At 50.4% G+C, this 115,343-nt stretch carries 98 protein-coding genes, 2 tRNA genes and 2 pseudogenes (1 of these 102 running past the window's edge); 72 read left to right on the top strand and 30 right to left on the bottom strand.

The window, feature by feature from the left end:
- The 5 genes from ACYU8Y_RS05800 to ACYU8Y_RS05780 all read right to left on the bottom strand — a co-directional run.
- On the bottom strand, positions 1 to 2,017 hold the 5' portion of the coding sequence (locus ACYU8Y_RS05800; RefSeq protein ID WP_460935111.1) for a glycoside hydrolase family 65 protein. 320 nt of this gene lie to the left of the window's left edge; only the first 2,017 of its 2,337 coding nucleotides appear in the window; its start codon is at positions 2,015 to 2,017; the stop codon falls past the left edge of the window.
- 83 nt (positions 2,018 to 2,100) lie between these two features.
- Entirely contained in the window at positions 2,101 to 2,676 is a 576-nt protein-coding gene (locus ACYU8Y_RS05795; RefSeq protein ID WP_460935109.1) for a DinB family protein, read from the bottom strand.
- A 29-nt stretch (positions 2,677 to 2,705) separates the two neighbouring features.
- A complete protein-coding gene (locus tag ACYU8Y_RS05790) occupies positions 2,706 to 3,314 on the bottom strand; it encodes a nucleotidyltransferase family protein (RefSeq protein WP_460935107.1) in 609 nt (202 codons plus the stop codon).
- 123 nt (positions 3,315 to 3,437) lie between these two features.
- Positions 3,438 to 4,208 (bottom strand): tRNA pseudouridine(38-40) synthase TruA, encoded by a 771-nt coding sequence (gene truA / locus ACYU8Y_RS05785; protein ID WP_460935105.1) that lies wholly within the window; start codon positions 4,206 to 4,208, stop codon positions 3,438 to 3,440.
- Positions 4,209 to 4,456: 248 nt separating this feature from the next.
- A complete protein-coding gene (locus ACYU8Y_RS05780; RefSeq protein ID WP_460935103.1) occupies positions 4,457 to 5,668 on the bottom strand; it encodes a helix-turn-helix domain-containing protein in 1,212 nt (403 codons plus the stop codon).
- A gap of 196 nt (positions 5,669 to 5,864) precedes the next feature.
- Here ACYU8Y_RS05780 and ACYU8Y_RS05775 point away from each other — a divergent pair, with 196 nt between their 5' ends.
- Positions 5,865 to 7,295, top strand: a complete 1,431-nt coding sequence (locus ACYU8Y_RS05775) for an aldehyde dehydrogenase family protein (protein ID WP_460935101.1) — start codon at positions 5,865 to 5,867, stop codon at positions 7,293 to 7,295.
- Positions 7,296 to 7,431: 136 nt separating this feature from the next.
- A complete protein-coding gene (locus ACYU8Y_RS05770) occupies positions 7,432 to 10,377 on the top strand; it encodes a hypothetical protein (RefSeq protein ID WP_460935099.1) in 2,946 nt (981 codons plus the stop codon).
- A 49-nt stretch (positions 10,378 to 10,426) separates the two neighbouring features.
- On the opposite strand, the gene ACYU8Y_RS05765 is transcribed toward ACYU8Y_RS05770, so the two are convergent.
- From ACYU8Y_RS05765 to ACYU8Y_RS05745, 5 genes are all read right to left on the bottom strand, one after another.
- A complete protein-coding gene (locus ACYU8Y_RS05765; RefSeq protein ID WP_460935097.1) occupies positions 10,427 to 11,749 on the bottom strand; it encodes an ABC transporter permease in 1,323 nt (440 codons plus the stop codon).
- A gap of 66 nt (positions 11,750 to 11,815) precedes the next feature.
- Complete coding sequence (locus tag ACYU8Y_RS05760; protein WP_460935095.1) at positions 11,816 to 12,730, bottom strand: ABC transporter ATP-binding protein; 915 nt, start codon at positions 12,728 to 12,730, stop codon at positions 11,816 to 11,818.
- 172 nt (positions 12,731 to 12,902) lie between these two features.
- A complete protein-coding gene (locus ACYU8Y_RS05755) occupies positions 12,903 to 13,340 on the bottom strand; it encodes a chromate transporter (protein ID WP_460935093.1) in 438 nt (145 codons plus the stop codon).
- Between the two features lie 100 nt (positions 13,341 to 13,440).
- A complete protein-coding gene (locus tag ACYU8Y_RS05750; protein WP_460935091.1) occupies positions 13,441 to 14,688 on the bottom strand; it encodes a dicarboxylate/amino acid:cation symporter in 1,248 nt (415 codons plus the stop codon).
- 200 nt (positions 14,689 to 14,888) lie between these two features.
- Entirely contained in the window at positions 14,889 to 15,344 is a 456-nt protein-coding gene (locus ACYU8Y_RS05745; protein ID WP_460935089.1) for an SRPBCC family protein, read from the bottom strand.
- A 157-nt stretch (positions 15,345 to 15,501) separates the two neighbouring features.
- On the opposite strand from ACYU8Y_RS05745, the gene ACYU8Y_RS05740 reads away from it, so the two are divergent.
- The 3 genes from ACYU8Y_RS05740 to ACYU8Y_RS05730 all read left to right on the top strand — a co-directional run bounded on the left by ACYU8Y_RS05740 (position 15,502) and on the right by ACYU8Y_RS05730 (position 21,059).
- Positions 15,502 to 19,524 carry an ATP-binding protein gene (locus tag ACYU8Y_RS05740; protein WP_460935087.1) on the top strand — a complete coding sequence of 1,341 codons (4,023 nt, stop codon included), beginning with the start codon at positions 15,502 to 15,504 and terminating at the stop codon, positions 19,522 to 19,524.
- Between the two features lie 247 nt (positions 19,525 to 19,771).
- Entirely contained in the window at positions 19,772 to 20,167 is a 396-nt protein-coding gene (locus ACYU8Y_RS05735; RefSeq protein ID WP_082111573.1) for a LytTR family DNA-binding domain-containing protein, read from the top strand.
- A 160-nt stretch (positions 20,168 to 20,327) separates the two neighbouring features.
- Positions 20,328 to 21,059, top strand: a complete 732-nt coding sequence (locus ACYU8Y_RS05730; RefSeq protein ID WP_460935085.1) for an endonuclease III domain-containing protein — start codon at positions 20,328 to 20,330, stop codon at positions 21,057 to 21,059.
- Positions 21,060 to 21,131: 72 nt separating this feature from the next.
- Here the strand turns inward: ACYU8Y_RS05730 and ACYU8Y_RS05725 are convergent, their stop codons facing one another.
- The 3 genes from ACYU8Y_RS05725 to ACYU8Y_RS05715 form a co-directional block, all read right to left on the bottom strand.
- A complete protein-coding gene (locus tag ACYU8Y_RS05725; protein ID WP_460935083.1) occupies positions 21,132 to 21,848 on the bottom strand; it encodes a hypothetical protein in 717 nt (238 codons plus the stop codon).
- Positions 21,849 to 21,929: 81 nt separating this feature from the next.
- Complete coding sequence (locus ACYU8Y_RS05720) at positions 21,930 to 22,424, bottom strand: hypothetical protein (protein ID WP_460935081.1); 495 nt, start codon at positions 22,422 to 22,424, stop codon at positions 21,930 to 21,932.
- Between the two features lie 78 nt (positions 22,425 to 22,502).
- On the bottom strand, positions 22,503 to 23,471 hold the full coding sequence (locus tag ACYU8Y_RS05715; protein WP_460935079.1) for an OmpA family protein: 969 nt from the start codon (positions 23,469 to 23,471) through the stop codon (positions 22,503 to 22,505).
- Between the two features lie 235 nt (positions 23,472 to 23,706).
- On the opposite strand from ACYU8Y_RS05715, the gene ACYU8Y_RS05710 reads away from it, so the two are divergent.
- From ACYU8Y_RS05710 to ACYU8Y_RS05695, 4 genes are all read left to right on the top strand, one after another.
- Entirely contained in the window at positions 23,707 to 24,732 is a 1,026-nt protein-coding gene (locus ACYU8Y_RS05710; RefSeq protein WP_460935077.1) for a threonine aldolase family protein, read from the top strand.
- Positions 24,733 to 24,800: 68 nt separating this feature from the next.
- Entirely contained in the window at positions 24,801 to 26,399 is a 1,599-nt protein-coding gene (locus ACYU8Y_RS05705; protein ID WP_460935075.1) for a GNAT family N-acetyltransferase, read from the top strand.
- Between the two features lie 75 nt (positions 26,400 to 26,474).
- Positions 26,475 to 26,882 carry an RrF2 family transcriptional regulator gene (locus tag ACYU8Y_RS05700; RefSeq protein WP_460935073.1) on the top strand — a complete coding sequence of 136 codons (408 nt, stop codon included), beginning with the start codon at positions 26,475 to 26,477 and terminating at the stop codon, positions 26,880 to 26,882.
- 66 nt (positions 26,883 to 26,948) lie between these two features.
- Complete coding sequence (locus tag ACYU8Y_RS05695; protein WP_460935071.1) at positions 26,949 to 27,593, top strand: NAD(P)-dependent oxidoreductase; 645 nt, start codon at positions 26,949 to 26,951, stop codon at positions 27,591 to 27,593.
- A 129-nt stretch (positions 27,594 to 27,722) separates the two neighbouring features.
- Here the strand turns inward: ACYU8Y_RS05695 and ACYU8Y_RS05690 are convergent, their stop codons facing one another.
- Positions 27,723 to 28,124, bottom strand: coding sequence for a ribosomal maturation YjgA family protein (locus ACYU8Y_RS05690; protein WP_460935070.1), 402 nt, complete (start codon positions 28,122 to 28,124; stop codon positions 27,723 to 27,725).
- Between the two features lie 20 nt (positions 28,125 to 28,144).
- Positions 28,145 to 29,008 (bottom strand): glycerophosphodiester phosphodiesterase family protein, encoded by an 864-nt coding sequence (locus tag ACYU8Y_RS05685; protein WP_460935069.1) that lies wholly within the window; start codon positions 29,006 to 29,008, stop codon positions 28,145 to 28,147.
- Between ACYU8Y_RS05685 and ACYU8Y_RS05680 the strand changes: the two genes are divergently transcribed.
- The gene (locus ACYU8Y_RS05680) at positions 29,001 to 29,153 is read left to right on the top strand and encodes a hypothetical protein (RefSeq protein WP_460935068.1); all 153 of its coding nucleotides are present in this window, start codon (positions 29,001 to 29,003) and stop codon (positions 29,151 to 29,153) included. The genes ACYU8Y_RS05685 and ACYU8Y_RS05680 overlap by 8 nt on opposite strands.
- 10 nt (positions 29,154 to 29,163) lie before the next feature.
- On the top strand, positions 29,164 to 30,180 hold the full coding sequence (locus ACYU8Y_RS05675) for an LLM class flavin-dependent oxidoreductase (protein WP_460935066.1): 1,017 nt from the start codon (positions 29,164 to 29,166) through the stop codon (positions 30,178 to 30,180).
- A 131-nt stretch (positions 30,181 to 30,311) separates the two neighbouring features.
- Here ACYU8Y_RS05675 and ACYU8Y_RS05670 read toward each other — a convergent pair whose 3' ends face one another.
- From ACYU8Y_RS05670 to leuS, 3 genes are read right to left on the bottom strand one after another with little or no spacing between them, the layout of a single operon-like run.
- Entirely contained in the window at positions 30,312 to 30,713 is a 402-nt protein-coding gene (locus ACYU8Y_RS05670; protein ID WP_460935064.1) for a type II toxin-antitoxin system VapC family toxin, read from the bottom strand.
- Complete coding sequence (locus tag ACYU8Y_RS05665; RefSeq protein ID WP_460935062.1) at positions 30,713 to 30,940, bottom strand: hypothetical protein; 228 nt, start codon at positions 30,938 to 30,940, stop codon at positions 30,713 to 30,715. The genes ACYU8Y_RS05670 and ACYU8Y_RS05665 overlap by 1 nt, the downstream gene beginning before the upstream one ends.
- Positions 30,941 to 30,986: 46 nt before the next feature.
- Entirely contained in the window at positions 30,987 to 33,839 is a 2,853-nt protein-coding gene (gene leuS / locus ACYU8Y_RS05660) for a leucine--tRNA ligase (RefSeq protein ID WP_460935060.1), read from the bottom strand.
- Positions 33,840 to 33,980: 141 nt separating this feature from the next.
- Here leuS and ACYU8Y_RS05655 point away from each other — a divergent pair, with 141 nt between their 5' ends.
- The gene (locus ACYU8Y_RS05655; protein ID WP_460935058.1) at positions 33,981 to 35,804 is read left to right on the top strand and encodes a hypothetical protein; all 1,824 of its coding nucleotides are present in this window, start codon (positions 33,981 to 33,983) and stop codon (positions 35,802 to 35,804) included.
- A gap of 625 nt (positions 35,805 to 36,429) precedes the next feature.
- Here ACYU8Y_RS05655 and ACYU8Y_RS05650 read toward each other — a convergent pair.
- Positions 36,430 to 36,810 carry a winged helix-turn-helix transcriptional regulator gene (locus ACYU8Y_RS05650; RefSeq protein WP_460935056.1) on the bottom strand — a complete coding sequence of 127 codons (381 nt, stop codon included), beginning with the start codon at positions 36,808 to 36,810 and terminating at the stop codon, positions 36,430 to 36,432.
- Between the two features lie 106 nt (positions 36,811 to 36,916).
- Here ACYU8Y_RS05650 and ACYU8Y_RS05645 point away from each other — a divergent pair, with 106 nt between their 5' ends.
- The 40 genes and pseudogenes from ACYU8Y_RS05645 to ACYU8Y_RS05450 all read left to right on the top strand — a co-directional run bounded on the left by ACYU8Y_RS05645 (position 36,917) and on the right by ACYU8Y_RS05450 (position 82,242).
- Positions 36,917 to 37,669: a glucose 1-dehydrogenase gene (locus ACYU8Y_RS05645; RefSeq protein ID WP_460935054.1), complete on the top strand. Its 753-nt coding sequence runs from the start codon at positions 36,917 to 36,919 to the stop codon at positions 37,667 to 37,669.
- 56 nt (positions 37,670 to 37,725) lie between these two features.
- Positions 37,726 to 38,349, top strand: coding sequence for an NADPH-dependent F420 reductase (locus ACYU8Y_RS05640; protein ID WP_460935052.1), 624 nt, complete (start codon positions 37,726 to 37,728; stop codon positions 38,347 to 38,349).
- A gap of 112 nt (positions 38,350 to 38,461) precedes the next feature.
- The gene (locus ACYU8Y_RS05635) at positions 38,462 to 39,220 is read left to right on the top strand and encodes an SDR family NAD(P)-dependent oxidoreductase (RefSeq protein ID WP_460935050.1); all 759 of its coding nucleotides are present in this window, start codon (positions 38,462 to 38,464) and stop codon (positions 39,218 to 39,220) included.
- A 620-nt stretch (positions 39,221 to 39,840) separates the two neighbouring features.
- Positions 39,841 to 40,701, top strand: coding sequence for an alpha/beta fold hydrolase (locus ACYU8Y_RS05630; protein WP_460935048.1), 861 nt, complete (start codon positions 39,841 to 39,843; stop codon positions 40,699 to 40,701).
- 158 nt (positions 40,702 to 40,859) lie between these two features.
- Entirely contained in the window at positions 40,860 to 41,498 is a 639-nt protein-coding gene (locus ACYU8Y_RS05625) for a GntR family transcriptional regulator (RefSeq protein ID WP_460935047.1), read from the top strand.
- A 623-nt stretch (positions 41,499 to 42,121) separates the two neighbouring features.
- A complete protein-coding gene (locus tag ACYU8Y_RS05620; RefSeq protein WP_460935045.1) occupies positions 42,122 to 45,283 on the top strand; it encodes a SusC/RagA family TonB-linked outer membrane protein in 3,162 nt (1,053 codons plus the stop codon).
- 23 nt (positions 45,284 to 45,306) lie between these two features.
- Positions 45,307 to 47,097 carry a RagB/SusD family nutrient uptake outer membrane protein gene (locus ACYU8Y_RS05615; RefSeq protein ID WP_460935043.1) on the top strand — a complete coding sequence of 597 codons (1,791 nt, stop codon included), beginning with the start codon at positions 45,307 to 45,309 and terminating at the stop codon, positions 47,095 to 47,097.
- Positions 47,098 to 47,214: 117 nt separating this feature from the next.
- Positions 47,215 to 48,012 carry a creatininase family protein gene (locus tag ACYU8Y_RS05610; RefSeq protein ID WP_460935041.1) on the top strand — a complete coding sequence of 266 codons (798 nt, stop codon included), beginning with the start codon at positions 47,215 to 47,217 and terminating at the stop codon, positions 48,010 to 48,012.
- Positions 48,009 to 48,401: a RidA family protein gene (locus ACYU8Y_RS05605; RefSeq protein WP_460935039.1), complete on the top strand. Its 393-nt coding sequence runs from the start codon at positions 48,009 to 48,011 to the stop codon at positions 48,399 to 48,401. The genes ACYU8Y_RS05610 and ACYU8Y_RS05605 overlap by 4 nt, the downstream gene beginning before the upstream one ends.
- 11 nt (positions 48,402 to 48,412) lie before the next feature.
- Positions 48,413 to 49,375, top strand: a complete 963-nt coding sequence (locus ACYU8Y_RS05600; protein WP_460935037.1) for a 3-hydroxyacyl-CoA dehydrogenase family protein — start codon at positions 48,413 to 48,415, stop codon at positions 49,373 to 49,375.
- Positions 49,372 to 50,505: a mandelate racemase/muconate lactonizing enzyme family protein gene (locus tag ACYU8Y_RS05595; protein WP_460935035.1), complete on the top strand. Its 1,134-nt coding sequence runs from the start codon at positions 49,372 to 49,374 to the stop codon at positions 50,503 to 50,505. The genes ACYU8Y_RS05600 and ACYU8Y_RS05595 overlap by 4 nt, the downstream gene beginning before the upstream one ends.
- On the top strand, positions 50,502 to 51,443 hold the full coding sequence (locus ACYU8Y_RS05590) for a DMT family transporter (protein WP_460935033.1): 942 nt from the start codon (positions 50,502 to 50,504) through the stop codon (positions 51,441 to 51,443). Before ACYU8Y_RS05595 ends, ACYU8Y_RS05590 begins: the two co-directional genes overlap by 4 nt.
- Complete coding sequence (locus ACYU8Y_RS05585; protein ID WP_460935031.1) at positions 51,440 to 52,396, top strand: dihydrodipicolinate synthase family protein; 957 nt, start codon at positions 51,440 to 51,442, stop codon at positions 52,394 to 52,396. Before ACYU8Y_RS05590 ends, ACYU8Y_RS05585 begins: the two co-directional genes overlap by 4 nt.
- 72 nt (positions 52,397 to 52,468) lie before the next feature.
- Positions 52,469 to 53,212 (top strand): SDR family NAD(P)-dependent oxidoreductase, encoded by a 744-nt coding sequence (locus ACYU8Y_RS05580; protein ID WP_460935029.1) that lies wholly within the window; start codon positions 52,469 to 52,471, stop codon positions 53,210 to 53,212.
- Between the two features lie 115 nt (positions 53,213 to 53,327).
- Positions 53,328 to 55,394 carry a glycoside hydrolase family 20 zincin-like fold domain-containing protein gene (locus ACYU8Y_RS05575; RefSeq protein ID WP_460935027.1) on the top strand — a complete coding sequence of 689 codons (2,067 nt, stop codon included), beginning with the start codon at positions 53,328 to 53,330 and terminating at the stop codon, positions 55,392 to 55,394.
- A gap of 100 nt (positions 55,395 to 55,494) precedes the next feature.
- Positions 55,495 to 56,577, top strand: a complete 1,083-nt coding sequence (locus tag ACYU8Y_RS05570; RefSeq protein ID WP_460935025.1) for a hypothetical protein — start codon at positions 55,495 to 55,497, stop codon at positions 56,575 to 56,577.
- Between the two features lie 37 nt (positions 56,578 to 56,614).
- Entirely contained in the window at positions 56,615 to 58,036 is a 1,422-nt protein-coding gene (locus ACYU8Y_RS05565) for a Gfo/Idh/MocA family protein (protein WP_460935023.1), read from the top strand.
- A gap of 13 nt (positions 58,037 to 58,049) precedes the next feature.
- Positions 58,050 to 59,057, top strand: coding sequence for a Gfo/Idh/MocA family protein (locus ACYU8Y_RS05560; RefSeq protein WP_460935021.1), 1,008 nt, complete (start codon positions 58,050 to 58,052; stop codon positions 59,055 to 59,057).
- A gap of 18 nt (positions 59,058 to 59,075) precedes the next feature.
- A complete protein-coding gene (locus ACYU8Y_RS05555; protein WP_460935019.1) occupies positions 59,076 to 60,491 on the top strand; it encodes a DegT/DnrJ/EryC1/StrS family aminotransferase in 1,416 nt (471 codons plus the stop codon).
- A complete protein-coding gene (locus tag ACYU8Y_RS05550) occupies positions 60,488 to 61,849 on the top strand; it encodes a neutral/alkaline non-lysosomal ceramidase N-terminal domain-containing protein (RefSeq protein WP_460935017.1) in 1,362 nt (453 codons plus the stop codon). Before ACYU8Y_RS05555 ends, ACYU8Y_RS05550 begins: the two co-directional genes overlap by 4 nt.
- 160 nt (positions 61,850 to 62,009) lie before the next feature.
- Positions 62,010 to 63,314: a hypothetical protein gene (locus ACYU8Y_RS05545; RefSeq protein ID WP_460935015.1), complete on the top strand. Its 1,305-nt coding sequence runs from the start codon at positions 62,010 to 62,012 to the stop codon at positions 63,312 to 63,314.
- A gap of 15 nt (positions 63,315 to 63,329) precedes the next feature.
- Positions 63,330 to 65,396: a PVC-type heme-binding CxxCH protein gene (locus tag ACYU8Y_RS05540; RefSeq protein WP_460935013.1), complete on the top strand. Its 2,067-nt coding sequence runs from the start codon at positions 63,330 to 63,332 to the stop codon at positions 65,394 to 65,396.
- Positions 65,397 to 65,430: 34 nt separating this feature from the next.
- On the top strand, positions 65,431 to 65,802 hold the full coding sequence (locus ACYU8Y_RS05535; protein WP_460935011.1) for a high-potential iron-sulfur protein: 372 nt from the start codon (positions 65,431 to 65,433) through the stop codon (positions 65,800 to 65,802).
- Positions 65,803 to 65,829: 27 nt separating this feature from the next.
- Entirely contained in the window at positions 65,830 to 67,197 is a 1,368-nt protein-coding gene (locus ACYU8Y_RS05530; RefSeq protein ID WP_460935009.1) for a Gfo/Idh/MocA family protein, read from the top strand.
- A gap of 9 nt (positions 67,198 to 67,206) precedes the next feature.
- The gene (locus ACYU8Y_RS05525) at positions 67,207 to 68,526 is read left to right on the top strand and encodes a sugar MFS transporter (RefSeq protein WP_460935008.1); all 1,320 of its coding nucleotides are present in this window, start codon (positions 67,207 to 67,209) and stop codon (positions 68,524 to 68,526) included.
- Positions 68,526 to 69,028: pseudogene (locus tag ACYU8Y_RS05520) on the top strand (hypothetical protein); the annotation flags it as partial. The gene ACYU8Y_RS05525 and the pseudogene ACYU8Y_RS05520, both read left to right, overlap by 1 nt.
- A 132-nt stretch (positions 69,029 to 69,160) precedes the next feature.
- On the top strand, positions 69,161 to 70,183 hold the full coding sequence (locus tag ACYU8Y_RS05515) for a sensor histidine kinase (protein WP_460935006.1): 1,023 nt from the start codon (positions 69,161 to 69,163) through the stop codon (positions 70,181 to 70,183).
- Entirely contained in the window at positions 70,180 to 70,956 is a 777-nt protein-coding gene (locus ACYU8Y_RS05510; protein WP_460935004.1) for a LytR/AlgR family response regulator transcription factor, read from the top strand. Before ACYU8Y_RS05515 ends, ACYU8Y_RS05510 begins: the two co-directional genes overlap by 4 nt.
- A 112-nt stretch (positions 70,957 to 71,068) precedes the next feature.
- Positions 71,069 to 71,650, top strand: coding sequence for a sterol desaturase family protein (locus tag ACYU8Y_RS05505; protein WP_460935002.1), 582 nt, complete (start codon positions 71,069 to 71,071; stop codon positions 71,648 to 71,650).
- A gap of 309 nt (positions 71,651 to 71,959) precedes the next feature.
- Complete coding sequence (locus ACYU8Y_RS05500) at positions 71,960 to 72,358, top strand: hypothetical protein (RefSeq protein ID WP_460935000.1); 399 nt, start codon at positions 71,960 to 71,962, stop codon at positions 72,356 to 72,358.
- A 44-nt stretch (positions 72,359 to 72,402) separates the two neighbouring features.
- Positions 72,403 to 73,446: an alpha/beta hydrolase gene (locus ACYU8Y_RS05495; protein WP_460934998.1), complete on the top strand. Its 1,044-nt coding sequence runs from the start codon at positions 72,403 to 72,405 to the stop codon at positions 73,444 to 73,446.
- 17 nt (positions 73,447 to 73,463) lie between these two features.
- Positions 73,464 to 74,360 carry a serine hydrolase domain-containing protein gene (locus ACYU8Y_RS05490; protein WP_460934996.1) on the top strand — a complete coding sequence of 299 codons (897 nt, stop codon included), beginning with the start codon at positions 73,464 to 73,466 and terminating at the stop codon, positions 74,358 to 74,360.
- 635 nt (positions 74,361 to 74,995) lie between these two features.
- On the top strand, positions 74,996 to 76,063 hold the full coding sequence (locus tag ACYU8Y_RS05485) for a sulfite exporter TauE/SafE family protein (RefSeq protein WP_460934994.1): 1,068 nt from the start codon (positions 74,996 to 74,998) through the stop codon (positions 76,061 to 76,063).
- Positions 76,064 to 76,149: 86 nt separating this feature from the next.
- On the top strand, positions 76,150 to 77,355 hold the full coding sequence (locus ACYU8Y_RS05480) for a trans-sulfuration enzyme family protein (protein ID WP_460934992.1): 1,206 nt from the start codon (positions 76,150 to 76,152) through the stop codon (positions 77,353 to 77,355).
- Positions 77,356 to 77,376: 21 nt separating this feature from the next.
- The gene (locus tag ACYU8Y_RS05475; RefSeq protein WP_460934990.1) at positions 77,377 to 78,480 is read left to right on the top strand and encodes a Gfo/Idh/MocA family protein; all 1,104 of its coding nucleotides are present in this window, start codon (positions 77,377 to 77,379) and stop codon (positions 78,478 to 78,480) included.
- A 52-nt stretch (positions 78,481 to 78,532) separates the two neighbouring features.
- Positions 78,533 to 79,264: a phosphoadenylyl-sulfate reductase gene (locus tag ACYU8Y_RS05470; protein ID WP_460934989.1), complete on the top strand. Its 732-nt coding sequence runs from the start codon at positions 78,533 to 78,535 to the stop codon at positions 79,262 to 79,264.
- 74 nt (positions 79,265 to 79,338) lie between these two features.
- The gene (gene cysD, locus ACYU8Y_RS05465) at positions 79,339 to 80,241 is read left to right on the top strand and encodes a sulfate adenylyltransferase subunit CysD (protein WP_460934987.1); all 903 of its coding nucleotides are present in this window, start codon (positions 79,339 to 79,341) and stop codon (positions 80,239 to 80,241) included.
- A gap of 33 nt (positions 80,242 to 80,274) precedes the next feature.
- Entirely contained in the window at positions 80,275 to 80,565 is a 291-nt protein-coding gene (locus tag ACYU8Y_RS05460; RefSeq protein ID WP_460934985.1) for a nucleotidyltransferase family protein, read from the top strand.
- A complete protein-coding gene (locus ACYU8Y_RS05455) occupies positions 80,549 to 80,992 on the top strand; it encodes a HepT-like ribonuclease domain-containing protein (RefSeq protein ID WP_460934983.1) in 444 nt (147 codons plus the stop codon). The genes ACYU8Y_RS05460 and ACYU8Y_RS05455 overlap by 17 nt, the downstream gene beginning before the upstream one ends.
- Positions 80,992 to 82,242, top strand: a complete 1,251-nt coding sequence (locus tag ACYU8Y_RS05450; protein ID WP_460934981.1) for a sulfate adenylyltransferase subunit 1 — start codon at positions 80,992 to 80,994, stop codon at positions 82,240 to 82,242. The genes ACYU8Y_RS05455 and ACYU8Y_RS05450 overlap by 1 nt, the downstream gene beginning before the upstream one ends.
- Positions 82,243 to 82,322: 80 nt before the next feature.
- On the opposite strand, the gene ACYU8Y_RS05445 is transcribed toward ACYU8Y_RS05450, so the two are convergent.
- On the bottom strand, positions 82,323 to 83,831 hold the full coding sequence (locus ACYU8Y_RS05445; protein ID WP_460934979.1) for a glycine--tRNA ligase: 1,509 nt from the start codon (positions 83,829 to 83,831) through the stop codon (positions 82,323 to 82,325).
- A gap of 87 nt (positions 83,832 to 83,918) precedes the next feature.
- On the opposite strand from ACYU8Y_RS05445, the gene ACYU8Y_RS05440 reads away from it, so the two are divergent.
- From ACYU8Y_RS05440 to ACYU8Y_RS05420, 5 genes are all read left to right on the top strand, one after another.
- Positions 83,919 to 84,152 (top strand): DUF433 domain-containing protein, encoded by a 234-nt coding sequence (locus ACYU8Y_RS05440; protein WP_460934977.1) that lies wholly within the window; start codon positions 83,919 to 83,921, stop codon positions 84,150 to 84,152.
- Positions 84,149 to 84,514, top strand: a complete 366-nt coding sequence (locus ACYU8Y_RS05435) for a DUF5615 family PIN-like protein (RefSeq protein WP_460934975.1) — start codon at positions 84,149 to 84,151, stop codon at positions 84,512 to 84,514. The genes ACYU8Y_RS05440 and ACYU8Y_RS05435 overlap by 4 nt, the downstream gene beginning before the upstream one ends.
- Before the next feature lie 178 nt (positions 84,515 to 84,692).
- Entirely contained in the window at positions 84,693 to 84,869 is a 177-nt protein-coding gene (locus tag ACYU8Y_RS05430) for a TonB family protein (RefSeq protein ID WP_460934973.1), read from the top strand.
- A 228-nt stretch (positions 84,870 to 85,097) separates the two neighbouring features.
- On the top strand, positions 85,098 to 86,087 hold the full coding sequence (locus ACYU8Y_RS05425) for a helix-hairpin-helix domain-containing protein (protein ID WP_460934971.1): 990 nt from the start codon (positions 85,098 to 85,100) through the stop codon (positions 86,085 to 86,087).
- Positions 86,088 to 86,161: 74 nt separating this feature from the next.
- The gene (locus ACYU8Y_RS05420; protein ID WP_460934969.1) at positions 86,162 to 86,995 is read left to right on the top strand and encodes a polysaccharide deacetylase family protein; all 834 of its coding nucleotides are present in this window, start codon (positions 86,162 to 86,164) and stop codon (positions 86,993 to 86,995) included.
- A 145-nt stretch (positions 86,996 to 87,140) separates the two neighbouring features.
- On the opposite strand, the gene rlmD is transcribed toward ACYU8Y_RS05420, so the two are convergent.
- Positions 87,141 to 88,586: a 23S rRNA (uracil(1939)-C(5))-methyltransferase RlmD gene (gene rlmD, locus ACYU8Y_RS05415; protein ID WP_460934967.1), complete on the bottom strand. Its 1,446-nt coding sequence runs from the start codon at positions 88,584 to 88,586 to the stop codon at positions 87,141 to 87,143.
- A gap of 68 nt (positions 88,587 to 88,654) precedes the next feature.
- Between rlmD and ACYU8Y_RS05410 the strand changes: the two genes are divergently transcribed.
- Together ACYU8Y_RS05410 and ACYU8Y_RS05405 are read left to right on the top strand one after the other, a co-directional pair.
- Positions 88,655 to 90,913 (top strand): gliding motility-associated C-terminal domain-containing protein, encoded by a 2,259-nt coding sequence (locus tag ACYU8Y_RS05410; protein ID WP_460934965.1) that lies wholly within the window; start codon positions 88,655 to 88,657, stop codon positions 90,911 to 90,913.
- A 102-nt stretch (positions 90,914 to 91,015) separates the two neighbouring features.
- The gene (locus tag ACYU8Y_RS05405; RefSeq protein ID WP_460934963.1) at positions 91,016 to 91,825 is read left to right on the top strand and encodes an SDR family oxidoreductase; all 810 of its coding nucleotides are present in this window, start codon (positions 91,016 to 91,018) and stop codon (positions 91,823 to 91,825) included.
- 85 nt (positions 91,826 to 91,910) lie between these two features.
- Here the strand turns inward: ACYU8Y_RS05405 and ACYU8Y_RS05400 are convergent, their stop codons facing one another.
- Positions 91,911 to 92,654, bottom strand: coding sequence for a hypothetical protein (locus tag ACYU8Y_RS05400; protein WP_460934961.1), 744 nt, complete (start codon positions 92,652 to 92,654; stop codon positions 91,911 to 91,913).
- Positions 92,655 to 92,708: 54 nt separating this feature from the next.
- On the opposite strand from ACYU8Y_RS05400, the gene ACYU8Y_RS05395 reads away from it, so the two are divergent.
- Positions 92,709 to 92,781: transfer RNA gene (locus tag ACYU8Y_RS05395), tRNA-Lys, on the top strand.
- 44 nt (positions 92,782 to 92,825) lie between these two features.
- Here the strand turns inward: ACYU8Y_RS05395 and ACYU8Y_RS05390 are convergent.
- A complete protein-coding gene (locus ACYU8Y_RS05390) occupies positions 92,826 to 93,233 on the bottom strand; it encodes a DUF3127 domain-containing protein (RefSeq protein ID WP_460934959.1) in 408 nt (135 codons plus the stop codon).
- A 151-nt stretch (positions 93,234 to 93,384) separates the two neighbouring features.
- On the opposite strand from ACYU8Y_RS05390, the gene ACYU8Y_RS05385 reads away from it, so the two are divergent.
- Positions 93,385 to 93,466: transfer RNA gene (locus tag ACYU8Y_RS05385), tRNA-Leu, on the top strand.
- Between the two features lie 193 nt (positions 93,467 to 93,659).
- On the opposite strand, the gene ACYU8Y_RS05380 is transcribed toward ACYU8Y_RS05385, so the two are convergent.
- Positions 93,660 to 94,187, bottom strand: a complete 528-nt coding sequence (locus ACYU8Y_RS05380; RefSeq protein WP_460934957.1) for a GreA/GreB family elongation factor — start codon at positions 94,185 to 94,187, stop codon at positions 93,660 to 93,662.
- 666 nt (positions 94,188 to 94,853) lie between these two features.
- On the opposite strand from ACYU8Y_RS05380, the pseudogene ACYU8Y_RS05375 reads away from it, so the two are divergent.
- From ACYU8Y_RS05375 to ACYU8Y_RS05365, 3 genes and pseudogenes are all read left to right on the top strand, one after another.
- Positions 94,854 to 96,116: pseudogene (locus tag ACYU8Y_RS05375) on the top strand (arsenic transporter); the annotation flags it as partial.
- A 228-nt stretch (positions 96,117 to 96,344) separates the two neighbouring features.
- A complete protein-coding gene (locus ACYU8Y_RS05370) occupies positions 96,345 to 97,622 on the top strand; it encodes an MFS transporter (RefSeq protein ID WP_460934955.1) in 1,278 nt (425 codons plus the stop codon).
- A 157-nt stretch (positions 97,623 to 97,779) separates the two neighbouring features.
- Entirely contained in the window at positions 97,780 to 98,781 is a 1,002-nt protein-coding gene (locus tag ACYU8Y_RS05365; RefSeq protein ID WP_460934952.1) for a hypothetical protein, read from the top strand.
- 36 nt (positions 98,782 to 98,817) lie between these two features.
- On the opposite strand, the gene ACYU8Y_RS05360 is transcribed toward ACYU8Y_RS05365, so the two are convergent.
- Positions 98,818 to 100,212: a DUF389 domain-containing protein gene (locus tag ACYU8Y_RS05360; protein ID WP_460934950.1), complete on the bottom strand. Its 1,395-nt coding sequence runs from the start codon at positions 100,210 to 100,212 to the stop codon at positions 98,818 to 98,820.
- 546 nt (positions 100,213 to 100,758) lie between these two features.
- On the opposite strand from ACYU8Y_RS05360, the gene ACYU8Y_RS05355 reads away from it, so the two are divergent.
- Entirely contained in the window at positions 100,759 to 101,847 is a 1,089-nt protein-coding gene (locus tag ACYU8Y_RS05355; protein WP_460934949.1) for a hypothetical protein, read from the top strand.
- A gap of 511 nt (positions 101,848 to 102,358) precedes the next feature.
- Here ACYU8Y_RS05355 and ACYU8Y_RS05350 read toward each other — a convergent pair.
- A complete protein-coding gene (locus tag ACYU8Y_RS05350) occupies positions 102,359 to 102,847 on the bottom strand; it encodes a hypothetical protein (protein ID WP_460934947.1) in 489 nt (162 codons plus the stop codon).
- Between the two features lie 36 nt (positions 102,848 to 102,883).
- Complete coding sequence (locus ACYU8Y_RS05345) at positions 102,884 to 103,435, bottom strand: RNA polymerase sigma factor (protein ID WP_460934945.1); 552 nt, start codon at positions 103,433 to 103,435, stop codon at positions 102,884 to 102,886.
- 192 nt (positions 103,436 to 103,627) lie between these two features.
- On the opposite strand from ACYU8Y_RS05345, the gene ACYU8Y_RS05340 reads away from it, so the two are divergent.
- Both ACYU8Y_RS05340 and ACYU8Y_RS05335 read left to right on the top strand, forming a co-directional pair.
- Positions 103,628 to 103,972 carry a DUF6249 domain-containing protein gene (locus ACYU8Y_RS05340; RefSeq protein WP_460934943.1) on the top strand — a complete coding sequence of 115 codons (345 nt, stop codon included), beginning with the start codon at positions 103,628 to 103,630 and terminating at the stop codon, positions 103,970 to 103,972.
- 179 nt (positions 103,973 to 104,151) lie between these two features.
- Positions 104,152 to 106,584 carry a TonB-dependent receptor gene (locus tag ACYU8Y_RS05335; RefSeq protein ID WP_460934941.1) on the top strand — a complete coding sequence of 811 codons (2,433 nt, stop codon included), beginning with the start codon at positions 104,152 to 104,154 and terminating at the stop codon, positions 106,582 to 106,584.
- A gap of 76 nt (positions 106,585 to 106,660) precedes the next feature.
- On the opposite strand, the gene ACYU8Y_RS05330 is transcribed toward ACYU8Y_RS05335, so the two are convergent.
- From ACYU8Y_RS05330 to ACYU8Y_RS05320, 3 genes are all read right to left on the bottom strand, one after another.
- Positions 106,661 to 107,281 (bottom strand): hypothetical protein, encoded by a 621-nt coding sequence (locus ACYU8Y_RS05330; protein WP_460934939.1) that lies wholly within the window; start codon positions 107,279 to 107,281, stop codon positions 106,661 to 106,663.
- The gene (locus tag ACYU8Y_RS05325; RefSeq protein WP_460934937.1) at positions 107,268 to 107,786 is read right to left on the bottom strand and encodes an RNA polymerase sigma factor; all 519 of its coding nucleotides are present in this window, start codon (positions 107,784 to 107,786) and stop codon (positions 107,268 to 107,270) included. The genes ACYU8Y_RS05330 and ACYU8Y_RS05325 overlap by 14 nt, the downstream gene beginning before the upstream one ends.
- Before the next feature lie 300 nt (positions 107,787 to 108,086).
- On the bottom strand, positions 108,087 to 109,343 hold the full coding sequence (locus ACYU8Y_RS05320; protein ID WP_460934935.1) for a hypothetical protein: 1,257 nt from the start codon (positions 109,341 to 109,343) through the stop codon (positions 108,087 to 108,089).
- Positions 109,344 to 109,602: 259 nt separating this feature from the next.
- Between ACYU8Y_RS05320 and ACYU8Y_RS05315 the strand changes: the two genes are divergently transcribed.
- The 5 genes from ACYU8Y_RS05315 (at position 109,603) to ACYU8Y_RS05295 (ending at position 115,259) form a co-directional block, all read left to right on the top strand.
- Complete coding sequence (locus tag ACYU8Y_RS05315) at positions 109,603 to 110,484, top strand: alpha/beta hydrolase (RefSeq protein WP_460934933.1); 882 nt, start codon at positions 109,603 to 109,605, stop codon at positions 110,482 to 110,484.
- A 70-nt stretch (positions 110,485 to 110,554) separates the two neighbouring features.
- Positions 110,555 to 112,180 carry a carboxylesterase/lipase family protein gene (locus ACYU8Y_RS05310; protein ID WP_460934931.1) on the top strand — a complete coding sequence of 542 codons (1,626 nt, stop codon included), beginning with the start codon at positions 110,555 to 110,557 and terminating at the stop codon, positions 112,178 to 112,180.
- A gap of 156 nt (positions 112,181 to 112,336) precedes the next feature.
- A complete protein-coding gene (locus ACYU8Y_RS05305; protein ID WP_460934929.1) occupies positions 112,337 to 113,632 on the top strand; it encodes a CitMHS family transporter in 1,296 nt (431 codons plus the stop codon).
- Positions 113,629 to 114,951: an acyclic terpene utilization AtuA family protein gene (locus tag ACYU8Y_RS05300; protein WP_460934927.1), complete on the top strand. Its 1,323-nt coding sequence runs from the start codon at positions 113,629 to 113,631 to the stop codon at positions 114,949 to 114,951. Before ACYU8Y_RS05305 ends, ACYU8Y_RS05300 begins: the two co-directional genes overlap by 4 nt.
- Positions 114,948 to 115,259, top strand: coding sequence for an AtuA-related protein (locus ACYU8Y_RS05295; protein WP_460934925.1), 312 nt, complete (start codon positions 114,948 to 114,950; stop codon positions 115,257 to 115,259). Before ACYU8Y_RS05300 ends, ACYU8Y_RS05295 begins: the two co-directional genes overlap by 4 nt.
- Positions 115,260 to 115,343 lie beyond the last annotated feature (84 nt).

Here is a 115,343-nt window from a genome sequence, read left to right as displayed (position 1 = left end):
TATTATAATCATCCAGGTCGAGCCGGGCCGTACGCAGGTACATCTCGTAAGCCTTTTCTTTCAGGCCCAGTTTCGATGCCTGAATGGAGTGTACGCAGGGTGAGAGTGATGATTCATGAACGGTCATCGGCTCGTAAAAGTCAAAATTCCGCTTCAGCGTCGCCGTATCGAACTCATCCTCAAAGAAATAAAGGCCCTGCAGGACATCGGCCTGCTTGATGAAACATGACCGCAGAATCCGATCCCACGACCAGTTCTGGTTGATGGGCCGCTGGCCTTTGGGTATATCCGAAACGGGCATCAGGTCTTTATCCAGGAAGCCTTCCTGCTGCAGAAAAACACCCAGCGAGTCATCTTTCGGCAGGTACATTTTTTCCACAATTTGCCGGGCCGTTGCCAGTTCTTTCTCCTCCCGGAAGTGAATCCGGTCGATCAGATCAGCGTAGGCCGACGGGTTCATTGCCTTCACTTTTCCGACGGCTTCGGTGGTGTAGCGCAGTGTCCAGGCGGCAATGTAGTTGGTGTACCAGTTGTTATTGACGTTGTTTTCGTACTCATTCGGACCCGTTACGCCCAGCATCACATACTGCTCTTTGGCTTTTGAGTAGTTGACGCGCTGGCTCCAGAACCGGCTGATGGCAATGAGCACTTCCAGCCCGTAGTCGACCAGGTACTGCTCGTCGCCGGTATACCGAACGTAATCGTAAATGGCGTAGGCAATGGCCCCGTTCCGGTGAATTTCCTCAAACGTGATTTCCCATTCGTTATGGCATTCTTCGCCCGTCATGGTTACCATCGGGTACAGCGCGGCCCCGGCCCGAAAACCGAGTTTCTGCGCATTTTCGATGGCTTTGCCGAGTTGTTTATACCGGTAAACGAGCAGATTTTTTGCCACTTTCTGTTCGGCCGTGGATAAATAGAACGGCAAACAGTAGGCTTCGGTATCCCAGTAGGTCGAGCCGCCGTACTTCTCCCCCGTAAAACCTTTTGGCCCGATATTCAGTCGCTCATCTTCACCCGTATAGGTCTGGTTGAGCTGAAAAATATTGAACCGGATACCCTGCTGCGCGGCAATGTCCCCTTCGATAATGATATCGTTCGTTTTCCATTTATCGGCCCAAGCCTGTTTCTGCTCGAACAGCATTTTTTCGTAGCCTTTCCGGGTAATTCGCTGGATGTACTGATGAGCATCCTTAATGATCGTATCCGAGTCATAATTCAGCGACGACAGGTTTACGGCGTATTTATACATCACCGTTTCCTGGCCTTTCCGGCAGTCGAGCGTGATGCGGTTAGCCACATACTTTTCGTACTTGATGGGCTGCGACTGGTAGTCAACTTTCACGCCATCCTGCTCGATCTCGACGCACATGCCGGTGGCAACGTGAAAGCCCGTTTTGCGCGTCCGAAGCTCAATGTACGCTTCGCCGTAACCGGTTTCTTTCCGTACTTCATCCCAGAACGTTTCATCATAATTCGCGTCGCGGTTGCGGATATCGCCGTTTATGTACGGGGTGATGGTAATTTTTGCGTCAAAATTCAGCGGTTTGATGGCGTAGCGAATGGCCCCGGCCTCGTCGTCGACGATGGAGCAAAACCGTTTGGCGTTCACCTGTACTTCCCGGCCACTTTTCAGAATGGCGACAAACGAACGTTCGAGGTAACCTTCCTGCATGTTCAGCACCCGCCTGAAATCCCGAACCTCGCAGTGATTGAGATCGAGCGATTCGTATTCAATATCAATGTCGATGCCAATCCAGTTGGCCGCGTTCAGAACTTTGGCGAAGTATTCAGGATAGCCGTTTTTCCACCAGCCCACCCTGGTTTTGTCGGGGTAATACACACCGGCGATGTAGTTGCCCGGCAAGGTTTTACCGGTAAACTTCTCTTCAAAATTCCCGCGCTGGCCCAGTCGGCCGTTACCCAGCGACATCACACTTTCGGTAACTTCGTTAAAGTCGCGGTGAAACCCTTCTTCAACAATATTCCAGGCATCCTGGACAATATAATTTTTCATCAATACCCGTTAGTTAGCGATTCGGTTCTGAATGGCCGCAATTAAGGGATTCAGAACCGAAAATTTATAATTTTAGAACGATACTAAGCCGCAAATGTATCCATTTCTGCTTTCACCCGCATGGCCTGATTTATATGCCTCTCGGTATGAGCCACCAGCATTCTGACTGCATCGCCCAGCCGGAGCTTGAGCCAGTTGCCAAAAAGAGACATCATCTTCTCCCGATTCCAGTCCAGATAAACCGCTTTCGTCAACTGGTTAGTCAATAAGGTTTGCAGGTCGAGAAACTGCCGGATAACATCGGCAGGCACCAGGTCGGCGGCTTTTCTGGGATAAATTATACCCGGCGCGGGCAGTTTTACCCTTACCTGCGGGTCGACCATAAAAAGCATCGCTTTGCCTACCAGATCACTTTCCAGCAGTTGATCGCCGGGATTTTCCTGTACCAGACCAAGCTGATCTACTTTGTGCTGAATGTTACGAATATAGAATCGCTCGGCCAGATTGAGGTGCTGCAAACACTCCACGATACTCCATTGACTGGGCGCGGGTTTCCAGCGAAGCTGCTCTTCGGTAAGGGTAGCAAACTCCCGTTCAACGAGGTCAATAGCTGACTTAAGGCGTGTTTGGAGATCGCTGGCCGTGGCTAGTTTTTGCATAAACTTATCTAGATCCGAGTCATTGGCTTCTACAATGTATCCATGATCGCCTGCTGAAACAAATCCAGGTCACGTCTGGAGTCCAGGTCGATGGCCCCGGCTTCGAACGGCACTTCCGAACAGTCGTTCCGGTGTCGGCCAATTACCCATTTAACGCCCTTGTCACCCTCCAGTTGCAGAAGTTCGTTGATGTAATCCCGGTGAAACAGAGCGGGTACGCTAAGCTGCGTGTCATACCGGCAGGCCACAATGCCTTTGCCCTCCTCATTTTGGGTATCAACCATGTGCTGCAGCAAGCCCAGCGATACGAGTGGCTGATCGGTATGCAGCACCAGAACGGCGTCTATGTCTTTGTTAATGATGTACAGGGCAGCCAGTCCGGTTTTCAGCGACGATGCCTGTCCGGTTGGCCAGCTGGCATTGTCGACCAGCGTGATCGGCAACCCGCTGAGCTCAGGTACGATCTGAGCCCGGTTAGCTCCTAAAACAACAACCACCGGCCCACGCTGGAGCGCCAGTGCACTTTCTGTTACCCGTCGTAAAAGCGACTGGCCTTTATAGCTGATTAACTGCTTGGGTTCGCCCCCCATTCGTGACGAGTCGCCAGCGGCTAATATGATCGTTCCTATTCTTAACAAAATTCCTTTTTTACTTGAAGGTACTAAATAATGAGTGAAATCGAACCGCCGATGCGGAGCGAAAGAAACAAAGAGTGAAAGAATGAAGGAGCGAAAGAGTGAAAATTATGTACAAGCACTCTTTCACTCTTTCACCCTTTCACCCTTAATCGCAGCAAACACCTCAGCGGGGTAGCCAACCTCAACCAGGGAAAGCCCCTGAGCGGGGGCCGCTCGGCCAGCCTTTCGCCGATCACGCGCCAGAATGATCTGATCGAAATCAGCCACGCTCAGCCGATCCTGTCCAACCGCCAGCAAGGTTCCAACGATGGCCCGAACCATACCGTGCAGAAACCGATTGGCTTTGATATGAAAGACCAAATCGCCGGACGGCCGTTGTTCCCAATAGGCCCGTTCGATCTGGCAGTTAAAAGTTAGCACATCCGTCTTTACTTTACTAAAACTCTCGAAATCAGCATGGTGCAACAAGCGACCAGCCGCTTCATTCATGCGTTCGACCGACAGGGGTAATGTAAAAACGTAAACAAGCCCATCGCGAAACGGGTCTTTCCGACGGCTGATTGTGTATTGATAATACCGTGATATGGCCGTAAAACGGGCATGGTCATCGGGGCGGACGGGAAAGCAGTCATACACCGCAATGTCTGGCGGAATCATGCTGTTTATGGACCGGATCAGGTTGACGGGCAAATCAGTACCGAACTCAAAATGAGCCCATTGTTCACCCGCGTGTACGCCCGCATCGGTTCGCCCACTCCCCACGATGGCAATGGGTTGCCGAAGTATCGTCGTTAACGCAGTTTCGAGCACTTCCTGAACACTTAAGCCATTGGGTTGCCGCTGCCAGCCGTGGTAAGCCGTACCTCTGTATGCCAACTGAAGAAAATAACGCATAAGTGAGGACAAAAGTAGGCGATATCGACATGTTAAAAACGGAAGGGGGCCATGGTTTCAGGAAAATACCTGACCCCAGAGCCCCCATTTAAAAAGAGGAAGGAAAAATTGTGCAAGTCAGACTCGTTCTGACGATCAAAACGACAAGCGAACTTACCTCTCCCTAACCTACTCGTTAGTGCATTGGGTTTTCCAACTGTGTAAAGGGTTAAATTAGTAAGGGAACGGCCCTGTACAGAAAAGGAAAATCAAATTCGTTCGACCTCAAAGCGTAATTCATCCACCAATTGTTTCAGGCGATCCGTATTTGGCGCGGGCGGGGGCAGTTGCTGACTAACAAACGCAGCGATTTCCCATACTTCCTGTACGTCTTTCAACAAGACTTCCCGATTCTGAATATCGGCCCGATCGGCGGTTAGCAGCAGGGTTCCCTTTACCTTCACCTGATTGTACACCCGTCGGCAAACGATACCGGCCCCCGCTGGCGAAACCTCGGAACGCTGGGGCTGAATGAGCAGAACGTAAAGTTTCCCGTCGGCAATATCGAACCAGTTTCGAATAAACTTACCCACCAGCAGGGCCTTCGGAAAAACAAAATCATCGCCAGCCTCAAACGCCCGGTAATTTCCTTCAGGCAACGTGGGCAGGTGCATAGCCGGAAGGTGATGCAGAAAGTCGGCCTGCTGATACCGTTGGCAATAATCGGCAAATTGGCGCTGCATCACCACCGGGATCGTGGGGGCAATGGATTGCGCCGATGCGTGTGGCCGGGCCGACGTAGCCGGGCCATCGTATACGTTATTAAACGCCATCGAATCGATCGGATGACTTGCCGGAGGCTTGGGCATCGGAGTTGTTGACCTGGGCTCTGGCTGCGCGTTAAACAACTCATCCAGTGATGACTGATTTCGCTCCTGAACAGGCGATATGGGCAGTTCCTGCTTGAACGTCACTGGCTGAGACCGCTCTGGCGATCCCTGGTTTGGCCGAACGGGGGGTGTAATGACCGGCGGAATGGGCGCTGGCCGATTTTCATCCTGTGTTCGATAATATTTGTTCAGCACCGACGAAAGGGGTTGCGGCTCAGGAACCGGCGGGCTGGGCTGGGCAAAAATATCCGGAAAATCAGGATGTTGAAAGGGATCATCCTCGTCGGGATCAACCTTCCCATCGGTCCGGATCGTGTTCAACCGGGCATCTGTTGCTTTGGTCGGCTGACCAAGCGGAATGCTTAAATTCGGTGTTTCACGAAGTTTGCGAAGATCCTGTCGCGTCAGCAATTCGACCGTTGTGTTAAACGCTTTGGCAATGGCTTGTATATTCTGCCCGTTCGGATTAGCACGACCTTCTTCGTAGGCGCCTAATAACGAACGCTTTATGTTTATTTTACGAGAAAACTGCTCTTGCGTCAAACCGTTCAGTTTGCGCAGATAGCGGATGTTGTCACTGACGAGCGTCATCCAGAATAAGGGTTTGCTAAAGTTTCAGCTAAGATAAGGTTTCGTGTTTTAAATGCCAATAGCCGCTGAGCTAGCCGCTTTTTTGTATTTTTAGTGCAATCTCTGGGATGAAACCATTTCGTAGGTAACCTGCCAGGCACTGTTGGTCTGTTCAGGCGCAAACCTGCCTGATCCAGAATCATTTGTCAACAAGCATATGACTCCCCTACTCCCCGAAACCAGCCTGCAGAATACGCTACATGTGGCGTTCGATACCCAACGCCAGCATGCCCGACAGATGGCCCTAACCACTGCCGGACAGCGCATTGAACGGATTCGCCGGATTCAAACCTGGGTCAACGCCCACCAGTCTGATATTGAGCAGGCCATGTACAACGACTTTCGAAAGCCATCCGCCGAGGTGGTTCTGGGGGAGTTGTTGTCGCTTCGCGCCGAAATTAAACACACCATACGGCACCTGAAAGGCTGGATGAAACCACAGCGGTTGCCAACGCCCTTAGCGCTGATCGGTACCAAAAGTCAGCTTATTTATGAGCCAAAAGGGAATGTGCTCATTATTGCCCCCTGGAATTACCCGTTCGTGCTGAGTATCCGGCCATTAGTATCAGCGATTGCTGCGGGCAACGTGGCTATACTCAAACCGTCGGAACTGACACCCCATACGGCCGGGCTGATCAAGAGGATGATTATCGAGCTGTTTCCTAAGGAGGAAGTCGCTGTTTTTGAAGGCGATGCCAGCATTTCGACAGCGTTGCTTGAGCTGCCGTTTAACCATATTTTCTTTACGGGCAGCCCGGCCGTTGGGCGGCTTGTGATGACTGCAGCGGCCAAACACCTGGCATCCGTGACGCTGGAGTTAGGCGGCAAGTCGCCCGCTATTGTCGACGAGTCGGCCGACGTAAACCAGGCTGCCGGACAGATCGCGTGGGGAAAATGCCTGAACAACGGGCAAACCTGTATTGCCCCGGATTATGTCCTGGTGCACCAATCCATCCGGCAACCTTTTATCCAGGCGCTGCGCGCGACACTAACGAGCATGTACAGCCCTGACGGTAAGCCCGTTAACTTGTCAGACAGTTATGCTCGAATTGTCAACAACCGCCATTTCGACCGAATTCAGGAACTGGTGAACGATGCCGTCAGCAAGGGGGCAATAATCATTCATGGCGGGCAGATGAACGCCGACGAGAATTTCATTGAGCCCACCCTCCTTGAGCAAGTAACCGATGAGATGCACATCATGCAGGACGAGATTTTCGGGCCCGTGCTCCCTATACTCACCTATACCGATCTGGACGACGCGCTCAGGACCGTTACCCAACGCGAAAAACCACTGGCTCTGTATATCCACTGCCGCAATCAAAAAACCATTCAGTATATTTTGGATCGAAGTTCGGCGGGAGACACCGTTGTGAACGACACGCTGCTGCAATTCGGCAATGTCGAATTACCCTTTGGCGGGGTCAACAACAGCGGCCTGGGCAAATCGAACGGTTTTTTCAGTTTCCAGGAGTTTTCCAACCAGCGGGGGGTGATGCAGCGCGAGTTCGGCACCATGAAATTCATCTATCCGCCTTATACGGATAAGGTCAAGAAGGTAATAAACTTCATTGCGAAGTACGTTTGAAAGTAACGCGGTGACGCGGCATTCCAACATGCTGTCTGCCGTGATTGGCCTATTAGAGCGGCCATTCTGGACGTGTTACGCCCTGCATTGATGATGTGGGGCGTTTTTTCGTTAAAACCTTGTACCTTGACACCGCATGTTACAACGACGTTTTCTTTGCTCTCTGCTTCTCCTGGCGGGCCATCTGGCTACGGCTCAGTCGTTACCCATTCTTAGTCAGAACCCAGCCAGTTTGCACTGGTATCGACTGTCGACTCCGCATTTCCGGGTGCTCTACCCAGCGGGTTTCGACTCCACAGCGCAACGAACGGCCAAACGTCTGGAACGTTTGTACGAGCCCGCCAGTGCATCGCTACAGAAACAGCCCCGCCGTATTTCTGTCCTGCTTCAGAATCAGACGACAAACAGCAATGGCTTCGTTACGTTGTTTCCGCGTCGGTCGGAGTTTTTTGCCGTAGCCCCCCAGGACCCCGGTTTGCTGGGTACGTTTGACTGGCTCGATCTACTGGCCGTTCATGAATACCGGCACGTGGTCCAGAACGACAAAGCGCTGCAGGGATACGGACGTGTACTCTATACGTTTTTGGGAAATACGGGGCTGGGCCTCCCCCTCTTAACCGTACCCGACTGGTTTGCCGAAGGTGATGCCGTCAGTAATGAAACCTTACTGAGCACCAGCGGCCGTGGTCGAATACCGAATTTCGATCTGGGTATGCGGGCAAACTTACTGGCCAGCGCCAACTCGCCTAAAAAACGCTTCGATTACCCAAAAGCCGTGGGGGGCTCTTACCGCGACAATGTGCCAAATCATTACGTGCTGGGTTATTTTCTGACAACCTACCTTAAGCGGTCATATGGCCCCGATGTCTGGAGTCGCGTTCTCAATCGAAATTACCGCCGATTCCCCTGGCCGTTTGCGTTTTCGGCTAGTATAAAAGATGAAACCAAGTTAAGGACGGAGGATCTATACCAAAAAACGATGGATGACCTCACCGAAACCTGGCAGAAAGAACAGGCTAGTTTGCTTATTACACCGGCGTCGACCTTTCCCGTAACGGCCGAGAAACAGGCGTCGAAACGACCCGTCTTTACCAATTACCAGCATCCTCAATTCCTGACCGATTCGACTGTGCTGAGCGTAAAGAGCGGCCTGGGCGATACCCCCCGACTGGTTATTCTGGATAAAAAGGGAGACGAAAAAACGATTTTCGTGCAGGGCTTCCCCAATGATCCGGACATGCTTTCGGCCTCCTCTACCAAAGCCTGCTGGATTGAGTTTGGTTATGATCCCCGCTGGGGACAACGCATTTATTCGAATATTCGGATTCTTGATCTTGCCACCGGGAAACTTACCCGCCTGACTCACCGCGCCCGCTATACGGTGGCGGCCCTCTCCCCCGACAACAGTAGGCTGGTTGTGGTCGAAAACACAGACCAGTATAAAATCAGGTTACTTGTTCTGGACGCAAAAACCGGCAAGATTCAAAAAGTCATTCCCAACCCCGACAACGAGTTTTACCAGCACCCGCGCTGGAAAGATAACAAGACCATTGTTGCCGTAGCGCTGAAAAACAACCAGAAAACAATACAAAGCATTGATACGGAATCAGGTCTCCGAACAAACCTGCTACCACCCGTTAATGAAAATATCAGCCATCCGCAACCCTGGAGTCATTATGTTCTGTATAATTCGCCCCGTTCGGGCATCGACAATATTTACGCCGTAGACACCCGATCCGGGCAGGTTTTTCAAGTTACTTCGCGTCCGCTGGCCGCTTATCACGCGGCTGTGTCACCATCGGGTTCGCGCCTTGCTTTCGAAGATTTTTCGGCAACGGGCTACCGCATTGACGACATGCGGCTGGAACCGGCTAGCTGGAAACCCGTTACAGAGCCTGTAAAGGAGCAAGCTGTGCGCTATTTTGGCCCGCTCATTAAACTGGAACCGGGTGCAGCTCAGGGCCGTCTGGCGCTCAAAGACTCCGTATCGGGGCCAGCCACTTATTTCCCTACGCGTTTCCGGCGTATAGCCAATGCCGTAAACATTTACAGTTGGGGACCGGTGTTCAGTAGCACGGGGCAGGCACTAGCGGTTGGGCTGAGTTCACAGGACTTACTGAGCACCACGCAAATCAGTGTTGGCTACAACTACGATCAGGCCGAACGGGCGGGTAACGCCTTTGCCCTACTCAGTTACCAGGGGCTTTATCCGGTAATTGACTTCAGTTTCCAACGCGGTTCGCGGAGTACATCTCTATACATTGATCGGGTAGCCCCCGCCGATAGCTTCCGTACCGACCGGTGGCAGTATAACCAGTTAACGGCTGGTTTCCGGTTGCCTTTCCAGCTAACCAACTCCAAATACAGCCAGAATCTCAGCCTATCCGCTTATTACAATTACCTGCACGTGACGGGGTATGACCTGCCTTATCGGTACGTAACGGAGGTTGGTTCGGCGGGGTCACTGAATGCGATTACGTATGGTTTCAGCTATTCGCGTTTGCTTCGCCAAAGTAAACGGGATGTAGCGCCCCGCTGGGGCCAAACACTCTCGGCCAATTACCGTACCACGCCTTTTGGTGGCCAGTTAACGGGTGAGCAGTGGGGCGTTCAGGCAAATCTGTTTTTCCCAGGCCTCGCCAAACACCATTCTCTTCGGTTGCGGGCGGGGTATCAGGAGCAGGCCAGAGGTACGTATCAGTTCAGTTCAATTGTGTTTTTTCCTCGCGGACAGTTGTACGTCAGCGATGACAAGATCAGGGCAGGCAGTGTGGAGTATCGACTTCCGATTGCCGACACACACTGGTCATTCGGGCGGTGGCTGTACGTGCAGCGCATCAAAGCCGGTGGTTTTTATGACGCCACCAATGGGCAATCGCTTGTTGAGCTACGGGATACAAATGGCCGGTTACGGGGCTACGAAACCCAGCGCCATACGTTCCGGACAACCGGCGTCGACGTGTCGTTTGTATTCAATACCCTCCGATTGCGCACTCCCTTCGAGGCCGGCTTCCGCACCATCTACAACGTAACGACCGGTCAATGGCTGGTACAACCGTTGGTGCTTGACATTGGGTTTTAAGTTTTGGTTGGCTAACGCAGGCTCGACGCATCAGCCAACCAAAACCGAATCAGCCTTTATAAAATACCCATTTCGAGAGCTCGCGAAACGATACTTTTTTACCGTACATCAGAATACCGACGCGGTAGATACGGGCCGCCAACCAGGTCGTTCCAACGAAGCCCAGCACCAGCAACGCCATTGACAAAGCCAGTTCCCAAATGGGTACGCCAAACGGGATACGAACCATCATGACTACCGGCGACGTAAAGGGAATCATGGATGTCCAGAAGGCCAGTGGCCCATCGGGATCGCGCACGGCAATCTGGGCAAAAGCAATAGCGGCAATGATAGGCATCATGATAGGAAACATAAACTGCTGGGTTTCCGTCTCGTTATCGACTGCCGCGCCAATCGCGCCAAACAGAGCGCTGTACAGCAAATAGCCGCCCAGAAAATAAAACAGAAAACAGCTGACGATCAGGGGGATATTGAGCGTTCCAATGGCCGCCATCACATCCGCAACGGGATTTTTGGCCGTTGCCATTTTAGTCTGTACTTCCTGTCCGCCCGGCATCCCATTCATGCGGGTCGTTACCGCCGACTGTGCCGTTTCCTTCTGGCCGATCAGTTGAGAGCCGAGCGTCATCAGGCCAACCGTCAGCACAATCCAGAGCATGAACTGCGTCAGCCCCACTAAAGCAACCCCAATGATTTTGCCCAGCATTAACTGAAAGGGCTTCACCGACGAAATGATAACCTCCACAATGCGGTTTGTTTTTTCTTCCATCACGCCCCGCATGACCTGCGTCCCATAAATCAAGACGGAGATGTAGATTAACAAAGCACAAAATCCGCTGATAATGGTCGTTGCAATGCCGTTATTACTTTTCTCACCCCCATCGCTCAGGCTAATGGTCTGCGCATCAACGTTGACCTTTGCATCCTGAATCACTTTTTGCGTGATACCTGCCTGCTCCAGTTTGATGGTTTCGATTTCTTTGGAAATAGCCCGTTCAATATTGCTCTGCAACGCCAGGCTCACGCTTTTTTCAGAGAAAATCTGTACCGTTTTGGGCTGCTCGATTACATTTCTGGGAATAAAAACCAAGGCGTTATACCCTTGCTTGACAAACGTTTTCTTAGCCTCCGCCAGCGATTGTTTCGGGTAGGAATAAACCGTCTCGTCGTCATTTTTGAATTGATTGACAAACCGGCCGCTCTCATCGACGATCGCGATTTTCTTCTGATTGATTGAGCTGACCGCTGCCCAGCCAATGATGGCATAGAAACCAAAGATCAACAATGGACCCAAAATCGTCATAATAATGAACGACTTTTTGCGGACCCGAACCATGTACTCGCGCTTGATAATAAGGAAAATTGTATGCATTCTGATAAACCGGCCAATTGGGTCGGCGCAAAGATGTTGACGGATTAGGACAAAATTCAGCTACCACTAGGTCGTTGGCACTTCGCCTACGGCCTGGATAAAAATATCGTTCATACTGGGTATGTTTTCACCAAATGCCCGGACAGCCACCCGGTCGAGGAGATAGCGGATAAGGTCATTGACGGCCGCATCGGGCGGAATTCGTATATCGGCCCGCACAAAGCCATCATCGGTTGCCTGCGTATGAAGCACATCAAACGCCGTGGGCAGCGTCTCCAGTTCTCCCTGGTATTCGACGTGATACGTATGGGTTTTGAATTGCTCTTTGATTGCCCGCTTCGGCCCGTCGAGCACCTTGTGCGCCCGGTTGATCAGGGCAATGTTATCGCAAAGTTCTTCGACGGATTCCATGCGGTGCGTCGAAAAGATGATCGTTTTCCCCTTGTCGCGCAATTCCAGAATTTCGTCTTTAATCAAATTGGCATTGATTGGGTCAAAACCAGAGAAGGGTTCATCCAGAATAATCAGGTCAGGCTCATGCATGACCGTTGCCACAAATTGCACCTTCTGCTGCATGCCTTTGGAAAGGTCCTCGACGTTTTTGGTCCACCAGGTTTTGATATCGAACTTAACAAACCAGATTTTCAACTTTTCCATGGCCTGCTTTTCCGTCAGTCCTTTCAGTTGAGCCAGGTAGAGAAGTTGTTCGCCGACTCTCATTTTTTTGTAAAGACCCCGTTCTTCAGGCAGGTAGCCGATCCGTTTGATGTGGTTGGGATTCAATCGCTCACCAGCCAGGATAACCTCCCCCGAATCAGGCGCAGTAATCTGATTGATGATTCGGATAAGCGATGTTTTGCCAGCGCCATTGGGGCCAAGTAATCCAAAAATACAGCCTTGCGGCACGGATAAACTGACATCATCCAGCGCTCGGTGTTCGGCATACTGTTTAACAATGTGGTGGGTTTCGAGTATGTTCATCCAGTTTAGGTAAATGGGTGATCGCATTCTGTTCGCTCAAACTACCGGCTTTTGTCACGTAACGTCAACCAATTTACGGATGAACTGTCAACCGACTATACAGGCGGCATAAAAAAGGCCACAATGTTTCTATTGTGGCCTTTTAGAACAGTAAAATACGGGAGTAAGTCCGTTAGTTGTAATAGTCCCGGACCTGAAAAAGCAACATCAGAAATAACAAACCCAGCAAAATGCCAATCAGGCTAAACGAAAAAACGCTGCTGACAATGCTCAGTAACTGGGCATAATAGCTCAGCACCCAGCCGGTTCGCTTCCGGTTAAACAAGCCGGGAAGCGCCATAAAACCCAGGACGATCTGAGCCAGCGCGATTACCATGGCGATGGTATAGCCAAGACCAAGTCCTGCCCCACCCATGTAGGAAAGTGGCATAAAGGCGGCTCCGATGCCCAGAAAAGCCAGAATTCCGGGCAGTGCCAGTAACAAAAATACGAGCGATACAATCGGCCAGTATTTCACAAACCCCTCCCGAAAATTGTACGGAAATTGAAAAGGAGCTTTGGTTGTAAAAAAGGGAGCCAGTTCGGTCTCCAGCAAAGCAGGTTGAGCCATAGGACGAAGCAGTGTAAGAATAAAAAAAGATGGCGGTTACAAAAACCTAAATATACACTTTCCTGCGAATAGCCAGCCTATAGAGACTAAAGTCGATTTATTAAGCGGCAACTTCGTCCGTCTCAATGGGTTGCGTTCTGAACTCACCCTCCCATTTGGAAATCACACAGGTCGCTACGGCATTACCGGCAACACTCGTCGCCGAGCGGCCCATATCCAGTACCTGATCGATACCCAGCAACAGAGCCAGCCCTTCAATGGGCAGGTTGAACAACGACATCGTTCCGGCAATAACCACCAGGGACGCCCGTGGCACCCCGGCGATTCCTTTGGAGGTAATCATCAGGGTAAGCATCATGGTGATCTGCTGCTCGATACTGAGCGGCACGTGGTAGGCCTGAGCAATGAAGGCCGTGGCAAAGGTCATGTACAGCATGGAGCCATCGAGGTTGAAGGAATACCCAAGCGGCAGAACGAAGGAAATAATCCGCTCGGAGCAGCCAAAACGGCGAAGGGCTTCTATTGTCTGGGGAAATGACGCTTCGGAGCTAGCTGTGCTGAACGATAGAATGACGGCTGAACGAACTTCTTTTAACAAGGCAAAGTACGGGATACCGACGACCAGGCAGATAAGCGACAGCACCACGAAAATAAAGAAGAGTAGCCCCCCAAAAAAGCAGAGAATTAAATATGCGTATCCGCCCAAAATACCCAATCCTTGCTGGGCAACGATGGCGGCAATGGCACCCAGAACCCCAAATGGCGCAAAAGACATCACGTAGCTTGTCACCTTAAACATCACATGGGATAAGGCATCGAGCGCCTTGATGATGATTTTCCCCTGCGCACCAATGGCACCAACGGCAATACCAAAAAATATACTAAAGACGACAATCTGAAGGATTTCGTTGGTGGCTAAAGCCTCAATAAAACTGGTCGGGACAATGTGCGTAAAAAACGTTTCCAACGTAAATTTCTGTACCGTTACGCCCACGTCAGTCCCTTTGGCCGGAAGCCTGGTTATGCTCATCACTTCCCCTGGTTTCATGATGTTAACGACCAGAAGGCCAACCACCAGCGACAAAATGGTGGCAAAATAAAAATAAGCTAATGTCTTGAGGCCAATTCGCCCAACGGTTCCAAAATCGCCCAGCTTGGCAATGCCAACCACCAGCGTGGCAAACACAAGCGGACCAATAATCATCTTTATGAGCCGGAGAAATATTTTGGACAAGATATTGAGATCAGTCCCCGAAAAACCAGATGTTGTGGCCGGAAAAAAATAACCGATGGCAATACCAAGCACCATGCCCAGAAAAATGCGAGTCGTTAAATTAGGTAGTTTCATGCAGTGTAAGTAAAGAGCCGTTCTAGACAAATGTAAATGAATCCGAGCAGTTGAGAAAGCCTGTTTGTCCAACGGATGTCCGTTGGCGTGAATCAGGTTACGGGCATTCAGGCAAAAACTTGACCGCAGCTACCGTACTTTTTTTGCAAATCCGACTTCGATCCGCTATTATGCGACTAAATCAGTGGATTAAGTGAATTTCATTTCCTGGCGTAGGCCTTACGGAACAGACGTCGATAAATTGGTTTACGGTAAGCAAATTGTATCCACAGAAGCGGATACAGTAAATAATCTGTTAATCGAAACGGCGTTTGAAAGGTAATATCATCAACGATAATCGTTTGCTGGTCAGCCGAACGTTGAAGCCGATGGTGGTGTTGCCAATACGTCAGGAAGAAAGGGAGCTGAAAGCCCTGATCAACGAAAAAGATTTCGTTATGGCTCGTTTGCTGATCAACGATCTGGCTGATCCAGTCCTGACGAAACAAAAGAAAATTTAGCCTTAAATGAACCGTATCCCCTTTTAGACAGCCGTCGAACCGGACGACATCTACGGGAGGAAAAGGTGGACTGAGTTTCTCGAAAAGGGTCCGATCAAAGCCAGCCCAGACATCTGGAAGGGGTTGTTCAACCTGAGTTTTAAGGACAATATGCATGGTAGGCGAACAAACAGGAAAGCGAAATGCCGACGAAAATAGGTTCTTTTGGCCAGAAAAAGGTACACCAATACTAAGTAAACCAACAGCCAGGGTTTGTAAGCCGTGCCTGTTTCATTTTGACACGAGCCCGGTTGGGCATTTTTTCTCCTGGATTATGGGTAAGCAATGGGTAGTTCGCTGTATTTTAGTTGGGCTACTTGGTTTGTCGGTGCTGGCCAAAGCGGCTCCTGAACCGGAATACCTTACGGTTCGAAACGGGTTGCCCCAAGGGTTTGTAAAATCACTTATTCAGGATCAATACGGCTTCATCTGGCTTGCTACCCGCGACGGCCTGTGCCGGTACGATGGCGTTCACTTCCGCATTTATACGCACAATCCGCAACAAGCCAAATCACTGTCTTTCAGCAGCATATACGAAATAAAGGACGATAAGCAGCACAAACTCTGGCTCCGCACAGAAAATAATCATATTGATCGATTCGACCCTGTTACGGAGCAGAGCTACCGAATTTCCAGCTCAAAGGCATTTCAGGAAGCCCTTGGACGGGACCAGCTTATTGGCATCCAGCCCGATAATGCAGGCAATGTGTGGGTGGCCACGCTGACGAACGGGTTTTTCCGGTTGAATGCCAATGGAACCGTTTCCCATCGGTATTGGGGCATGCAGGGCGATACCATTCAACGGACCCTTCATGCTTTGTTGATCGACCGATACAGTCAGGTTTGGCTGGCAGCCAAAGATGGCCTGTTCCGATTTAGTCCCGCATCGGGGCAGTTTGTGGGCTTTCGTATAGCGCAGGGCCTACCCCAAAACGAAGTATACGGCCTTCACGAACGGGCGAATGGCGAATTGATGCTGGGTTTTCCGGGTCAGGTTGCGTTATTCGAACCGGCCAATGGACAAGTGAGGCTGATCGTTTCCCTGCCCGGATCACCGACGGCCATACCTTTGTTCACCAAAGATTATCGGGGCATCGATTACATCAATCAAAGTCGCTATACCGACAAATCCGGTCTGGTTTCGTTGCTGACACCCGCTGCGAACGGACTCGATGGATCGGCCGGCAATCCGGTTTCCAAGCTGGGTAAATATTCGGCCGTTTCTTTATTGGTCGATCGAACGAACGTGCTTTGGATTGGTCTGAATGGAGATGGGGTTATCAAGTATGACCTTAATAAGCGCCCTTTTCAGACGTGGCCCTACAGTCAGAACTTCCAGACCGACTGGCTTACCCAGCAGTTTAGCGTGCCGCTGGATGCCATTCCGCCGGTTATCAAACAGCAATCGTCGGCCAGTATGCGGTATCAATTCGACCGCCGGAAAAACCTGTGGATTACAACGCCACAGATAGCCCCCTACCGCTACAATGCGTTCCGAAAACTGTTTGCGCCCGTGCTGCCAACTGGCATCGAATCGCGCTGGCTTCCGAATGGGGAGTTCCGATTAAGTGCTTTGTCGACCGGCGCGCAGGGTGAACTTTGGGGATTATTAGGCCCGCACAATCAGGCGGTTGTCCGGCATAATCCAGATCAGGAAACCTTCACCGCCTTTCCATTGCCCCTGCCGCCAGGCCATCCCTACGAGATTATGGCGATGGTGGTGGATGGTGGACGCGTGTATCTGGCAACGAAAAATCATGGGTTGTTGCGGGCTGACCTGTCACTAAAGCGGCTCATTCACTGGCATAGTGGCGGCAACGATGCCGGGACATTACCGGGCGACGCCCTTTTGTGTCTGGCGCAGGACCCGGTCCAATACAATTACCTTTGGATCGGTACGTTTGGCGAAGGCTTGTGTCGACTGGATAAGCTGACGGGAAAAATCCGGCGGTTCACCGTTGGTCAGGCGCTTTCCAATAATGTAATTTACGCCATTCGGACGGGGGGCGACGGGCATCTATGGCTCAGTACCAACCGGGGGCTGTGCCGGTTTGATACACGTACTTTCGAAGCCCGAAACTACATGGCCGACGACGGCCTGCCCGGCGAAGAGTTCAAGCAGTTTCATGATGTTGCGCTTCCTGACGGTCGGCTCATCTTTGGCGGCACCGGGGGTTACACCGCCTTCGATCCCCGAAAAGTAAGTGAAGACCCCATAAAGCCAAAGGTCGCCCTTACGGCTTTACGCATCAACAACCAGCTGGTAACGGCTACGACGCCGAATTCGCCCATTGACCGGGATATTAACGAAACGGCAGAAATTACGCTGACCCACCAGCAGAACTTCCTGTCGGTTGATTTTGCGGCCCTTGAATTTAACCAAACCCATAAGAATCAGTATCGGTATAAGCTGATAGGCCTGGACAAAGACTGGGTTTATAGCGGAAATCAGTCGACAGCTACCTATACCAACCTCCCCCCCAGCACCTATACGTTTGTTGTCAATGCCTCCAATACGTCAAGTGTCTGGAGCCCGTACACGCATTCGTTGCGCATCGTCATCGACCCGCCCCTTTGGGCAACCTGGTGGGCCTATCTGGCTTATGCGCTGCTCCTGATCGGCGCCATTGTTCTCTTCCTGCGCATTCGGATCAACCGCATACGCTTAAACAGCCGGATGGAATTACGCGAACAGGAGTCGGTTCAGTTAAAACACCTTGATGAAATAAAATCTCGTTTTTTCTCCAACATCACGCACGAGTTCCGGACGCCGTTAACCCTGATTCTCAGTCCATTGGAGCAGGTGTTGAATGATTCCCGCGACTCCCCTTACCACGGCCGCCTGTCCCTTATTTACCGCAATGCCAATCGGCTCCTTCGGTTAATCAACGAGCTACTCGACCTGGCTAAACTTGACGCTGGTAACCTGACGCTGACACCTACCCCCGCCGATCTGCCGGATTTCGTCAAACGTACGGTGGCCGTTTTTTCGGACGAAGCCCAGCGCAAACACATTCAGTTGCAGCAGACTCATCATTTTCATCAGCCTTATTACTGGTTTGACCCGGATAAAATAGAAAAAATCCTGACCAACCTGCTGTCAAACGCCCTGAAGTTTACCGATGAGCATGGCGTTATCAATGTGTCAACGCACGTTTCGCCAATTGATCCCGTTTCGGCTACCTCGGCCAATACCGATCTCATCCGGCTCGTTGTTTACAATACAGGCGCTGGCATTCCGGAACACCAGTTGCCGCATATTTTCAACCGCTTTTACCAGGCGGATCCTATGACTGAACGCTCGGTAGGAGGCTCGGGGATTGGTCTGGCGCTGGTGAAAGAACTCGTCGAGATGATGCATGGCACCGTTTCGGTAGAGAGTAACCCCAATCTGGGCACTACGTTCACCGTCGAACTTCCCTGCCGACAAGCGCGCGCTGAGCTTGTTACCACGCCCACGGGAAGCGAAAAACCAACGGGTATTTACGAGCAAACACCTGGCAACCCGAACCTGAAAGTCGACAAATCACCGCATATTCTTCTCGTGGAGGATGACGATGATATCGCGGAGTTTATTAGTATGACTCTGCAGATGGAATGGCCGATAAAGCGAGTAAACAATGGGCGGGCTGGTGTGGAAGCAGCGATTGCCAATGGGCCTGATCTGATCATCAGTGATGTGCTCATGCCCGAACTGAATGGGTACGAGCTTTGCCGGGAACTAAAAAATAACCCGATTACCAGCCACATTCCCATCCTGCTTCTGACGGCTAAAGTCTCTGCAGAGAGCCGGATTGAGGGCCTAACGGCTGGGGCCGACGATTATCTCGCCAAGCCTTTTCAGGTCAATGAGCTAATGGGTCGTGTTCGGAACCGCATGGCCCACCAGCAGCAGGTTCGTCACTACTATCGAACCCAGTTGCTGCGCGAAGGCTACTTGCCCACCACGAGTGAGGCCCCCGAAGATGATTTTATGAATCGGGTTTATACCTTGCTTGAAAGTCATCTGGACGACTCAACCTTTGGTGTGGAACCATTGGCTACGGCCATTGGTATGAGCCGCATGCATTTGAACCGGAAAGTGAAAGCCATGACTGGATTAACGCCAAACGAACTCATCCGTGTGGTCCGGCTAAAGCGTGCCGCCGAACTCCTGCTGACAGGGGCTTCTATCTCTGAAGTAGCCGACCGCGTCGGGTTCGATACCCCGGCTTATTTCTCCAAAGTATTCAAAGATCACTACCTGATGACCCCATCAGAATACGTCGAACAACATCGACAGGAGATAATGCGATAACCCCATTTAAGAATTTCCCTGCTTGGTTCGACGGTCAACTTTTGTCTTAATTTCTGACCATCGTATCTCTTTAATTATGGAAATACGGTGCTTCAGGGGCTTTTTGGTGTAGAAAAGTAAGCTTTCATATATGATGTTACAAATTTCATAGTCGGTGTTACGAATGAGCAAGGGTTAGGCGTCCGGCAGCTTTAGTATTGCATCAGTTACTCCTTATCCATAGTGTCTGAAGGCATTACCCTTGCTTATGTCCATGTCAACCTTTTCATTTTCAAATCGGTCCACTCCTGTAGAGTGGCCTCCATTAAAGCTCTATTTACGAGAAACTGGACGCCAGTTTTTTTCTGTAACTGACTTGGTTTACCTGCAGGCTGTTGCTAATTACAGCTGGCTAAACTGGGCCGATGGCAAAAGGATGCTTATGCCACGCACCCTGAAATATTACTCCCCGCAATTACCCACCGAATTATTTATACGTCTCCACCGTAACTGTGTAGTAAACCGGCGCTTTGTAGAACGGCTTGAACGAACAGACACAGGTGGTCTGGTTCATCTGACAACAGGTGAAGTTCTGCCGGTTTCTCGTCGTCGCTGGAGTTTGGTAAGGCGGCAGCTAGCTAACAACCGCCCAAACCTGAATTAGCCTGGCGTTTATCCGAGAAAGCCATCGATCTGCTCTTTAACAGATCGATGGCTTTTGTTTGTTATGGCTAGGTGAACGTATGTACTGAATAGTAGAAACATTCTCGTTCAGGCCGGGTTGAGATGGCATACACAATATCTTAAGCCCGGTTTATTCCTGTATGCAGCCTACACCCTCCTTAGCCAGTAAAACACTCGACGCCCATGAGCGGTTGAACCAGGAATACGGCATACAGGCCATCAAGGGGTATTCCGATCCCATGCACGAGTTAATCGGGACAATTCTGTCGCACCGCACAACGCATGCGAATGAAGTACTCGCTTATCGTACCATGCGTGAACGGTTTCCTACCTGGGAGCAAGTGCGTGACGCGCCAATTTCAGATCTGATAGATGCCATACAAACGGCCAATTACCCCGAAATAAAAGCGCCCTATATCCAGAATCTGCTCGCCCATCTCTTTCGGGAACGAGGAGCGGCCAATATTGACTTTCTGGGTGATCTATCTACGGAAGAAGCCATGAACTGGCTGACAACTTTACCGGGCATCGGACTGAAAACGGCGACGATCGTTTTACTGTTTATGTTTCATAAACCACTACTGCCGGTCGATACGCACGTCCATCGCGTCACGCAACGACTCGGACTGATCGGGCCCAAGGTGAGCGCCGAAAAAGCACACGCCATCCTGTTGGGGTATTTGCCCCAGGAGGCCCTGGTCTTATTTAACTTCCACAAGCATTTTTACTGGCATGGGCAACGCGTCTGTACCTGGTATTACCCCAAATGCCAGGCGTGCGTTTTGCGACCTATGTGCGATTTTCATCAATCCGGAGGGACCGCAACGCTCAGTAGCACGCCCGTCCGGAAAAAGAAACCCACCGATGTTTAATCGATCTATTTGACAATAGAAAAGGCCCACCTATTTACTCTGGCGGGCCTCATCTTTGGTTCGGTAGTGAAGTTACCTTGCCTTACGTTCGTAAAACCTTTTCGCCTGCTCGACCCAGCTGTCCCGCTCGATACGGCCCGGAAAAAACTCGATCAGTTCGTTTACCTTATTAACGTCTTCTCTGGTGAAATTCGCAATCTGCCGGAATGTATAGATACCCAGACTATGCAGTTTACGCTCCAGGAACGGACCTATGCCCACAATGTCCTTCAGATCGTCGGCTTCCGTCGCTACCGCCCGGCCAATTCGGTCGAAGTTCACTTCGCCAGCACGGGCTGCAATTCGGCTAAGCACGGCGGCTTCTGAGTTATCAGGAACACCAGCACCCACCGGCAGTACTGGTATGACAGCAGGCGTTGTGTAAGCGCTTTCAGACGCCGTTGCCCCAGTCAACGAGGTCTTTGTGGTCGAATCTACCTCTTCATCGATCAAGTCCGGTGTATCGTCGTTTGAAATAGCGGGCAACAGAGGATCGGCATGAACAAAAGGCCTTGGAACATCCACCGTAGAAACTGGGGGCACAACAACCTGGGGCGAATGGCCTCCCAATTTTGATTGACGGCAATCCGCCAGTTCTGCCTCTTTGGCAGCGATTGCCTTTCGCAGGGAGCTAACCCGACCGGAACGCGCCAGACGGCCCAACAGCCACCCAACGAACGCAGCAAATGCCAGCAAGAGTACAATCTCGGTGAAGGCCACCGTCTGATTTAAAGGATCTAATCCAAACATAACAGGAGGTTGCTTTAGGGTCTTTTACTCATTTCGTTGCAGCTGGAGCCTCTACAGAAACCAGGCAGACAAATCGAGCGATTACTTATTTTTTGCCAATTCAGCGGCCTGACCGACCCAGTTATCCCGCACAATCCGACCAGGAAAAAACTCAATCAGATCGTTTATCTGATCAATATCGTCTTCATTGAAATTAGCGATCTGCCGGAACGTATAGATACCGAGGGCATGCAACTTTTTCTCGAGAAAGGGGCCAATGCCCACAATGACTTTGAGGTCATCGGCAGTGGCGGGCGAACCCAGCCCAATTCGGGCAACGTTAATTTCACCGGCCCGCGCCCGAATCCGGTTCAGGACGATGGTTTCTTCATCGTTGGCATCACCAGCCAGTATAGCTGGTTGTCGATAGCAGTCCTCCACCGCCCGTTCGGTACTGGCCAGGTCACCTTCCAACCGACGAATCGTCTGTTGCCGGGAGATATAGCCAATAATAAAACCCAGCACGCCAGCAACAATCAGCATAATCAATTGCTGAAATTGGGCATCCGGTAAGTTAAGGGGGTTCATATCAAACATACAGCAAAGCGTTTATCGATTAACATTTGCCAGGGCGGCAACGCCCTGAGCACAAGCAAGGAATCTATTCAAGAGAATTCACTGAACCACGACCGTAACCCGCCGATTGGCTTTTCGGCCCGATAGTGTACTGTTATCGGCTTTGGGCTGGGCTTCGCCTTTGGCCTCCACGGTGACCTGATCGGAGTCGATTCCTGATTTACGCAGTTTCGCCTTTACCTGGTTCGCACGTTCACGCGAGAGACGTAAGTTTACCTCATCGGGCCCGGTGTTGTCAGTATAGCCTGTCAGGAGAAGTTTCTTGTCTTTGTGCTCGGTCAGGTATTTGGTCGCTTCCTCGAAAAACTTTTTGGTTTCGTCCGTTTTGATGTAGTTGGCACCTCCCAATGGGAAATACAAATCAATGGGCTTAAATACGGACGTAAACTTTTGCGACTCAGCCAGCTCTTTTTCAGTAGTTGGTTCGTTCATCACAAGGGGAGCTGCCGTGGTCGTGGCAGCCGTATCGGCAGATGCGGTTGTTGTACCCGAAAATGCAAAATCGAGGCCACCGGTTAAGGAGTCGCCTTTTGCCGTGGCAGGCAGCGTACGCTCGACTCCTTTTGTTGACAGGGATGAAGCCGGGACGCCCTGCTGCACCAGGTATTGTTTAAAGCCTTCGGCCCGCGCCAGCCCCAGGTTCGGGAATGTTGTCGTATTTTTCTCCTCTGGCGTGTAGTAGCCAATAACCTGGAGCGTTCGGCCAGGATTCGCTTTCAGGTACGCAACCATCGTTTCCAGCGATCCACCCAATGAATTCATATTGGCATTGGCTCCCGATTTGGCAAAGCTGAAATTACCCGGCAAATTGAGCCGAAAGAGATTTCCATCAGCAATGGTAAATCCATCAGCACCGGCTGGCGTTGTATACAGTTCCGGCTCATCAGCTGCTTCTACGGGCGCGGGATCACTTCCACAAAGCTGCTTTATTTTACAGATGTGCCACCAGGTAGACCCAGCCATCCATACGATCAGCAGAATGACCCAGGGCGTTTTATTCGTTAACATAAGTAAGGACAGAGGTTAGTACCGACACCAGAGCTGGCCTTTTATAGTGGACAGTAGTAGGCGAAAAAGTTGCTCAAAAATAGCGGTATGTGGCTCAAAAGCAAGTCAGGCAAAATTTCCTACTCTGATTCTTAACTAACTAGTTGTTTCAGTTGCATAAAGACTGTAAAAATGTGCCGACAGTAAGTCCGTCTCTTCTTAACTTGCTTTCTTATACAGCCTGATAACGACATAAATGCTTATTGACCTTCGTAGCGATACCGTTACACAACCCACGCCCGCCATGCGCGAGGCCATGTTTTCTGCTCCGCTCGGCGACGATGTGCTCGGCGATGACCCAACCGTAAACGCCCTCGAAGCCAAAGCGGCTGCTTTATTCGGTATGGAAGCGGCCCTGTTCTGTGCGTCGGGAACAATGACCAACCAGCTCGCCATTCGTACGCACACGCGCCCCGGCGATGATGTCATCTGCGATTACCTCTCGCACGTTTACCAGTACGAAGGCGGTGGTATTTCCGTCAATGCGCTGGCATCGGTTAGCCTGATCCACGGCCAGCGCGGTAAAATTACGCCCGAGTTGATTCGCGACTATATTTACAATCCAGCCGACGCCCACAAGCCGATCTCCCGGTTGGTAGTTCTCGAAAATACCGTGAATAAAGGCGGAGGCTGTTACTACACCGTTCCCGAAATCGCGGCCATTCGGAAAGTTTGTGATGAAAACGGCCTGATCCTGCACCTGGATGGCGCCAGGCTTTTCAACGCGCTGATCGAGACAGGTGAGCCGACGGTAGCCTACGGCCAGCTTTTCGACTCGATCAGCATCTGTTTGTCGAAAGGGCTGGGGTGCCCCGTGGGTTCGCTCCTGCTCGGTAAAGCTGATTTTATCCGGCAGGCCCGGCGCTTTCGGAAACTGATGGGTGGTGGCTGGCGGCAGGCCGGATTTCTGGCGGCTGCCGGTATTTATGCCCTCGATCACCACATCGATCGCCTGAAACAGGATCATTCCCGAGCCCGCAAAATCGGAGCAATGCTCGAACGCTTACCCGAGGTTGAAGAAATTCTGCCCATCGACACGAATATTGTCATTTTCCGGCTTCCCGAAACCATATTAGCCGCCGACTATGTTGCTTCTTTAGAAACTAAAGGGATTCGCAGCATCACATTTGGCAAACAGTTAGTGCGATTTGTTACGCATTTAGATTTTACGGATGAGATGGTGTCCGAGATGGAATTAATCCTGAGCCGCGATTTCTCCTGATTTACCCATACGCCTTGCATCATCGTCCGTTGGCGAAATCATAAAAATCCCGGCTCAGACAATCACTTATGCATATACAAACCAGACCCTTACAGAAGGAAGATTATCATGATCTCAAAGAGGCCATGATCGAGGTATATAGTGGAATCGGTGGCGACTACTGGGAGAAAAGCAAGATCAACAAATTACTCACTATTTTCCCCGAAGGCCAGTTTTGCGTCGAAGTCGATGGAAAAGTGGTCGCCTGTGCGCTGGCCATTCGGGTGAAGTACGACCAGTTTGGCGACAACCATACCTACGCAGAAATTACCGGTGGCTACACCTTCAAAACCCACAGCGACGAAGGCGATTACATGTACGGCATCGAGGTGTTCGTGCATCCCGATTACCGCGATCTGCGGTTGGGGCGTCGGCTCTACGACGCCCGCAAAGAAGTATGCGAAACGCTCAACCTGAAAGGTATTCTGGCGGGTGGGCGTATTCCAAACTACAACAAGTTCGCCCACGACCTGTCGCCCCGCGAATACATCGCCAAGGTGAAGCAAAAGGAAATTTACGATCCCACGCTGACCTTTCAGCTGTCGAACGATTTCCACGTTCGGAAAGTGTTGCGCGGTTACCTGCCCGGTGATACCGAATCGAAAGAGTATGCTACGCTGCTGGAGTGGATCAACATCTACTACGTTGCCGAGAAAGATAAACGCCCCCATACCGACTCTATTATTCGGCTGGGGGTGATTCAGTGGCAGATGCGGTTGTTCAAAAACCTCAACGCTTTTTTGGAACAGGTCGAGTTTTTCGCCAATGCTGTCAGCGATTATCGGGCTGACTTTATGGTGCTGCCCGAGTTTTTCAATACGCCCCTGATGGCCGATTTCAACGATCTGCCGGAGCCGGTCGCGATTCGGAAGTTAGCCGACTTTACGGAAGCCGTTCGGGAGAAGCTTTGCCAACTGGCCATCTCTTACAATGTCAATATTGTGGGCGGCAGCATGCCACTCGTCGATGAAGACGGGAAGCTCTATAACGTAGCTTATCTCTGTCGGCGCGATGGCTCGTACGAAGAGTACCGGAAAATCCATATCACGCCCAATGAGGTGCGGCACTATGGTATGGTGGGTGGCTATGAGATTCGGGCGTTCGACACCGACTGCGGCAAAATTGGCATGCTGATCTGTTACGATGTCGAGTTTCCTGAACTGGGTCGTATTCTGGCTCAACAGGGTATGCAGATTCTCTTTGTGCCCTTCCTGACCGACACCCAGAACGGCTACTCACGGGTACGCCATTGCGCGCAGGCCCGGGCCATCGAAAATGAGTGCTACGTGGCTATTTCGGGATGTGTGGGCAACCTGCCGCGGGTACAGAACATGGATATCAACTATGCCCAGTCGGCGGTGTTTACGCCTTCCGACTTCCAGTTCCCAACCAATGCGGTGAAAGCCGAGGCAACGACCAACACCGAAATGGTCCTTATTGCCGATGTTGACCTGAGCTTATTGAAGGAATTACACGAACATGGGTCCGTTCAGGTTTTGAAAGATCGCCGGACGGATTTGTATGATGTAACGCTGAAAAAAGCGGCCAAGAAAGCCATGAAACAGAAAAAAGCGTCGCCAGATAACGACCCGGAGCAAGTGGCTCCCCTTATCGTAGTCGCCAATTAATGAGTGTGTGAAAAAGATTCCCTAAAAACAGGGAATCTTTTTTAAGCCTAAACTGTAACATTAAATATTACACTAATGAACGGACGATTCGCCATATCCATGCACATTTTAACCCTGTTGGCTACGGCCAACGGCGAATGGCTATCATCGGAATACATTGCAGGCAGTATCAACATCAATCCGGTGCTCGTTCGTAAGGAAATCAGTAACCTGCGTAAGAACGGACTGGTCATTAGTCGTGAAGGCAAGAACGGTGGCAGCATGCTGGCTAAATCACCACAGGCGATTCGCTTATCCGACGTTTTTATATCAACTCGCCAGGGGCCTTTTCTGGGAACCGCCCGAAACAGCCCCAACCCTGCCTGCCCCGTTGGTAAGCAGATTAACCAGCACCTGGACGATCTGTACCTGGATGCGGAGCAGGCCCTCATCCAAAAACTAGGGGATACAACGCTCGACGAGTTTACCCGGCGGTTTGACTAATTTTTTTACCTAAAACTGTAACATTTTTTATTACATTAAATTTTTCACGTTAACAAATCACACAGTATGAAACTCGCAATCATTGGTGCCTCTGGCTTTGTAGGATCAGCCCTAGTCGAAGAATCTCTCAACCGGGGTCATGCCGTGACGGCTATTGTCCGCCATCCGGAAAAAATTACGGTAACGCACCCCAACCTGGTGGTTAAGCAGGGTGATATTCGGGAGGCCGGTACGGTTGCCCAACTGGTGGCGGGTCATGATGCCGTGCTAAATGCTTTCAATGCCGGCTGGGCAAACCCAAACCTATATGATGACTTTCTGAACGGCTCAGAGACGATCGAGAAAGGCACCGAGGCTGCGGGCGTTAACCGGTTATTGGTCATTGGTGGAGCGGGTAGTCTGGAAGCCGCTCCGGGCGTTCAACTGGTCGACACGCCCCAATTTCCGGCTGATTGGAAAGCAGGTGCCACAGCCGCCCGCGACTACCTAAACGTACTCCGTAAAAACACAACTCTGGACTGGACATTCTTGAGCCCCGCCATCAATCTGGCTCCCGGCGAACGGACCGGCAAGTTCCGACTGGGTACCGAGCAGCCCGTTTTCGATGAAAAAGGGGAATCGGCCATTTCGGTTGCCGATCTGGCTGTGGCGGTCTTGGACGAGATTGAGAAACCACAGTTTATCCGGAAGCGGTTTACGCTGGGCTACTAAGTTAAACCAGTATTGAGTGGAGTCGGATTCTCAAATCTGACCAGTAAGGTTACTTATAACCGAACGATACGAGGTTTCTCGAAACCTCGCCGGTCGATTATAAGTAGCCGACTCCACAGATGGTTAAGCCTACTTGCTTTTAAGACGAATGGGAATGACCAGCCTTTCCAGCAGAACACCTATAAAAACACCAATGCTGTAACACAGCAGATCACTCCACACGAAACGGAAGCCCAGCACCAGGCCACCCAGACGGGTAGACCGCAGGCTGTCTATCCAGGTCGCGTGATATAGCTGACTCACTTCGATGCCAACGGAGAACAGTAAGGCCGCCAGCGCGACGGAGCGAACTGACCAGCGGTTGAAAACGATCGCGAAGCCGAAAAAGACCATCAGCGCCCATAGCCCGTCTCCGACATAAGCACGAACAAAGGGAAATTCACTGAAAAAACGCCTTGATGCCAGCCCAAGCAGCATCGTCACGAGCGTCAGAAGACCATAGACAATTCGATTACGCTCAACCGTCTGCATGCCTTAAGCGACTACGGGTCTTATTTGTACAACACCTTTGCCATCTCAAACGGGCGATCCGTAGACATGATATCGGCACCGTTTTGAGCAAACGTTTTGTATACCTGATCTCCTTTCGCAGCAGCCTGTTTATCCAGATTACCCAACGTGCCCAGGATACAGGCAATACCCTTATCGTGCAGAAATTTGTATAAGTCGGCATCCGGCTCTTTAACCCCAACAAAGGCGACCATTCGGTTATCGGGAACGCCCAGTTCGCGAAGGCGGTCGTATTCGGCCCGGTTGCGAATGGTAACCGATATCATCAGATTCGGATCGAGTTTGTTGAGTTTAGCCGCATCCTGAGCATTGTACGTAATGACGGCGACGTAAGCACCCGCGCCCGTCTTATGAATCATGTCGACCACTTTAGCGAACGACACATTCCGCTTCACATCGAGCGTGAACGTAACCTTGTTTTTACCCCAGCGCAAAACCTCCTCCAGCGTCGGAATTTTATAAGGCGTTGCGTTCCCCATATTATCTTCCAGCCGATACTGCCCAAGTTCGGCGTAGTTCCGGTCGATTAGCTTTCCGGTGCCGGTCGTCGTCCGGTCGAGAGTGGCATCGTGCATCATGACCATCACGCTATCTTTGGTCAGGTCGATGTCGCATTCGATGATAACCGGCAGGTTTTTAGCCAGATACGCAAAGGACTCAATGCAGTTTTCGGGATATCCTTTCAGATCGCCCCCGCCCCGGTGAGCCGATATTTTTGCCGACTGGTTGGGTGTATATTTAAAGAAATCATACGCCTTTCCGGCAGGTATTTTCGTGTACGTCCTGGGCGAACAGGTAATCAGGCCAACGCTTAGGCCAAATACGATAATCGATTTAATGGTCATTCTGGTTGTTGATGAAGTAATGACGGATTATCTGGGTGAAATGCTGGAACCGTTCCGACAAACCGGTTTGTTAAGCAAAGAAAACATGGACCCCGTTGCCCTGTTTTCCTCCAACTTACGCTGCAAAAATAAGGTAACTATTTAGACATCGCCGTATGATTCCCTTTTCAGTTCTGGATTTATCGCCTATCGTCGAGGGCAATACAGCTACTCAGGCGCTTCGAAATACATTGAATCTTGCCCAGCATGCCGAACAGCTAGGCTATAATCGCTACTGGCTGGCCGAGCATCACAACATGCCGGGCATTGCCAGCGCGGCCACGTCGGTCGTTATTGGCTACGTAGCCGGGGGGACAAGCACCATCCGGGTTGGGTCGGGCGGTATCATGCTGCCCAATCATTCTCCGTTGCTCATCGCCGAACAGTTTGGCACGCTGGAGTCGCTCTACCCCGGCCGCATTGATCTGGGTCTGGGCCGGGCACCCGGTTCCGATCAGGCAACATCGCAGGCGTTGCGTCGGAACATGAACGGTCCCGATACATTTCCGCAGGATGTGGTCGAACTACAGCATTATTTCCAACCCAACGATACCAATCAGTTTGTTCAGGCCATACCGGGGAACGGCTTAGATATACCGATCTGGATACTGGGCTCCAGTCTGTTTGGTGCTCAACTGGCCGCCATGCTTGGCTTACCCTACGCCTTTGCCTCGCACTTCGCCCCCGCCGAACTACTACGGGCATTACAGGTTTACCGTACTCAATTTCGACCATCTGAACGCCTGAAAGAACCTTATGCGATGGTGGCAGCCAATGTTATTGCAGCCGACACCGATCAGGAAGCTCAGCGGTTGTTTACATCCGTGCAGCAGCAGTTCCTGTACATTCGGAGGGGAAAAGCACGCCAGATGCAGCCGCCCGTCGATAATCTGGAAGATACGTGGCCCGATTACGAACTGGCGGGTATCGACTCCGTTTTTCGCTGCTCGGCAGTAGGGTCGCCCACAACAATACAACGGGGATTAGCCAGCATCATCGCCCAAACCAAAGCCGATGAGTTGATTATTTCGGCCCCTATTTTTGACCATGAAGCCCGCAAGCATTCGCTCACGCTCACCGCGCAGGTACGCGAAGCGTTAGCAGCTCAGCAATCGGCCCCGATTCTGGCTTAATAGTTTAGGGGCTACTTAGAAACGGGACCGGGTTATGTCAAGTAGACGTAACCCGGTCCCGTTTCTAATGAATGGAGTATGCGTGAAGTCGGTTTCTTGGAACTGGCTTCCCAATTTCTTTTCTGACTATTCTACGCCTGAACCAAATGAATCGCAGGCACGTAGAGATGAAAATTCTGATCAGCAGAAATAATAGGAACTCCTTCTGCTAATGCAATCGCTAGTAACAATCGATCAAAAGGATCTCGATGATGATCAAACAGTGGAACTTGCTCGTACGCAGCAATGTGTTTCTGTTCAATAGGTACTAAGTGAAATCCATCCGCGTGTAACCGATCAATCAAGTCTTTAACAGGCAAATTCAATTCAGGCAACCGACCTATCTTCTGCTTAATTACAATTTCAAATAAACTTATTTCACTGACCCAAATTGGATTCTCTAACAGAATTCTCTGTACAGAAGCAGTAATCTTCGATGGATTGATAAGGCTCCAGATTACAATTTGTGTATCAGCCAAATAAGCATACTCCATTACATATAATCATTAAGGTCGTCTAAAGGCGCATTAAAATCATCGGGGATATTGTATTTACCTTCCCAACTGCCCAAACGTACTCCTGCTGACGAACCAGCGACGGTCGTATCAGTCACTGATTCGTCTAGAAACAAGATGACAACTTTTGTACGGCGATTCGTTGGTGGACGTTCCGTTAAGGTTAATTGGCCATTCTCGTAAATTCCATTCACAGCTGTGTACATAAGCGGATAAGTTGTTGGACGTTAAATCTACAGATTCTCAACGATTCTAAAGCACCACGTTCACAATTCGCTTGGGCACAACGACCACTTTCTTAGGCGTTTTGCCCTCCATCCATTTCTGTACGGTTTCATCAGCCAGCACTTCCCGCTCAATGTCGCTGGGTGCCCGGTCGATGGCAAAACTGATCGTAGTACGGACTTTCCCGTTGATCTGAATCGGGTAATCAAAGGCGGCTTCAATCAAATAATTTGGATTGAATTTTGGAAACTCGGCCTGCGAGAGTGTGCCCGGTTGATTGCCCAGAGCCGCCCACAATTCTTCGGTAATGTGCGGGGCATAGGGTGACAATAACAGAACCAAATCCTGCAAAATAGCTCGTTTGTGGCAGTTTAGCGTTGCCAGTTCATTGACGCAGATCATGAATGAACTTACCGACGTATTGAACGAATACTGCTCAATATCCTCTTCCGTCTTTTTGATCGTTTTGTGCAGGACTTTCAGTTCGGCCGGCGTGGGCTGCTCGTCTGTTACAATCCACTGACTTTCCCCGGCAGCACTATCCTTGTAGAACAACCGCCAGAATTTGCGAATGAAGCGATACACGCCATCGATGCCGTTCGTATTCCAGGGTTTGGCCTGTTCGAGCGGCCCCAGGAACATTTCGTACAGGCGAAGAACATCGGCCCCGTACTTCTCCACGATATCATCAGGATTGACGACGTTGAACTTCGACTTCGACATCTTTTCAACCTCGGCACCAACTAGGTAGCGTCCGTCTGGCTCAGTGATAAATTCTGCATTGTCTGCTAGGTCCGGCCGGGCCTTTCTGAATGCCTCAATGTCCAGTACGTCGTTTTCAACGATATTGACATCGACGTGAAGGGGGGTTACTTCCTGTCCGTTTACCTGATTCAGTGATAAAAATATGGCGGGTGCGCCTTCTCTTCCCGTACCCGCTACGCGATACACGAAATTGCTCCGGCCCTGAATCATGCCCTGGTTGATGAGCTTTTTGAAGGGCTCTTCCTGCGGAACATAGCCCCGGTCCTTCAGGAATTTATTCCAGAAGCGGCTGTATAACAGGTGACCCGTGGCGTGTTCGGTGCCGCCGATGTAGAGGTCCACGTTCTGCCAGTAATCGATGGCTTCTTTAGACGCAAACTCGGTTGTATTCTGCGGGTCCATGTACCGATACCAGTACCAGGATGACCCCGCCCAGCCTGGCATGGTACTTAACTCATACTCGTATTGCCCCTTGTATTTCCAGCCTTCGGCACGGCCCAGGGGTGGTTCGCCAGTTTCGGTTGGCAGGTATTTATCGACGGCGGGCAACTCCAGCGGCAAATCATTCTCGTCGATCAGGTACGGCAAACGCCCTGACGGGCCTTCTTTAAAATAAACCGGAACGGGTTCACCCCAATACCGTTGCCGACTGAATACGGCGTCGCGCATCCGGAAATTGACTTTTCCACGACCCAGTCCGCGCGCTTCTAGCCAGGCAATCAGCGTGGCGGTCGCTTCTTTGTAGGTCATGCCATTGACCATACCCGAGTTGATGTAATGGCCTTCCTTGGTGTTATCAGCCTGCTTGTCGATGTCTTTCTGGCCATCCAGAATCGGCACGATCGGCAGGTCAAAATGTTTGGCAAAATTCCAGTCACGCTGATCGCCCGAGGGTACGGCCATCACGGCACCGGTACCATAACCCGCTAATACATAGTCGGCCAGAAAGATGGGGACTTTCTCATTGTTGAATGGATTGATGCAGTAACTGCCCGTAAACACGCCCGAGACGGCTTTGGTATCGGCCATCCGGTCGCGTTCCGAACGAAGTTTAGCCGCATTGATGTAGGCGTCTACAGCCTCCTTTTGCTCGGGCGTTGTCAGCGTCGCAACCAGCTCGTGCTCAGGAGCCAGCACCATAAAGGTAACTCCGTAAATCGTATCGACACGGGTCGTAAAGACTTCGATGGATTGTTGGGAATCCGGTTTTTGGTTTTCGCTCTCAGGAGAAGCATCAACCGCAAACCGCACGCTAGCTCCTACACTTTTTCCGATCCAGTTTCGCTGTTGCTCTTTAATCGATTCGGTCCAGTCAATAGTATCCAAACCCGTCAGCAAGCGGTCGGCGTAGGCGGTGATGCGCATCATCCATTGCCGCATCAGCTTTTGTTCAACGGGATAGCCTCCCCGTTCCGAGACGCCGTCCTTCACCTCGTCGTTGGCCAGCACGGTGCCCAGAGCCGGACACCAGTTCACGACGGCATCGGCGAGGTAGGTCAGGCGATACTGGAGCGAGATCGCATATTGTTCCGTTTCAGACAGGGCATTCCATTCATCGGCCGTGAAGGTCGATACGGTATCGTCGCAAACCGCCAGAACCCCCTGGGTACCATTGGCCGAAAATTTGGCGAATAACGTCTCTATCGGCTCGGCTTTGTCGGTTTCTTTATTGTACCACGAGCGAAACAACTCCATGAAAATCCACTGCGTCCATTTGTAATACGCCGGATCGGAAGTACGGACTTCGCGGCTCCAGTCGTAGCTGAAACCAATATTTTTCAACTGTTCGATGTAGCGCGTCAGGTTCGCTTCGGTCGTTACGGCCGGGTGCTGACCGGTTTGAATGGCATATTGCTCGGCGGGCAATCCGAATGAGTCAAAGCCCATCGGGTGCAGCACATTATAGCCTTTCAGCCGTTTGTAGCGCGAAACGATATCCGAAGCGATATAGCCCAGCGGGTGACCAACGTGCAGCCCCGCCCCTGACGGGTAGGGAAACATATCGAGGACGTAGTACTTGGGGCGGTCAGTTGTTTCGGCGGGTTTGTAGGTGTGATGCTCGTCCCAAAACCGTTGCCATTTCTGTTCGGTTTCGCGGTGATTGTAGTCAGCCATAATTGTAGGGCGACTAAAAAGTCGCCTGATTCTCTCAAATAAAGTGCGGCATGTCAACCGCGGTATGCATTTCTTTGCAAAAATAGCCGTTTACAGAGACTTTTGCCTAACGATCCCACCGTTGACTGTACAAACACCCAAATGAATCAAGTTCACCTGCCCATTTCTACCCGTTATTCAACCAAAACCAGTGGCTCATTTGTCGGATCCAATTGGGTGTGGGCCCTTATTTTGGGGCTGCTCACAGCCTGCCTGACCAGTTGGGTGGTTGGCAATTTCACCCATCCTCTATCCGACGGCAACGATACCGATCAATACGAATATGTTGGGTATTTCTTCAACAAAAACGTTTCCCTCTGGCCTTTCCCGCACCTTTCGCTCGTCAATACGCAAACGTTTTACCCCTACGGAACAAACCAGGTTTTCCTGGATTGGGGATTCGAGCGCGACTACTGGTACGCCTTCTGCCACCGCTTGTTCGATGGACCGGGGCCTTATCTTCAATATTATTATGTGTACAGCCTAGTTGTCACCTCTGTCGGCACCTTCCTTCTGCTCGTCTCCCGATTTGGTGCCCCAAAATCATTCATAGCTGGACTAGTCGTCTCCGTATTCAACTTTTACGCGCTCTGGAAATACCCCATCCACATGAACGTCTGTGTGGCGCACTGGACCGTTTTAGGCATAGTGGCCACGTATCGGCTCCTGCTGGATGTCGTTGATCGACGTCCCGTCTCGCTTTCGTATGTATTGGGCTGGATAATCCTGCATGTGCTGGTGCTGGGGCAGGAATTGGCTTACGTGGCTGGGTTTGCGCTTTCCTTTACCACACTCGTCATTCCCGTACTTTTGGTGATGCTGTACCATCAGTTTCCGGTTATTGGTCAGTGGCCGTTACACATTCGCGGATACCTGACGCATGAAGTGGGCCGGCAACGGGGCCAGATTATCGGTTTACTGATCCTTATTTTATTCAGCCTGTGGCTATACCTTCCGCTCACACTTCAGATTGCCTTTACTGCCTGGCAATTCGACTTCGGTATTGTCCCTGAATTGCGTGCCTGGTCGCATCCCGTGCGACTGTTTCTTCCGTATTTACCCGGCATCGACAGCATATCGGTTCCTTACCAACGGTGGTTTCACGATACGTTTGAAAGTTACGGACAGGGCAGCCCTGGACTCTACCTCACCATACTGGCAATTGTCGGCTGGTGGCAAACCCGGCGCAAAGTAGCCCTCTGGCTACCCATCATGCTTATGCTGGTGCTTTGCCTACTGTACCACCCGGTGCTGATGCCTACGTTAAAACTATTCCCCTGGTTTAGCTTTAACCGGCATGGCGGGCGAGCCAGTCTGGTGTATCCGGTCCTGCTAACCCTGCTGGCGCTGCCCGTTCGATGGCCGCATCGGCTGGCAGGCCAGATAAGTTGCGCGCTGCTGGTTGTCCTGATGGGTTTAGAGTGGTATACGGGCTATTCCAAGCGGTTGACCATTCCTATCAATGTAGCCTCGGAGAGTATGCTGCATTATTGTTCGGTTATTAAGCAACAACCCGGCGACGCTGTACTTGACTGGCCTTTCTGCACGATTGGTGCCAACGGCGTGGGCGAAAAAGAAGGGCTCTGCCCCTATTATAGTGCCCAGAACGCGGTGTTTTCGTTTCGGCGCTTTTACGACAAAAGTGGCGTAGGACAGTATTTTGGGCGCCTGCATCCCGATCAGATTAAGCCATTCATGCATGACGGCTGGCCCCGCCTGCTTACTCCCGGCCGAACATTTACCAAACAGGACTGGCAGTTTCTGGACTCGTTTTTACGGAAAAACAATTTCGCGGGCATTAATTTGTACGTAGACTTACTGTCTCCCCACCAACGAGACCAGTTCTACCAGCATTATGGTTTCCCAGTTGCCGAAACCACATTTCCGGCAGCCGGTCATGTGGTATTCATCGCGCTGAAACGATAGATAAAGGCTGGCGAATAGGGTTCATTTTTCTAACTCAATTACCGACCCGAATGACTACCGGATTGCCAGGCGCTCGTTTCGTTGATTAGTGAGTCCCGGTCTTAACTTGGGGTAATTCGTAATTCTGGGGAAAAGTACATAATTCGTCATTTAGCGGATTGGGCTGACTGGGAAGGCCTGGACAAGGGGAAATTTAACAGAGCCTCCAGATCAAAAACGGCTTCCAAGCCCTCCGTATCCGTGAAATCATATTCTCCTCCCAGCTTTCACTTGTGTCCGAAATGACTTAAACAGTAAATTAATGTCTCACAAATTCAGCTAAAATGTGAAATTTTTAGTTTGATTCATGAGATGGCATTTTGAGACTTTACTAGATACGAAATGAATTTGACATGGCAATAACTGTTCTTATCTCATGAATAGGGCGTTTAAAGTGACGGACCAAACATACCCGCATAGTACGCTGCGTTGAGATTTTGTTGCGGTAGGTTAAGTCCTAATTCTTCATGGTGTAGATGATAGTCATTATCGTGTCGGCATAGGCTTCTGCTGTATACAAAATCTCAATGGGTAATAAACAGCTATTGTTTTCCCTTCTTTAAATGATGAGCCAGTTCCGGTTTTGTCAGGGTAAGCAGTCTGTGGGAAGTTTACTCCATTTGTAATCAGTCTCTTTGGGGATAAGGGCTACTTCATACTTTATATTCCATTCTTTTATGGCTTCTAAAATTGGCAAAAAAGCCAACCCTTTTTCTGACAACTTATACTCTACCCTTGGCGGTAGCTCCTTGTAGGCCAATCGTTCCAGTAAGCCATCTTCTTCCAGCTCTTTTAATTGTTCGGTCAGTACTTTCCTGGAAATGTGGGGTACGATGGCATCTAACTGACCAAAACGAATGCTACGGGTGCCAATGACATTAATGATCATTGGCTTCCATTTATTACCAATGGTGCCAATCGCTCTGGTGAATGGGCAATTTGACGCACAAAATCGGTCATCTCTCATAGTCAAGATTGTAGTTACCTACGAGTAACCAGAATACACCATCGATAGTTTCTAAAATAAACTATCGATGGTTCCTTTGTGAAACAATTTCAAAAGGAACAGAGAAATGAACAGGTTAAGCAACAAAGTGGCAGTTATTACGGGGGGCAATAGTGGCATTGGATTGGGCATTGCCCAGGCGTTTAAACAGGAAGGTGGTGTAGGCGCTATCGTCGGCAGAAATCAGAAAACCCTGGCGAGTGCTGCCGCTCAGCTTGGCGATGATTTCATGGCTATCAATGCCGATGTAACCAACCTGGCCGACCTGGAGCGAGTGTTTAAAGAAACCGCTGAAGAATTTGGTAAGATAGACGTGGTGGTGGCCAATGCAGGTGCTGGAACTACAGGTACAGTGGCCGATACCAGTGAAGCCGATTATGACCAGGCCATGGCGCTGAACCTGAAGAGTGTCTACTTCACGGTTCAGAAAGCACTGCCTTATATGAATGACGGCGGAGCTATTATTCTGATCGGGTCAAATGCAGCCCATCGGGCACACCCGTCATTTGGGCTTTACGGCGCTGCCAAAGCGGCCGTGATCTATTTGGCAAAAGCATTTTCAAATGACCTTTTAGCCAGAAAAATCAGAGCCAATGTCATCACGCCCGGTACAACCGATACACCCGCCTTTGACAAGTTTGTCCCCGCAGAACAAATCGAAGCCGTAAAGCAGCATTTCGCAGGTGTAATGCCGATAGGCAGGATCGGACAACCGGCTGACATCGGTAAAACAGCGGTTTTTCTGGCCTCTGATGACTCTTCATTTATGCTGGGTGCCGAACTGCTTGTGGATGGTGGCATGACCTATCTGGCTAAGTAACTGATCCCACGCTGGCGCGACGGTCAACTCGTACCATAATCATAAACCAGTTCAACATGAATCAATCAGAAAACAACGTTTCGGGCTACGCCATAATCGGCTTCGGCAAAATTGGCCAGGCTCTGGCTAAGGCGTTTGCCCGCAACCGCATCGAGGTATCCGTGGCCACCACGCGCGCCCCGGAACGCTTTGCCTCCGATGCGGCCGCGATCGGTCCCACGATCATTGCCACCACACTCACGGAAGCCATTAAGGCCGACATCCTCTTTTTAGCCGTGCGTTTTGATGCGCACCCGGATGTGGCCAAGGCGCTGCCTACCTGGCAGGGCAAGACCATCGTCGATGTGACCAATGCCTACGGCGTGTCCCCTGAGCTGCTAGGAGGACAGCCTTCCGGAAAGGTCGTCGCGCAGGCCTTCACGGAAGGGAAACTGGTCAAGGGCTTCAACCATTTGGGCGCTGCCATTCTTGGTCAGGATCCGGCCGTACAGGGTGGCCGGCGGGTGGTGTTCCTGACGAGCGACGATGACGATGCTGTAGCGGAGATCAGTGCGCTGGCAGACAATCTCGGTTTCGCACCCATTAACCTTGGCGGACTTTCGGAAGGCGGACTGCTGGTGCAGGCACATGGAAATAGCTGGGGCAAATTGATTTTTAAGGACTTGGTCAAGTTTGGCTGATGAATCCTGATCGCAGCTGTCAAGGCGATCCTACCTGATAAACAAAGAGAACAACCGGCTACTTGAAGCAAGTAAACTGAGTTTGTCTCTCATCCATTAATCAATAAACGTAATGAATAGATTAAACAACAAAGTAGCGGTCGTTACTGGTGCTGCAAAAGGAATAGGTGCCGCTATCGCAAAACATTTTGCGGCAGAAGGCGCAAAGGTGGTTGTGAATTATGCCTCCAGTAGCGAAGCCGCAGCTAAGGTGGTGAACGAGATCACGGATAATGGAGGTATAGCCATTGCGGTACAAGCCGATGTATCGAATGAAGCCGATGTAACCAGGCTGTTCGTTGAAACAAAGAAGGCGTTCGGCACCCTGGATATTTTAGTCAACAACGCCGTCTTTCAGCAATTTTTACCGGTTGAACAGGCATCAGTAGCCGCTTTTCATCAGCATTTCAACGTCAATGTGTTGGGTCCTGTACTGACCATTCAAGCAGCGCTAAATCTGTTTGGCGATCAGGGCGGCACGATCATCAATATCAGTTCGGGGGCAAGCAAATCGCCGATGGCGGGCGTGTCGTTATATTCGGCGACGAAAGCAGCCTTAGATGCCCTAACGATTTCATTATCGAAAGAATTGGGTGCAAAAAACGTTCGTATCAACTCGATTTTGCCGGGCGCTACGGAAACCGAAGGGGCCACTAGTGCGGGTGTCACGGCTGGTAGTGAGTACGAAAAAATGTTTGTTGCCAATACCCCGCTTGGTCGCAGGGGACAGCCCAAAGACATTGCGAAAGCGGCCGTATTTCTGGCTTCGGATGATGCCGCTTGGATCACGGGCGAGCAAATTTCGGTCTCGGGTGGTATGTATGGCTTTTAACTCCATAAACTAAAAAACTCAACTTAGCTTAAAAAGCCACAGATAACTTATATATCTGTGGCTTTTGCTTTTCGTACAATACGTTTAACGGACAAACAAAACCGATGGCGTAAGCCTGTGTTTTATTGAGCTTCTTAATGGTCTACAAGACTTTTGCAACAGCCACGTTGATTATATAACAGGTGAGCCCCCTAACCAGTAACAAAACAGCGACAAAGCATATAACGGCCTGGAGTAACCAAAACCATTTTTTCAAAGGGTTGGGTAAGATGAAATAGATTAAGATGTCTATCGTAACCAGCAACAATTGAAAGAGCGTTACAAGTATTGGCATTACACTGATGTGCTTAAAACGTTGCTATAGAATTGTACATAGAGCGTAGAGAAAGCCCGATTGTCTCATATATTTCGGTTTTTACTCTGATTTCCAACAAGATTTTACTTTTTAATTTATTCTCATTCGCTCACTGTAAAAAACGGTACAAATCTGCCTCATGCTCATTAAATGCTCGTTGCGAGGAATGGCCGGGCAGTTGGAGAAGAAGGTTCAATCCAGGGACAGAAGCATGCTTTTTCGCTTAAGCTTTCGTAATTTACTTACGGTTCTTAGCCCCTTACGCATGTATAAACAACTGCTACTCCTAGCGCTTCTGACGGGCTGTGCTAGCCAGAAGAAGACCGCCCTTGACCCTTTTCACTACGATCCACAAGCCTACGAGCGGGTTCGACTCCACTACCAACTTAAGGGTCAAGGCGATACGACCTTGTTCTTCATTCATGGCTGGAACCTGGATCACGCTTATTGGCAACAGCAAGCCAATGAATTCGAGTCCGCTTACCGCTTAGTGCTGCTGGATATGGCCGGTTGTGGTACCTCGGGGACCAATCGAGTCAACTGGACCGTTGAAAGCTTTGCCCGTGACATTTCAAGTATCATTGCCAAAGAGCGGCTCAAAAACGTGATTCTGGTCGCTCATTCGATGGGGGGAGAAATTGCCTTGGATGCAGCGGCAACTAATCCTCAAACGGTCATCGGCATTATTGGGGTGGACAACCTCAAAAATGTGGGCATGACCATCCAGGAAGGCGATGAAGTAGGCATACAGAAGTATAGTCAAGAGTTTATGGCCAATTATCCTAAAATGGCAGAAGCCATGGCCCGGGAGATGATCCTCTCCAAGGATAGTACGATTGTCCACCGAATCGTGAAGAGTTACCGGCAAGCAGATCCCAGGATTGCCGTTCCTACCTTATTGAATTTGTACCCAAAGGCCGCCGATGCCAAGCATAAACTCCGACAACTGACCTTTCCCATGAAGTTCATCATGTGTACTAACACACCGTATGATGAAGGGGCCTTGAAGACCTATTGCCCACAAGGGTACCGAATTGTCAAACTGGATAGCTCAGGCCATTTCCCGATGATCGAGCGGCCAAAGGCCTTCAACCAAGCCTTACATGAGTTGTTAGCGAGCCCATAGCAGGCTCTTAGACAGGCTACTTTGCGGTTTACCACTTCACGTGTCCAATGGCAAGCAATTTTTATGATTTCAAGGTATACCATTTAGTAAAGTAGGTTGTTGTGATTCAAAATAACCTATATTTGTCCTATAAATAGCTCTATTTTTGTTTACAAAATATGAAAGTTGATTCGCTTGCCAATAAAGCCTATATCGAAATCAGGCGGAAAATTTTATCCAACCAGTTGGTGGCGGGCACTCGCTTAAAAGAAGATCTGTGGGCTAAAAAGATAGACGTAAATCGAATGGCGGTTCGCGAAGCTCTAACTCGACTTCAAGGTGAGCAGTTGATTATCTTTGGCGAAAAAGGAGGCTATTTTGTGAAATCTATGACCGCCAGCGACATCCGCGAAATTCGCGAAATTCGTGAATTACTGGAATTGGGCGCTCTCCGGCTAGCTATCCAAAAGATTGATGACCAACAACTTGCTAAGCTGGAAGAAATTTGCAACGACTTTTCATCCATGGTAGAGCGAGGTTATTTGAGTGGTGCGTTGGAAGCCGATGTCAAATTTCACGAAACCCTGATCGACTGCGCCGGCAATTCCAAACTGATGGATATTTATCAAATCAGCAATATTCCCTTATTTCACCAAAAAATCGGGAAGACACAGATCCATATGGACGACTATGAACTTACCGACCAGGAGCACCGACAAATTCTGAAAGGCCTAAAAGATAAAGACTTACCTCTCGCTCAGGAGGCACTTACCAAACACCTACTCCGGGGCGAAACCGCTTCCTTAGATATCGAATAGGCGCCAATAAGTATTTGCCTCTACCCCTCAACAGGCCCTGATCAGCCTATTTCCAGCCTTTCAATGATGCCAGGTTTGAACCTACCAGAGTAGGGTTCTCAAAACCTTATGTTTGCACAGGTAGCTATTCACACTTCTTAATCTTACGCTGGCCCGTACGTTCAGGCATACCAAACGGTTGCCAGTAAGATCCATTCGTCCTTCCCGGCCTGAAACGATCATTTCTATACCAATTAGCCTTATCTACCTTATTTCCTGGCTGAACTTCCCCAGTTCACTTAAAAATTATTCTGAATTTTTTTTGTTTACAAAAATGTACTTTATTTGTAAGCAAATTTAGAAGACAACTCTGTATAACACCTCACAGAATAGAGTAAGTAACTACAGTTGCGCCCTGATCAAGCCGACAGGTTACAGGTAGTATCTAGACAGGCAGGGCCCTGCCGATTCAGATAGATAAAGGTTCGTTTATGATGGTTGTACGGCACACTATTTATAAAAAAAATTTGACGGATTAGCTCGACGAAATGGTAAACGGCTCTTTTCGAAGAGATCGTAAGTGACTACGATGGAGTACCCAATGGCAACACTCTTCAAACGCGTAACTCTTTTTTTTACAGATTATGAACGACTCACTACGTCTTAGAAAAGAAACGGTGTGCATGCTGCTCTTCTGCATGCTGGCAACGGTTTGGGCAAACGCACAAACACTAATTTCAGGAAAAGTTATCAGTGCTGAGGATCAGCAACCTATTGCAGGAGCCAATGTATTAGTGAAAGGATCGACAACGAGTGGCACGTTCACCGGTGCCGACGGGGGCTTTACGCTCTCTGTTCCAACAAATACCAGCCTGATTATTTCCTATATCGGCTATCAGGCTCAGGAGGTTACCGTTGGTTCACAAACAAACTTCTCGATTGCGTTAACCCCATCCATTACTTCACTGAGTGAAGTGGTGGTAACGGGGTACTCATCCGAAAAGAAGAAAGACATAACCGGCTCCGTATCCATTGTCGACGTAAAAGCCTTAAAGTCAATCCCTTCCGGGTCGGCGGTACAGGCATTGCAAGGGCAGGTACCAGGGGTAACCATTCTTAATTCAGGTGCGCCGGGAAGTCCGAGTAATATCTTCATTCGGGGGATCAGCTCATTTGGCAATACCCAACCGCTGGTGTTGATCGACGGTATTCAGGCGGAGCTAAACGACGTAAGCGCCACCGATATCGAATCGGTTCAGGTACTGAAAGATGCGGGAGCGGCTGCTATTTATGGCGTTAGGGGCTCGAATGGAGTGATCATCGTAACCACCAAAAAAGGGCGATCGGGCCAGCCAACCATTGCCTATGATGCCTATTATGGTTCACAACAGCCCTTACAAGGCAATGTCTTTAACCTGATGAACTCCTCGGACTTTGCCCGCCTGACCAAAGTGGCGTATCCAACGACGGGCCTGTTTCAGAATGGCTTACCCGATTATACCTTCCGGGGACCGGGCGCAACAGGCATTGGCAATACAGGAGATGCCGCTGTTGATCCCGCCAAATATAACTTCGATGCTACTAATCCGGCCAGGAATTACCTGATTCAGGCGGTCAACAAAACGGGTACCGACTGGTTTCACGAACTGTTTAAAAATGCGCCGATAACCAGCCACAACCTGACGGCCAGTGGTGGTACCGATAAGTCAAATTACATGGTTTCGCTCAATTACTTCAATCAACAGGGCACCATGCTGAAAACGTACCTGAAACGGTATTCGGGGCGTGTGAACACGCAGTTCAAAGTAAAAAACAACATCCGAATTGGCGAGAATGCGTATTTCTTCTACAAGCAAAACCCTGGTTTCGATAACCTGAGCAGTGGTAACCCGATTGCCTGGACCTACCGGGCCATGCCCATCATTCCGGTCTACGACATCAAGGGAAACTACGGTGGAACCTTTGCGGGGCCTGAATTGGGTAGCTCATCGAACCCGGTTGCCGTTCAGTTGAATACATCCAATAACAAGCTAAATACCTGGGATGTAGTTGGAAACGTGTTTGCCGAAGTTGACTTCCTGAAGCACTTTACAGCCCGTACCAGTTTCGGCGGAAGCATTGATAATCAATATGCGACAAACTTCACCTTTACCCCTTACAACAACTCTGAAGGAAACACGAACCCAAATTCGTTCGCTGAGCTTTCGCAGTTCAACACCAATACCATGTGGACGAATACCCTGACGTATGCCAATGCCTTCGGGAAGCATAACGTGAAAGTGATTGCCGGCTCGGAAGCCATTCGGAATTATGGTCGGGCGGTAACGGCTTCCAGCAGTGGTTTCTTTTCCACTAATTACGATTACCTGACGCTCAATAATGGTACATCGAACGTAACTAATACCAGCAGCGCCTACGAAAATACCTTATTCTCGCTCTTTGGCCGACTGGATTACTCCTTCAACGAAAAGTACCTGTTAGGCGTAACGGTTCGTCGCGATGGTTCGTCGCGATTTGGGTCCGAACGCCGGTATGGTACCTTCCCATCGGTATCGGCGGGTTGGCGGATAACGGGTGAGGAATTCATGAAAAACGTGACCTGGCTCAACGATCTGAAACTGCGTGGAAGCTACGGCGTGCTCGGTTCTCAGAACAACGTTAGTCCCCGAAATGCCTTCACCCTCTTCGGCGGCTCGTTCTTCGATGCGTATTACGACATCAGTGGTGGCGGTAAACTGGCTCAGGGTTTTGCGCAGACGAGCATTGGAAACTCCAATACCGGCTGGGAAGAAAACATGGTAACCAACGTCGGTTTCGACGCTACGGTATTCAACAAGCTGGACCTATCGGTCGAATACTATAAAAAGTCGATCAATGGGCTTCTGTTTGCTCAAACCTTACCGGCAACGGTTGGTGGCGCTACAGCACCTACGGTAAACGTCGGGGATATTCAAAACAAAGGGGTTGACATTGGCATAACGTATAGAGGAACCGTTAGCAACGATCTTCAATTCAGTGTTGGTGCCAACATTACCACCTACAACAACAAGGTGATCAATATCCCCTCACCCACCTATTTCGAAACCGCCAATACCCAAAATCTGGGCAACGTAGTCCGGAACCAGGTTGGTCAGGAAGTAAGCTCGTTCTTCGGCTACAAAGTCATTGGCCTGTTCAAGAGCGATGACGACGTAGCGGCTTCACCTACGCAAAGCGGAGCCGCTCCAGGCCGCTTTAAGTACCAGGATGTGAACGGCGACGGCAAAATTGACGCCAGCGACCGCACGTTCCTCGGCAGCCCAAACCCCGACTTTACGTATGGTCTGAACCTGGGCCTGACCTACAAGCGGTTCGACTTCTCAACAACGCTTTATGGCTCGCAGGGTAACGAGATTTTCAATACCGTAAAATCGTTCACGCACTTCTTCAGTACGTATGTGGGGGCCAAAAGCAACGATCTGTTAAACGCCTGGACACCCGAAAATCCGAATTCGAACATCCCGAAAATTGAATCGACAGGATCATTTAGTTCATCGGGTGTGCCCAACTCCTTCTATGTCGAAAACGGCTCGTTCCTGAAAATGCGCTCGCTGGTGGTTGGGTACACGGTAAGCCCGCTGCTGTTACGGAAGTACGGCCTGAATAAGGTACGGGTATATGCCCAGGGGGCTAACCTCTTCACGATTACGAAATACAGCGGCCTGGACCCCGAAGTAAGCGGACTCAGCTCGGCCTTTGGTGTCGATTACGGCAACTACCCCAGCAATCAGAAAAATTTCATCTTCGGCCTTAACGTCTCTTTCTAAAATACCATAAACCGTTATCAATCATGAACTATAAGAAGTTTGTTGTCGGCTTATCGTGTTGCCTGGTATTTTTAACCGCAACTAATTCCTGCACGAAGGAATACCTGGAAGTTGGTGCCATCGGTGCCACCAGTGAATCAACCTTAGCCAACAAAGCCGGGGTAAATGGCTTGCTGGTGGGCGCATACTCCCTGCTCGATGGCTGGGGTGTACCCAATACGACCTATTATTTCATTGGGGTCAGCAACTGGATTTTCGGGGGCGTAACCTCCGACGACGCCCACACCGGCACCCAGGCATCGGCCCTGCCGCCAATGGAATCGGTCGAGAGTTATAAATACGACGCGACGATGGCTCCGTTCAACAACAAGTGGATTGTGTTATATGCCGGTGTACAACGGGCAAATGATGTGCTGCGGCTGCTGGCGAAAGTAACCGACAATTCGATGACGGCCGAAGAAATTAAGCAGGTCAAGGCCGAAGCTACGTTCCTACGGGCAGTTTATCATTTCGAAGCCGCTAAATTATGGGAGAACGTACCCTACATCGACGAAACGGTAAGCTATGCCAACGCGAATTACAATGTAGGCAATACAGCCCCGGTCTGGTCTAAACTGGAAGCGGATTTCAAATTTGCTGCCGATAACCTGAGCGCTACCAAGTCAGATCCGGGCCGGGCCAATAGCTGGGCAGCGAAAGCATTTCTGGCCAAGGTGTACATGTTCCAGGATAAATACGCCGAAGCAAAGCCCGTTTTGGCCGATGTGATTGCGAATGGGGTAACGGCTTCTGGCTTGAAATACGCGCTGGTCAATTTCTCCGATAATTTTAACCCCTTGAAAAAGAACAGTGCGGAGTCGGTCTTCGCCGTTCAGATGTCCATCGACCAAACCTACCAGAATGGCAACTATGGCGATGCGCTGAACTTCCCAATGGGCGGACCAGCGACCTGCTGTGGTGCGTATCAACCCTCGTTTAGTCTGGTCAACTCCTACAAAACCGATCCCAACACCGGTCTGCCGTTGCTGACAACATTCAACGATTCCGACATCACCAATGACCAGGGCATTGAAAGCAGCGCACCCTTTACGCCCTATACAGGCACGCTCGATGCCCGTCTGGATTACACGGTGGGTCGCCGGGGGATTCCGTACCTGGACTGGGGTGTGCACCCTGGTAAAGCCTGGATTCGCGTGCAGGCAGTAGCCGGTCCCTACAGCCCGATCAAAACGATTTATTACCAGGCCGCTCAGGCAACCACCTCTTTGTTTTCGCGCTGGACGTCAAACAATTATACCATGATCCGTTTTGCCGATGTGCTCTTGTGGGCGGCCGAGGTCGAAGTTGAAATTGGTTCCTTGGCACAGGCGCAAACCTATGTCAATCAGGTTCGGGCACGAGCCGCAAATCCGAATGGGTGGGTGAAGAAATACATCGACAACAGTGCCCCGCTGAAAGGCTTTACCTCTGAACCGGCAGCCAACTATAAGGTCGGGTTATACACGAATGAATTCACGGCGAATGGAAAAGATTTTGCCCGTGAAGCGGTTCGTTTCGAGCGAAAACTGGAGTTCGCCATGGAAGGCCACCGTTTCTTCGATCTGCGTCGCTGGGATAATGGTACCGGTTATATGGCCACAACCCTGAACAACTACGTGAAGCATGAAACGTCGATTCCAGGGTATGACTTTACGTATATGAAAGGCGCAACCTTCACGAAAGGCAAAAACGAACTCTACCCGATTCCGCAGGCCCAGATTGATTTAAGTGTAACGGGTGGCGCACCGGTGCTCAAACAAAATCCGGGTTATTAAACCAAAGCAAGGTTATGTTTTATTGATTCTGTGGATTCTATTGGCTTGATTAGCCTTAACTTACTGACTATCAAACCCAATAGAATCTACAGGATCTAAATCGTTCAACTACTGACTATGCTGTTTTACGCATCGACTTATAGCGACATCAACCAGACAGGTAAGGATCGTGTTGTGCTGCTCCCGTTAGGGGCAATTGAGCAGCACGGCCCTCATCTTTCGGTATCGACCGATACGGATATTGTTACTCAGCTTGCGTTACAGACCGAAAAATCCCTGCCCGATACGGTGTTGCTCTGTCCAACCTTACCGTTCGGGTCGAGCCATCATCATCTGTCCTTTGGCGGCACCATGAGCCTTAGCCCGGAGCTATATACACAGGTGATTATTGACCTGGTTCAGTCGCTGGTGCTCAGCGGACACCAGCGTATTGTGTTGCTCAACGGACATGGCGGCAACATTACCCCGGTGAAACAGGCGCTGGCCGTGTTGAGCAAACGCTTCGATGCCAGTGATCAGCCTACCATTGCGCTGGCAACCTATTGGGAATTAGCAGGTAGCCCATTTGCCGGAGAGTTTCCGATGGAAAGCCCTGCCTTGAGCCATGCCTGCGAATACGAAACGAGTTTGATGCTCCATCTTTTCCCAGAAAAAGTCTGGATGGAACGGGTAGAGCGGTCACAACGGCCTGAGCGAAACGGATACATCGGCTGGGAAGACGATGAGCTATACCGGGGCGTAACAGTCTTCAAACAAACCGAATTTATTTCGAGCAACGGCAGCAGCGGAGAACCTCAGCTGGGCACGCCCGAAAAAGGAAAATATTTAGTCGATCATGCGGTAAGCGCCCTGGTTAGCTTTCTGGAGTCATTCAAAACCTGGCCTTTATCTGAAAATCTGGCAACAAAACCATGAAGAAACTGGAAATTAAACATCCCGACAAAGCCATCAATACGGGAGCCTATTCATCCGGCGTACTGGTGGGCGATCTGCTATTCGTTAGCGGTCAGGGACCGTTGGATTTGGCAACGGGAGATGTGAAACACGGCACCATCGAAGAAGAAACCTTATTGACTCTCTCGCACATCCAGAAGATTGTAGAAACCGCCGGAGGAACCATCGACGACATTGTAAAATGTACCGTCCATCTGGAAGATATCAATGAATTCGACCGCTACGATGCTGCCTATGGGTCATTCTTCACCGGCATACGTCCGGCCCGAACCACCGTTCAGTCGGTATTGTCCGATGGGATCAAGATCGAGATTGACGCCATTGCCCGTATCTCTCCCAAACAGGATTAGCCCAGTAATCTATGACCTCTCAACTACGCATCGGCACCGTAGGACTCGGCTTGATGGGCAGCAGTATTGCGACCTGTATACTCGCGGCTGGCCACACGGTTACCTCGCTGATTAAAGAAATCGAAACCGCCGATGAAGCCCGGAATCGTATCCTTGGCTACTTACATCAGTTACGTCAGGAAGGGCTATTGACCGACGCTCCCGAGACCGTTATCGAGCGGCTTACTATTACCGATGATGTTTCGTTGTTGGCGAATCATCCCGTTGTGATTGAGTCGATTACGGAGAACATCGATGAAAAGAAACGGCTGTATCACCAGTTGGAAACGGTTCTGTCTCCTACGGCTATCATCGGGAGTAACACCTCGGCTATTCCGGTGTCGGTGCTGCAAAGCGGACTTACGCATCCACAACGGCTATTAGGTCTTCACTGGGCCGAGCCTGCGCATATCACCCGATTTATGGAGGTCATTTGCGGGAAAGATTCCGACCTGACCTATGCCTACGAAATTGTTAAGCTGGCCGAAAGCTGGGGCAAGGAACCTTCGTTACTCAAAAAAGACATTCGGGGGTTTATTACCAACCGGATTATGTACGCCATGCTTCGGGAGTCGTTCAATCTGGTCGAAAATGGCTATGCTACGATTGAGGATGTAGACCGCTCGCTTCGAAATGACCTGGGCTATTGGATCACCTTTGCGGGGCCGTTTCGCTTCATGGATCTCACGGGTATTCCGGCTTATCTGACGGTTATGAAAGACCTTTTTCCTGACCTCAGCAACAGCACCGAAACACCGAAACTGATAGAAGAGCTAGTAGCATCTGGTGCCAGAGGGGTCCAGAATGCGCAGGGTTTTTATCCCTACACGCCCGAGTCGGCCAAAGAGTGGGAGGAGAAATTCATCGACTTCAGCTACGACATCCGAAAACTCGCCCAAAAACATTTACCCACTTCCGCCGAAGACACTAAATGACACGCATTCAATCCATAAAAGCCACCGAAGTAATTGTTCCGGCCAAACCGGGCAGTCTGAACTCCGATGAGGTGATCGACAAGGACTTGGCCTTCGCCAAAAAATTTCTGACGGGCGAACGTTGGACCGAGTTTGCCAACCAACCCAAATGGATCATTGAACTCACGCTGGCAAACGGCCTGACGGGTATTGGCGAGACTTACCGGAGTGCGTCTGGCGAGTTGCTTCATCAGTCCATGCAGGACCTGGTTGGTCAGGATGTGCTGAAACTGAACTGGCGTCGACTCCCTATTGCCGATCAGCGGATCTACGAAGCCTTTGAATCGGCGGTGCTGGACGTGGTGGGCAAACTGCTGAACGTACCGGTGTCCCAACTCCTTGGTGGTGCCTACTATGACCGAATCGATTGTTTCGGTTGGACGGGTCGACGGACGCCGGAAGAGGCCGCCCAGAAAGCCTATGACGCCATGCAAAAGGGCCATAAAGCCTTCAAATTCAAGTGTTCTGACGAAGATCCCGTTCGACTTTGGACGGAGGCTATTCGGGAGAAATGTAGTGACGGCATCAAAATCCTGCTCGACCCGAACCAGCGCTGGACTGATGTTGAGACAACTCTTCGATTAATGGAGGGCGTTGACAAAACCATCATGCTGGGCCTCGAAGACCCGATTCTGCACGCTGATGTAGCCGGATTCAAGTACCTCCGTGAAACACTGGACATGCCCATGTATCGGCATGTTTCCCTGCCCTACACGCAGGACATCCGCGCCATGATCGCTTTTGTGCGGGCCGATGCTGTGGATGGGTACAACATCAACGGGTCGGCTTATAACTCAGTCCTTTTGGCCGAAATCGCCTACCTGGAAGGCAAATCCTGCTGGCGGGGTTCGGAGGTAGACTTAGGCATTTCAGAAACGATGGGCTTGCACATTGCCGCAGCCAGCATCAACTGCACTATTCCTTCCGATCTGTTTGGCGAACTGGTCCGCACCGACGACCTGATTACCGAACCCATTCGCTTTGAGAACGGAGCTGCTTTGGTTCCACAAGGCGCGGGCCTCGGTATCGAGCTGGATTATGCCGCGCTGGACACCTACCAAACGAATCAGTTTTTACAAACGAGCTTATGAACAAGTCGATTCAGTCGTGGGCCATCCTGTTTTTCTGCAACCTGATCTGGGCATTTCATTTCACCAGCATCAAGCTGACACAGGATCAGGTTGGGCCCTATTTTACGGTTTGGGCACCCATGCTGCTGGCCACGATTTTTCTGGCTCCGTTCGTGATTCGGGACTTTCGAAAAGGGGGCAAAAAACTAAAGGACATCCTGATTTTTGTCCAGTTGGCCGCTCTTGGAGCCTTTCCGTCGCAGGTGCTGATGACCTGGGGAACGCAGTACTCACTCGCCAGCAACGCGGCTATTCTGGTCATGACCTTGCCCGTCATTACGGCTGTTTTCGCCTTTCTGATTCTGAAAGAAAAGATGAATACGGCCCGCTGGATCAGCTTCGCTATTGCTATTACGGGCGTGATTCTGTGCTCAACCGATGACATTAAGCGGATGGACCTAAGCTCACGCTATGCGCTGGGCAACGGGCTCATTTTCCTGGCCATTCTCGGCAATGCCTATTACAATGTAGGCTGCAAAAAGATATCGGGCCAATACACCGAAATGGAGATGGTGTTTTACACCTATCTGGTGATGTCGATCCTGTTGACGCCCCTGGTGCTGTATTACGAACCGGAAATGTTTGCCAGGGTTCCGAGCTTCACCACCAACACCTGGATCGGTATGATTTCGCTAACGCTCTTTCATAATTTCCTGTCGATGCTCCTGTTTTTCAAGGCATTGAAAAATCTGGACGCTACGCAGGTCGCCTTATCCAACTACCTCATTACGTTTATGGGCTTACCCATTGCTGCCATCTGGCTCGGCGAAACCCTGAACCGACAGACCATCATTGGTGGTGTGCTCGTCCTGGTCTCAACCCTTATCCTATCCATTGTCGATAGTAAAGTACAACAAAAAAAAGTAGCTAACATCAATCAAGAACCGGCAAAGTTATGACTAACACAGACAACGAACTGTTTGGCGTAGTACCCATTATTCCAACACCATTCACCGACAATGAGGAGATCGACGAAGACGCACTCCGGAATTTAATTGACTTTGCCATCGATGGTGGTATCAAGGCGGTTTGCCTGCCTGCTTACGCCAGCGAATTCTACAAACTCACCGACGACGAGAAGTTACAGGTTGTTCGGGTGGCGGTAGAGCGGGCTGCGGGTCGGTTGAAAATCGTCGCTCAGTCGAACCACCCCTCATTAAAAGTAGCCATCAAACTGGCGCAGGCTAACGTACAGGCTGGTGCCGACGTTATCTCGCTGGCCGTTCCCCGAATTTTCAGCTTACCCGAAACGTCCCTAAAAGTCTATCTATCCGAATTTTTACAGTCGATTCCGAACACGCCCGTTCTGATTCAGGACTTCAACCCCGGCGGCTCGTCGATCAGCGTAGGGTTCATCAAAGAATTGATGGACGAAAATCCGAATTTCAAATACCTGAAGCTGGAAGAGCCTTTGTGTGCGCCCAAATTTGAACAGATCATTCAGGCCACAAACGACAGAATTGGCCTGTTCGAAGGCTGGGGTGGCCTGTATATGCTCGAACTGGTACCCATCGGCATTCGGGGTGTCATGCCGGGGCTGGCCGTTGCCGACATTCTTCAAAAGATTTTTACCCTCCGCTCCAATGGCGAGGATACCAAAGCTTTCGAACTATTCGAACGGGTCATGCCGCAAATATTCTTCTCGTTACAAAACATGGAACTGTTCCATTATGCGGAGAAAGAATTGCTGATTGCCAGAGGTGTGCTGAGTAACAGCATCGCCCGAAAAGCGGCTTACATTCCCGACGAATCATCCATCAACTACATCCGGGAGCTAAATCAGCGCATTCTCGACATCGTCAACGACGAAAAGTACGCCATCCGGCCAGTTGCCAATAGCCTTGTAGCTTAACTAATGAATAATTCAGGATAAATGACCTGATAGTCAACACCTCATTATTCATTTACTCAAAACCACAGTATCATGGGAGAATTTAGTGGACAGGTTGTGCTGATCACCGGTGCAGCCTCCGGCCTTGGGTTAGCCATAGCCCACAAGTTACTGAACGACGGGGCACAGGTTGGCTTACTCGATTTTAACGAAGCCGCTTTACAACAGGCGTTTGAGAAGTACGGCTCAGATGCCTTACTGATCGGTATCGATATCACCGATGAAGCGCGGGTAGCGCGGGCGGTTGCGCAGGTACACGCCCAATTTGGCAATATCGATGCCCTCATTAACTGCGTGGGCATTACGGGTATCACAAACGTACAGAGCCATGAGGTGAGCAGCGAAAACCTGCACAAGGTATTTGACGTAAATTTCATGAGCAGTTTTTATACCTCGAAAGCCACATTGCCCTTCATGCTGGCTCGCAACTACGGACGTATTCTACACATCGCGTCGATTGCCGGTAAGGAAGGCAATGCCGGAATGTTAGCCTACTCAGCCTCAAAAGCCGCCGTAATCTGCATGGCAAAAGTGCAGGGAAAAGAATACGCCGAACGGGGCATTACAGTCAACGCGTTAGCTCCGGCAGTTATTCAAACCCCGTTGGTTGACGCCATGCCCGAAGTGCAGGTCAAGTACATGACCGATAAAATTCCGATGAAACGCTGTGGTACACTCGATGAAGCGGCTAACCTGGCGGCTTACATCGTATCCCCAAAAAACAGTTTCACAACCGGTTTTACCTTCGATTTATCGGGAGGGCGAGCAACTTATTAGGTTGGTTCAATATGGCACGGGCACTTGCACGTGCCCATATTAATATCAGCAGCATTCTCGTCTGGCACGTGTAAACCGGGCACCGGATTGGCCCGTGCCAGACTAACTAGCTATCATGAAAAGCTTCTGGATCAGTTGTATTATTGTTTGTTACTGGTGTTTAACAGCGTCAGGGCAACAGCGCCCTGCCTTACTACCGGCACCACAGTCCATTCAATACGGACAGGGGGAATTGCCTGTCCAGAACCTGACGGTATATGTGCCTCCCACCGCGTCAGCTGATGTTGCCTTTGCGCTGGACCAGCTCAGGAAACTATTGGCCGAACGCTCTGGAAAACCCGTGTCAGGCAGTCCATCGGCTAGGGCATCAACCATTCACTATTCGGTTAAATCCGTCGGTCTGGAATTGCCGGGCACGAATGAAGCTACCAACGGCAATCATCGTGAACAATACGCAATGACAATCACGGCCAAAGGCATCGATATTACCGCCCAAACCTCAACCGGCCTGTACTATGCCGTGCAAACGATTCGACAATTGCTTCAGGGTCAGGGAGTAAAGGCAACGCTTCCCTTCGTCACGATTAACGACCAACCCAAACTGGCTTACCGGGGGGTGATGATGGACTTTGCGCATGGCGGCCTGCTAACGGTAGACGAAGTCAAAAAGCAGATCGACTTTTTAGCCCGCTGGAAAACCAACCAATATTACTTCTACAATGAGGTTAGCATTCAACTGGATGGTTATTCGACGCTAAATTACAAGGCGAGTTATTCGCAGGCGCAGATCAAAACGATCATAGCCTACGCCCGCGAGCGCCACATGGACGTGATTCCGTTCGTTAATTTCTACGGACACCTACACGAGCTGATTCGCAACGAGAAATATGCATCGCTGGCCATTGGCCATTATGGACACGAACTGGACCCACGCAACCCGGCCGTACAAACGCTGCTGAAGAACTGGATTAAACAGTACACAACGCTGTTTCAAAGCCCATTCATTCATGTTGGCTTCGACGAAACCTGGGAAACGAAGCGGCTGGCCAATACTGGCCTGGCCAAACTAGACCCCGAAGCCCTGTATATCCAGCAGCTCAGTTTCGTGAGCAACGAGTTCAAACAGTACGGCAAAACACTCTTGGCCTGGACGGATATGAATGCGTTTTACCCGAACATTCTGGCTAAATTCCCCAAAGATGTGACCCCGGTTATCTGGGAATATTCGCCCGATACAACCGCCATCAACAACTACCTGAATCCGGTTCTAAAAGAGAAGAAACCATTTTTCATTCAGCCCGCCGTTTCTGGCTGGGGGCATATCTATCCATCGGCCAACTATACCTACGAGAACATAAATCTGTGCCTGAAAGCGGGTCTTCGGCATAACACACTCGGCTTTATCACGTCTGTCTGGACCGATTCCGTTGAGCCCTTTGTCCGGGCCTCCTGGCTGTTTATGGCTTATGGCTGCATTGCGGCCTGGCAGGGCACTGTGCCCGACAAGACTACCTTTACTGAACAGTATAGCTCGGTCGTCTACCCGGCCTTAACTCAGGATATGCAGGCCGCTTTCGACCATATGGCAACAGCCGGTCAGTACCTCGAAAAGTGCCTGGGGAAAAACACCCAAAGCCTACCCCGTGGCACCCTCGTGGAAAGCTGGTCCAATCCATTTTCGGCCTATTATCTGGCCAATACGAACGAGCATAAAGCCGATTTTGAGCAAGTACGCACGCATACCGAGGAGGCTCAGGCACGGCTGATCAGGGCACTTCAGCAGGCCCGTCCGGCCGACACCAGTTTCATTCAGTCAATGCTCGTTTCGGCGCGGTTGATCAACTATTCGGCCAGTCGGTTTTTATGGGCCAAAGCGATTACGGATCGCTGGAACGATGGGATGATAGCCCAAAAGAAGGATGATTACGTATTCTATGATCTGACCTATCCCTGCCACAGTCTGCTAGTCGATGCCATGGACGAAACGGGCGAACTCAAGCAGGCGTATGCGCAGGCCTGGCTCTCGGAAAATATGCCGTATCGACTGAACACCATGCTGGGACGCTTCGATGTAGATTTTGGCCTCTGGCGAAAGCTGCATTTGAAAGTACTGGATTATAAGATTCAGAAAAAGACCGAACCCCTGAAATCCTTTGAGTTGCTTTTTACCCCCGACTTTTAACGAAAAATGGCCCGCTGATTTTTACGATGATTAGGAGTCACTATGATTCCTAAAATCAAAACCATAACGATCATAAAAATCAGCGTTCTAATCAACCACCATGAATAATATCGAGTTCTTAAGTCCTATTGATGGCGATATGCTGCACGCCCGCGATGGTGTGACGATTTCCGACGGCCTGGAAATTGACGTACAACTCCTGGCACCATCGTCTCATTCGTTAACCATAAACGGGACCAGGGCGAGTTATGGTCAGGGCGTATTTTCGGGGAAAGTGCGATTAAACCAATACGAGAATACGATTACCGTTCACGACTGCACCACGGCAGAAAGCAAGTCGATTCAGGTATACTGGCTTCCCAATTTTGCGGGACATTATCGTCTGTCGATTGACGATAACATCTGGTTTCTGCGGGATATTTATCAACAACAGGGCAACTACCAATCCCTGTTCGACCATCCGTATTTAGGCTTTTTGAAGCAGGTCCATACCACCTACGGCACCAAAATCCACCTCAACCTTTTTTACCAGACGGAGGGGTTCAACCTGTCGAAGTTTCCCGACCGTTTCAAAGCGGAATGGCAGGCGAATGCCGATTGGCTCCGGCTGAGTTTCCACGCCTGGGGTGAGTTCCCTGACCGCCCCTATCAACAGGCTGGTTATGAGCAGGTGAAACACGACTGCGCCATCGTCAAGGAGCAGATTCTACGATTTGCGGGCGAGGCCCTGATGGGACCAGTAACCACGCTGCATTGGGGAGAATCGACGGTTGAAGGCTCACGAGCCCTGCGCGATGCGGGCTACGTCGGGCAATTGGGCTATTTCAATGTCGATGATGAGTTGCCACCCGTTTCGTACTACCTCAACGTGGAACAACGACGGCATATAAAAAAGCGGTTCGTCTGGCACGATAATCAGGAAGACATCACTTTCATCCGAAGCAGCATCGTTATCGACAAAACAGAGCTTTCGGACATTGTTCCGCATTTGGACAGCTACGCAAACAAGCCATCCGGGCTGCCGCCTTTTGTCGATTTACTCGTTCACGAACAGTATTTCTACCCCTTCTACGAAGCCTATCAACCCGACTTCCGGGATCGTATTCTGGCAGCCGTAAAATGGGCTACGGATAAAGGATACACGCCCGCCTTTTTAGGCGATAGTCTTTTTGCTGACGCATAGGAGACGGAAATATCCGTCTCTACATACAAAAACGACCATGGAAAACACGCGAAGAAATTTCTTGAAAACGGCAGGCCTAAGTGGTTTGAGCCTGATAGCAGCTAGTCCATTTTCAGCCTATGCTTCTACCCCTAAAGAACTGGCAACCATTGGCGAACAAGCCAGTAGAACCCCTCCTCAGGTTTTTAACATGAGTGGCTATGCGGCCCCAAAACTCGATGTTGTCCGCATTGGATTTGTGGGGATTGGCAACCGGGGCATAGGGGCCGTGGAGCGGATGAATAAAATCGAAGGTGTCGAGATAAAAGCCCTTTGCGACTTGCGGCCCGAACGCGTGAACCTGGCGTTCAAGAAAATAGAAGCCAATGGGCACCGCCCGCAACTGTATTCGGGCAGTGCTGATGCCTGGAAGAAACTCTGCGAACGCACCGATCTCGACCTCATTTACATCGTGACGCCCTGGACCCTGCACACGCCCATTGCGGTGTTTTCCATGAATCATGGCAAGCATGTTTGCGTAGAAGTTCCGGCGGCCAAAACCCTGGAAGAGTGCTGGCAACTGGTCGAAACATCGGAGCGGACGAAGAAGCACTGCATGATGACCGAAAACTGCTGCTACGATTTCACGGAATTGCTCACCCTCAACCTGGCGCGGCACGGTTTCTTCGGCGAAATAGCGCATTGCGAAGCCGCCTATATCCATAACCTACAGGAGCTGGTCTTCTCGAAAGAACATTTCTACCAGATGTGGGAACTAGAGGAGATGTACAAACGAACCGGCAACCTGTACCCAACCCACGGACTTGGCCCTGTTTGTCAGGTACTGAATATTAACCGGGGAGACCAGATGGATTACCTGGTTTCTATGTCGAGTAATGATTTTGTGCTGGGAAACTTGGCGAAAGAGCTGGCCGCCAAAGACGATTTCTACAAACCCTACGTGGGCAAGCCCTACAACGGCAACATGAGTGCGACCACCATCCGAACCAAGAAGGGGAAGACCATCATGGTGCAGTACGACGTTTCCTCGCCACGGCCCTATTCCCGAATTCAACTGGTTAGCGGCACCAAAGGGGTTGCGTTAAAATACCCCGAGCCTGCCCGCTATTCAACGGGTCACGAATGGATGAATGAAAAGGAGATCAAAGCCCTGGAAGAAAAATACATGCCGCCCATCGTCAAGAAAATGGGAGAGATCGCCAAGAATGTCGGTGGGCACGGCGGTATGGATTTCCTGATGGACTGGCGAACCATCGACTGTCTGCGAAACGGCTTGCCGCTCGATCAGGATGTATATGATGCCGCGTTGTGGAGTTCGGTTGGACCGCTAAGTGCGTGGTCGGTGGCGCATCGGTCTAATTCGATTGATGTGCCCGATTTCACGGGCGGGTCGTGGCAAAAAAATAAGCCCGTCGACATTTCGATGAGCAAAGGTGGTACCACACAGGCGAAAGTGTAAAACTCCTAAAGCTATGAACTCAGCATCCAGTCGAAGAGTATTTTTGAAACAGACATCGCAGGGCTGCGCGACTTTGCTGCTGGCCCCTACGCTACTTCAGGCCAGACCAATCGGGACAACTGGCAAACGGGTGGGCATTATCGGGTTGGACACCTCGCATAGTACCGCTTTTGTTAAAGCGCTCAATGCCTCCGATGCCAATCCTGGCTATTTAGGTTATAAGGTTGTGGCCGCTTATCCGCAGGGGAGTAAAGACATTGAGAGCAGCACCTCGCGCGTTCCGGCATATACTGAAGAAGTCAAAAAGCAGAACGTCGAAATCGTCCGCTCCATCAGCGACTTGCTCAAAAAAGTCGATGTGGTACTGCTGGAGACCAACGACGGTCGATTGCACCTCGAACAGGCGTTACAGGTACTGAAAGCCGGGAAGCGGGTGTTCATCGACAAACCCGTTGCGGCTTCGCTGGCCGATGCCATTGCCATTTTTGAGGCTTCTAAAAAATACAACATCCCGCTTTTTTCGGCCTCGTCGCTGCGGCACATTAAGGGTATCGAAAAAGTCGATAAGAGCAAGGTCGTGGGTGCCGATACGTTTAGCCCCGCTGTCCTCGAAAAAACACACCCCGATTTTTACTGGTACGGCATTCATGGCGTGGAAACGCTGTACACGGTCATGGGGACAGGCTGCAAACAGGTGGTTCGTGTGCATACCGATGGCACCGACATTCTTGTAGGCACCTGGGCCGATGGACGCGTAGGCACCGTTCGCGGAACCCGCACGGGCAAGCATGATTACGGCGGAACCGTTTTTACCCAAACGGGCAACCTTGTGTTAGGCCCTTACGGCGGCTACGAACCACTTTTACAAGACATTATCACCTATTACGAGACCGGCAAAGTGCCCGTTACGCCTGAAGAAACCATCGAGATTTTCGCCTTTATGGAAGCTGCGGACGAAAGCAAGCGTCGTGGTGGGGCGGCCGTTACCCTCGAAAGTGTCATGGCTAAAGCGAAGCAGTAATCTCAAAACCTCACGATCATGTCGCACGCCAATGTCTCAAGAAGAGAGTTTTTAAAACGAAACTCATTAACCGGTCTGGGTGCCATTCTGACGCCTTCGCTACTCACGGACACGCCTGTTGCCCCCCCCGAAACCGCAACCAAACCATCCATAAAACCGGGTCCGTTTTCGTTGGCAGAACCGCCAGCCTTATTGGGCGGCAAACCCGTCCGAACCGCCCAATGGCCAACCTGGCCCCTCTGGAAACCTGAGCAGGACGAAAAGCAGTTGCTGGAGGTGATTCGTAGTGGCATCTGGTCAAGAGGTAATGTGGTAAGTGAATTTGAAGCGAAATGGGCAGCGGCTGTTGGGGCCAAACGATCACTGGCGGTTGTGAACGGCACCAACGCCATCATGGCGGCACTGGCTCAACTGGATATTCGCGGGGGTGATGAAGTCCTGGTCCCCCCCTACACGTTTATCGGAACGGTAGCACCCGTACTGGCGACGGGCGCCATGCCCATCTTCGTGGATGTTGACCCCGCAACGTTCCAGATCGACCCGGCTAAGATTGAAGCAAAGATTACGCCCCGAACAAAGGCGATTATTCCGGTGCATATTCTGGGCTTACCCGCCAACATGCCCCAGATTCTGGCCATTGCGAAAAAACATAAACTGGTCGTGATTGAAGATGCCTGTCAGGCACACTTGGCCGAGATCAATCACCAGAAAGTAGGCACGTTTGGTCATGCGGGCTGCTTTAGCTTTCAGAATTCCAAGAACCTAGCCATTGGCGAAGGGGGTGCCATTGTGAGCAACGACGATGCCTTTATGGATCGCTGTTTCTCGTATCATAACTACGGCAATCCATACGGCATGCTTTCGGGGGTGATTGGCGCGGGCACCGTTATTCAGGGTACGAAACTTCGGTTGACCGAGTATCAGGCGGCTATTGGGCTGGCCCAGTTAAAACGGCTCGATGCCGAAACGACCACCCGGAACACCAACGCAGCTTACCTGAAGGACAGGATTAAGAACATTCCAGGCATTGTCCCCTATAAACTGTACGACGATGTAACGCGGGCAGCTTTCCACCTCTTCCCATTTCGGTATAAGAAAGAAGCCTTCAAAGGTTTATCGCGCGAGGTGTTCATGAAAGCCCTCACCGCCGAGGGGATTCCCTGCTCGAAAGGCTACGCTACGCTCAACAATATGCCGTATCTGGATGACGCGTTCAAATCGAAAAACTTCCAGAAAATATACCCTAAATCGATGCTGAACTTCAACAGCTATGTCGAGCAGAACCACTGCCCGCAAAACGACCGGCTGTGTAATGAAGAAGCCGTCTGGTTCACGCAGAATATGCTGCTGGGTAGCCAGGCCGACATGGATGAAATAGCGAATGCCACCGAGAAAATTTACACCCACGCCGACAAACTCCTGAGTCAGAAATGAAAAACGTACTGGGATTTGTCTGGCTACTCTGGCTAGGGTTATTGATTCCTGGCTACGTTGCAGCAAAGGGTTGGAAGGCTGGGACTGCCAGGGTAGTTATTACACCAAAAGAACCACAATGGCAGGCGGGTTATGCCTCGCGTACCCACGCTGCGGAGGGGAAAATCCACGACTTATGGGCCAAAGTGCTGGCGCTGGAAGACGAAACGGGCAAACGGGCCGTGCTGGTCACCACCGATATGCTGGGCTTTCCCAAAGCGATGTCGGATCGTATCCGCGCACGACTGAACAGCCAGTTTGGTCTCTCTAAAGCGCAGATTATTCTCAACAGCTCACACACCCATTCGGGACCGGTGTTAGACAACGCGCTACAGGATATTTACCCGTTTGATGCGGCCGAACAGGCCAAAATTGATCGATACTCCAGATGGTTGGAAGCGCAGATCGTGACGCTGGTTGGCCAGGCATTGCAAAAACTGGAACCCGTTGAATTATTCTCCCAAAACGGGGTTACGCGCTTTCAGGTAAATCGGCGAAACAACAAGGAAGGCGCCCTGCTGGACCAAACCGAGCTGAAAGGCCCGAACGACTATGCCGTTCCTGTCATCAAACTTATTGACACCACAGGTAAACTTAAATCCATCGTGTTTGGGTACGCCTGCCACCCTACGGTGCTGGATTTATATCAATGGTCGGGCGATTACGCGGGCTTTGCGCAACTGGAGTTGGAGAAAGCGCATCCCGGCGTAACAGCGCTATTCTTTCAGGGTGCTGCTGGCGATCAGAATCCGCTGCCCCGACGAACAATAGCCCTTGCCCGCCAATATGGACGGGAGTTGGCCGCTGCCGTTGACCGGGTCCTCGACGAGCCCATGCGTACCCTATCGCCCCAGATTCGTACCGCCTATTCAGAGATTGACCTTCCGTTTTCGGCTCCGCCATCCGAAGCTGAATTAACAAAGACGATTCAGGAAAACGAAGGCTATCTTAAACGATGGGCAACGCGTATACTGGCCGAAAAGAAGCAAGGAAAAGCCCCTATCAGTCGATACGCTTATCCATTGCAAATCTGGCAGTTAGGTACCCAATCCATCCTGAGTTTCGGTGGTGAACTGGTTATCCAATATGCCCTCGACTGTAAGAAACGCTTTGGGCAGGACATTTTCGTGATGGGCTATTCCAACGACGTTATGGGCTACATCCCTTCAGCCACCATCCTGCAGGAAGGCGGCTATGAAGGCGCATCATCCCAGATGGTCTATGGCTTGCCGAGCACCTGGGCACCGGACGTACCGAACCTGATTAATCAGGAAATAGACCGACTGGCTGACCAGGTTGGGATGCAGAAGCTGAAGTAATGTTTATAGATGACTTGTCGTGAGGTCAGGTTCTCAAACCTGACCTGTTAGGTTTCTCAAAACCTATTGACATGCTAACACGAGGTTTTGAGAAACCTCTGTGTGTCGGATTCTTAAATCCGACACCACGGGAATCCGGCACCACTAACAAAAAATAACCATGAATCCAGTTAACGAAGCCGACGCACTCGTCCCCACTCCGATCATCGCGACCTCCTATTTCTCCGGTTTCGATATGGCGCACGATACGTACAATGCCATTACAGCCACCAGTAATGGAAAAATATACTACATACTCTGCTCCGAATCCTACGAGCAGGGAGGGCAGTTCTATGTATATAACCCCGCAACAGACAGCACCGAATGGCTAGCTGATTTAACAGACATCTGTGGTGAAACCGATGCCAATGCCATTCCGCAGGGGAAAAGCCACGTTCGATTTTACGAAAGCAACGGCAAGCTGTATTTTGCTACCCACATCGGCGTGTACGAAATGATCGACGGCATGGAGCGGCTCCCTCAAAATACGCCGAATGGCAAAAAACTCTATCCCGGAGGGCACTTCGTTTCCTACGACCTAACGACCGGTGCGTTTGAGAATCTGGCTATTGCGCCCGAAGGCGAGGGCATTTTGGCTATGACCATCGACAAAGAGCGCGGTTATTTGTACGGTATTACCTGGCCATTAGGTTATTTTATTCAATACGACATCAAGGCCAATAGACTTAACACAATCGGTCTTGTGTCGGCCAAGGGCGAAGCCGGGATTCCCGGAGATGACTACCGGGTATTATGCCGCTCCATGTTCGTTGATCCGCGCGACGGAGCGGTTTATTTCTCCACATCCGAAGGGGATATTTTCAGGTATCGTCCTGGTCAGGAAAGTCTTCAAAAACTCGCCGATGTCGATTTACGGCTCGACTACTTCGGCAAATATGATCCAACGCATCCCGGAAGCATGGGCTACAACTGGCGCAAAATCTTCTGGTACGCCCCCGAACAAGTGGCCTATGGCATACACGGCAATTCGGGCTATCTGTTCAAATTCGATCCCCGTCGGCAACGAATTGAGGTAGTGGAGCGGTTAACTTCGGAGCCGTCGCGCAAGAGTGGCATGTTCGACCAGTTTAGTTATGGGTATCTGGGCTTTCAGCCGGGTCCGGATCAGGAAACTATTTATTACCTCACCGGCGGACCAATTTATCAGGCGGGTAAACGGGTAAAGGGGGCCGATCAGATTGCGAAGGGTGCTGCCAAAGGACTCGAAAACCTTCACCTGATCACCTTCCACATCCCGAGTCAGACGTATACCGATCATGGTCCTGTTTTTTTCGCCGACGGCTCCCGCCCAACCTACGTCAATTCGATTGCGATTGGCGCGGATGGCTCGGTGTATACGCTGGCTCGCTTCAGTCATAACGGGCACGAAATTCAGGACCTGGTCAAAATTCCGGCTGTGTTTTAGTAAACAACTGTCAACATGACTTCGATCAACAACCGACTCAGGATTGCCACATTCATGCTGGCTACAGGGTTATGCGTTTCCTGCTCACACTATCAGGATGCCCTCACACCCGAAGAAGCGCTCAACAGCTTTAAACTAAGCGATGACAGGCTGACCATTTCGGTCTTTGCTGCCGAACCGAACGTGCTGGACCCGGTTGAAATGGTGTTTGACGAAGACGGCAACGTATTCGTGGTCGAGATGCCCGATTATCCGGCCAAGCCCGAAGATGGTTCGCTGGGAGGGGCCATCCGAATGCTGACGGATACGAACGGCGACGGTCGGATGGATTCGGCAACAGTCTTTGCCGATCACCTCTCCGAAGCCACCAGTATTTTGCCCTGGCAAGGTGGCTTGCTGGTGACGGCCGCGCCCAATATCCTGTTCATCAAAGACACCACCGGCGACCATCGAGCCGATGTGAAAGAAATTCTGTTCACTGGTTTTTTTGCGGACAATTCTGAAGCGCAGATTACCAATCTCCGGCTTAGCGTCGATAACTGGATTTACGCATCCAACACGGGCCGGGAGGGTGAAATCCGGTTTACAAGAAACACTACAGCAAAGCCCGTTTCCGTTAAAGGCGGAGATTTTCGATTTCGGCTGGACCGGGGTCAGTTTGAAATAGAGTCAAGTTCAGGTCAATTTGGGCTGGCAATAGACGATTGGGGCAATCGGTTTTTTACCGAAAACAGCCTGCATGCTCAGCAGGCGCCTATTCCGGCGCGATACCTGTATCGGCATAAGAACCTGCCGCCCGTAGAGCCAACGCTGAATATCTCCGATCACGATCCGATCATGTTCCAGGAAACGCCTGCTCCCTACTGGCGTCAGGAACGTACGAAACGCCGGAACCAGCAGTTCGAGGAAGCCAAACTCAATGACCGGCACGAATACGCCGACGACCATTTTACCGGGGCTTCGGGCGGTACCTACTATGGTGGCGATGCCTTACCAACAGACTATTATGGTTCGATCTTCACGGGCGAGGTTGCGGGTAATCTTGTCCACCGCGATGTCCTGAAGCGCTTACTCAACAGTCCCAAATTTATGGCCCAACGGGGCAATCAGGAGAAAGCACATGAATTCCTTCCCTCAACCGATCCCTGGTTTCGGCCGGTCAACTTCGCGGTTGGTCCCGATGGAGCGCTGTATGTGATCGATATGTATCGGCAGCACATCGAAACGCCCACGGCCATTCCCGAAGACCTCAAGGAAGACATGGATTTTATGAACGGCAGTAAGCTGGGGCGTATCTACCGGATTGCGGCTAAAACCAGCAAACCCGTCGTCGTACAACCAAAGCTGAGGAGCAAAACCAGTACGGAACTGGTGGCCTTACTAGCTCATCCAAATCAATGGTGGCGATTACAGGCCCAACGGCTTCTGCTCGAAAAACAGGATAAATTAGTCGTTCCGGCGCTAAAGGAGCTGTTCACTAAAGACAGTAACCCACGAACACGCCTGCACGCGTTTTTTACGTTAGAAGGCCTGAATGCACTGGATGTCAGCCTGGTAAAACAAGCGATGCAGGATGCCCAGCCCGATATTCGTGCTTACGGGTTGATGATGGCCGAGCGTTTCCCGACTTCCCTGCCGCACGTCATCGAAAAAGCCAGCGACCCGTCGGCTCCGGTAGCATTTCAGGCAGCCTTAAGTCTGGGACAGTTCCCCGCCCGGCAAGTGGCTCCTGCGTTGGCGGGTATTCTTGAGAAATACGGTAAAGATGCCTGGTTTCGAACGGCGGTGTTGAGTTCTGAAGCGGGTTCCTCACTGGAATTGGCACGCCAACTGGCTGGCAGTAACGGCTATTTCAAGTCGATAACACCCGAAAAAGATACGCTCCTGACGGATTTGGCATTTGTGATCGGCTCCCGTAACCGTAAGGACGAAGCCGTTCAATTAGTGACCCTGTTCGACAACCAACCACACTGGCAACCGATCGCCTTAACGGGTTTGACCAATGGGTTAAAAGCCGCGGGCCTGCCCATAGATCCCCGCTTGAAACGTCTAGTAGACGTTAAATCGGTTGCAGTGAAGTAGGAGCCAGACACTATATAAAAAGTAGAATAAACGAATGAACCAGGACAATAAACCGCAACACTACTCCCGACGGCAATTCATCAGTAAATCCATTTTTACGGGGTCGGCGTCTTTGGGACTATCGCTGGTGCTGAGCAGGTGCCAATCAAAAACAACGTCAGGGCAAGAGAACGAAAAGGCGGCCATTGACCCCTGTAACGACTTTTCAGGCGTAAGCGAAGCCGATCTGAAAACACGAAAAAAGCTGGGTTACGTAGATCAATCGCCCCGGCCGGAATCGAAGTGCGGCAACTGCAATCTATGGCTTCCGCCAAAAGAAGGGCAAAACTGTGGTTCGTGTATGCTCTTCAAAGGCCCTGTTTACACAACGGGTTACTGTACCTATTGGGCTCCTCAAGGCAAGTAGCGACTGATCATTGCTTAAACCCGTTTTATGATAAACAGTGAAAACAACCCGACTAAAGACTCTCGACGGGATTTTGTCAAGAAGTCGATTATTGGCACCGCAGCCTTGTCGGTTGGTGGTATTTTACCAGGCTTTAACCCTAAAAGTTACGGGCGTATCCTAGGCGCCAATGAAAAAGTAAATGTTGGCGTCATGGGCGTTAACAGTCGTGGGTTGGCGTTGGCTGGCAACTACGCATTGCAACCCAATTGCGAAGTTGTCACCATCTGCGATGTCGACACGCGGGCGGCTCAAAAGTGCATTACAACTGTAGAGGGTATTCAGAAGTCTAAACCTAAAAACCAGCCTGACTTCAGAAAGGCACTCGAAGACAATGACATGGATGCGCTCGTTATTGCCGCTCCCGACCACTGGCACGCTCCAGCCGCTATTCTGGCCTCCAAAGCGGGCAAACATGTGTATCTCGAAAAGCCATGCAGCCACAACCCACACGAAGGCGAGTTACTGGTTGCCGCAGCGGCAAAATACAAAAACGTTATCCAGATGGGCAACCAACGGCGTTCGTGGCCTAATGTAAAACGGGCCATACAGGATATTAAAAGTGGGGCCATCGGCCGACCTTATTTTGCTAAAGGCTGGTATACCAACAACCGGGCAACGATTGGCATCGGCAAAACCGTACCCGTACCCAGCTGGCTGAATTATGATTTGTGGCAAGGGCCTGCTCCCCGTCGCGCCTACAAAGACAACGTTATTCACTACAACTGGCACTGGTTCTGGCACTGGGGAACAGGCGAAGCCCTGAACAATGGCACTCACATGCTCGACCTAATGCGCTGGGGACTGGGGGTGGACTATCCCAATAAAGTCACCTCGCTGGGTGGTCGTTACCGCTATAAAGACGATTGGGAAACGCCCGACACGCAGGTCATTAACCTAACCTTCCCCAACAATACCGCCATGACTTGGGAAGGCCGCAGTTGCAACGGTCGAACCGTTGAAGGCAGTGATGTTGGCGTTACGTTCTATGGCGAAACCGGCTCACTCGAATATGGGGGCGGCAATGCCTACAAACTATTCGACCTTGATAATAAGCTGGTAAAAGAGGTAAAGAACGATTTGCCCATCGACCCTCGCAACAAAATGAACCCGTCGCAGGCACTGGATGCTACCCATCTGCAAAATTTTCTGGTGGCTATCAAGACAGGCGCGCCCCTGGCAGCGGGCATTGTAGGTGGTCACCAGAGCACGTTACTTTGTCAACTGGGAAACATCGCCCTGCGCTCCGGCAATGCCCTGGACATTGACCCATCCAACGGGCATATCCTGAATAATAAGGCTGCCCTGAAGTTCTGGCAGCGCGAGTACGAAAAGGATTGGGAACCAACACTATAAACCAACAAAATGAGCACACGAGCCATTGACGTCACCAGCTTGACCAGGCGGGAAACCAAGATTTCGATTTTTTTGATCGGGCTCATGTTTTTCATCTTCGGTTTTATTTCCTGGGTGAACTCCATCCTGATTCCGTACTTCAAAATTGCCTGCGAGTTGACCAGCTTTCAAGCTTATCTCGTTGCATTCGCCTTTTATATTGCTTATTTTATTATGTCGGTTCCAGCGTCTTATCTGTTAAAAGCCGTCGGGTTCAAAAAAGGCATGATGATTGGTTTTTGGGCAATGGCGCTGGGTGCGTTTATTTTCATTCCGGCCGCTATGACCCGCACCTACGCAGTATTCCTGATGGGCTTGTTCACGATTGGGATTGGACTGGCTATTCTACAAACGGCAACGAATCCGTATATCACCATACTGGGTCCTAAAGAACGGGCTGCCCAACGCATCAGCATCATGGGCATTTGTAACAAAGCTGCCGGGATTCTCTCGCCACTGGTTTTTGCCGCCGTCATTTTGCGCCCGACCGATACAGATTTATTTGCGCAATTAAGCACGATGAGTGCTAACCAGCGGGGAGTTGCTCTTGACGAACTGGTTCGGCGTGTCATTCCGCCTTATGCGGTGTTGGGTACGTTTCTGTTTGTGCTGGGCTATCTCGTATACCGGTCTCCTCTTCCCGAAATCGACACGGAACATGAAACCCCTGATGTAGCAACCGCTAATGCCGGTAAGACTAGTATTCTGCAGTTTCCGCATTTAATACTGGGCGCTTTCGCCATTTTCCTGCACGTAGGTACGCAGGTCATTGCCATCGACACGATTATTGGTTATGCGAATTCAATGGGTATTGACCTGCTCAAAGCCAAGGTCTTTCCTTCATATACCTTGTTCTGCACCATTTGTGGCTATGTCATTGGCATTATCACCATTCCCCGTTTCATTAGCCAGGTGAACGCCTTACGCATCTGCACGTTATTAGGAGCACTATTCACTTTACTCATCATTTTCACGAATGGAACCGTAACGTTTCTGGGACATACCGTCGATATATCTATCTGGTTTGTTGTGTTGCTGGGTCTGGCAAACTCATTGGTTTGGGCTGGACTATGGCCGCTGGCCTTGGATGGACTTGGCCGCTTTACAAAACTTGGGGCCTCTATCCTGATTATGGGGTTGTGCGGTAACGCTATCATGCCACTTTTTTACGGCTATTTTGCTGACTTATATACAGTGCATACAGCCTATTGGGTGCTTTTTCCCTGCTACTTGTATCTGATCTATTACGCCATATATGGGCACAAAGTAAAACGGTGGCGCTTCTCATGATGCTACATAAACTAGTTAACGGAACGCTGCTAACCCCTTATCGTGCCATTCAGGGTGGAACCGTTGTTATTGGTGATGGTCAGATTTTAGGTATCCATGAGTGACCAGTCGATGTTCCCATAGTTACGAGACAGCCAATCGGAGCAATAAACGGGGAGCTAGTTTTCTGGGTATGCACCTGGAAGGGCCTTATTTCGCACTCAGTCAACGGAGTGCTCAGGATCCGCGCTATATTCGAAATCCTGACCCGGTCGAGTACGACGAAATTCTTAATCACTCCTCGTCTATTGTGCGCTGGAGCGCAGTTCCTGAATTACCAGGAGCCATTGCTTTTGGGCAGCGGTTGCGCCGGAAAGGGATTATAGCCGCCATTGCCCATACTGATGCTCTATACGATGATGTGCTTACGGCCTATGAAAACGGTTATTCACTCGTGACGCATCTGTATTCGGCTATGTCGGGCGTAACCCGCCGGAATGCGTTTCGATATGCGGGGGTAATTTACGATAATATCCGTTGGCCTGCCGTAAACTCTCCAGTGTAAAGTACCATTTCACTACCTTATCCAGCCCCTGACATTTCGAGCGGGCAGTTCAGTTTGCCTGCAAATTTCAATTTTTCAGTAAGTTTAACGATGGATAAAAATGAGCGCCGTATTTGCTGGTACAGTTCCCTGCTTATTGCCCTGATGGTAAACGCCCCGAAACTTTTGGCTTTGCGTGAAAATGGGCTCATCGCTCAATACTGGCATTTTAATCCTTATGAACTTTTAGTCCAATTTGCGTTCAACCTTCTTTTTTGCGGCCTGCTTTTCAACGTTAACCTGCAGAGGGGAAGATGGCTTTCGACCTACCGGGAAAAGGAAAAGTATTTCCCCTACGCTGTTTCCAACGTCCTTGTCTTTTGTGTTTTATTGATCATCGGATCGGTTTTACAACGTTTGTTTTTCCCGGATCGTCAATTGCCGCGTCTGATGTTCTCCGGTTTATTCTTTCGGCTAGGATTAAGCGCCCTATTGACAGCCATCATCGTAAAGATCATTCTGCTGATGCGTAATTCCAGCAGCATGGCTGCTGAAAACCAGCAATTAAAGAATGCTTACCTTGCATCAGAACTGCAATTACTAAAAGAGCAGATGAACCCGCATTTCCTGTTCAATTCCCTGAGCAGCCTTTCGGCGGTAGTCCGCGAGAATCCTGACCTCGCCCAAAAATATATCCGCGATCTGTCCACTGTTTTTCGCTACGCATTACTGGGCTCACATACGGACATGGTCACCTTGGCCGATGAGCTGACGATGCTCAGATCGTTCGCAAAACTGATCTCCATGCGGCTCGAAGATGCTTTTGAGCTAAAAATCAACATTGCAGATGCGTACCTGCCGGTTAAAATACCCCATTTATCGCTGCAGCCCTTACTTGAAAATGCGGTAAAGCACAATGCTGCAACCGCCGACAGGCCATTAAACGTTTTAATTGAAGCAAAAGACGGTCAACTTGTTTTCAGCAACAGTCTTTGGGAAATACCGACACCGGAAGCGAGTAACGGGATGGGCCTTGCCAACCTGAACGAACGTTTCAGGATCATGATGCACCGTGAAATTGAGACCACCCGCTCTGATACACACTTTATCGTAAAACTCCCCTTAAAGCAGTGACAAATATCCGCATCGTAATCGTGGAGGATGAAGCGGCAACAGCCCGTAGCCTGATCCATATTTTAACTGAACTAGACGAACACATTACTATTGTTCAAACATTGGGTGCCGTATCAGGTGCTATCGAATGGTTCGAAAATCACCAGGACGGTTATGACCTGATCTTTATGGATATCCGACTGGCCGATGGCCTCTCCTTTGATATTTTCAAGCAGACAACCATATCCCGACCGGTTATTTTTGTTACCGCCTTCAACGATTACGCGATCACTGCCTTTAAGAACAACGGCATCGACTACATTCTCAAACCATTTGATCCCGATGAGATCAAAAGCGCACTGGATAAATATAAACGCTGGACCGGTTCAACTGAAAAGCCAGGTGCTCCTCTGATCACGGAACTCCTGGCACAGCTGGGCAACCTGACCATGTCCTATAAAAAATCCTTCCTGGTACACTACCGGGATAAACTGATCCCTCTGGAAACAGCTAAGGTCGCCTGGTTCTATACGGCAAATGAAAGGGTCTATCTCCGCACCATCGATGACAAGCAGTATGTTGTGGAATCAACCATGGAGCAGTTGGAACAACAACTGGACCCTACCTTATTTCTGAGGGTCAGCCGCCAGTTTATCCTTAATCGTAACGCTGTGATCGAAGCCGAATTTTATTTCAACGGGCGATTACTGGTCAAGGTACAGCCACAACCGGACGAGAACGTTATCATTAGTAAAGCCAGGACGGCCGAATTTAAAAAATGGATGAACAGCTAGGTCAGTTCACCCCTTCGTTTTTCCACTTCACCGGGTTTACCAGGGTCTGAAATCTTCTTTTGGGCCAATTTTGTATCAAGTCATTTGACCAGTACAAATAAAAACCCAGGAAATGAAAAACCATATCGACCCCTACCGGATCTATATAGTATTGTTTGTAGCCGGGTTGATAAGCCCAGAGATCATCTGGAAACCCTTATGGGCTTTTCAAAGGGTACATCATTCTACGATGCGGATGAACCTGGCAGTTGCTTACCGACTTAACGGGTTCTTTGCGATCGTCAGCCCCCTGTTTTTTATCCCTGCTGCCCTGCTGGGGATGCCGCCTGGTTTTATCGTGGTCTCCTATGCGTTCAACCTGGCCTACCAATTCCTGCTCCATACCGAAGCTGTCGGCAGGCTTGGCCCCATAGAAAAGGTAATGGATACGCCCTCATCACACCGCGTACACCATCGTAGCAACCCCATTTATATCGACAAGAATTTCGGGGAGTATTTATTATCTGGGACAGGCGGTTTGGCACCTACCAGCCGGAAACCAAACAAAGTAATCTATGGCCTGACAACAGGCTTTCTAAGCCAAGACTCATTCCGGCTCGTCTTACAGGGTTTTATCGATTTGTTCAGACCGAAAAGTCCGCCAAAGCCCATAGACAGTTCAACCCCGGATTCAGGCAATTCACCGGAAAAGTAAAAACAGGGGATCTTAAGTATAACTATCAGCAAAAAACAAAACAGTATGAAAAAGCTCATTTTGATCATTTGCCTCGCTGCCATTGGCATTAGCAATTCGCACGCTCAAACTTCCGTAATCGTAAGAAGACCTATCCGTCGGGTAATAGTACCTGCGGCCCGAACCGTCATTGTGCGTCCCGTAGTCACCGTGGTACGACCGGCAGCACGCAGAAGCGTAGTTATCGTCCAGCGATGACCAGCCAAACGACCATCTCCAGTGACGATAATATTCAGTAGCTAATCATCCAAAAAACCAAATTCAACAACTATGAAAAGTAACAACACCCCAAAGGGCATAACCTTGGCGCTGACCTTATTATTTATGCTGCTGGGCCAGCTGGCCATGGCACAGAATGCTTCTGTAATGCAGGATAAGACCCCGCAGGAAAGGGCAACGTTCCAGACCGAAATGATGAAGAGTAAGCTGGGCCTGGATTCCATGCAGGTTAGCGAGGTTCAAGCCATCAACCTGAAATATGCCCTGAAGAATGAGCCGATCCTGAAAAGCGGGGACAGCAAACTGTCGAAATTCAAACAGCTCAGGTCTTCACAGAAGGAAAAGGAATCAGCGCTCAAAAAGGTTTTCACCCCTGAGCAGTACAAGCAATACCAGGATTTCCAGGATGAGATGAGGGCACAACTGAAAGAAAAGAGGAAAAACCGTTAGGTCCGAACAACTTACTAGTAGATCATCAATAAAAAGAAGAAAAAGTGAAAACGATGTTAGTTAAGTTAAGCCTGTTGGCCCTGTTGCTATCGGCTTGTTCAAAGAGTGGGGATACCCCTGCGCCTGTCGATGATGACCTGGCAGGACCGATTTCCCGTCCTGCTTCCGGTTACGGGGCGGATGGCACGTACACCGTATCGGAGATTGACTTCCCCAATACCGAATATGCCGGCACGAAGGTGACCATATTCTATCCAAAGGAAATTACCTCGCCCAGACCGACCATCTTCTATTCGCACCCATACGGCGGGGAGAGCAAGGAATACAACAGGGGCCTGTTCGAGTTTATCGCCAAGAAGGGTTATGTGGTCGTATTCGTACCGTATGCAACCAATGATACGAGTATTGACCATCGTTACCTGACCTTATGGACCGGTTTTACCAAAGCAGCGGCTAACTATCCGGGCATCATCGATACCAGGAAAGTAGGCTTCATGGGGCATTCCTTTGGGGGTGGGGCCTCGATCGGCCTGGCCTACAAAGCCTTTACGGAAAATAACTGGGGGCAGGATGGCCGTTTCCTGTTTACTATGGCGCCGTGGTACAACTACCAGATCACTGACGCCCAATTGGCCAGCTTCCCTGCCAATACGAAGATGATCACCCAGGTCTATGACGAGGATGTCTATAACGATCACCGGATGGCCATCGATATCTTTAAGCACATCAATATTACCAATTCCGAAAAAGACTACTATTACCTAAAATCTTCTACGGTGGCCGGTTACAAGTATGCAACGGGCCATACGCTGCCCAATAGCCGTACGGCCTACGATGCTTATGACTATTATGGGGTATACCGGCTGCTGGATGCACTCATCGATTACAGTTTTAATAACAGTGCAGCGGGAAAAAATGTGGCGCTGGGGAATGGCTCTACCGAGCAAGTGAGCATGCCCGGATATAATGGGCAGTTTATGGCACCGCTCGAAGTCACAGATAATCCCACCCCAAAATACAGCCAGGATAAATATGAGTTTAAATGCAGCAACATCCTTTATAATCCAAGGATAGCCCACTGCGAATAGACACTCAAAACAAGTCGATGAAAAAAATAATATTACTGCAAATGGTGCTACTGACATTGGCTGGCGCCCATGCACAGCAGCCATTTTCCCAGGTAGATCAATGGCTGGACTCCCATGCCGGTGAAATGGGCGGCAGGCTGATACTGGTAGTCTATAAAGATGGAAACAAGATTTACAGTCACTCTGTCAATCAAATGAATGGTAAACAACAGACGTTAGTCAGGTTAATGGCAGAAAAACAGGGAAAACAGCCTGACCTGAACGATTACACCGATACGACCAGACAGCCAATCGCCAGTTGCAGTAAATGGCTCAGTGCAGCGTTGGTGATGACTTTTATAGATGATGGCAAATTACAATTAACCGATACGGTTGGGAAATTCCTGCCGGTTCTTTCCAAAAATGGCAAAGGCGATATTACGATTTCAGATTGCCTGTCACATATGACAGGTATCCTTTCCCCGGATTTAAAAGAAGATCTCAAAGACAAGCGTCAAGCCAAAAGTATGGACGAAGTTATAAGACAGATCGCTGGCTACCCGGCAGAAGGTGTTCCGGGAACCGTCTTTCGGTATAGTAATACGGGGCTTCAAATAGCGGGTGCGGTGCTCGAAAAGATCAGCGGCAAAAACTTTGAGACTTTGTTTGCCGAGCGGATCGCCCTGCCATTGGGAATGAAAAACACCGATTTCGGAAAAGGTGCAGTGGCACTTCCCGCTGGCGGGGCCAGCAGTACACCCGAAGACTATAGCCACTTTTTAACCATGATCTTAAATAAAGGGACCTTCAAGGGGAAAAGAATTTTATCGAAAAAAAGCATAGACCTGATGCAGGCCAACAGAATAACCCCTGATGTCAGGCTGGCCTATACACCCACGCAGGCCGTAGGTGTAGGGTATGGTTACGGGGAGTGAATCATGGGCAGTGGTACGGTCAGCAGCCCTGGCCTTTTTGGCAGCTATCCCTGGGTCAATAATGAGAAGGGATACTGTGCATTTTTAATGGCCTTTTATTTAAAAAATGACGGGCGGCAGGCAAAATACGCGGAACTGAGAAAATTGGTAGACGAACAGGTCAGATAGTTTTTCGAATATTGGTCTACTAATACTGATTTAGTAGCTTGCCTATGAAAGCAAAACAGAGCGGGCTACCCTATCGCACGGCCAGGATAGCGAGCTATGGGCCGATTTAGAACCCGCGCTGTTGTCGCTTGCCAAGGTTCGTATAGAAATGTGGGACCACAGGCCCATTAGCAAGGTGTCGAATAGTAAAGCAAGCACTTGATTACTCATCCCTAAATTAATCTGTGTCATGGACATTCGTTACTTTATTGGTATCGACATCGCTATGGCGACTTAGGACTTCATTGGTTGGCACACACGGCCAAGCGATTGATTTGCATCTATCCGCTTGATTTCCGTACCTTTGCCTCACGTTCAGCCCGTATCCAAGGAACCACACGGCCTGATCACCAGCTTAGCAAGCGGCACTTCATTGTGCCGTTTTTCATAAGTAAAATAATCTATAAACTCGATAGAATTTATACCTTATGCAACCACCGATAGTCTCCGGGGCCGATCGGGCCAACGACACGCTCCTAGCGGCCCAGTCGGCATTGAACTTTGATGGACTGACTATCACTCTTCAGGGAGAGAACGCATCTACCCAGGCCGACGTTGTTCGGGCAGCTTTTCCAACGGCAACGGTTCAAACGAGTGCAGCCCGTCCGTTACTTCGCCGTCGAAACCGCACGGAAATTGCGATTTATGTTTTTTCGGCATTAGCGCTAATGCTTGTTGGCCACCTGCTCTTCAGCTACTTTACCCTGGATCGGCTAACCCTGATAGCCAGTTCCATTGATTTGACTCCCCAGATTTTTTACTTTATCCTGGCCGGTTTTGTGGCCCAAATGATTGATGGAGCCTTGGGCATGGCTTATGGGGTAACCGCCACAACCTTCCTGACGAGTGTAGGCATCAGCCCCTTATTCGCCACGGCCAGCGTTCATAGTTCCGAGATTTTCACCAGTGGTGTGTCGGGCTACATGCACCTCAAATTCGGGAACGTAAATAGCCGGTTGTTCAAGATTGTCCTGATACCGGGCGTCATTGGTGCCGCGCTGGGTGCCTTTTTAATTACTAAACTGGCCGATATGGAGGTGGTAGCCACCTACCTTAGTCCCGCCATTTCGGTTTACACCGCCATTCTAGGTATTCTGATTTTAAAGAAAGCACTGGCAAAACCAACGAAGAAAAAGCCCGTTCGCCAAATTGGGTTGCTGGCCTGGTTCGGTGGGTTTGTCGATGCCATCGGCGGTGGTGGCTGGGGACCGATCGTCAACTCAACCCTGATCGCTTCGGGACGGCACCCACGCTACACGATCGGCTCCGTCAACCTGGCCGAGTTTTTTGTCTCGTTTGCCTCATCGGTTGTGTTTGCGTTATATGCCGGACTGGATAATTATGGCATGGTCATTCTGGGCCTTATTCTGGGCGGTATGATAGCCGCGCCCATTGCGGCCCGTCTGGCGCAGAAACTACCGGTCAAAACAATGATGATTCTGGTCGGAATTGTGGTAATCCTCGTAAGTTTGCGTAAGATTATTAAGTTCTTTTAATGTTTGATGGGGTGGTGGTTTTCGAGAAACCGACACCTGATAAATTGAGCAAGTGTCGGCTTCTCACAACCGACACCACACGTAATATGAGAAAACAAACCAAAGCCATTCGCATTCAGGCGGAAAAATCGCACAACCGCGAACACTCCGTACCGCTGTATCTAACCTCCAGCTTTGCCTTCGAAAGTGCTGAACAGGGGAAAGCGTTATTCGACGAAACCGAAGCGGGCAATATCTATTCCCGTTTTTCCAATCCTAACGTCACGGAGTTTGTCGATAAAGTATGCATGCTGGAAAATGCCGAAGATGGCATTGCCACCGCTACGGGTATGGCCGCGGTCTTTGCGAGTATGGCCGGTTTGTTGAAGTCGGGTGATCATTTAGTGGCCTGTCGGGCTTTGTTTGGCTCAGCCCACCAGATCATTACCCAGATTCTGAGCAAATGGGGCATCAGTCACACCTACGTAGACGCCAGCGCTTCGGAAGCGGATTGGGAAGCAGCCATACAGCCCAACAACGGAAGGCCAGCCGCCCGAATGGTGTATCTGGAAACGCCTTCCAACCCTGGTCTAGAACTCGTTGACCTGGAAATGCTGGGCCGACTGAAACAGAAATACGGCTTCATCTTGAATGTAGATAACTGTTTTGCCACCCCGATTTTGCAAACACCGATCGACTTTGGGGCCGATTTGTCGGTTCACTCCGCTACGAAATACATGGACGGACAGGGGCGTGTACTGGGCGGCATTGTCGTTGGTCGCGCTGACTTGATTCAGCCCATTCGCTTCTTCGCGCGCCACACGGGTCCTGCCCTGTCGCCGTTCAACGCCTGGATTTTATCGAAAAGCCTGGAAACACTGGACCTGCGCATGGAGCGGCATTGCCATAACGCGCTGCAACTGGCCGAAGCGCTGGATGCCCATACCGATGTGGAGCGGGTATTGTACCCGTTTCTTCCCTCCCATCCCCAGTACGATCTGGCCAGACGGCAGATGAGTGCGGGCGGAGCCATTGTCACGATTGAACTGGAAGGTGGTTTTGATCGGGTAAACGCCTTTTTCAACGCTCTGACAATTCCTACCCTTTCCTCTAACCTTGGCGATTCCCGCACGATCGTTACCAACCCAAACACAACGACGCATGCCAAACTGAAACCCGATGAAAAAGCAGCATTGGGGATTACACCAGGACTAATCCGGATTTCGGTTGGCCTGGAAGACGTTGATGATTTGATTGAAGACTTCACCCAAGCAGTAGAAAAGTCAGCAGAGGTGGTTAAGGAGAAGGTATAACCAAGCCTAAACGTACCGTTCATGCTACGCATCTCTGCCCTTTTTGCCTTGTTTCTCTTGGCACACTTTACCTACGGCCAAACGCCCAAAAAACCACTCCGCGTCGGTATTGTTGGGATGGTGCATTCGCATGTGCATGGTATACTGAATAAGGCCTTTAAAGGACCGGCTCAGACCGATATCGAGGTTGTTGGCATTGCCGAACCAAACCGGGAATTAGCCGAGCGCCTGGCCAAACAGCATGGTTTTAGCCTACGTCTGGTGTATCCGACCGTGGCCGAGATGCTGGATAAAACCAAGCCGGAAGCCGTTACTGATTTTGGTCGGATTGTTGATCATAAAAAAACGGTGGAGATTTGCGCCCCGCGCGGTATTCATGTGATGGTTGAAAAACCATTGGCAACCAGCTTTGCGGATGCCAAACAGATGGAAGCACTGGCCAGAAAGCACAATATTCAGCTGCTGACCAACTACGAAACGACCTGGTACGGCAGCAACCACAAAGCGTTCGCCATGGTCAACACGGATAGGTCAATCGGGGAACTTCGTAAAATCGTTGTCCACGATGGGCACCAGGGTCCTAAAGAAATTGGCGTCAATAAGGAGTTTCTGGACTGGCTGACGGACCCAGCCGCAAATGGAGCGGGTGCCCTGTTCGATTTCGGCTGCTACGGGGCCAACCTTTCCACCTGGCTGTTGCACAACCAGCGCCCGGTTTCGGTATTGGCGGTGACGCAACAGATCAAGCCCGACATCTATCCGAAGGTGGACGACGAAGGCACAATCATTTTGACGTATCCCAAAACGCAGACCATTATTCAGGCCTCCTGGAACTGGCCGTTCGCGCGCAAGGATATGGAAGTCTACGGGCAAACGGGTTACGTGTTTACTGTCGATGGTACACGCATGCGCATCCGGCTTAAGGACGAGAAAAACGAACACCCGACCGAAGCCACGCAGGCCGATGCCCCTGCTGCTGACCCTTTTGCCTATTTTGCCCGGCTGCTTCATGGCGAAACTAAACCCGACGAATTAACGTCATTAGACAATAACATGATTGTCATGGAGATTCTGGACGCTGCCCGACAATCAGCCAAAACGGGTAAAGTAGTGAAGCTAAACTAAACAAACTTATGGGTGGAACCAGGCGGTTCAACTTGTAGGTTTAGCTAAAATTATGATTGCAGAACCAACTTATACACTCGAAAGCCTGACCGAACGCCTACACGGTCTGAGCAACGTTGACGCGCTGCGGACACTGGCTGAGTTATTTCCCGGCGAAGTCGTTTTTTCGACCAGTCTGGGCTACGAAGACCAGGTTATTACCGACCTGATTCTGGCAAACAACATTCCCATCCGGATTTTCACACTCGATACGGGTCGGATGTTTGCCGAAACGTATTCCGTCTGGAAGAAAACCAACGATCGGTACGCGACCAAAATAGAAGCGTTTTTCCCGGATAGAGCGGCTGAAGAAGCGCTGATGACGACGAAAGGCCCGTACAGCTTCTACGATTCCGTTGAGAACCGAAAAGAGTGTTGCGGCATCCGGAAGGTAGAACCGCTGAACCGGGCCTTGAAAGGGCAGAAAATATGGATTACCGGTATTCGTGCCGAGCAATCGGCCAACCGCCAGAGCATGCCCCAACTCGAATGGGATGCGGCACATAACCTGTTCAAGTTTCATCCGTTAATGGATTGGACTTTCGAGGAGGTGAAGCAGTATATCAAGGACAACCACGTGCCGTACAATCCGCTGCATGACCGGGGCTTTGTGAGCATCGGTTGTCAGCCCTGCACCCGCGCCATTCAGCCGGGCGAAGATTTCCGGGCCGGTCGCTGGTGGTGGGAAGACAACTCGAAGAAAGAGTGCGGGCTACACACGCACGAAGAGGCATTTAAACCATAATACGTGAACGAGCGAATGGGTGAACGCTGGTAGCCAATCACTCTTTCGCTCATTCACTCTTTCACTAGTCAAAAATGAAGTTAGATTATCTAGATCAACTCGAATCCGAAGCCATCCACATTATGCGGGAGGTAGCGGGGCAGTTTGAGCGGCCTGCCCTTCTGTTTTCGGGGGGTAAAGATTCCATTACCCTGGTCCATCTGGCGTTGAAAGCGTTTCGGCCCGGTAAGTTTCCGTTTCCATTAGTGCACATTGATACGGGCCATAATTTTCAGGAAGCCCTTGATTATCGGGACAATATGGCGGAACGGATCGGCGAAAAACTGATCGTTCGTTACGTTGAAGATACCATCCGCGAAAAGAAACTGAAAGAACCGACGGGCCGGAATGCAACGCGTAATGGCCTGCAAACCTTCACGTTGCTCGATACCATCGAAGAGTTTCAGTTCGACGCCTGCATTGGTGGTGCCCGTCGGGATGAAGAGAAAGCCAGGGCTAAAGAACGCGTGTTTTCGGTGCGTGATGAGTTTGGTTCCTGGGATCCCAAACGCCAGCGTCCTGAACTTTGGAACCTCTACAACGGCCGGATTCACAAAGGTGAAAACGTGCGCGTTTTCCCCATTTCAAACTGGACCGAACTCGACGTCTGGAATTATATCCGGCGCGAAAAAATCCAGCTGCCCAGTATTTATTTCGCCCACGATCGTGAGCTGCTCATTCGGGATGGCAAACTGATGGCCACCGCCGGTGGGGTTATCAAAGCGGAGGCCGATGATCAGCTTGTGACCCGCCGGGTGCGTTTTCGTACCGTTGGCGACATTTCCTGTACGGCAGCCTCCGAATCGACTGCCGAGACGCTGGATGCCGTTATTGACGAAATTCAGGCGACGCGCATCTCCGAACGGGGCGAAACCCGCATGGACGACCAGCTTTCCGAAGCGGCCATGGAAGACCGCAAGAAAGGCGGGTATTTTTGATGCAACACTTGTTTTAACCTGATCTGTTGCCCTATGTCGGTATACAACTTTCAATCCCTGCAAACGTACCTGAGAGAGAATCAGATTTTTGACCGGTTTGGCTTAACCCGCATCGGCGTATTTGGCTCTTTTGTACGGGGTGAGTCCTACCAAGATATTGACTTGCTTATCGACGAAAAAATCCCGTATAAACAGCTCATTGCGTTGCGGGATGTACTGCAGACGGATTTACAGACGCCAATAGACTTGATGCTGCAAGAATATGCTGAACCGATTATTTTGCACCGGGCCTTAGCTGATGTTCGCTATGCAACCCAGGCCTAAAACGGATTTAGTTTATTGTCTGCGGATTCTGGAAGCCATTGGGAAAATCAACGTATATGCTGACGGCTACGATGATCCTTTTGTTTTCTTCGAATCCAACGATCAGAAAGAGTTCAATGCCTGCCTGCTACAATTGTTACACATTGGGGAGCAGGTCAATCGCATTAGTGAAGAAACCAAATCAGCCTATGCTTCTATTCCCTGGCAAACGATTAAAGCGCTGCGTAATATAGTAGCTCACGATTATGTAGGTATAGACAAACTGATTGTCTTTGTAACGATTACAGAACACATTCCGGTTTTCAAATCAGACGTGGAGCACATTATCCAGACTGAATTAAAACGGAAAAATTTTAACCAAACGGAGTACGACATGTCGAAACAAAGCAATTTCTATCGCCATATCGACTTCACGACTATTGACTGATGGATCTTCTCCGCTTTATAACGGCCGGTTCGGTTGACGACGGCAAGAGCACGCTCATCGGGCGGCTTCTTTACGATTCCAAATCCATTCTGGCTGACCAACTGGAAGCCATTGAACGCGCCAGCAAAAGCCGCGACGATGGCGAAATCGATCTGGCTCTTTTGACCGACGGGCTGCGCTCGGAACGCGAGCAGGGCATCACGATTGATGTGGCGTACCGCTATTTTCAGACACCCGCCCGCAAGTTCATCATCGTGGATGCCCCCGGCCATACCCAATACACGCGCAACATGGTGACCGGCGCATCGAACTGCCAGTTAGCCATCGTGCTGGTCGATGCCCGTCATGGTGTGGCGGAACAAACCCGTCGGCACTCGCTGATCGCGTCGCTTTTGGGCATCCCGCACATTGTAGTAGCCGTCAACAAAATGGACCTTGTCGGGTATTCTCAGGACGTATTTTCGGATATCTGCATTCACTACGCCGAGCTGGCTCAGAAGCTGAATGTTAAGCAGGTTACGTACATTCCAATGAGCGCGCTCAACGGCGACAACGTAGTTGACCGCTCAGAGTCAATGCCTTGGTATGAGGGGCCAACGCTGCTGGAACATCTGGAGACAGTAGAGATCGACGACGATGCCAATCTGGAACAGGGCCGCTTCCCCGTTCAGTACGTCATCCGGCCACAAACGCCAGAATTGCACGACTACCGGGGCTATGCGGGTAAAATTACGAGTGGTCAGTTCCGCAAAGGTGATGCCATAACGGTTTTTCCGTCGGGCGAAACCTCGACCATCGACGCCATTGAGATTGCTGAAACTCATCTGGACGAAGCCACCACACCGATGTCCGTCGTACTGCATCTGGCGACTGATGTCGACATTAGCCGGGGTGACCTGATTGTTCGCTCGGATAATCAGCCCCTGAGTACCCAAACCGTCGAAGCGATGCTTTGCTGGATGGATTCTAAGGAGTTCAAGGTAGGAAGTAAATACGTGTTGCAGGTCGGCACGTTCCGTACCCGCTGTTCCGTTCGCGAGATTACGTATCAGTTGAATGTCAATACGTACGAGCAGATTGAAGGCGTTGACCAACTCCGCCTGAACGACCTGGCTAAAGTCGTTTTGCGTACAGCACAACCAATCAGTTTTGACCCTTACACCACCAACCGGGCATCGGGCGGTGCCATCCTGATCGACGAAACCTCAAACGTAACCGTTGGTGCGTTGATGCTGGTAGGCGAAGCGTAAGGGCAGTAGATTATTTCTGAAGATGCAAAAAGCCACGAAGAGTACTCTCCGTGGCTTTTCTATGTCTAACTCTACCTAGTTTACATCTTCTCCAAAACCCGCTCCATCGACACTTCCTGACCGATGCGCGCTTTCAGTTCGCTGATCGGAATACGGATTTGTTCGGTTGTATCGCGGTAACGAATCGTGACCGTTTCGTCCTCGAGCGTCTGGTAATCAACCGCAATGCAGAATGGCGTACCGATCAAATCCTGCCGGGTATACCGCTTCCCGATGGCATCGCGCTCCTCATAAACCACCCGGAATTCAGAACGGAGACTTTTGACAATTTCTTCTGCTTTTTCGGGCAATCCATCTTTCCGAACGAGTGGGAACACGGCCGCTTTGATTGGTGCCAGCGCCGGGTGCAGTTTCAGATAAGTCCGCTCCTTTTGCTGGTCGCCTTCCCCAACGGTCTCTTTGGTGAACGCATTGCAGAATACCGCTAAAAACAAACGGTCAGCGCCAACCGACGTTTCAACCACGTAGGGAATGTAATTACCGTACGGCTTGCCCGTGGCCGGGTCAACCTCATTATCGAAGTACTGCTGCTTTTTACGGCTCAGTTCCTGATGCGCTTTCAGGTCAAAATCGGTGCGGGAGTGAATCCCTTCCATTTCGCGGAAACCAAACGGAAACTTATATTCGATATCGACGGCTGCATTGGCGTAGTGGGCCAGTTTTTCGTGGATATGAAATTTGAGTTTATCGGCGGGAAGGCCAACCGCCTGGTGGAACTTCATCCGGGCATCACGCCAGGTCTCGTACCATTGCATTTCGGTGCCGGGCCGCACGAAAAACTGCATTTCCATTTGTTCGAACTCCCGCATCCGGAAGGTAAATTGCCGGGCCACGATCTCGTTCCGGAACGCCTTCCCGATCTGGGCAATACCAAACGGAATCTTCATCCGGCCCGTTTTCTGCACGTTCAGGAAGTTGACAAATATACCCTGTGCCGTTTCCGGGCGCAGATAGATCAAACTGGCGTCTTCGGCCAGCGAACCGACCTGCGTCGAAAACATCAGGTTGAACTGCCGTACTTCGGTCCAGTTATCGGTACCCGATACAGGGTCTTTAATACCTTCCGAGATGATGAGGTTGCGAACGCCTTCCAGGTCATTGTCGCCCAATAAGCGGCCCATTTCCTGCAACAGCGCCGTGCTTTTTTCTTCATCACCGGCATTGGCGTAGGCTTCGGCTTTAAGTTCCAGCAGTTGGTCGGCACGGTACCGTTTTTTGGAATCGCGGTTGTCGATCATGGGATCGTTGAACGAATCCACGTGACCCGACGCTTTCCATGTCAGCGGGTGCATGAAGATCGACGCATCAATTCCGACAACGTTGTCGTGCAGTTGCGTCATAGCCTTCCACCACAGCGTTTTAAGGTTATTTTTCAATTCGACGCCATTCTGACCGTAGTCATACACGGCTTGCAGCCCATCATAAATTTCTGAGGATGGAAACACGAAGCCATATTCTTTGGCGTGGGCGATAATGTCTTGCAGCGATGTGGCGGGTGAGCCGGCGGCTGGCGTTTGTGAAGTATTCATACGTGGGCGCAAAAATACGTTTTTATGCGCAAGTGCACACTTGCATCCGCTATTTCATAGCTTTGTGTATAAAATCGAAGAAAAATCATGAAACAGTTCACACGAATTACATTTGACCCTCAAGTTATGGGTGGAAAACCCTGTATTCGCGGCATGCGGATAACCGTAGGAACAATTGTAGGTCTTGTTTCTGTCGGCTATTCAACGGAAAAAATTTTAGGAGCTTATCCGTATCTGCAAACCGACGATATACGCGAAGCCTTAGCTTTTGCTGCCTGGCGCGTTGAAGAAATTGAAGTTCCCCTAGCTCGCGCTGCATGAAGATTGTCATTGACATGAACTTGTCTCCTACCTGGTGTCTTTTCCTTGGGCAAGCTGGGCATGAAGCCGTACACTGGTCAGAGGTAGGTGATGCCAGAACAACAGACAGTTTGATCACTGCCTGGGCAAAAGAAAACAAATACATTATATTCACTCACGACCTCGACTTCGGTACTATTCTCGCGGTTACTAAGGCAGAAGGACCAAGTGTGATTCAGATTCGTGAACATGATGTATTACCAGAGGGAATGGGAGAAATCGTTTTACAAGCTTTAATTCAATTCAAAGATCATCTCCAAATCGGCGCCTTAATCACAATAGATAGTAGATCATTTCGCGCTCGGATTTTGCCTATTACATAAATACTATTCTAAATAGGTGAACGGCGTTAACCACGGTTCTTTTAATGAAAGACTACTACTACATTTTAGGTGTGACACGAACTGCTTCTCCTGAAGAAACGAAGGGGAAGATGATATATATACAGTTGTAGAGCAGCAACCGGAATGCTCTGGTGGTATGACTGCTCTTGGTCAATAATTGAGTAAGTCACTACATTATCCCGAAGCTGCACAAAAGGCTAATGTATCAGGACGAGTGTTTATAAGTTTCGTAGTAAATACAAATGGTGAAATTCAGATTGTTAAAGTTTTGAAAGGGCTAGGCTTTGGTACCGATGAAGGAGCAGCTCGTGTAGTTACCAATATGCCAAGTTGACGTTCAGGTAAAATAGCGGGTCGACCGGTTCGGGTAAAATATAACTTACCTATTAATTTCACACTGGAATAATTTCAGGATAATTCACCAGATTATACAGTTTCAATTTAGTTGAATTTAAAGATGCCAATTTACACTAACCAGTATTTTACATAAATACTAGTTAAATCTGATCAAAAGCCCAACCTGCCCTAAGTTACATCGGCTACTATCCTCCGTCTAAGCGGCATGTTCAGCCGCTTTCAAGCCCTTATCCGCGATTATTTCGGATTTTCGTATAAAGAGACAAGGGGATTTCTCGTCCTGCTTTTTCTGACGGTACTCTGCCTGTTTATCCCCTTCGTTTATCGGCTTGTGTCCGACAGAACGCCAGTCGATACTTCAATCGCCGATCAGCGAAAACTGGATAGCCTGGTTGCGCTGATGCAAACGGAAGAAGCCAGACAACCGAAATTTTCGGATCGGGGCGAGAACGAAAAAACGACGGCCGAACGATTCCGAGAACCTAAGCTGGTCCATTTCGATCCGAATACGATCAGTGTGGCCGGTTGGCAGCAATTGGGCGTACCGCGCTGGATGGCCGAACGTATTGACAAATACCGCAGCAAGGGCGGTCAGTTTCGTCGGAAAGAGGATTTGCTAAAAATCTACGATTTTCCTCCTGACCTGTATGACCAGCTCGAACCGTATATTACGCTGAAAGAAACGCCACAATCAAACCAGTTCAGAAGCGACCGTTTTGGCGAGAGCAGGCCCTTTCCGAACCAATCATACAAAACCGACGAACGCCCGGCCTATCCTGAACGGCCCGCCAAGCCCGTCCTTCAACCATTTGATATCAACACCGCCGATACGGCTCAATTGATCGCGCTGAAAGGAATTGGCGCTACGCTGGCGGGTCGTATCGTTAAGTTCCGGGATGCACTCGGCGGCTTCATCTCCACCGACCAGTTTCGCGAAATCTACGGCCTTGACTCGCTGGCCCTGAATGAGTTGCAGACGTACGGCAAGATTCGCTCGTCGGCCCGTAAGATTCCCGTGAATACCGCTTCGGCCGAGGAGCTGGACCGGCATCCTTTTTTATCCCGTCGGCAGGCGCAGATCATTGTGAATTATCGCGAACAACACGGCGCGTATACATCGATAGAATCGCTGAAACCCATTCGCGTTCTGGATGCCAAGACGATTGAGAAGATAGGCCCCTATCTGGAATTTTGACCGTTTTTTGGTCAATCATGGTAAAACAGGGCAAGTAATTGCTTAGGTATGTAAAGCCTTTATTGCCAAAGTCAATGACAACGCTTACACGCTATACGCCTGTTCTTCTCATCAGTCTGTTGCTTTGCTTGTCAGGCCAGAGCTGGGCACAACGTCTGACATGGCCTAACGGAGCCAAAGCTGCCATTTGCCTGACCTACGACGATGCCATGAGTAGCCAGCTCGAACAGGCCATTCCCGTCCTGAATTCGCTCAAGTTAAAGGGCACTTTTTTTCTCAACTCGATAGTCGATGACAACGCCACCGACAAATGGCGACAAGCGGCCAGACAGGTTCATGAACTGGCTAACCATACCCTGTTTCACCCTTGCCTGGCCGCAAAAGGCTGGAAACCAGTCTGGGCACTGGATAATTACACCTTCGACCGAGTTCTGAAGGAAATTCAATCCATGAACACCCAGTTGTACCTGCTGGATGGCAAGAAGACCAAACGCACCTTTGCCTTCCCGTGTGGCGACACGACGGCGGGGGGCGTATCGTACCTGGACACACTACGCCGATCCGGCATGGTCAGCTACGGCCGTATGGTTGGCGACGCCAACGCCGTCGTCACTAATTTTGAAACCCTCGATCTTCTCCAGGTGCCTTCGCTGGCGGTACAGCCAACCCATACCGCTGCCGATTTAATTGCCTACGCCGAAAAAGCCGCCCAGCAGGGCGGACTCGGCATTTATCTGTTTCATGGCGTTGGTAGCCAGTGGATTGCGGTATCCGCTGCGGAGCATAAAAAACTGGTGGAGTACCTGGCGAATCACAAACAGACCTACTGGGTAACGACTTTTGACGAAGCCATGAACTACGTTGCTCAATGGAAGCAAACGCACTCGCCATCTGCTTCTACGAAATAGAAGGCACAACGTCGAAGCTGTTTACACTTTTGGTTGGCGACTTTTTGTCATTGCGATACAGGAGCAATCTTCGGATGATATTTATAAAACCCGAAGATTGCCCCTGCATCGCAATGACAAAAGTTGCCTGTTACGGCTAATTAGTTTAGCGTCTTGTCAGCACCACGACGTTTTCGACATGGTGCGTATGGGGAAACATGTCAACTGGCTGCACCCCCGTAACGGTATACCCTTCGTCCAGAATACCCAGATCGCGGGCCTGCGTAGCCGTATTGCAACTCACATACACAATTCGCTGGGGAGCCGCTTTCAGGAGCTGACGCGTTACGGCTTCATCCATGCCAGCGCGGGGTGGATCGGTAATTACGACATCGGGGCGGCCGTGCCGGGCAAAAAAGTCATCCGTCAGAATAGCCTTCATATCCCCTGCCACGAAAGTCGTGTTGGTGATGCCATTTATCTCGGCATTGACACGGGCGTCGGCCACCGAGGCTTCGACGTATTCGACGCCCACCACATGCCTGGCCAGACGAGCCACAAAAAGGGCAATTGTGCCCGTACCGGTGTATAAATCATAGACCCGCTCCTGCCCTGTCAGACCAGCAAATTCGCGGGCAACTTTATAGAGATTGAAGGCCTGCTGGGCGTTGGTTTGGTAGAACGATTTGGGGCCTACCCGGAAAGTAAGCGGCTGCTCGTCACCGGCGTCCATCTGTTCTTCGATATACGGTTTTCCGGCCCAGTTGATAACTTCCTGATCCTGATAACTATCGTTTTTCTTTGTATTCAGGATGTAATTCAGCGATGTGATCTGAGGGAACAACACGATCAGATGATTCATTAACCCGCTGAGTAACTCGGGGTTATCCTGCGCTACCTGCAACGTTACCATAACCTGCTGCGTAGTATCGGCAGTGCGGATAATGAGCGTCCGCAGATAACCGGTATGTGCTTTCAGATTATACAACGTCATTCCATTCTGGTACACATAATCCGTTACGGCCAGCCGAATGGCGTTCGATGGGTCGGGCTGTAGGTAGCAGTGATGAATCGGCAGCACCTTATCGAAACGGCCGGGCACGTGAAAACCAACCGCGCGCTGGTCGATGAGTTCATCGGTTCGTACCTCTGTCGAGGTCAGCCAGCGCCCCTCCGCACAGGTAAACTCAAGTTTATTCCGGTAGTACCGCGTTGGATGGGCCGCCATAATGGGCAATATCGTGGGTAGAGCCACTTTACCAATACGCGTGAGATGGTCGACCACCTGCTGGTGTTTAAAATTCAGTTGTTCCGGGTATTGGATATGTTGCCATTTGCAACCGCCACAGGTACCAAAATGCTCGCAGAAGGGCTCGGCCCGCAATGAGGACCATTCGTGCACATGTTCGGCAACCGCTTCCCGATACTGTTTTTTGGTGTTGGTTATACGAAGATCGACCACGTCGCCGGGCGCAACACCGGGTCCACCGGTTGGGTTTTCAACGAAAATTACGCCATCATCAGTACGCACGATGCACTTCCCTTCGGCGGCAACGGTATCAATTCGAACGCCTGCCAACCGTTCGGGTGTTTTATGAGTCTTCCTACGCATAAGTCCTAAAAAACCGCTAATTTAAGCAGTCGTTTTCGGACAGACTCTATCTTTACTTATTTCTGCTTATGCCGAAACTGTACCGTTCTTTTTTAGTACCTCTTCTGTTGACCTGTTCGCTGCTGGTTATGAGCCAGTTGACCCAGGCAACACATATTGTCGGTGGCGAACTGGAACTTCGCTACCTTGGCACCCAGAGCGCCTACACCCACCGCATTATCCTCAATTTGTACTTCGATAATGTCAATGGAAATCCGGGAGCCGACGATGGACTCGTGTCGGTAGGCGTTTTTGCCAAACGAACCAACCAATTGATTGGCTATGTTCCCCTCAACCGGATTAGCAGCGAGTTTGTGGCCTATACCAAACCCGCCTGTACGAATGCCAGTTTACTGAGTACCCGACTGATTCGGCATAGCCTGGACCTTACCCTCGATCCAAACGTTTTCAACGATGCCGGTGGCTACTATATGACCTGGGAACGGTGCTGCCGTAATGGTACGATTACCAACATTGAAAACCCGGGAGCCGCCGGATCAACCTTTTATCTGGAATTCCCGGCCATCGTTTCGGGCCAGACCCGGGTTGTCAACTCTTCCCCGACCTTTACCATTCCCAAAGGCGACTATGCCTGCATCGGTCAACCATTTACCCTTGATTTTAGCGCAAAAGACGCTGACAACGACAGTTTGACGTATTCACTGGTAACGCCCTATAATGGTTTCAGCACAACGGGCGTTCCTAATCCCGGTTCGGGTTCCCCCTTTGGAGACCCCTATTTTTTGCCAGGCCCTTATCCAGCCGTTCGCTGGAGCAGTGGTATCTCCATCGCCAATGAGATTCCGGGAACGGTGCCTCTGCGCGTAAACCCCAGGTCGGGCCTACTCAGTGTGACCCCTAGTCAGGCTGGCCTGTTTGTTTTCTCCGTCGAAGTAGTCGAATACCGGGCGGGGAAAGCCATTGGACGCGTCCGACGTGATTATCAGGTGCTGGTGCTTGACTGCCCCAAGAACAATACCCCCAAACTTCTTTTCCGGCCCGACGGGCAGAAGGCCTTTTATCAACAGGGAACCGTGCTGACGATTGCGGAAAAAGACACCAACTGCCTGACGTTATTCGTCACCGACATTGACCCGAACCAGCGTATTACGGTCACCAACATGAGCGGTTCGCTGCCGGGCCTCGCACTAACGCCGGGCGAACTGACTACCCGAACCAGCCGCGACACGTTACAAGTCAAGTTTTGCTTCGGTCGATGCGTTGGCGGCAATGGCACGCCGGTTACGCTGCTGCTACGGGCCACGGACGACGGGTGCCCACAAGGCTTGAGCGATACGCTCAGCGTTCGTCTGAATATTATTCCTTCGGCCAACAACAAACCACTGGCGGCAACCGATTTACCAGATAACAAAGCCAGTATCAGCGTCGGAACCTCGTTAACCTTCAACGCCTTCGGGACTGACATTGACAATGATAACGTCACTATTCAGGCCGTTGGTCGTGGCTTTACGCTGGCCCAGGCAGGCATGAGTTTCGGCTCGGCATCCGGAGTGGGGAAAGTTTCGCAACCGTTTGTCTGGAAACCCACCTGCACCCAGGCGACTCAGGCCGCTTACCTGGTCGATTTCATTGTGACGGATACCCGCTGTAATCGAAACCTTCGCGATACGGTGACCGTGAATCTGGCCGCCATTGGCTTGCCCAGTCAACCCCCGAGTATTCGGACAACGCTAGCCCAGCAAACCGTCGAGTTAGTCGTCAGCCCCAGCGACTCCGTCGGCCGTACAACGTTCGACGTGCTGGGAAATGACCCGGATCGCGACACGCTGCAGTTAACGGCTGTCGGGCGGGGATTCGATGTCAAAACCGCCGGGATGGCGTTTACCGATAAAATTGGTCTGCCAACGCTGCAATCGCCCTTTGCCTGGAAACCCACTTGTGACCTGCTGGCGGGCAAAGCCGAAGCAACCTTTGTCGTGGATTTTATGGCCGATGACCGCTCCTGCCAGCCCAATCATCTGGCCGTTACGACGGTCACGTTTACCGTCAAAAATCCCTCCTTTAATGCTGACATAAAGATTCCGAACGTCTTTACGCCGAACGGCGATGGCATCAATGACTACTTCGCGGTTACGAACTTACCGGAAAATACCTGCGACGAGCAATTCAAAACGATCGAGGTAGCGAATAGATGGGGGCAAACGATCTTTAAGTCGGCGGACCCAAAATTCCGCTGGTACGGTACGGATGCTGCATCGGGCACCTACTATTATTTACTCACAACGTCGAAGCGAACCTTCAAAGGAACGGTAACGATCATCCGGTAACCAGTCCTTTACGCATGAAGTCGATCAACACCTTGTGCCGTAAGCTGACGGCTCCATCAGCAGCCGGGTATTGACTAATTCTCTATCTTCGTGGCTGCAATTATGAAAGATAAAGTAGTACTCATTACCGGTGCTTCGTCGGGCATCGGCCGCGCCATGGCCTTTGCTTTTGGGCGCGAAGGGGCCAGTGTGGTTATCTGTGCCCGTAAAGCCGAAGCCCTTCAACTCGTTAGCGACGAATTACGGCAGGCCGGCATCAATGTATTTGCCCTGACGGCGGATGTCAGCGTTGAAGCCGATGTCAAAAAACTCATTGACCAGACGATAGCCCATTTTGGTCGGCTTGACATTCTCATCAATAACGCAGGCATGTCGCATCGCTCGATGCTGATCGACACCGAACCCGCGGTTATTCAGACCTTAATGGACATCAATTTCATGGGGACTGTGTATGCCACTCGTTATGCTCTCCCCTACATTCAGCAGGCCAAAGGGTCTATTGTCGGTATTTCATCGATTGCAGGCTACCGGGGGTTACCCGTACGAAGCGGATATTCAGCGTCGAAATTTGCCATGAATGGTTTTCTGGAAGCGGTTCGGACCGAGTTGCTGCATACGGGTGTGCATGTGCTGACTGCCTGTCCGGGTTTCACAGCCTCGAATATTCGTTTCTCAGCACTGGACGCGCATGGGCAGGCCAAAGGCGAGACCATGCGTGATGAGGGCAACATGATGACTGCCGAGGAATGTGCCGATCATATTTTACGAGCCGTAAAAAATCGCCGACGCGAATTGATCCTAACCACCCAGGGGAAAGTCACTGTTTTTTTAAACAAATGGTTGCCAGGCCTGATGGATAAACTGGTGTATAACACACTCGCCAAGGAGAAAGACTCACCGCTGAAAAAATGAACGATTGATTAAAGGATTGATTGGCCTATGCAAACCCCACTGACTGTCCAGGTAATCTAGCCGTAAATTATTCCAGTAGCCAACGCTAAATTATCCATACGTTGTCCCGCCGGATGAAGTAAAGATTATTGCGCCATAGAATGCGCAGGTAAATATCTTTAGTACCCAGAATACTGACCTTGTTGCCCCGACCGATGACTTCGACAATAGGAGCCGCTGCGGACGGATCGGTGCGAAGCAGAACCCGATCATGGCTGATAATACCTGACTGTACCCCTTCCGGCAAATTCGTGAAGACGAGCAGCATCAGTAAATAAATGAAGACGACCCATTTTTGCCGCGCCAGAATCGGCTGTTTCCTGAATGATTTGAGCAGCAGTACCGTGAATACGTAGCCTGCCGGAATCAGCAGGAACAGCAGCACATACAGGCCATATTTCCGATAAAACAGGTAAAAATAGTTTAGATCGTCCGTTTCATAGCCACTCAGGTTGTTGGCCCTGGCAATATCATTCATCCGGCGCAACACAACGTCGTCCGGGTGTCGCTCAAAATAAACGTCTAAATAATAGAGAAGCCGGGGCACATCGTTTTGTCGTTCATAGGCACTGGCCAGCTTCAGCAGCATCGGATCGGTGGCGGTGTGGCCTTCTGCCAGGGCCATTTCGTAAATCCGGGCCGCGTTGACCTGATCACCAGCCGAAAAGAGCGAATCGGCCCGCCGGAGTGAGTCGGATGAAACTATCTGTGCTTCAGCGAGTCCTGACAAAAAACAAAAAAATAGACTTATTTTAAGAGGAATGGCTTGGAATGAATGAAATAAGGCCATAATTTTGCACCACAATAAAAAACAACGACCCAACATAAGGGAAATTGTTTATCCGATTTGGTAGCTCAGCTGGTAGAGCAATACACTTTTAATGTATGGGTCCTGGGTTCGAATCCCAGCCGGATCACGAAAAAAAAGCCGCTTTCAGCGGCTTTTTTCATGTTGACCCTATCAGAAGGGCAGATCGTTACTTTCTTCTTCGAAGGCCGAATTGAACGACATCGCTGCCGGCTGGTTTTGCTGAGCCGGGCGTGCCTGCTGGGCCGGTGCCGACCGGGGAGTTGGGGTTGAGCCGCCCTCTCCTTCCGTCAGTTCGATCCGGAAAGCCCGCAATTCGGTATACCAGCGTTCGTTGTATTCGCGAGACTCGGCACTGAACGTCGCTTTTAGCGTATCGCCGGTAGCAAACTGTTTCAGATCTGCTACTTTATCGCCCCAAGCGGTTAAACATACTTTTTTAGGGTACGATGCATCCAGTGTTTCAAGGACGAACTCCTGCTTGCTCCAGGGGCCTTTTTGGCTCTGTCCCGATACTTCGGGCAGAACTTTTATGAGTTTTCCGACTAATTCCAGCGCCATATTACTTGGACTTTTAAACGTGATTTAGAATGATAAAAGTACGAAATTCTGGCCGTTCTGGGCCTATCTTTCCCGAAAAAAGGAAAAGTTTTCGGCCAGTATTTGGCATAATATGATGGGATTACTACATTTGCACCCACATTAACGAAATGGCCATGTGGTGAAATTGGTAGACACGCCATCTTGAGGGGGTGGTGCTGCAAGGCTTGGGAGTTCGAATCTCCCCATGGTCACCTAAAAAACTATATATCAAGCACTTACACTTAACAGTAAGTGCTTTTTTATTTTTCGGCCAAGTTAATTAGTACGATACTTATTACAAGTGTCGAAAACCATTGGGGATAGAGTAGCTTGGCGCTAAGCTCAACGTTTGAGGTGTCTATACTTATTATTCAGGGGCGAAAGCATCTGCCTTGGTGGAACGAGTTAATGTAGCGGACTAGGGTACTGTATACTAACGACTTCCATTACCTGCTGTCCCTGCGGAGAAGGCCACGAAACGGTTTCACCAACCCGTTTTCCCTGCAGGGCGCGGGCCAGAGGAGCGGTGAAAGCGATTAACCCCTGCCCAGCATTCGCCTGATCAACCCCGACAAGAGTAAAGTGACGTTCCGTTCCGGCGAACTTACCCGTTCGTGTCATCAGGCTGACCCTGGCCCCAAAACGAACCCTGTCCTGTTCTTGTGTTTCGACAACTTTAGCGATGGAAATACGCTGATTCAGGTTCGCGATACACCCATTGAGGAGGGCCAACTGCCGACTTCGCTCGTTTTGGTCATCTGTTGCAGCAGCGTGTAAATGGGCGCGCTGGGCTTCTAAGTCCGTAAGTTCCGCACGCAGTAGATCAAGCCCTTCAGGCGTAACGTAATTGGGCGTACCGGGTGGTAAGGGCGCGCGGGCCGGAATCACAACAGGGGCATCCGCGGTTTCATTTTTTAAAAAAGCGCTGCTCATTGGCTACCTACGGAACAATTTAGTAATATCTTCTGTGAGAACGACCGTATGAATTGGAATGTTTGTATTCGCTTCAGGCAAGTCGAATCCAGGGCACGAACGGCTTCTACAGTAATGTAGAGAGACCCGTATAGCCGTACCCTAAATCCGTGAGGAGCGGTCGGTCGCTACCCGACTTTGCGCACAAGTGGGCAATGTTCACTCAAGGACTCTACGAGGAAAGTAAATCGAAAAAACATCCCGGTGATGGCTGAAAGCGGCATGCGAAACAGCTTCAATTCCCATGACTGCCTGGAAAGTAGTCATTTGCGTCCGGCAACCCATATTAGTTCTAACGGCCCTAACGGACTGGTGCCAAAATATCTACTATTTGAGTAAAAATACCCACACAAATAATTAAATTAAACTTAAGTACTTTGTAAATAAAAATACTGCAAATCAAGCTATTGCCTTTACTCACATGGTTGTGGCATGGTTTTCTCTCTGGGCCGTCAGCATCATGGGCTACTCATGCGCTGAGGTTATCTTTTCTGCAGCGATCTACAGCTTAAGGTAAATTAATATGAAACTAATCGAAACTTAAGGGAGCCCGCTTTACTTTGTTGCTGGCTTTCGACTAAGGCTCAGTAACGGCAAACCCCATTCTTAACGACGAGTAGACAAGCTTATATGACTCATATTTTCATCTGGATCATTGTCTTTTTTTCCATTGCGGGTGTCATCATCCGACCCTTTAATATACCGGAGGCCATCTGGGCCGTTACCGGAGCGATTTTACTGTTACTTTTCCAGTTTTTATCCCTTTCTGAAGGCCTACTGGGTATTGCCAACGGCTTGGATGTGTATCTGTTTCTGACAGGCATGATGTTACTGGCCGAGACGGCCCGGGAAGAAGGTCTGTTCGACTGGCTGGCGGCTCACGCTACCAAACGCGCCCGGGGATCGGCCAGCCGCCTTTTTTTGCTGATTTATCTGGTAGGTGTCGTGGTCACAACCTTTTTATCCAACGATGCCACGGCTGTCGTGCTGACCCCGGCGGTAGCGGCCGCGGTTAAAGCAGCCAGGGTCAAAAATCCACTGCCCTACCTCTTTATCTGCGCCTTCATTGCCAACGCGGCTTCGTTTGTACTACCCATTTCCAACCCGGCCAACCTGGTAATTTATGGAAGTCATATGCCTCCCCTACTGGCCTGGCTAGTCCAATATACCTTGCCTTCCCTGGTGTCGATTGCCGTTACCTACGGGGTGCTGCGGTTCACCCAGCGAGAGGCATTGACTGAATCCGTTGCGACCAATATTGCCATACCAGAACTATCTCCCGGTGGTCGCCTGGCTATCATCGGCATTGCCGCTACGGCGGTCGTTCTGCTGGTCTCCTCCGCACTGGACAGGCCCCTGGGTCTGCCAACCGCGATTACGGGTATTCTCACAACTGGTCTGGTTCTGATTCGGGCGAAGCTGAATCCGTGGGTCGTTATCAAAGGTATATCCTGGTCTGTGCTCCCGCTGGTTGCGGGTCTGTTCGTTCTGGTAGAAGCCCTGGTTAAGACGGGTCTGATTCAGGAGCTAACGACCTTACTGCACGAAAGCACAACCCGTTCGGTAACCATGACCACCTGGGCGAGTGGTGTTGGGGTTGCGCTGACCTGCAATCTGGTCAACAACCTCCCTGCCGGGCTAATTACGGGTACGGTGGTGCAGGCCAGTCAGGTGCCCGACGTGATCAAAAGCGCCCTGTTGATTGGCATTGACCTGGGTCCTAATTTATCCGTAACAGGTTCACTGGCTACCATACTTTGGTTAGTTGCCCTGCGTCGGGAAGGGCAAAAGGTCAGCGCTTGGAAATTTCTCAAACTCGGCGCTCCAGTCATGCTAACCGCGCTTTTGTTCACACTGGGCAGCATCTGGCTATACTACCGCTTGATCTAGCCTCCCCTGCTAAAGCAACGTCAAGCTAGTTACCCGACAATACCCAGGCACCGCCAAAGGAGCGTCTTTTACTATAGTGTACTCATTTCCATCTTATTAACGACTCATCGTTATGAAACTAGCTCGCTCATATTACCCATTGGTTGCCCGATTCGGTCAAATGCCGTTTGTCAAATTCTCAGATAAACGGTGTGTTTATGCGTTCAGCCATCTACTCATTTACGCAAAATGATCGACGCGCCCGCTAGAACCCCCGAACATAAAGCCCATAAAAGTAGTCTGCGCGCTTTGGATGCGGCTAACTTTTTTCTGGCCGATGTCCGCGATGGGCTGGGGCCATACCTGGCTATTTATCTGCTCACTTCGTTACACTGGGATGCTCAGACAATCGGTATCGCGATGTCGGTGATGGGCATTGCGACTGTAGTGGCCCAGACACCCGCGGGTGCGCTGGTCGACCGCACGCGCCGGAAACGCCTTTATTCCGTAGTGGCATCCCTGTTGATTGCTACTGCGGCCCTGCTCACCATCAGCTGGCCACGCTACGGCGTTATTTTGGGCGGTCAGGCCATGATGGGAGTGGCAGCGGCCTGGTTTGCCCCCGCCGTTGCCGCCCTGACGCTCGGACTGGTCGGTCCCAAAGCACTCGATGGACGGGTGGGTCGCAATGAAACGTTCAATCATGCGGGGAACGTATTTGCTGCGGTCATGGCGGGCCTGATCGGCTACTTCCTACGAACGGAGGGAATATTTGTGTTGCTGGCCGTTATGTCACTGCTCAGCAGCCTAGCGGTCTGGCGCATCCGCGAAAGCGATATCGACCATGAACTGGCGCGCGGTAAGGGAGCGGAAGACGAGCCGGAAAATCCGGACGAAAAGCCAACCGGAATCCGGGCGATATTGGGCAACCGATCTGTTTTATTTTTTGCCTTGGCCTGTGTGCTTTTTCACTTTGCCAATGCCGCTATGCTTCCCTTACTGGGACAACGACTGGCGAAAGGCATCAACGCCGGGGCTTCATCAGCATACATGTCGGCCTGTATCATTGTGGCGCAACTGGTCATGATTCCCGTTAGCCACCTCACGGGTAAGTTGGCACCCAAAGGACGTAAGCGATTGTTACTCCTTGGATTTGCCGTACTCCCCATCCGTGGTCTGCTCTACACGCTGACAAACGATCCCATACTGCTGGTCGCTATTCAGATTCTGGATGGCGTTGGTGCGGGTATATTCGGGGTACTTTCTATTCTGATCGTCTCAGATTTAACCCGCGGCAGTGGCTTATTTAATACCACGCAGGGCGCTATTGCTACGGCCGTCGGACTGGGCTCTTCGCTTAGCAACGTCTTTGCGGGTGGTCTTCTCCAGCGAACCAGTTACAACATTGCTTTTCTGACATTAGCGGCTCTGGCCCTTGTCGCCCTGGCCGTTTTATGGTTTTTCGTGCCGGAAACGGGGCCACAAGGAAAAAAGGTAACTCCCGGTGAAAAGTTTGCCGCCCACTAGAGCAGGCCGAAACGGGGCATTACCTAATAATACCTTACTAACAGTGAACTGGGTTTATCACATACCCAACGCGGTGTTTTTATTAGTTCATGAGCGTACTCAACTCCAAACTAAGCGGTATCAAAACCTAATAAAGGCTGTTTTCTTCAATCATAGCATGCGCAACCAACGAGTTCCATCCATTTATACCCTTGCAACCGGCTTTCTGGTAGTCGCGATGTTGACGGGTTGTTTATCGGGAAGACAAGCCAGTTCCACCCTGACGAGAGTGGCTAGTGACCAATGCGATATTGATTCCAGCGGAACCTCTGGTTACGTGTTTCATCCGGTTACGTTAGAAGCTGGTTCCCCGGAGGATTCTTTACTGCGGCATCGCTATGGAGAGCGGGGGCTGCGCATGGCGCAGGCCGTTGGCCTTACTCGCCTGTTGGTGCAAATAACCCAGTTGGAACAACAGCAGAAAGCAGATCAGCCAGCATCGAACGAGTACCTATCCCTGCGACAGAAACTGACCGACCAGCTTCAACTGGCCAGCTTTGATATTGCTACGGCGGCTGCCCTGGTTAACTGTGACAGTAAACGGGCAACGCTGACGGCTACCCTGCTCACCCGCCGGGAAAACAGTCGGGAGAAGCGGATGACCATCAGTGCCATCACCATTGGTGCCGTTGCCATCATTGGTGCCAGTCTTTTAAATCTGGGTGAGCACCACGAGACCGCCGACTGGCTTCACCTCGCCGGTGGTCTCGGTGAGGGTGGTTTAGGGGTGCTGGCCTTGCGCCAGAAGCCTCCCAAAGCCGAGTATTTACACTCGCGTAATCCCCTGCGCGATATCTGGAATCACCCGAAAACATCGACCGTTTTTCCACCTCTGGTTTGGTACTACCTGAATCAACCTAAATCCGGGAATACGCCCTCGCTTGTTGAGGTGTTACGTAATCGATGGGAATTACTGCTTTCGCTGGATGCGGGAGCCAAACGTGTCCGGCCCCACAGGCATCGGGAGGTGGCTTATTTCGACGATGGCGACACCTACACGGCCGAAGAACTAACCGTTCGGGCAGCCATGCTGGGGCAGTTGGAAACCGAGATCCAGCTTATGAACAATGATCTGACCATCCTGCTCAACGAAATCGTCCGGCCCATTGCGAAGCGTTAATTGGTTTCGTAACGGGCATTGATACTAGCCGTCGGCCTATTCCACCAGCAGCTTAATCTTCCTGCTTTTCGTGCGGCTCTGGAGCCATCTTTCAATACGCTGCCGCTCGGCCGGGGTATGTCGCCGGGAGAATTTAGCATACACCAGCAGTACGGTGTCTGGTTTCGTGTTACTCTTGTTCATCACCAGCGAACGAGCCGCCGTAAACGTTTGTACATCAGGCATAAAGGCTTTAAGCTCGTCCCGCAAATCCACAACCGGTAGCCGTGAGGTTTGCGTTAGTTCAATGTACTGATGAAGTGAGTCGATAAGCTTATCCTTTTGGGCAATGGACGACTGGCTGAACTTGATCACCTGATCGGTAACGGTATTGGTAATCGCATCGACATTGATAGGCACATCTTTAAAACTACCCTGGTGGACAATCAGTTGCGCGTCGTCCAATCCATACTCGGGCATTTTCGCCTTCAGCAGGTTGATCGAGTCGGTAGGCAAGGGTTCGCCAACCAGGGTTAGCTCCACACGACTTTGGGTACGATTGAAATGAGCATCGTACTTAATTACCTGCCGGTATTGAAAATCGCATTCGTTGGTAACAAATCGCTTCGCCGACTGCTCGAAGATCGTCTTGCGCACAATCTGATACCCCAGATACGTACTGGGAACAATGGCAATGAGTACCGCTACCCAAATTGTTTGCCGTACCCGCCGTTCTACTTCAGGCGTCGGGTAGTCTTTCTGATGATAGCCCAGGAAGCGTACAATCAAAAAAGTAGCCAGGCTGATGCAAATTCCGTTAATCAGAAACAGGTAAAATGCCCCCGCGAAATAATACAGATTACCCGTAGCGATTCCGTAGCCTGCCGTACACAGCGGAGGCATCAGCGCGGTAGCGATGGCCACGCCCGGAATGACATTCGTCACTTTCTCCCGGCGCGAACCAGCAACAATGCCCGCCAATCCACCAAAAAATGCCACAAGCGCATCCCAGACCGTAGGCGACGTACGGGCCATCAATTCGGATTGAGCGAGGTGCAGCGGGCTTACCAGGAAATAGACCGTTGAGGTTAACAGGCTGATAAAGACGGCAATCCCTAAGTTTTTCAGCGCCCGCTTGATCATGGCCAGATCATTGATCCCCACTCCCATACCAATACCCATGATAGGACCCATGAGTGGAGAAATAAGGAAAGCTCCGGTAATGACGGCCGACGAGTTGATATTTAAACCAATGGAGGCAATGAAAATAGCAAAGATTAATGTCCACAGATTTATGCCCCGAAATTCAATTCCTCGGCTAACCGACTGAATGACTTCTGCTTCGTCATCCTTATCGTCCTCTAAACTGAAATGTTCCTTTAGAAACAGACCAAATCGGGCAATGAAATTGGGAGTTTTTGGTTGAGGTTTTCTCTGAATAGTACCTGCCATACCTGAAGAACAGGTTTCAAAAATGGAATGTTTACCAAGCCCTTTTAATCGAATATTAATGTGTTGTTAATCAGCCCTGACGTGCTCTTGTCGATTTACGGACGCTTATCACCCTTATTCAATTTATAAGACAGACCCTAGCCCACTAAGCACCTTGGCTTGAATTATTTCCTGATTTGTTATTTTGGTGATTTCGCTTGGCCTTCTTCCGTTTTCAGTTTCGATATTAATTTGCTGGCATTCAGACTTATCAACAACGGAGTTAACTTGGTGGGCACTCCTTTACGCATTGCTATTTATGTCCGTGAGCATCGTTTTAATCAGAAGAATTCTAAGGTTACAGCGCTATAAAAAATAATTAATCCTAGCTCGTACAGTCCTGTCCGACACGTTTCCATATTGCGATCGGTGAAAAGAGGAAACTGTATAGTACAGTCGGTTATGCAATAAATTACTGTCTGAAGTGATGTATATACGTAGTCATGATATTGAAAAAACTAGTTTTCATTTTGAGTAGTAGAAGTATATCAATTTAGTGTTTCTTGAATGCATTGGCTCTTTGAAAAACTTCATATTACAAAAAGACGACAAACTATACACATAAGCACGATGGAAAGGGATAGTAAAGAATACAAGCGTCCTCCTAGTTTTGAGTTGAAACGTCCAATGGGAACTGGTGGTACTGCCAGCTTCGCAGCCGTATCAAGTCGTCAACGCTCAACAGGTGAAACTGTTGGAAGAGCTGTATTGCCTACTTTACCTGGAAAGAGTAGCGGTTTGAAGCGGGGTTATCGTGATAAAATCAATAGCGCTGTCAAAGACTTAAACAAAGCTACTGACTCGAAAAAGAAGATTAAGTTGAGGAATAAAATTCACTTAAAGTATGTACAGTGGATATCAAAACTTGGGCAGGATAAAATAAAAAATGCAGATAAGATTGAAAAAATCAAAAAATGGTGGGCTGAGGTAGAACCAATGCTAGAAGAAACAGACATCCCTACAGTAATGTCAGCACCAGCCGTAGTATCAGCCCCTACTACGGTTGTAGCGCCCGGCCCCAGACCACGTACCAGAAGAAGGCAAGAGGATGGACCGCTCTATACTACTGCTGATCAAGGTCAACAACTCAAAGATTGGATCGATGAAGTAGGAGCAATGATTGTACGTGGCGAATTCAGAAATGCATACAATGAACTTACAAATGTTGTCAAAGCTAATAACTTCGGCATAACTGTAAAAATTATTGAAGGTTCTGGAAATCCATTGGGTTTAGCCCAAAAAAACATGTCATTCGCCAGTGAGGGGGCAATTACATTGAAGTTGTCGAATGACCTCACTTGGCTTGACAATGCAGACTCAGCCAAGAAGATTTTACCAATGCATTTAGAGGAGTACATGCATCAGTATCAGGCACGCACCAATTCTTTTTTGTCTCCCCACACCGCAGCTTTTAAGGGAACCAATATTGTGCCGGACATAAGCGATACAAGGGGTATTGAGGATGGAGATTATGACGAAATTGACGTAATGGCCAAGCTACATGATATGGGCCTAAACGTTGAAGAAATTAAATATGTAGAGCGTTACGAAGAGAGAGGAGAATTTTGGGAATGGTTTAAAAAACAACCAAGATGATTAATTAATGAACTAAGATTTGCTTTGTAAAATAATTCACGTGAATTATTTTACAAAGCAAAAAAGAAGGCTATCGGTGAAAGAGCTAACCGCTCCTTCCCGATTACGCCATCGATGATGCCGACCCATGCGCCAAATACATTCACCACACTGTTCAGCAAACCAAACAGAACCGGAAGATTCTGCCCGGCCAAAAGCAGGCATAATCTTAGCTTATAGATGAAGCCAAGGTCACCTTCATTTACTACACGAAAATACAGGTCTTAGCAAATATTATAGAAGTATTACAGTAAGATACTTAATAGTAATAGACAACTGATAATCAACTATATTCACCTAAATAATTTTATTTCTGGACAAGATGAAGCCCTGGTTTCCTGACAGCAGCCGTGATGAGGACATTTGATCTTTATCTACCAAGGCACCGCTCCTTTGGTTCGTACGAGGTTTCCCGGTGGATACCTTTAGGCTCAGCTACTTACCGCCTATCTGACACCTAACGATCGCCTGATTAATACTTTACCGTTAGATTCTGCCTTACAGAATAATCGACTACCAGCAGAACACTGACGGCGCATATGGTCAATGGGTAACTAACGGGTAGGGCATCGAGGGTTCCTTCCAGGCCGGAAAGAAAACGATCCAGGTCCGACGGTGTGGGTTGAGCAGGAGCAGCAGGAAGGAGAAGCACGCAGAAAAGCACGATCAACAACAGCGATGCGGCCACCATATACCATACGCTGGGGCGAATGATGGGCGCCAGCGGTTTTGGCTGCGAAACCACGACCTGTTGCAGTACCCGACGAGTGAAGGCAGCCGACGGCTTCTCGACAAGGGTATGTGCCTGTAAAAGCTGAATCAGGGCGGCTTCGCGGACCGCGTCCAGTTCCGATTCAGCCTCCACCCGTTTCATGATGGCCCTGGTAAAGTCAGCACCCGGTTTGTCGGGACCAGCTTTCTGGACCAGCCTCCGGAACCTATTTTCTCTTTCGTCCTCCATAAATCAACGGACAGGTTACATCGACAATCGGTTCATTTACAATAAAAAACGCAACTGCTCTTCCAGAACTTTTCGGGCCCGGAATAATTTTACCTTGATATTGGCTTCCGATAAGCCGGTGATTTCTTCAATCTCCCGGATCGACTTTTCGTCAAGGTAATACAACGTGATGACTAATCCTTCTGTTGCTGGTAATCGCCCGATAGCCTCTTTGATGTATGCCTGCTGTTCGGAGGCCTGCAAATGTTCCAGCTGAGGACTCTGGTATTGAGGCTCATAGACTTCGGCAATTTCCTCGCGAATTGGAACCGTTGCCACTCGCTGTTGCTCCAGCTTGGTAATGGCCACCCGGTAAACAATGGTGTAGAGCCAGGTGGAGAACTTCGATTTCCCCTCGAACCGGTGAAGTTGCTGATACGCTTTGACAAACCCTTCCTGCGCAGCGTCTTCGGCATCTTCCGCATTTCGCATGACGCGCAACGCAATCGTGAAGGCCATGTGCTTATACCGATCAACCAGAAACGCATAGGAAGCCGAGTCTCCATGTTTAACTTTATCGATATAGACCTGATCTTCCGGTTGCTTCACGAGCCGATTGATTAATTTGACAATCCATTTACGCGACTTGCCCCATTAGACCTTCGTTTTCAACAGGAGGTTACAGCCTAAGCCTAGTTTATTTTCAGGCATAAATTTTTGTCAAAAGCTGTAACCCAATTTTTGTTTCGCCTGTCATATGGGCGAAAATCAGTCAATTAAACTTAACAGACGAATAACGATATGAGTGGTGACGACTTAAAACATATACTTATAGCCCTTGGCGCATTTGCCGGTATTTTCGGAATCGTGTATGTATTCCTGATGACACGGTCCCGGGAGCGGATGGCCATGATCGAACGGGGGGTCGATGCGTCCATATTTTCGAGCAATAAATCCATTTCGCATACCCTGAAATTCGGCATGCTATTCGTCGGTATTGCCATCGGAATGATCGCTGGGGATATTCTGCACGACTATTACGGATTCAGCAAAGGCACCTCTTTCCTGTCCATGGTATTTTTATTCGGGGGGCTCAGCTTAATCCTCAACTTCATTATTGAACAGCAGTTGGCCAAGAAAAAGTAACTCCCCGTTGAACTCTCTCCCGACCTTTGACGGCCGATAAAGCTAGATAATCCTTTCCCCGCCTGATTCTTATCGGGTACAACCAACAGCCTTTCTGTTTCTGTGATTTCTTCCGTAAAAGAGCCTGAATCTCTTATCGGGATCGCCTTGTCCTTTTCAATCGATTAGCCCCTAAATCTATGAAAATCATCAATATACTTTTGGTATTAATACTCCTCTTATGTGTGCACATTGGGGTTGCCCAAAAACAAGCAGCAGGCTATTCCATTCGCGGAACCATTTCGGATTCAGCCAACCATAACCCATTGACATTCATCACGGTTTATCTGATAAAAAAACCAACAACCGTCCTGAAATCAGATTACTCTAAAGCGGATGGCTCCTTTTCGTTCTCAGGTCTGGATTCTGGTAGCTACTCGCTGGCTATGGTGGGCGTGAGTTATCGGAGCAAACGGATTTCGGTTGAGCTGACAGACTCCAGTCAAAAAACAAACGAATTAGGTGATATACCGCTCAGTCCAGACGTCGTGGGGCTGAACGAAGTGGCCGTAACGGCGACGAAACAGATTGTAAAGCAGGAGATCGACCGGATTGCCTACGACATCCAGGCTGATCCAGAAAGCAAAGTAGTCAATGTGTTGGAGATGATGCGAAAGGTGCCGCTGCTTTCGCTGGATGCGGAGAATACTATTCTGATGAAAGGGAACGGCGATGTTAAGATCCTGATCAATGGGAAACCGTCGAGTATGATGGAGCGAAACTACAAGGATATTCTGCGGAGTATGCCCGCATCGTCCATCGAACGCATCGAAGTAATTACCTCGCCCCCGGCTAAATACGATGCCGAAGGCTTGGCGGGAATCATCAACATCATCACCACCAAAAAGCTGGATACTGGCTACAACGGTTCTCTCAACCTCAGCGAACGATTCCCTACGGGTGGGCCTGGTTTGGGCGGATCAATTTCGGCCAAGCTGGGCAAATTCGGTATCTCTGCTTTTGGTGGAGCCAGTCGGCAACACAATCTCCCCATCCGGGCTGGTGTTCAGCGAACAACTACAGGAGAACAACCGACTACGCTTTTGCAGGAAGGCACGTCAGGGTCGGAGAACCGAACGGCCTACCTGGGTTACGAAATGAGTTATGAGATCGATACGCTGAACCTGCTTTCTGCCCAATTTAACCTGAATGGCAGTAAGTTAACGGGCAACGCCCTGCAAACCAGTACCCTGATGGACTCGGATATTCGGCGGCAGGGGTATGATCTGGAAACGAATCGCCGGGGGAATGGCAACGGCGTAGACGCATCCCTGAATTATCAACGCAGCTTTCGGACGGATAAAGCCCGTTTGCTAACCTTTTCCTACCGGTATTTATCGTATGCTGACCAACAGCAAAGTACGTTGCATATTACCAACCGGGTGAACTACACCATGCCCGACTATCGGCAGGTAAATGACCAGCGTTTTACGGAACAAACCGTTCAGGCAGACTATGTTCATCCGCTCAAGAAACACCAGATCGAAGCGGGTTTGAAAGGAATAGTACGGAATAACCAAAGTGATTTCCAGTACGCTGTGGTGGATTCAATAACACGCCAGTTTGTGACTCAGCCGACGATCGGTAACCGCTTCAGAAATACGCAGAATGTGTTTGGCGGGTATGCCTCCTATCAGTATGCCGCCAAAGGCTGGGGGGTGAAAGCAGGCCTGCGTATAGAGCAGACCGTTATTGATGCCGATTTTATTTCGTCTGACTCCCGCGTAAAAAGAACATACGTCAACCTGATTCCTTCGGTGTCGGTCAATCGGAAATTCAAGAATACAGGCGGCCTGACCTTGGGCTATACACAACGGATTCAACGGCCGGGCATCAACCAGCTAAATCCGTTTGTCGATCGCTCCAATCCGAATTTCGAGCGAACCGGCAATCCTGATCTTCGGCCTGCGCTGGTCAATGACATCCAGATCACGTTCAGGGGAGCCAGAAAAGCGCAACTGTCTATAGGAACGGGATTCACATTTTTCGGGGACCTCGTTTTTCAGGTTTCCGTTTATGATTCAACCACAAAAATTACGCGGACCTCCTATGGAAACACCGGTACGGCGAAGCTCCCAAACACATTCGCGAACCTCAATTATCCGATTACTAAACGGTGGACAGTGAGTGTCAACAGCCGGGTCGCGTATGGGATGGTGCGGGGTTTAGTGAATGGTGTGCTGATTAAGAATGCAGGATTCATGTACAATATCGCGGCTTCGACCAATTATCGACTCTCCAAAGACTGGCGGCTGACGGCCAATCTGCAGTTGAATGGACCCGGGGTAAACTTACAGGGGAAGACCAATAGCCTGGTGGGTTCTTCATTCAGTGTCAACAAAGACCTGATCAAAGACAAATTATCGATGGCGGCTTCGATCAGCAATCCATTCCGCACTTACCGGGAAAACCGCACCAGTACATTCGGTCCTGATTTTCAGCAGAATAATTTCCGGTGGGATTACTTCCGGTCATTCACGGGCAGTCTGAACTATACATTCGGAAAGCTTAAGGAATCAATCAAAAAGAGCAAGCGCGGCATTCGTAATGATGATCTCTCAACCGGCAATTAGCCTCAAGAAAGACAGAGCTTTGACGAAAATAACCTTTACAACGGCAGAATCCGGCTTATGTTCCCGATAAACAGGTTTACTCCTGATACTCATGCAGCAGCAACTTCAACTGCTGAAGCGGTTCGACAAAACTTTTTCTGTTTTCGCTACGAATAGCTCCGTAGCAGGACAACAGCGTAACAACATAGGTAATGAGCGCCCCCACGGGGTAGGTACGTACGCCACCCGGTACGTATATCGTAAAAACCAGGATAACCCCGATGGCCGCACTGATCGGTATGAGCAGCCGCTCATACCGCTTCTTAAACGTAAAAAAGCTGTTCAGTAATTGGTACTGCTCCGATACGTAGTCGCGAATCGACGACGGCTCCTTACCCGTAAGCCGACCTTTAGCGACTCGCTTAAACTTGTTCATCAGAACAATGGTAAAGGGAAGGTACAACAGCATAGCCGACAGGCTCAGCAAACGAATGTTCGGTTGTGACCAGTATTTAACGATAAGGTGGCTACACATAGCATAAACGATCAGTTGCAGAGTAAACGAAGCCCAGAAATAACGAAAACTGGCTTTCGTATGCTTACCTACCCTGGACGTGACGATTTTCCGGAGGGAGGCTTCATCCAGCAGCTGCCCATCAGCAGCGGAGGCTTTGTTGGATGGCTCCCAGTGGTGCTTAAGTTGATCAAGAGTTGACATTATCAGGCGAGTTTGCTTGTTTTTTGAGTTGTGCTTCCAGTTCCTTTTTGATGCGTACCAACCGCACGCTCACATTGGATTTTGTCAGGCCGGTAATCGTGGCGATTTCGTCGTAGCTCACCTCGTCTAAGTACAGAAGCACAATGGCTTTGTTTAACGGGGACAAGGTGGCGATGGCCTGAAAAAGTGCCTGCCGCTGTTCTTCCTCGGGACCAGCGGTCTGCTCCGGTATCTGCTGGTGACGGAGCGAAAGGCTTTCCCAGTTCGTGCGGCTGGATTTCCTATGCCAGGTTAGGGCCGTGTTCAAACACACCCTGTACATCCAGGTGGTGAAGCTTGACCGTTCGCCGAAACTTGGAAACCCTTTCCAAAGCTGATACAACATTTCCTGCAACAGATCGGCCCGATTCTCCTGGTCCTGGCAGTATAAGCGGCAGACCTTATGGGCAATACCCAGGTGGTCATTGATCTGGTTAAGAAAGGCTTGTTCCAACTGGGCGGCCATCGTCCTGATACGTTAAGGTTTTACACTGTAACCTACCAGTTAGTAGCCAGTTATACTCAAAAACTACATCCTGTCCGAAAAATTTGGTTACTCTCCTTCGGTATTTGCTACCGCCAGCCGCCCGCTTCCCGCTGACTCTGACTCACTTCCAGTTGGGTTCTGAGCTGACATATCTGGTTTCCCTCGACAAAATCATGCGCCTGAGCGGCAACGAAGTTTTATGGGCGAGGCCTCGCTTCCCGTTGGGCTTACGTATCGCCGGGAATTGGCGGACCAGCTACGGTAATGATGAATAGACCCTTAAAACGGGTGTTTGCCCAGGGCGGGGGTAAGAATAACGCCATCACGGGGTTCTCGCAGGAGAATACTCTTCTCGTTTATAAGTGCTTTTAAGGATTCGTTGGCCAGGGTATCCAGCAAGCGGTATTTCAACTGGAACGTTTTGGTCCGGTTGTCTGGCTGAACCCATTTCATGATCTTACAATGGCAATTGGCGTTTTCCGGCGTATTGGTTACCTCCTCCAGTGATCCGCCCTGACCCTGTTTGATAAACACATTCCGGATGCCGATCATATCGTTGCCGTCTCCCATATCGAAACTCCAGGTGGTGGCAATGCTGGTGAGGTAACGCTTCCCTTTATCCAGGCGCAACAGGGCATGAATGGGTGACTCCACGTTGCCGCTCTTGTTCTTCACCCGCGAATAGATGGAGACCAGCGCCGGTGCTTCAAACTGCATGTAGCCAATATGGTCGATGTTCGCCCCGTGTCGATTGAAAATAAAATAACCGTCCTTGTAAATGATCTCCACCAGGTTGTTGGCCACCTGATGAAATCGGTTAGGATCGTTGGCCCTTGCCTGGGGCGCTCCCGTGTAATACAGCCAGATACCCGACAAACTGTCAATTTCAGCCTGCGTGGGCTGGTACGGAAGAATATTCAGGTCGCGCCGAATGGTGGCCCATTCATTCCGGTCGGCGATCCAGCGCGCCGTGACTACGCCAAGTAAGCCCAGACAACTAAGTAAGCCGATCAACCAGACCCGTGCCTTTTTCCGGGAAGAAGCCTTCAACTGGGTTGTCAACGCTTCTTTTTCCTGCTGGCAAGTGGCCAGTTGCTGCCGGAGTGCTTCCTGCTCATCCAATCGTAGTGCCACGGACGCATCGACACCTTCGATCAGATTGGCATCCTGCGGATTTTGGGTGAACCCCTTTCGGCCAACGCCATACAGGTAAATGTAACAGGCATCGATCAGAAATGAGCGCGGATTAGCCACGAGTTGATGGAAAGCATCTTTTACCTGCACCCCCGTTATGTCGTACTTCCGATGCGGATAATCTACCTGTTTCGGGTTGGGATCAGGCGGATAGGCCTCGTGGTTCAGAACCTGGGCCGTATTTGGCAATTCGTTACTGATCGAACTGAGTACCCTGGCAATGCCCTCGTAATTTTTCGGATTGGTATTTCGTATAATGCGCTGTCCTGTCGCGCGTTCATACGTGTCGATGACTTTCGTAAGTAAGTACCTGACCTCCTCCTTACCCGTCTTTATTTTCATCTAATCTATTAATTTCTAGCCGTTTATGAAAATTCCGTAACCTTCATAAAATTTCCGAAAGATACGACTTCATTTAATAAGCCTGATACCGGTATATCTATACCCCTGGCAGGATGATTTTACCGAACGCTCGCCTACATTTGACTACTCTTCTTTTTGTACAAAATAATAACGAATAAAATCCACTATCACCACGCGGCCTGACAACAGCGTCAACCAGGTATTAATATCCAGAAATCACCAAATCAGTCCATACATAGTGAAGCAACCTATAACCTCCCTCCGTCAGTTACTATTCATTTTTGGTTTCTTTCTTACCCTTCCGCTCCAGGCGGCCAAAGTCGATTCGCTCGATGTACCCAGCGCGGTTATGAAAAAGAACCTGCGGGCGGTGGTCGTGCTACCCGACGCCTACGCATCCGGGGGTAAAAATAAAACGACCTATCCGGTGCTTTACCTGCTCCACGGTGGCTACGGCCACTTTAATGACTGGATCACCAAAACGCCCGACAAAACCCTGATTCACCGGCTCGCCGACCAGTACAATCTCATCATTGTCATGCCGGAAGGCGAGGTGTTCAGTTACTACCTGGACAGCCCCATTGTCAAAGACAGCCAGTTTGAAACCTACCTGACAAAAGAAGTTATCGACAAAATCGACAATACGTACCGGACCATTCGTACGCCCAAAGGCCGAGTTATTACGGGCCTGTCGATGGGTGGCTACGGTGCGTTGTACCTGGCAACGCGCCACCCCGACCTCTATTGCGCGGCTGGCAGCATGAGTGGGGCACTGAATCTGGACATGAATACCTGGAAACTCCCGCCCGATGCGTTCAAAAATATCCGAGCCGAATTTGAAAAAATTCTGGGGCCATTCAGCCAATCGCCCGACGGCTGGGCTGCGTATTCGGTGGTGGGTATGGCCGACAAGATGAAAACGAACGGCTTGAAACTGGTTATCGACTGCGGGGTAGACGATTTTCTGATCGAGCCCAACCGGGAGCTACACCGTCGGTTGGTTTTCAACCAGACACCTCACGATTACAGCGAACGGCCCGGCGGCCACAGCTGGGAGTTCTGGCAAAACGCCCTCCCCTATCAAGTGCTGTTTTTCAGTAAAGTGCTGAGTAGTAACTAAGCCGTCCCATTGCCATGACAAGCTTTCGCGTGTCCCAATTTTTCAACATAATAGTCAACCCCTAGCATTCATGAAATTCAAAACAACCCTTTCGTCCCTGCTGGTAATCGTGTTACCACTGCTGGCCGCTGGACAAACTAAAACCGAAACGACCGACCCCATTGTGGCCGGTAAAGGCATCGCTACCGTACCCACCGCATCCGGCTCGGTTCGGGGTTACATCCACAACGGCACGTTTACATTCAAAGGAATTCCTTACGCCAAGGCAGAGCGTTTTATGGCGCCTACTAAACCCGATTCGTGGACGGGCGTTCGCTCGTCGATGACCTACGGGCCCGTTTGCCCGATGGACGTCACCACGACCACCTACGATGAGATTGAATTTCCCTTTCATCATAACTGGGGATACACCAATGAAAACTGCCTGAGCCTTAACGTCTGGACACCCGAGATCAACACTAAAAAAGGCCGTCCTGTCATGGTCTGGCTACACGGGGGCGGATTTACGGCCGGTTCTTCGGTGGAGCTACCGTCGTACGATGGCGAAAACCTGACCAAAAAAGGGGACGTGGTTGTCGTTACACTCAATCACCGCTTGAACGTGCTGGGTTATCTGGATCTGTCCGCCTATGGGGAGAAGTATAAAAATTCCGCCAATGCGGGTCTGATGGATTTAGTATCGGCCTTACAGTGGGTCCAGCAGAATATTGCTCAGTTTGGGGGTGATCCCGCAAACGTAACCATCTTCGGCCAGTCGGGCGGGGGCGGCAAAGTAACCAGCCTCATGAATGCCCCTTCTGCGAAAGGTTTATTTCACAAAGCCATTGTTCAAAGTGGTAGTTACATCACTAGCTTCACCGAAGCCGACCTGGCCCGAAAAGTAAGTGCGGCCTTGCTCGCGGAGTTAAACCTGCAGCCAAATCAGGTCGATTCCCTGCAAAAAATAGCCTACGAGCGGCTGAATGCGGCCAGCAAAAAAGCCATTCGATCGGTAGCCGAGAAGTTGAAAGCCGACGGAAAACCAGTTGCCGGACTGGGCTGGGGGCCCGTTCATGATGGAAGCTTTCTGCCGTATCAGCCCAATGAACCAGCCGCGATAGCGCTGTCGAAAACGATTCCGCTGCTTGTAGGGTCGACCAAAAATGAGTTTACTCCGTTCAATCCGGCCACCCGCAACCTGACGATGGAAGGGGCCAAAGACAACCTGCAGAAAAAGTATGGCGATAAGGCCGATGCGTATATGACAGCGGTGAAAAAGGCGTACCCGGAAACGGTCAAGCCGTCTGATTACACGGACATCGATGTCAATTTCCGTCCGCTTACGGTTCAGCAGGCCAATGCAAAAGCCATTCCGGGAGCGGCTCCTGTGTATATGTATCTGTTTACCTGGCAGTCGCCGGTAATGGATGGTATCTACAAGTCCATGCACTGTATGGAACTCCCCTTTGTGTTCGACAACATTGACCTTTGCGAAGAAATGACGGGCGGTGGCAAAGCCGCGCATACGCTGGCCGACAAAATGAGCCGGGCCTGGATTTCTTTTGCCAAAACGGGCAATCCGAACCATAAAGGCTTACCAAACTGGCCCGCCTACACACCCGAAAACGGCGCAACCATGATTCTCGACAATACGAATCAGGTGAAAAGCCATCCCGATAAAGAACTGTTGCAGATCGCTACGGGAAAATCGATGTAGGCTTCTGACGGATTTTTTTTCGACACGGTTAACATGATTTTTTGTCATTCCTCGGGATGACAAAAAACGTCCTCGAAAATTCCCGCAAAAAACATGTCAATCCGAACGTTGGCCCGGCAGTAAATCCTGTCAACAAATAATTCCCTATCTGCCCATATGCTGTCGCTACTTGGCTTTGCCACCATTGCTGTTTTTCTGGTGCTGATCATCACCAAGCGTCTGTCGGTTATGACGGCGCTGGTGCTGATCCCCATCATCATGGGATTTCTGGCCGGATTCAGCCCAAAAGAGTTGGGTGAGATGATTCTGGCGGGTATTAAACAGGTCGCGCCAACGGGTATTCTGCTCATGTTTGCCGTGTTGTATTTCGGGACGATGCTCGATGTTGGCCTGTTCGACCCTATTATTGCGGCCATCATCCGCTTCGTGAAAGGCGACCCGCTGAAAGTCATTCTGGGAACGGCGGTGTTAACCATGATCGTTCACCTCGACGGCGATGGAACGGCCACCTTCATGATCGTCATGTCTGCCTTTCTGCCGATCTACAAACAGTTGCGTATCAACCGGCTGATTCTGACAGGAATCGTCGCGCTGAGTGTAGGACCGATGCACCTGGTGCCCTGGTCCGGCACATCGGCGCGGGCTATTTCGACGTTGAAAACTGATGCCACACAGCTATTTAACCCAAATATTCCGGCCATTGTGGCGGGCATCATCTGGGTGCTTTTCGTAGCGTACTGGTTCGGGCTGAACGAACGAAAACGCCTGGGTATTAGCGATCTGGACTACGTACATCAGGCAAGCCTCACCGACGAACAACGGCAGTTTCGTCGTCCCCGCTTATTTTGGGTGAATGCCGCCCTGACCATAGCCCTGATTACTATTCTTATGAAAGGATGGGTACCGGCACCGGCGTTGTTCATTTCGGCGGCCATTGTCGCCTTGCTGATCAATTACCCGCGCTTGCCCGATCAGCAGAAAGTGCTCCGAAGCCACGGAAACAATATCTTCCTGGTATCGAGTATGATCTTTGCGGCAGGCGTCTTTTCGGGTATCCTGACCGGTGCCAAAATGATCGACGCGATGGCCACGTCTGTCGTTTCGCTGATTCCTCAGCAACATGCGGCCTGGCTACCCACGCTGACAGCCATCACCAGCATGCCCGCCAGTCTGCTTTTTACGCCCGATGCCTATTATTTCGGGGTCGTCCCTATCCTGAGCCAGACGGCCACGCAGTTCGGCATCGACCCACTGGAAATTGGCCGTGCCGCGTTGCTGGGCCAGATGACGGTGGGCTTTCCGGTGAGCCCACTCACCGCGTCTACGTTTCTGCTGGTGGGTCTGGCCGATGTCGATTTAGGCGATCACCAGAAATTTATTCTTAAATGGGCCTTTGGCACAACCGTCGTCATGACGCTGGCAGCCCTGTTAACTGGCTCGATTCACGTATGAAAACGTCTGTTCGAATTGGGTGCGGAGCTGGTTTTTCCGGCGACCGGCTCGAACCAGCCCTGATCCTGGTTCAGCAAGGTGAGTTAGATTACCTGGTACTGGAATGTCTGGCCGAACGCACCATTGCGCTGGCGCAGAAACGAAAACGACAGGATACCACACTGGGCTACGACCCCCTGCTGGAACGCCGGATCGAAAATCTGTTGCCACAGCTGTTGGAAAAGAAGGTCCGCCTGATCACCAACATGGGCGCGGCAAATCCGCTGGCGGCTGCCCGAAAAATTGTCGACATCGCCCAACGATTGTCGCTCTCGGTTACGGTGGCGGCTGTCACCGGTGACGACGTGTTCAGCCTGCTTTCTGGCCGTGAAACGGCATTGGAAACGGGCAAGCCGCTTTCTGATTCGGGTCCGCTGGTGTCGGCCAATGCCTACATGGGCGTGGAGGCCATTCTACCGGCCCTGGCCACGTCTGCCGATATTATTATTACAGGCCGGGTAGCCGATCCGTCACTCTTTTTGAGCCCCCTGGTTCACGAATTCGGCTGGTCGCTCGACGATTACAACTCGTTGGGACAAGGTACGGTCGTCGGGCATTTGCTGGAATGTGCCGGTCAGCTTACGGGCGGATACTTCGCTGATCCGGGCCGCAAGGACGTACCTGATATGGCGCATCTGGGCCACCCTTTTGCCGATGTGTCGGCGGATGGCACAGCCATTTTTGGGAAAGTAGCCGGTACGGGCGGGGTGCTGAGCCTGGCGACCGCCAAAGAGCAGTTACTCTACGAGGTGATGGATCCCAGCCGCTACATTACCCCCGACGTAACCGCCGACTTCACCCAGGTGCGGCTGATTGAGGTTGGGCTCAATCAGGTCCGAGCGTGGGGTGGACAAGGCACCGCCCGGCCCGACTCCCTGAAAGTCAGTGTGGGGTACGAAGCCGGTTTTATTGGCGAAGGCGAAATTTCGTATGCCGGTTCGAATGCCCTCGGCCGGGCCGAATTAGCCGGAGCTGTCATCCGGGAGCGGCTTCAGGACCGGTTCACCGATCTGCGAATCGACTACATTGGCAGCACGTCAGTACACCGAACCAACTTCGGCCATTACCCGGCCCCCTACGAAATTCGGCTTCGGGTGGCCGGAAAAGCAACAACAGCCCACCAGGCGGCTTTGGTTGGCGAAGAAGTAGAAGCCCTTTACACCAATGGTCCGGCAGGCGGGGGCGGTGCCCGTAAATACATCCATGAACTGGTGGGCATCGTGTCGACGCTCATTGACCGCCAGCAAGTAACGCCACAGGTAACGCTATATCATTCATGACCATCAAACTCTATGACATTGCCCACAGCCGGGCTGGCGACAAAGGCAATACAATGACGCTCTCGCTTATTCCGTACAACGCCGACGACTATGCGCTCCTCTGCGCTCAGGTTACGGCCGAGGCCGTTAAACAGCACCTGGCTGCTATTGTAGCGGGCGATATCACCCGTTACGAATTGCCCAATTTACCCGCCCTTCAGTTCGTTTGCCAGCAAGCGCTGATGGGTGGCGTAACGACTTCGCTCACGATGGACACCCACGGCAAAAGTCTGAGTTACGCTTTACTGGAACTGTCGATAGAAGCCTAGACAGCCCAGCCGTGGCGGGGTATCGCTCATAGCCTCGTTGATTGCCATTGGCAGGTAGTAAAAAGATGCGCTTGATGCCCCACA

It is taken from the genome of Spirosoma humi (assembly GCF_054776575.1).
This window is presented reverse-complemented; position numbering and strand designations above follow the sequence as displayed.

Bases quoted from the DNA above. Each gene is read 5' to 3' on its own strand.
- ACYU8Y_RS05320 (WP_460934935.1), bottom strand. From the start codon at position 109,343: ATGAAAATAAAGACGGGTAAGGAGGAGGTCAGGTACTTACTTACGAAA.
- ACYU8Y_RS05445 (WP_460934979.1), bottom strand. From the start codon at position 83,831: ATGAATACTTCACAAACGCCAGCCGCCGGCTCACCCGCCACATCGCTG.
- cysD (WP_460934987.1), top strand. From the start codon at position 79,339: ATGAAGTTAGATTATCTAGATCAACTCGAATCCGAAGCCATCCACATT.
- ACYU8Y_RS05370 (WP_460934955.1), top strand. From the start codon at position 96,345: ATGATCGACGCGCCCGCTAGAACCCCCGAACATAAAGCCCATAAAAGT.
- ACYU8Y_RS05750 (WP_460935091.1), bottom strand. From the start codon at position 14,688: ATGAAACTACCTAATTTAACGACTCGCATTTTTCTGGGCATGGTGCTT.
- ACYU8Y_RS05775 (WP_460935101.1), top strand. From the start codon at position 5,865: ATGACTCCCCTACTCCCCGAAACCAGCCTGCAGAATACGCTACATGTG.
- ACYU8Y_RS05665 (WP_460935062.1), bottom strand. From the start codon at position 30,940: ATGTACACAGCTGTGAATGGAATTTACGAGAATGGCCAATTAACCTTA.
- ACYU8Y_RS05630 (WP_460935048.1), top strand. From the start codon at position 39,841: ATGTATAAACAACTGCTACTCCTAGCGCTTCTGACGGGCTGTGCTAGC.
- ACYU8Y_RS05330 (WP_460934939.1), bottom strand. From the start codon at position 107,281: ATGTCAACTCTTGATCAACTTAAGCACCACTGGGAGCCATCCAACAAA.
- ACYU8Y_RS05325 (WP_460934937.1), bottom strand. From the start codon at position 107,786: ATGGCCGCCCAGTTGGAACAAGCCTTTCTTAACCAGATCAATGACCAC.
- ACYU8Y_RS05765 (WP_460935097.1), bottom strand. From the start codon at position 11,749: ATGCATACAATTTTCCTTATTATCAAGCGCGAGTACATGGTTCGGGTC.
- leuS (WP_460935060.1), bottom strand. From the start codon at position 33,839: ATGGCTGACTACAATCACCGCGAAACCGAACAGAAATGGCAACGGTTT.
- truA (WP_460935105.1), bottom strand. From the start codon at position 4,208: ATGCGTTATTTTCTTCAGTTGGCATACAGAGGTACGGCTTACCACGGC.
- ACYU8Y_RS05620 (WP_460935045.1), top strand. From the start codon at position 42,122: ATGAACGACTCACTACGTCTTAGAAAAGAAACGGTGTGCATGCTGCTC.
- ACYU8Y_RS05480 (WP_460934992.1), top strand. From the start codon at position 76,150: ATGAGAAAACAAACCAAAGCCATTCGCATTCAGGCGGAAAAATCGCAC.
- ACYU8Y_RS05390 (WP_460934959.1), bottom strand. From the start codon at position 93,233: ATGGCGCTGGAATTAGTCGGAAAACTCATAAAAGTTCTGCCCGAAGTA.
- ACYU8Y_RS05340 (WP_460934943.1), top strand. From the start codon at position 103,628: ATGAGTGGTGACGACTTAAAACATATACTTATAGCCCTTGGCGCATTT.
- ACYU8Y_RS05730 (WP_460935085.1), top strand. From the start codon at position 20,328: ATGCAGCCTACACCCTCCTTAGCCAGTAAAACACTCGACGCCCATGAG.
- ACYU8Y_RS05735 (WP_082111573.1), top strand. From the start codon at position 19,772: ATGTCCATGTCAACCTTTTCATTTTCAAATCGGTCCACTCCTGTAGAG.
- ACYU8Y_RS05570 (WP_460935025.1), top strand. From the start codon at position 55,495: ATGAATAATATCGAGTTCTTAAGTCCTATTGATGGCGATATGCTGCAC.
- ACYU8Y_RS05655 (WP_460935058.1), top strand. From the start codon at position 33,981: ATGAATCAAGTTCACCTGCCCATTTCTACCCGTTATTCAACCAAAACC.
- ACYU8Y_RS05700 (WP_460935073.1), top strand. From the start codon at position 26,475: ATGAACGGACGATTCGCCATATCCATGCACATTTTAACCCTGTTGGCT.
- ACYU8Y_RS05575 (WP_460935027.1), top strand. From the start codon at position 53,328: ATGAAAAGCTTCTGGATCAGTTGTATTATTGTTTGTTACTGGTGTTTA.
- ACYU8Y_RS05300 (WP_460934927.1), top strand. From the start codon at position 113,629: ATGAAAACGTCTGTTCGAATTGGGTGCGGAGCTGGTTTTTCCGGCGAC.
- ACYU8Y_RS05560 (WP_460935021.1), top strand. From the start codon at position 58,050: ATGAACTCAGCATCCAGTCGAAGAGTATTTTTGAAACAGACATCGCAG.
- ACYU8Y_RS05585 (WP_460935031.1), top strand. From the start codon at position 51,440: ATGACTAACACAGACAACGAACTGTTTGGCGTAGTACCCATTATTCCA.
- ACYU8Y_RS05450 (WP_460934981.1), top strand. From the start codon at position 80,992: ATGGATCTTCTCCGCTTTATAACGGCCGGTTCGGTTGACGACGGCAAG.
- ACYU8Y_RS05745 (WP_460935089.1), bottom strand. From the start codon at position 15,344: ATGCATATTGTCCTTAAAACTCAGGTTGAACAACCCCTTCCAGATGTC.
- ACYU8Y_RS05525 (WP_460935008.1), top strand. From the start codon at position 67,207: ATGAGCACACGAGCCATTGACGTCACCAGCTTGACCAGGCGGGAAACC.
- ACYU8Y_RS05435 (WP_460934975.1), top strand. From the start codon at position 84,149: ATGAAGATTGTCATTGACATGAACTTGTCTCCTACCTGGTGTCTTTTC.
- rlmD (WP_460934967.1), bottom strand. From the start codon at position 88,586: ATGCGTAGGAAGACTCATAAAACACCCGAACGGTTGGCAGGCGTTCGA.
- ACYU8Y_RS05755 (WP_460935093.1), bottom strand. From the start codon at position 13,340: ATGGCTCAACCTGCTTTGCTGGAGACCGAACTGGCTCCCTTTTTTACA.
- ACYU8Y_RS05720 (WP_460935081.1), bottom strand. From the start codon at position 22,424: ATGTTTGATATGAACCCCCTTAACTTACCGGATGCCCAATTTCAGCAA.
- ACYU8Y_RS05705 (WP_460935075.1), top strand. From the start codon at position 24,801: ATGCATATACAAACCAGACCCTTACAGAAGGAAGATTATCATGATCTC.
- ACYU8Y_RS05335 (WP_460934941.1), top strand. From the start codon at position 104,152: ATGAAAATCATCAATATACTTTTGGTATTAATACTCCTCTTATGTGTG.
- ACYU8Y_RS05355 (WP_460934949.1), top strand. From the start codon at position 100,759: ATGCATTGGCTCTTTGAAAAACTTCATATTACAAAAAGACGACAAACT.
- ACYU8Y_RS05625 (WP_460935047.1), top strand. From the start codon at position 40,860: ATGAAAGTTGATTCGCTTGCCAATAAAGCCTATATCGAAATCAGGCGG.
- ACYU8Y_RS05455 (WP_460934983.1), top strand. From the start codon at position 80,549: ATGCAACCCAGGCCTAAAACGGATTTAGTTTATTGTCTGCGGATTCTG.
- ACYU8Y_RS05420 (WP_460934969.1), top strand. From the start codon at position 86,162: ATGACAACGCTTACACGCTATACGCCTGTTCTTCTCATCAGTCTGTTG.
- ACYU8Y_RS05535 (WP_460935011.1), top strand. From the start codon at position 65,431: ATGAACCAGGACAATAAACCGCAACACTACTCCCGACGGCAATTCATC.
- ACYU8Y_RS05595 (WP_460935035.1), top strand. From the start codon at position 49,372: ATGACACGCATTCAATCCATAAAAGCCACCGAAGTAATTGTTCCGGCC.
- ACYU8Y_RS05545 (WP_460935015.1), top strand. From the start codon at position 62,010: ATGAATCCAGTTAACGAAGCCGACGCACTCGTCCCCACTCCGATCATC.
- ACYU8Y_RS05715 (WP_460935079.1), bottom strand. From the start codon at position 23,471: ATGTTAACGAATAAAACGCCCTGGGTCATTCTGCTGATCGTATGGATG.
- ACYU8Y_RS05305 (WP_460934929.1), top strand. From the start codon at position 112,337: ATGCTGTCGCTACTTGGCTTTGCCACCATTGCTGTTTTTCTGGTGCTG.
- ACYU8Y_RS05530 (WP_460935009.1), top strand. From the start codon at position 65,830: ATGATAAACAGTGAAAACAACCCGACTAAAGACTCTCGACGGGATTTT.
- ACYU8Y_RS05675 (WP_460935066.1), top strand. From the start codon at position 29,164: ATGATTCCCTTTTCAGTTCTGGATTTATCGCCTATCGTCGAGGGCAAT.
- ACYU8Y_RS05555 (WP_460935019.1), top strand. From the start codon at position 59,076: ATGTCGCACGCCAATGTCTCAAGAAGAGAGTTTTTAAAACGAAACTCA.
- ACYU8Y_RS05475 (WP_460934990.1), top strand. From the start codon at position 77,377: ATGCTACGCATCTCTGCCCTTTTTGCCTTGTTTCTCTTGGCACACTTT.
- ACYU8Y_RS05410 (WP_460934965.1), top strand. From the start codon at position 88,655: ATGCCGAAACTGTACCGTTCTTTTTTAGTACCTCTTCTGTTGACCTGT.
- ACYU8Y_RS05605 (WP_460935039.1), top strand. From the start codon at position 48,009: ATGAAGAAACTGGAAATTAAACATCCCGACAAAGCCATCAATACGGGA.
- ACYU8Y_RS05460 (WP_460934985.1), top strand. From the start codon at position 80,275: ATGTCGGTATACAACTTTCAATCCCTGCAAACGTACCTGAGAGAGAAT.
- ACYU8Y_RS05690 (WP_460935070.1), bottom strand. From the start codon at position 28,124: ATGCAGACGGTTGAGCGTAATCGAATTGTCTATGGTCTTCTGACGCTC.
- ACYU8Y_RS05295 (WP_460934925.1), top strand. From the start codon at position 114,948: ATGACCATCAAACTCTATGACATTGCCCACAGCCGGGCTGGCGACAAA.
- ACYU8Y_RS05550 (WP_460935017.1), top strand. From the start codon at position 60,488: ATGAAAAACGTACTGGGATTTGTCTGGCTACTCTGGCTAGGGTTATTG.
- ACYU8Y_RS05350 (WP_460934947.1), bottom strand. From the start codon at position 102,847: ATGGAGGACGAAAGAGAAAATAGGTTCCGGAGGCTGGTCCAGAAAGCT.
- ACYU8Y_RS05780 (WP_460935103.1), bottom strand. From the start codon at position 5,668: ATGACGCTCGTCAGTGACAACATCCGCTATCTGCGCAAACTGAACGGT.
- ACYU8Y_RS05590 (WP_460935033.1), top strand. From the start codon at position 50,502: ATGAACAAGTCGATTCAGTCGTGGGCCATCCTGTTTTTCTGCAACCTG.
- ACYU8Y_RS05685 (WP_460935069.1), bottom strand. From the start codon at position 29,008: ATGACCATTAAATCGATTATCGTATTTGGCCTAAGCGTTGGCCTGATT.
- ACYU8Y_RS05310 (WP_460934931.1), top strand. From the start codon at position 110,555: ATGAAATTCAAAACAACCCTTTCGTCCCTGCTGGTAATCGTGTTACCA.
- ACYU8Y_RS05490 (WP_460934996.1), top strand. From the start codon at position 73,464: ATGAAAAAAATAATATTACTGCAAATGGTGCTACTGACATTGGCTGGC.
- ACYU8Y_RS05485 (WP_460934994.1), top strand. From the start codon at position 74,996: ATGCAACCACCGATAGTCTCCGGGGCCGATCGGGCCAACGACACGCTC.
- ACYU8Y_RS05770 (WP_460935099.1), top strand. From the start codon at position 7,432: ATGTTACAACGACGTTTTCTTTGCTCTCTGCTTCTCCTGGCGGGCCAT.
- ACYU8Y_RS05380 (WP_460934957.1), bottom strand. From the start codon at position 94,187: ATGAGCAGCGCTTTTTTAAAAAATGAAACCGCGGATGCCCCTGTTGTG.
- ACYU8Y_RS05400 (WP_460934961.1), bottom strand. From the start codon at position 92,654: ATGGCCTTATTTCATTCATTCCAAGCCATTCCTCTTAAAATAAGTCTA.
- ACYU8Y_RS05795 (WP_460935109.1), bottom strand. From the start codon at position 2,676: ATGCAAAAACTAGCCACGGCCAGCGATCTCCAAACACGCCTTAAGTCA.
- ACYU8Y_RS05440 (WP_460934977.1), top strand. From the start codon at position 83,919: ATGAAACAGTTCACACGAATTACATTTGACCCTCAAGTTATGGGTGGA.
- ACYU8Y_RS05725 (WP_460935083.1), bottom strand. From the start codon at position 21,848: ATGTTTGGATTAGATCCTTTAAATCAGACGGTGGCCTTCACCGAGATT.
- ACYU8Y_RS05540 (WP_460935013.1), top strand. From the start codon at position 63,330: ATGACTTCGATCAACAACCGACTCAGGATTGCCACATTCATGCTGGCT.
- ACYU8Y_RS05365 (WP_460934952.1), top strand. From the start codon at position 97,780: ATGCGCAACCAACGAGTTCCATCCATTTATACCCTTGCAACCGGCTTT.
- ACYU8Y_RS05425 (WP_460934971.1), top strand. From the start codon at position 85,098: ATGTTCAGCCGCTTTCAAGCCCTTATCCGCGATTATTTCGGATTTTCG.
- ACYU8Y_RS05515 (WP_460935006.1), top strand. From the start codon at position 69,161: ATGGATAAAAATGAGCGCCGTATTTGCTGGTACAGTTCCCTGCTTATT.
- ACYU8Y_RS05640 (WP_460935052.1), top strand. From the start codon at position 37,726: ATGAATCAATCAGAAAACAACGTTTCGGGCTACGCCATAATCGGCTTC.
- ACYU8Y_RS05470 (WP_460934989.1), top strand. From the start codon at position 78,533: ATGATTGCAGAACCAACTTATACACTCGAAAGCCTGACCGAACGCCTA.
- ACYU8Y_RS05505 (WP_460935002.1), top strand. From the start codon at position 71,069: ATGAAAAACCATATCGACCCCTACCGGATCTATATAGTATTGTTTGTA.
- ACYU8Y_RS05565 (WP_460935023.1), top strand. From the start codon at position 56,615: ATGGAAAACACGCGAAGAAATTTCTTGAAAACGGCAGGCCTAAGTGGT.
- ACYU8Y_RS05710 (WP_460935077.1), top strand. From the start codon at position 23,707: ATGCTTATTGACCTTCGTAGCGATACCGTTACACAACCCACGCCCGCC.
- ACYU8Y_RS05670 (WP_460935064.1), bottom strand. From the start codon at position 30,713: ATGGAGTATGCTTATTTGGCTGATACACAAATTGTAATCTGGAGCCTT.
- ACYU8Y_RS05635 (WP_460935050.1), top strand. From the start codon at position 38,462: ATGAATAGATTAAACAACAAAGTAGCGGTCGTTACTGGTGCTGCAAAA.
- ACYU8Y_RS05680 (WP_460935068.1), top strand. From the start codon at position 29,001: ATGGTCATTCTGGTTGTTGATGAAGTAATGACGGATTATCTGGGTGAA.
- ACYU8Y_RS05615 (WP_460935043.1), top strand. From the start codon at position 45,307: ATGAACTATAAGAAGTTTGTTGTCGGCTTATCGTGTTGCCTGGTATTT.
- ACYU8Y_RS05405 (WP_460934963.1), top strand. From the start codon at position 91,016: ATGAAAGATAAAGTAGTACTCATTACCGGTGCTTCGTCGGGCATCGGC.
- ACYU8Y_RS05500 (WP_460935000.1), top strand. From the start codon at position 71,960: ATGAAAAGTAACAACACCCCAAAGGGCATAACCTTGGCGCTGACCTTA.
- ACYU8Y_RS05740 (WP_460935087.1), top strand. From the start codon at position 15,502: ATGGGTAAGCAATGGGTAGTTCGCTGTATTTTAGTTGGGCTACTTGGT.
- ACYU8Y_RS05360 (WP_460934950.1), bottom strand. From the start codon at position 100,212: ATGGCAGGTACTATTCAGAGAAAACCTCAACCAAAAACTCCCAATTTC.
- ACYU8Y_RS05650 (WP_460935056.1), bottom strand. From the start codon at position 36,810: ATGAGAGATGACCGATTTTGTGCGTCAAATTGCCCATTCACCAGAGCG.
- ACYU8Y_RS05760 (WP_460935095.1), bottom strand. From the start codon at position 12,730: ATGAACATACTCGAAACCCACCACATTGTTAAACAGTATGCCGAACAC.
- ACYU8Y_RS05580 (WP_460935029.1), top strand. From the start codon at position 52,469: ATGGGAGAATTTAGTGGACAGGTTGTGCTGATCACCGGTGCAGCCTCC.
- ACYU8Y_RS05695 (WP_460935071.1), top strand. From the start codon at position 26,949: ATGAAACTCGCAATCATTGGTGCCTCTGGCTTTGTAGGATCAGCCCTA.
- ACYU8Y_RS05600 (WP_460935037.1), top strand. From the start codon at position 48,413: ATGACCTCTCAACTACGCATCGGCACCGTAGGACTCGGCTTGATGGGC.
- ACYU8Y_RS05610 (WP_460935041.1), top strand. From the start codon at position 47,215: ATGCTGTTTTACGCATCGACTTATAGCGACATCAACCAGACAGGTAAG.
- ACYU8Y_RS05645 (WP_460935054.1), top strand. From the start codon at position 36,917: ATGAACAGGTTAAGCAACAAAGTGGCAGTTATTACGGGGGGCAATAGT.